At 66.8% G+C, this 110,143-nt stretch carries 117 protein-coding genes and 3 tRNA genes (2 of these 120 cut by a window edge); 55 read left to right on the forward strand and 65 right to left on the reverse strand.

Annotated elements, in window-relative coordinates; all coding sequences use genetic code 11:
- On the forward strand, positions 1-62 hold the end of the coding sequence (gene mutS, locus HCC78_RS05480; RefSeq protein ID WP_172327739.1) for a DNA mismatch repair protein MutS. 2,566 nt of this gene lie to the left of the window's left edge; 62 of the gene's 2,628 nt are visible here — the last part of the coding sequence; the start codon falls outside the window, past its left edge; the stop codon is at positions 60-62.
- A 1,225-nt stretch (positions 63-1,287) separates the two neighbouring features.
- On the opposite strand, the gene HCC78_RS05485 is transcribed toward mutS, so the two are convergent.
- A complete protein-coding gene (locus HCC78_RS05485) occupies positions 1,288-1,911 on the reverse strand; it encodes a Smr/MutS family protein (protein ID WP_172327740.1) in 624 nt (207 codons plus the stop codon).
- A 16-nt stretch (positions 1,912-1,927) separates the two neighbouring features.
- Entirely contained in the window at positions 1,928-2,590 is a 663-nt protein-coding gene (locus HCC78_RS05490; protein ID WP_172327741.1) for a Tim44/TimA family putative adaptor protein, read from the reverse strand.
- 94 nt (positions 2,591-2,684) lie between these two features.
- Here HCC78_RS05490 and HCC78_RS05495 point away from each other — a divergent pair, with 94 nt between their 5' ends.
- Entirely contained in the window at positions 2,685-3,179 is a 495-nt protein-coding gene (locus HCC78_RS05495) for an FxsA family protein (protein WP_172327742.1), read from the forward strand.
- Positions 3,180-3,336: 157 nt separating this feature from the next.
- Entirely contained in the window at positions 3,337-3,828 is a 492-nt protein-coding gene (secB, locus tag HCC78_RS05500; RefSeq protein WP_172327743.1) for a protein-export chaperone SecB, read from the forward strand.
- A gap of 54 nt (positions 3,829-3,882) precedes the next feature.
- On the opposite strand, the gene HCC78_RS05505 is transcribed toward secB, so the two are convergent.
- From HCC78_RS05505 to HCC78_RS05525, 5 genes are all read right to left on the reverse strand, one after another.
- Entirely contained in the window at positions 3,883-5,400 is a 1,518-nt protein-coding gene (locus HCC78_RS05505) for a succinate CoA transferase (protein ID WP_172327744.1), read from the reverse strand.
- Between the two features lie 162 nt (positions 5,401-5,562).
- Positions 5,563-6,300, reverse strand: coding sequence for a DNA polymerase III subunit epsilon (dnaQ, locus tag HCC78_RS05510; protein ID WP_172327745.1), 738 nt, complete (start codon positions 6,298-6,300; stop codon positions 5,563-5,565).
- Entirely contained in the window at positions 6,293-6,886 is a 594-nt protein-coding gene (coaE, locus tag HCC78_RS05515; RefSeq protein WP_172327746.1) for a dephospho-CoA kinase, read from the reverse strand. The genes dnaQ and coaE overlap by 8 nt, the downstream gene beginning before the upstream one ends.
- The gene (locus HCC78_RS05520) at positions 6,883-7,716 is read right to left on the reverse strand and encodes a shikimate dehydrogenase (protein WP_172327747.1); all 834 of its coding nucleotides are present in this window, start codon (positions 7,714-7,716) and stop codon (positions 6,883-6,885) included. Before HCC78_RS05520 ends, coaE begins: the two co-directional genes overlap by 4 nt.
- Positions 7,713-8,312, reverse strand: coding sequence for a nucleoside triphosphate pyrophosphatase (locus HCC78_RS05525; protein ID WP_172327748.1), 600 nt, complete (start codon positions 8,310-8,312; stop codon positions 7,713-7,715). The genes HCC78_RS05520 and HCC78_RS05525 overlap by 4 nt, the downstream gene beginning before the upstream one ends.
- Positions 8,313-8,704: 392 nt before the next feature.
- On the opposite strand from HCC78_RS05525, the gene hemJ reads away from it, so the two are divergent.
- From hemJ to HCC78_RS05560, 7 genes are all read left to right on the forward strand, one after another.
- Positions 8,705-9,160 (forward strand): protoporphyrinogen oxidase HemJ, encoded by a 456-nt coding sequence (gene hemJ / locus HCC78_RS05530; RefSeq protein WP_172327749.1) that lies wholly within the window; start codon positions 8,705-8,707, stop codon positions 9,158-9,160.
- A 118-nt stretch (positions 9,161-9,278) separates the two neighbouring features.
- On the forward strand, positions 9,279-10,550 hold the full coding sequence (gene rho / locus HCC78_RS05535) for a transcription termination factor Rho (protein WP_172327750.1): 1,272 nt from the start codon (positions 9,279-9,281) through the stop codon (positions 10,548-10,550).
- Between the two features lie 13 nt (positions 10,551-10,563).
- Entirely contained in the window at positions 10,564-11,850 is a 1,287-nt protein-coding gene (gene mnmE, locus HCC78_RS05540; protein ID WP_172327751.1) for a tRNA uridine-5-carboxymethylaminomethyl(34) synthesis GTPase MnmE, read from the forward strand.
- A 2-nt stretch (positions 11,851-11,852) separates the two neighbouring features.
- The gene (gene mnmG, locus HCC78_RS05545; protein WP_172327752.1) at positions 11,853-13,733 is read left to right on the forward strand and encodes a tRNA uridine-5-carboxymethylaminomethyl(34) synthesis enzyme MnmG; all 1,881 of its coding nucleotides are present in this window, start codon (positions 11,853-11,855) and stop codon (positions 13,731-13,733) included.
- Between the two features lies 1 nt (position 13,734).
- The gene (rsmG, locus tag HCC78_RS05550; RefSeq protein ID WP_371743783.1) at positions 13,735-14,349 is read left to right on the forward strand and encodes a 16S rRNA (guanine(527)-N(7))-methyltransferase RsmG; all 615 of its coding nucleotides are present in this window, start codon (positions 13,735-13,737) and stop codon (positions 14,347-14,349) included.
- Complete coding sequence (locus tag HCC78_RS05555; RefSeq protein WP_172327754.1) at positions 14,342-15,157, forward strand: ParA family protein; 816 nt, start codon at positions 14,342-14,344, stop codon at positions 15,155-15,157. Before rsmG ends, HCC78_RS05555 begins: the two co-directional genes overlap by 8 nt.
- Before the next feature lie 11 nt (positions 15,158-15,168).
- Positions 15,169-16,041, forward strand: a complete 873-nt coding sequence (locus tag HCC78_RS05560) for a ParB/RepB/Spo0J family partition protein (RefSeq protein ID WP_172327755.1) — start codon at positions 15,169-15,171, stop codon at positions 16,039-16,041.
- 4 nt (positions 16,042-16,045) lie between these two features.
- On the opposite strand, the gene HCC78_RS05565 is transcribed toward HCC78_RS05560, so the two are convergent.
- From HCC78_RS05565 to rph, 4 genes are read right to left on the reverse strand one after another with little or no spacing between them, the layout of a single operon-like run.
- Entirely contained in the window at positions 16,046-16,399 is a 354-nt protein-coding gene (locus HCC78_RS05565; protein WP_172327756.1) for a YbaN family protein, read from the reverse strand.
- Complete coding sequence (hemW, locus tag HCC78_RS05570) at positions 16,399-17,562, reverse strand: radical SAM family heme chaperone HemW (protein ID WP_172327757.1); 1,164 nt, start codon at positions 17,560-17,562, stop codon at positions 16,399-16,401. The genes HCC78_RS05565 and hemW overlap by 1 nt, the downstream gene beginning before the upstream one ends.
- Entirely contained in the window at positions 17,555-18,166 is a 612-nt protein-coding gene (rdgB, locus tag HCC78_RS05575) for an RdgB/HAM1 family non-canonical purine NTP pyrophosphatase (RefSeq protein WP_172327758.1), read from the reverse strand. Before rdgB ends, hemW begins: the two co-directional genes overlap by 8 nt.
- The gene (gene rph, locus HCC78_RS05580; RefSeq protein ID WP_172327759.1) at positions 18,163-18,873 is read right to left on the reverse strand and encodes a ribonuclease PH; all 711 of its coding nucleotides are present in this window, start codon (positions 18,871-18,873) and stop codon (positions 18,163-18,165) included. Before rph ends, rdgB begins: the two co-directional genes overlap by 4 nt.
- Positions 18,874-18,973: 100 nt before the next feature.
- Between rph and hrcA the strand changes: the two genes are divergently transcribed.
- The 3 genes from hrcA to HCC78_RS05595 are packed head-to-tail and all read left to right on the forward strand — an operon-like array spanning position 18,974 to position 21,224.
- Positions 18,974-20,032 (forward strand): heat-inducible transcriptional repressor HrcA, encoded by a 1,059-nt coding sequence (gene hrcA, locus HCC78_RS05585; RefSeq protein WP_172327760.1) that lies wholly within the window; start codon positions 18,974-18,976, stop codon positions 20,030-20,032.
- 11 nt (positions 20,033-20,043) lie between these two features.
- Positions 20,044-20,676, forward strand: coding sequence for a nucleotide exchange factor GrpE (locus HCC78_RS05590; RefSeq protein ID WP_172327761.1), 633 nt, complete (start codon positions 20,044-20,046; stop codon positions 20,674-20,676).
- The gene (locus HCC78_RS05595; RefSeq protein ID WP_172327762.1) at positions 20,676-21,224 is read left to right on the forward strand and encodes a YdcF family protein; all 549 of its coding nucleotides are present in this window, start codon (positions 20,676-20,678) and stop codon (positions 21,222-21,224) included. Before HCC78_RS05590 ends, HCC78_RS05595 begins: the two co-directional genes overlap by 1 nt.
- On the opposite strand, the gene HCC78_RS05600 is transcribed toward HCC78_RS05595, so the two are convergent.
- Together HCC78_RS05600 and pcaQ are read right to left on the reverse strand one after the other, a co-directional pair.
- Positions 21,167-22,168 (reverse strand): alpha/beta fold hydrolase, encoded by a 1,002-nt coding sequence (locus tag HCC78_RS05600; RefSeq protein WP_172327763.1) that lies wholly within the window; start codon positions 22,166-22,168, stop codon positions 21,167-21,169. The genes HCC78_RS05595 and HCC78_RS05600 overlap by 58 nt on opposite strands.
- A gap of 97 nt (positions 22,169-22,265) precedes the next feature.
- Positions 22,266-23,162, reverse strand: coding sequence for a pca operon transcription factor PcaQ (gene pcaQ, locus HCC78_RS05605; protein ID WP_253949052.1), 897 nt, complete (start codon positions 23,160-23,162; stop codon positions 22,266-22,268).
- Between the two features lie 106 nt (positions 23,163-23,268).
- Here pcaQ and pcaD point away from each other — a divergent pair, with 106 nt between their 5' ends.
- The 9 genes from pcaD (at position 23,269) to HCC78_RS05650 (ending at position 31,557) form a co-directional block, all read left to right on the forward strand.
- Positions 23,269-24,078 carry a 3-oxoadipate enol-lactonase gene (gene pcaD, locus HCC78_RS05610; RefSeq protein ID WP_172327765.1) on the forward strand — a complete coding sequence of 270 codons (810 nt, stop codon included), beginning with the start codon at positions 23,269-23,271 and terminating at the stop codon, positions 24,076-24,078.
- A complete protein-coding gene (pcaC, locus tag HCC78_RS05615; protein ID WP_172327766.1) occupies positions 24,075-24,461 on the forward strand; it encodes a 4-carboxymuconolactone decarboxylase in 387 nt (128 codons plus the stop codon). The genes pcaD and pcaC overlap by 4 nt, the downstream gene beginning before the upstream one ends.
- Positions 24,454-25,194: a protocatechuate 3,4-dioxygenase subunit beta gene (gene pcaH, locus HCC78_RS05620; RefSeq protein WP_172327767.1), complete on the forward strand. Its 741-nt coding sequence runs from the start codon at positions 24,454-24,456 to the stop codon at positions 25,192-25,194. The genes pcaC and pcaH overlap by 8 nt, the downstream gene beginning before the upstream one ends.
- Positions 25,194-25,805, forward strand: coding sequence for a protocatechuate 3,4-dioxygenase subunit alpha (gene pcaG / locus HCC78_RS05625; protein WP_216671040.1), 612 nt, complete (start codon positions 25,194-25,196; stop codon positions 25,803-25,805). Before pcaH ends, pcaG begins: the two co-directional genes overlap by 1 nt.
- Positions 25,780-26,652, forward strand: coding sequence for a 3-keto-5-aminohexanoate cleavage protein (locus HCC78_RS05630; protein WP_172327768.1), 873 nt, complete (start codon positions 25,780-25,782; stop codon positions 26,650-26,652). The genes pcaG and HCC78_RS05630 overlap by 26 nt, the downstream gene beginning before the upstream one ends.
- A complete protein-coding gene (locus tag HCC78_RS05635; RefSeq protein WP_172327769.1) occupies positions 26,649-27,710 on the forward strand; it encodes a 3-carboxy-cis,cis-muconate cycloisomerase in 1,062 nt (353 codons plus the stop codon). Before HCC78_RS05630 ends, HCC78_RS05635 begins: the two co-directional genes overlap by 4 nt.
- Positions 27,711-27,797: 87 nt before the next feature.
- A complete protein-coding gene (locus tag HCC78_RS05640; protein WP_172327770.1) occupies positions 27,798-28,220 on the forward strand; it encodes a group III truncated hemoglobin in 423 nt (140 codons plus the stop codon).
- 84 nt (positions 28,221-28,304) lie between these two features.
- Positions 28,305-29,813 (forward strand): bifunctional aminoglycoside phosphotransferase/ATP-binding protein, encoded by a 1,509-nt coding sequence (locus tag HCC78_RS05645; RefSeq protein WP_172327771.1) that lies wholly within the window; start codon positions 28,305-28,307, stop codon positions 29,811-29,813.
- Between the two features lie 157 nt (positions 29,814-29,970).
- Entirely contained in the window at positions 29,971-31,557 is a 1,587-nt protein-coding gene (locus tag HCC78_RS05650; protein ID WP_172327772.1) for an arylsulfatase, read from the forward strand.
- 73 nt (positions 31,558-31,630) lie between these two features.
- On the opposite strand, the gene HCC78_RS05655 is transcribed toward HCC78_RS05650, so the two are convergent.
- On the reverse strand, positions 31,631-32,500 hold the full coding sequence (locus HCC78_RS05655) for a branched-chain amino acid aminotransferase (RefSeq protein ID WP_172327773.1): 870 nt from the start codon (positions 32,498-32,500) through the stop codon (positions 31,631-31,633).
- Positions 32,501-32,671: 171 nt separating this feature from the next.
- Here HCC78_RS05655 and HCC78_RS05660 point away from each other — a divergent pair, with 171 nt between their 5' ends.
- Positions 32,672-33,184: a MarR family winged helix-turn-helix transcriptional regulator gene (locus HCC78_RS05660; protein WP_172327774.1), complete on the forward strand. Its 513-nt coding sequence runs from the start codon at positions 32,672-32,674 to the stop codon at positions 33,182-33,184.
- A complete protein-coding gene (locus HCC78_RS05665) occupies positions 33,181-33,885 on the forward strand; it encodes a response regulator (protein WP_172327775.1) in 705 nt (234 codons plus the stop codon). Before HCC78_RS05660 ends, HCC78_RS05665 begins: the two co-directional genes overlap by 4 nt.
- Before the next feature lie 339 nt (positions 33,886-34,224).
- Here the strand turns inward: HCC78_RS05665 and HCC78_RS33570 are convergent, their stop codons facing one another.
- The 11 genes from HCC78_RS33570 to dnaK form a co-directional block, all read right to left on the reverse strand.
- Positions 34,225-34,605 carry an amidohydrolase family protein gene (locus HCC78_RS33570; protein ID WP_253949053.1) on the reverse strand — a complete coding sequence of 127 codons (381 nt, stop codon included), beginning with the start codon at positions 34,603-34,605 and terminating at the stop codon, positions 34,225-34,227.
- Positions 34,542-35,366, reverse strand: a complete 825-nt coding sequence (locus HCC78_RS33575) for an amidohydrolase family protein (protein WP_253949054.1) — start codon at positions 35,364-35,366, stop codon at positions 34,542-34,544. Before HCC78_RS33575 ends, HCC78_RS33570 begins: the two co-directional genes overlap by 64 nt.
- Before the next feature lie 217 nt (positions 35,367-35,583).
- Complete coding sequence (locus tag HCC78_RS33580; RefSeq protein ID WP_253949055.1) at positions 35,584-36,117, reverse strand: hypothetical protein; 534 nt, start codon at positions 36,115-36,117, stop codon at positions 35,584-35,586.
- A gap of 787 nt (positions 36,118-36,904) precedes the next feature.
- Positions 36,905-38,095, reverse strand: coding sequence for a TIGR03862 family flavoprotein (locus HCC78_RS05675; RefSeq protein WP_172327776.1), 1,191 nt, complete (start codon positions 38,093-38,095; stop codon positions 36,905-36,907).
- A gap of 63 nt (positions 38,096-38,158) precedes the next feature.
- Positions 38,159-39,112, reverse strand: a complete 954-nt coding sequence (locus tag HCC78_RS05680) for an energy transducer TonB (RefSeq protein WP_172327777.1) — start codon at positions 39,110-39,112, stop codon at positions 38,159-38,161.
- A complete protein-coding gene (locus HCC78_RS05685) occupies positions 39,109-39,516 on the reverse strand; it encodes a biopolymer transporter ExbD (protein WP_172327778.1) in 408 nt (135 codons plus the stop codon). Before HCC78_RS05685 ends, HCC78_RS05680 begins: the two co-directional genes overlap by 4 nt.
- A 3-nt stretch (positions 39,517-39,519) precedes the next feature.
- Positions 39,520-39,900 carry a biopolymer transporter ExbD gene (locus HCC78_RS05690; protein ID WP_172327779.1) on the reverse strand — a complete coding sequence of 127 codons (381 nt, stop codon included), beginning with the start codon at positions 39,898-39,900 and terminating at the stop codon, positions 39,520-39,522.
- Positions 39,897-40,595: a MotA/TolQ/ExbB proton channel family protein gene (locus HCC78_RS05695; RefSeq protein WP_172327780.1), complete on the reverse strand. Its 699-nt coding sequence runs from the start codon at positions 40,593-40,595 to the stop codon at positions 39,897-39,899. The genes HCC78_RS05690 and HCC78_RS05695 overlap by 4 nt, the downstream gene beginning before the upstream one ends.
- Positions 40,596-40,983: 388 nt before the next feature.
- Positions 40,984-41,745, reverse strand: coding sequence for a DNA repair protein RadC (gene radC, locus HCC78_RS05700; RefSeq protein WP_172327781.1), 762 nt, complete (start codon positions 41,743-41,745; stop codon positions 40,984-40,986).
- Positions 41,746-41,829: 84 nt separating this feature from the next.
- Positions 41,830-42,990 carry a molecular chaperone DnaJ gene (gene dnaJ, locus HCC78_RS05705; RefSeq protein ID WP_172327782.1) on the reverse strand — a complete coding sequence of 387 codons (1,161 nt, stop codon included), beginning with the start codon at positions 42,988-42,990 and terminating at the stop codon, positions 41,830-41,832.
- Positions 42,991-43,065: 75 nt separating this feature from the next.
- Positions 43,066-45,000 (reverse strand): molecular chaperone DnaK, encoded by a 1,935-nt coding sequence (gene dnaK / locus HCC78_RS05710; protein WP_172327783.1) that lies wholly within the window; start codon positions 44,998-45,000, stop codon positions 43,066-43,068.
- Positions 45,001-45,212: 212 nt separating this feature from the next.
- Between dnaK and HCC78_RS05715 the strand changes: the two genes are divergently transcribed.
- Positions 45,213-45,812 (forward strand): alpha-ketoglutarate-dependent dioxygenase AlkB, encoded by a 600-nt coding sequence (locus HCC78_RS05715; protein WP_172327784.1) that lies wholly within the window; start codon positions 45,213-45,215, stop codon positions 45,810-45,812.
- A 97-nt stretch (positions 45,813-45,909) separates the two neighbouring features.
- Here the strand turns inward: HCC78_RS05715 and HCC78_RS05720 are convergent, their stop codons facing one another.
- The gene (locus HCC78_RS05720) at positions 45,910-46,506 is read right to left on the reverse strand and encodes a hypothetical protein (protein WP_172327785.1); all 597 of its coding nucleotides are present in this window, start codon (positions 46,504-46,506) and stop codon (positions 45,910-45,912) included.
- A gap of 1 nt (position 46,507) precedes the next feature.
- On the reverse strand, positions 46,508-47,329 hold the full coding sequence (locus tag HCC78_RS05725; protein ID WP_172327786.1) for an ABC transporter permease: 822 nt from the start codon (positions 47,327-47,329) through the stop codon (positions 46,508-46,510).
- Positions 47,330-47,446: 117 nt separating this feature from the next.
- On the opposite strand from HCC78_RS05725, the gene cysQ reads away from it, so the two are divergent.
- The 5 genes from cysQ (at position 47,447) to HCC78_RS05750 (ending at position 52,806) form a co-directional block, all read left to right on the forward strand.
- Positions 47,447-48,241 (forward strand): 3'(2'),5'-bisphosphate nucleotidase CysQ, encoded by a 795-nt coding sequence (cysQ, locus tag HCC78_RS05730; protein WP_172327787.1) that lies wholly within the window; start codon positions 47,447-47,449, stop codon positions 48,239-48,241.
- Complete coding sequence (locus HCC78_RS05735; RefSeq protein ID WP_172327788.1) at positions 48,242-49,042, forward strand: 3-deoxy-manno-octulosonate cytidylyltransferase; 801 nt, start codon at positions 48,242-48,244, stop codon at positions 49,040-49,042.
- A gap of 212 nt (positions 49,043-49,254) precedes the next feature.
- Positions 49,255-50,145: a UTP--glucose-1-phosphate uridylyltransferase GalU gene (galU, locus tag HCC78_RS05740; RefSeq protein ID WP_172327789.1), complete on the forward strand. Its 891-nt coding sequence runs from the start codon at positions 49,255-49,257 to the stop codon at positions 50,143-50,145.
- A 121-nt stretch (positions 50,146-50,266) separates the two neighbouring features.
- The gene (locus HCC78_RS05745) at positions 50,267-51,256 is read left to right on the forward strand and encodes a glycosyltransferase family 2 protein (protein WP_371743780.1); all 990 of its coding nucleotides are present in this window, start codon (positions 50,267-50,269) and stop codon (positions 51,254-51,256) included.
- Positions 51,253-52,806 carry a beta-1,6-N-acetylglucosaminyltransferase gene (locus tag HCC78_RS05750; RefSeq protein WP_172327791.1) on the forward strand — a complete coding sequence of 518 codons (1,554 nt, stop codon included), beginning with the start codon at positions 51,253-51,255 and terminating at the stop codon, positions 52,804-52,806. The genes HCC78_RS05745 and HCC78_RS05750 overlap by 4 nt, the downstream gene beginning before the upstream one ends.
- A 6-nt stretch (positions 52,807-52,812) precedes the next feature.
- Here the strand turns inward: HCC78_RS05750 and HCC78_RS05755 are convergent, their stop codons facing one another.
- The 7 genes from HCC78_RS05755 to HCC78_RS05785 form a co-directional block, all read right to left on the reverse strand.
- Positions 52,813-53,277 carry a PTS sugar transporter subunit IIA gene (locus HCC78_RS05755; protein ID WP_172327792.1) on the reverse strand — a complete coding sequence of 155 codons (465 nt, stop codon included), beginning with the start codon at positions 53,275-53,277 and terminating at the stop codon, positions 52,813-52,815.
- A 30-nt stretch (positions 53,278-53,307) separates the two neighbouring features.
- Positions 53,308-53,886 (reverse strand): ribosome hibernation-promoting factor, HPF/YfiA family, encoded by a 579-nt coding sequence (hpf, locus tag HCC78_RS05760; RefSeq protein WP_172327793.1) that lies wholly within the window; start codon positions 53,884-53,886, stop codon positions 53,308-53,310.
- A gap of 279 nt (positions 53,887-54,165) precedes the next feature.
- The gene (gene lptB, locus HCC78_RS05765) at positions 54,166-54,933 is read right to left on the reverse strand and encodes an LPS export ABC transporter ATP-binding protein (protein ID WP_172327794.1); all 768 of its coding nucleotides are present in this window, start codon (positions 54,931-54,933) and stop codon (positions 54,166-54,168) included.
- Positions 54,930-55,448, reverse strand: coding sequence for an LptA/OstA family protein (locus HCC78_RS05770; protein ID WP_172327795.1), 519 nt, complete (start codon positions 55,446-55,448; stop codon positions 54,930-54,932). The genes lptB and HCC78_RS05770 overlap by 4 nt, the downstream gene beginning before the upstream one ends.
- Complete coding sequence (locus HCC78_RS05775; protein ID WP_172327796.1) at positions 55,445-56,065, reverse strand: hypothetical protein; 621 nt, start codon at positions 56,063-56,065, stop codon at positions 55,445-55,447. Before HCC78_RS05775 ends, HCC78_RS05770 begins: the two co-directional genes overlap by 4 nt.
- A 2-nt stretch (positions 56,066-56,067) precedes the next feature.
- Positions 56,068-57,042 (reverse strand): SIS domain-containing protein, encoded by a 975-nt coding sequence (locus HCC78_RS05780; protein ID WP_172327797.1) that lies wholly within the window; start codon positions 57,040-57,042, stop codon positions 56,068-56,070.
- Between the two features lie 5 nt (positions 57,043-57,047).
- Positions 57,048-57,662 (reverse strand): ribonuclease D, encoded by a 615-nt coding sequence (locus HCC78_RS05785; RefSeq protein ID WP_172327798.1) that lies wholly within the window; start codon positions 57,660-57,662, stop codon positions 57,048-57,050.
- A 340-nt stretch (positions 57,663-58,002) separates the two neighbouring features.
- Here HCC78_RS05785 and HCC78_RS05790 point away from each other — a divergent pair, with 340 nt between their 5' ends.
- The gene (locus HCC78_RS05790; RefSeq protein ID WP_172327799.1) at positions 58,003-58,554 is read left to right on the forward strand and encodes a hypothetical protein; all 552 of its coding nucleotides are present in this window, start codon (positions 58,003-58,005) and stop codon (positions 58,552-58,554) included.
- A 158-nt stretch (positions 58,555-58,712) separates the two neighbouring features.
- Here the strand turns inward: HCC78_RS05790 and HCC78_RS05795 are convergent.
- Positions 58,713-58,799, reverse strand: a tRNA-Leu gene (locus HCC78_RS05795).
- A gap of 183 nt (positions 58,800-58,982) precedes the next feature.
- Positions 58,983-59,069: transfer RNA gene (locus HCC78_RS05800), tRNA-Leu, on the reverse strand.
- 213 nt (positions 59,070-59,282) lie between these two features.
- On the opposite strand from HCC78_RS05800, the gene HCC78_RS05805 reads away from it, so the two are divergent.
- Positions 59,283-60,266 carry a complex I NDUFA9 subunit family protein gene (locus HCC78_RS05805; protein ID WP_172327800.1) on the forward strand — a complete coding sequence of 328 codons (984 nt, stop codon included), beginning with the start codon at positions 59,283-59,285 and terminating at the stop codon, positions 60,264-60,266.
- A gap of 4 nt (positions 60,267-60,270) precedes the next feature.
- On the opposite strand, the gene HCC78_RS05810 is transcribed toward HCC78_RS05805, so the two are convergent.
- From HCC78_RS05810 to HCC78_RS05850, 9 genes are all read right to left on the reverse strand, one after another.
- Positions 60,271-61,191 (reverse strand): YhjD/YihY/BrkB family envelope integrity protein, encoded by a 921-nt coding sequence (locus HCC78_RS05810; protein WP_172327801.1) that lies wholly within the window; start codon positions 61,189-61,191, stop codon positions 60,271-60,273.
- A 119-nt stretch (positions 61,192-61,310) separates the two neighbouring features.
- Entirely contained in the window at positions 61,311-63,242 is a 1,932-nt protein-coding gene (locus HCC78_RS05815; RefSeq protein ID WP_172327802.1) for a hypothetical protein, read from the reverse strand.
- Between the two features lie 109 nt (positions 63,243-63,351).
- Positions 63,352-64,224 (reverse strand): lysophospholipid acyltransferase family protein, encoded by an 873-nt coding sequence (locus HCC78_RS05820; protein ID WP_172327803.1) that lies wholly within the window; start codon positions 64,222-64,224, stop codon positions 63,352-63,354.
- A 32-nt stretch (positions 64,225-64,256) separates the two neighbouring features.
- Entirely contained in the window at positions 64,257-64,535 is a 279-nt protein-coding gene (locus HCC78_RS05825; RefSeq protein ID WP_172327855.1) for an HPr family phosphocarrier protein, read from the reverse strand.
- Entirely contained in the window at positions 64,498-64,938 is a 441-nt protein-coding gene (locus HCC78_RS05830) for a PTS sugar transporter subunit IIA (protein WP_172327804.1), read from the reverse strand. The genes HCC78_RS05825 and HCC78_RS05830 overlap by 38 nt, the downstream gene beginning before the upstream one ends.
- Before the next feature lie 6 nt (positions 64,939-64,944).
- Positions 64,945-65,862, reverse strand: a complete 918-nt coding sequence (gene rapZ, locus HCC78_RS05835; RefSeq protein ID WP_172327805.1) for an RNase adapter RapZ — start codon at positions 65,860-65,862, stop codon at positions 64,945-64,947.
- Positions 65,859-66,302 (reverse strand): HPr kinase/phosphorylase, encoded by a 444-nt coding sequence (locus tag HCC78_RS05840; RefSeq protein ID WP_172327806.1) that lies wholly within the window; start codon positions 66,300-66,302, stop codon positions 65,859-65,861. The genes rapZ and HCC78_RS05840 overlap by 4 nt, the downstream gene beginning before the upstream one ends.
- Positions 66,283-66,942, reverse strand: a complete 660-nt coding sequence (locus HCC78_RS05845; protein WP_172327807.1) for a histidine kinase dimerization/phospho-acceptor domain-containing protein — start codon at positions 66,940-66,942, stop codon at positions 66,283-66,285. The genes HCC78_RS05840 and HCC78_RS05845 overlap by 20 nt, the downstream gene beginning before the upstream one ends.
- 201 nt (positions 66,943-67,143) lie before the next feature.
- On the reverse strand, positions 67,144-67,953 hold the full coding sequence (locus tag HCC78_RS05850) for a response regulator transcription factor (protein ID WP_172327808.1): 810 nt from the start codon (positions 67,951-67,953) through the stop codon (positions 67,144-67,146).
- 267 nt (positions 67,954-68,220) lie between these two features.
- On the opposite strand from HCC78_RS05850, the gene HCC78_RS05855 reads away from it, so the two are divergent.
- Positions 68,221-69,819: a phosphoenolpyruvate carboxykinase gene (locus HCC78_RS05855; protein WP_172327809.1), complete on the forward strand. Its 1,599-nt coding sequence runs from the start codon at positions 68,221-68,223 to the stop codon at positions 69,817-69,819.
- Positions 69,820-69,876: 57 nt separating this feature from the next.
- Here the strand turns inward: HCC78_RS05855 and HCC78_RS05860 are convergent, their stop codons facing one another.
- Positions 69,877-70,653 (reverse strand): sulfite exporter TauE/SafE family protein, encoded by a 777-nt coding sequence (locus HCC78_RS05860; protein WP_172327810.1) that lies wholly within the window; start codon positions 70,651-70,653, stop codon positions 69,877-69,879.
- 162 nt (positions 70,654-70,815) lie between these two features.
- On the opposite strand from HCC78_RS05860, the gene HCC78_RS05865 reads away from it, so the two are divergent.
- The 11 genes from HCC78_RS05865 to HCC78_RS05915 all read left to right on the forward strand — a co-directional run bounded on the left by HCC78_RS05865 (position 70,816) and on the right by HCC78_RS05915 (position 84,772).
- Positions 70,816-72,495: an acyl-CoA dehydrogenase family protein gene (locus tag HCC78_RS05865; protein ID WP_172327811.1), complete on the forward strand. Its 1,680-nt coding sequence runs from the start codon at positions 70,816-70,818 to the stop codon at positions 72,493-72,495.
- A 182-nt stretch (positions 72,496-72,677) separates the two neighbouring features.
- The gene (locus HCC78_RS05870; RefSeq protein WP_172327812.1) at positions 72,678-73,328 is read left to right on the forward strand and encodes a ribonuclease HII; all 651 of its coding nucleotides are present in this window, start codon (positions 72,678-72,680) and stop codon (positions 73,326-73,328) included.
- 113 nt (positions 73,329-73,441) lie between these two features.
- The gene (locus HCC78_RS05875; protein ID WP_172327813.1) at positions 73,442-74,536 is read left to right on the forward strand and encodes a site-specific DNA-methyltransferase; all 1,095 of its coding nucleotides are present in this window, start codon (positions 73,442-73,444) and stop codon (positions 74,534-74,536) included.
- Positions 74,537-74,745: 209 nt separating this feature from the next.
- Positions 74,746-76,233 (forward strand): glycerol kinase GlpK, encoded by a 1,488-nt coding sequence (gene glpK / locus HCC78_RS05880; RefSeq protein WP_172327814.1) that lies wholly within the window; start codon positions 74,746-74,748, stop codon positions 76,231-76,233.
- Positions 76,233-77,369: an iron-containing alcohol dehydrogenase gene (locus HCC78_RS05885; RefSeq protein ID WP_371743784.1), complete on the forward strand. Its 1,137-nt coding sequence runs from the start codon at positions 76,233-76,235 to the stop codon at positions 77,367-77,369. The genes glpK and HCC78_RS05885 overlap by 1 nt, the downstream gene beginning before the upstream one ends.
- Before the next feature lie 99 nt (positions 77,370-77,468).
- Complete coding sequence (xylB, locus tag HCC78_RS05890) at positions 77,469-78,917, forward strand: xylulokinase (protein ID WP_172327816.1); 1,449 nt, start codon at positions 77,469-77,471, stop codon at positions 78,915-78,917.
- On the forward strand, positions 78,914-80,221 hold the full coding sequence (gene xylA, locus HCC78_RS05895) for a xylose isomerase (RefSeq protein WP_172327817.1): 1,308 nt from the start codon (positions 78,914-78,916) through the stop codon (positions 80,219-80,221). Before xylB ends, xylA begins: the two co-directional genes overlap by 4 nt.
- Entirely contained in the window at positions 80,200-81,492 is a 1,293-nt protein-coding gene (locus HCC78_RS05900) for a cytochrome-c peroxidase (RefSeq protein WP_172327818.1), read from the forward strand. Before xylA ends, HCC78_RS05900 begins: the two co-directional genes overlap by 22 nt.
- A gap of 91 nt (positions 81,493-81,583) precedes the next feature.
- Positions 81,584-82,060: a TRAP transporter small permease subunit gene (locus HCC78_RS05905; RefSeq protein ID WP_172327819.1), complete on the forward strand. Its 477-nt coding sequence runs from the start codon at positions 81,584-81,586 to the stop codon at positions 82,058-82,060.
- Positions 82,053-83,672, forward strand: coding sequence for a TRAP transporter large permease subunit (locus HCC78_RS05910; protein ID WP_172327820.1), 1,620 nt, complete (start codon positions 82,053-82,055; stop codon positions 83,670-83,672). Before HCC78_RS05905 ends, HCC78_RS05910 begins: the two co-directional genes overlap by 8 nt.
- A 38-nt stretch (positions 83,673-83,710) precedes the next feature.
- Entirely contained in the window at positions 83,711-84,772 is a 1,062-nt protein-coding gene (locus HCC78_RS05915) for a TRAP transporter substrate-binding protein (protein WP_172327821.1), read from the forward strand.
- 248 nt (positions 84,773-85,020) lie between these two features.
- On the opposite strand, the gene HCC78_RS05920 is transcribed toward HCC78_RS05915, so the two are convergent.
- On the reverse strand, positions 85,021-85,977 hold the full coding sequence (locus tag HCC78_RS05920) for an alpha/beta hydrolase (RefSeq protein ID WP_172327822.1): 957 nt from the start codon (positions 85,975-85,977) through the stop codon (positions 85,021-85,023).
- An 82-nt stretch (positions 85,978-86,059) separates the two neighbouring features.
- Positions 86,060-86,653 carry an HD family hydrolase gene (locus HCC78_RS05925; protein WP_172327823.1) on the reverse strand — a complete coding sequence of 198 codons (594 nt, stop codon included), beginning with the start codon at positions 86,651-86,653 and terminating at the stop codon, positions 86,060-86,062.
- A gap of 68 nt (positions 86,654-86,721) precedes the next feature.
- On the opposite strand from HCC78_RS05925, the gene HCC78_RS05930 reads away from it, so the two are divergent.
- Positions 86,722-87,009 (forward strand): S-adenosyl-L-homocysteine hydrolase, encoded by a 288-nt coding sequence (locus tag HCC78_RS05930; RefSeq protein ID WP_172327824.1) that lies wholly within the window; start codon positions 86,722-86,724, stop codon positions 87,007-87,009.
- Here the strand turns inward: HCC78_RS05930 and HCC78_RS05935 are convergent.
- Entirely contained in the window at positions 87,006-87,899 is an 894-nt protein-coding gene (locus HCC78_RS05935; RefSeq protein WP_172327825.1) for a hypothetical protein, read from the reverse strand. The two genes, HCC78_RS05930 and HCC78_RS05935, sit on opposite strands and share 4 nt — an antisense overlap.
- A 159-nt stretch (positions 87,900-88,058) precedes the next feature.
- Here HCC78_RS05935 and ahcY point away from each other — a divergent pair, with 159 nt between their 5' ends.
- The 3 genes from ahcY to HCC78_RS05950 are packed head-to-tail and all read left to right on the forward strand — an operon-like array spanning position 88,059 to position 91,380.
- Entirely contained in the window at positions 88,059-89,450 is a 1,392-nt protein-coding gene (gene ahcY / locus HCC78_RS05940; RefSeq protein WP_172327826.1) for an adenosylhomocysteinase, read from the forward strand.
- Positions 89,450-90,415 carry a ketopantoate reductase family protein gene (locus HCC78_RS05945; RefSeq protein WP_172327827.1) on the forward strand — a complete coding sequence of 322 codons (966 nt, stop codon included), beginning with the start codon at positions 89,450-89,452 and terminating at the stop codon, positions 90,413-90,415. Before ahcY ends, HCC78_RS05945 begins: the two co-directional genes overlap by 1 nt.
- A gap of 38 nt (positions 90,416-90,453) precedes the next feature.
- Positions 90,454-91,380: a DUF808 domain-containing protein gene (locus tag HCC78_RS05950; protein ID WP_172327828.1), complete on the forward strand. Its 927-nt coding sequence runs from the start codon at positions 90,454-90,456 to the stop codon at positions 91,378-91,380.
- A gap of 197 nt (positions 91,381-91,577) precedes the next feature.
- Here the strand turns inward: HCC78_RS05950 and HCC78_RS05955 are convergent, their stop codons facing one another.
- Positions 91,578-92,918, reverse strand: a complete 1,341-nt coding sequence (locus HCC78_RS05955; RefSeq protein WP_253949056.1) for a dicarboxylate/amino acid:cation symporter — start codon at positions 92,916-92,918, stop codon at positions 91,578-91,580.
- 296 nt (positions 92,919-93,214) lie between these two features.
- Positions 93,215-93,634: an EVE domain-containing protein gene (locus HCC78_RS05960; protein WP_172327830.1), complete on the reverse strand. Its 420-nt coding sequence runs from the start codon at positions 93,632-93,634 to the stop codon at positions 93,215-93,217.
- A 138-nt stretch (positions 93,635-93,772) separates the two neighbouring features.
- On the opposite strand from HCC78_RS05960, the gene HCC78_RS05965 reads away from it, so the two are divergent.
- A complete protein-coding gene (locus tag HCC78_RS05965; RefSeq protein WP_172327831.1) occupies positions 93,773-95,062 on the forward strand; it encodes an Nramp family divalent metal transporter in 1,290 nt (429 codons plus the stop codon).
- A 73-nt stretch (positions 95,063-95,135) separates the two neighbouring features.
- Here the strand turns inward: HCC78_RS05965 and HCC78_RS05970 are convergent, their stop codons facing one another.
- The 4 genes from HCC78_RS05970 to tsaD form a co-directional block, all read right to left on the reverse strand.
- Positions 95,136-95,408: a YciI family protein gene (locus tag HCC78_RS05970; RefSeq protein ID WP_172327832.1), complete on the reverse strand. Its 273-nt coding sequence runs from the start codon at positions 95,406-95,408 to the stop codon at positions 95,136-95,138.
- Positions 95,409-95,487: 79 nt separating this feature from the next.
- Entirely contained in the window at positions 95,488-96,162 is a 675-nt protein-coding gene (locus HCC78_RS05975; protein ID WP_172327833.1) for an SDR family NAD(P)-dependent oxidoreductase, read from the reverse strand.
- Positions 96,159-97,133, reverse strand: coding sequence for an NAD(P)H-dependent glycerol-3-phosphate dehydrogenase (locus HCC78_RS33585; protein ID WP_253949065.1), 975 nt, complete (start codon positions 97,131-97,133; stop codon positions 96,159-96,161). Before HCC78_RS33585 ends, HCC78_RS05975 begins: the two co-directional genes overlap by 4 nt.
- Before the next feature lie 8 nt (positions 97,134-97,141).
- Positions 97,142-98,251 (reverse strand): tRNA (adenosine(37)-N6)-threonylcarbamoyltransferase complex transferase subunit TsaD, encoded by a 1,110-nt coding sequence (gene tsaD, locus HCC78_RS33590; protein ID WP_253949057.1) that lies wholly within the window; start codon positions 98,249-98,251, stop codon positions 97,142-97,144.
- Between the two features lie 51 nt (positions 98,252-98,302).
- On the opposite strand from tsaD, the gene HCC78_RS05985 reads away from it, so the two are divergent.
- The 5 genes from HCC78_RS05985 to HCC78_RS06005 all read left to right on the forward strand — a co-directional run bounded on the left by HCC78_RS05985 (position 98,303) and on the right by HCC78_RS06005 (position 103,485).
- Positions 98,303-99,007 (forward strand): uroporphyrinogen-III synthase, encoded by a 705-nt coding sequence (locus HCC78_RS05985; RefSeq protein WP_371743781.1) that lies wholly within the window; start codon positions 98,303-98,305, stop codon positions 99,005-99,007.
- A gap of 74 nt (positions 99,008-99,081) precedes the next feature.
- On the forward strand, positions 99,082-100,707 hold the full coding sequence (locus HCC78_RS05990) for a hypothetical protein (RefSeq protein ID WP_172327834.1): 1,626 nt from the start codon (positions 99,082-99,084) through the stop codon (positions 100,705-100,707).
- 10 nt (positions 100,708-100,717) lie between these two features.
- Positions 100,718-102,175: a heme biosynthesis protein HemY gene (locus tag HCC78_RS05995; RefSeq protein ID WP_172327835.1), complete on the forward strand. Its 1,458-nt coding sequence runs from the start codon at positions 100,718-100,720 to the stop codon at positions 102,173-102,175.
- 65 nt (positions 102,176-102,240) lie between these two features.
- Positions 102,241-102,316, forward strand: a tRNA-Thr gene (locus HCC78_RS06000).
- Positions 102,317-102,450: 134 nt separating this feature from the next.
- The gene (locus tag HCC78_RS06005; RefSeq protein WP_172327836.1) at positions 102,451-103,485 is read left to right on the forward strand and encodes a tyrosine-type recombinase/integrase; all 1,035 of its coding nucleotides are present in this window, start codon (positions 102,451-102,453) and stop codon (positions 103,483-103,485) included.
- Here the strand turns inward: HCC78_RS06005 and HCC78_RS06010 are convergent.
- From HCC78_RS06010 to HCC78_RS06030, 5 genes are all read right to left on the reverse strand, one after another.
- Positions 103,416-103,691: an AlpA family transcriptional regulator gene (locus tag HCC78_RS06010; RefSeq protein WP_172327837.1), complete on the reverse strand. Its 276-nt coding sequence runs from the start codon at positions 103,689-103,691 to the stop codon at positions 103,416-103,418. The genes HCC78_RS06005 and HCC78_RS06010 overlap by 70 nt on opposite strands.
- A gap of 101 nt (positions 103,692-103,792) precedes the next feature.
- Complete coding sequence (locus tag HCC78_RS06015; RefSeq protein WP_172327838.1) at positions 103,793-104,281, reverse strand: hypothetical protein; 489 nt, start codon at positions 104,279-104,281, stop codon at positions 103,793-103,795.
- Positions 104,282-104,343: 62 nt separating this feature from the next.
- Entirely contained in the window at positions 104,344-104,541 is a 198-nt protein-coding gene (locus tag HCC78_RS06020) for a hypothetical protein (RefSeq protein ID WP_172327839.1), read from the reverse strand.
- Positions 104,538-104,948: a hypothetical protein gene (locus HCC78_RS06025; RefSeq protein WP_172327840.1), complete on the reverse strand. Its 411-nt coding sequence runs from the start codon at positions 104,946-104,948 to the stop codon at positions 104,538-104,540. Before HCC78_RS06025 ends, HCC78_RS06020 begins: the two co-directional genes overlap by 4 nt.
- A gap of 15 nt (positions 104,949-104,963) precedes the next feature.
- Complete coding sequence (locus tag HCC78_RS06030) at positions 104,964-105,110, reverse strand: Arc family DNA-binding protein (RefSeq protein ID WP_172327841.1); 147 nt, start codon at positions 105,108-105,110, stop codon at positions 104,964-104,966.
- 74 nt (positions 105,111-105,184) lie between these two features.
- Here HCC78_RS06030 and HCC78_RS06035 point away from each other — a divergent pair, with 74 nt between their 5' ends.
- Positions 105,185-105,445, forward strand: a complete 261-nt coding sequence (locus tag HCC78_RS06035) for an Arc family DNA-binding protein (RefSeq protein WP_172327842.1) — start codon at positions 105,185-105,187, stop codon at positions 105,443-105,445.
- A gap of 898 nt (positions 105,446-106,343) precedes the next feature.
- On the opposite strand, the gene HCC78_RS06040 is transcribed toward HCC78_RS06035, so the two are convergent.
- From HCC78_RS06040 to HCC78_RS06060, 5 genes are all read right to left on the reverse strand, one after another.
- Positions 106,344-106,742: a hypothetical protein gene (locus HCC78_RS06040; RefSeq protein ID WP_172327843.1), complete on the reverse strand. Its 399-nt coding sequence runs from the start codon at positions 106,740-106,742 to the stop codon at positions 106,344-106,346.
- A 212-nt stretch (positions 106,743-106,954) separates the two neighbouring features.
- A complete protein-coding gene (locus tag HCC78_RS06045) occupies positions 106,955-108,364 on the reverse strand; it encodes a phage major capsid protein (protein WP_172327844.1) in 1,410 nt (469 codons plus the stop codon).
- Between the two features lie 305 nt (positions 108,365-108,669).
- A complete protein-coding gene (locus HCC78_RS06050; protein ID WP_172327845.1) occupies positions 108,670-108,900 on the reverse strand; it encodes a hypothetical protein in 231 nt (76 codons plus the stop codon).
- Positions 108,897-109,154 (reverse strand): hypothetical protein, encoded by a 258-nt coding sequence (locus HCC78_RS06055; protein WP_172327846.1) that lies wholly within the window; start codon positions 109,152-109,154, stop codon positions 108,897-108,899. The genes HCC78_RS06050 and HCC78_RS06055 overlap by 4 nt, the downstream gene beginning before the upstream one ends.
- A 147-nt stretch (positions 109,155-109,301) precedes the next feature.
- Positions 109,302-110,143, reverse strand: the 3' end of a protein-coding gene (locus HCC78_RS06060) for a phage/plasmid primase, P4 family (RefSeq protein ID WP_216671041.1). Its footprint extends 931 nt past the window's final position; the window shows 842 of its 1,773 coding nt (coding positions 932-1,773); its start codon lies off the right edge, out of view — the gene reads right to left on this strand; the stop codon is at positions 109,302-109,304.

Here is a 110,143-nt window from a genome sequence, read left to right on the forward strand (position 1 = left end):
AGCTGACGCCTCGCGCCGCCCTCGATCTGGTCTACGAATTGCGCGCCCTGCTCGCGCGGTAGGGACGCGGGAGAAGCCGGAAACCCCAGCCCGAAGGGGGTATTCGCCTTTCTGAGCGTCTGCGGCGTTTTGCGGACGATTGGGACATCTGCGCCCTTCCGGAAGAAGCAGCCTTTGCCGTGATCGACCTCGGCGCCACCATGGTGTCGACGCCAAGGCTGTGCGGCTGATACCGCGAAGACATGGGCGGACAGCGCTGCAAAAACCGGAATTTCACGGTCGTCTTTCTGCACATTTGCACCCCGCGCGACCTTGCATCTTGGCTTTGTGCGGCGAATTTCGCGCCGGTTCCTGCCGTCCGTCGGGCCTGCAGGCCGCCCCGCCGGGCGCAGCCTCGGTGATCGCGCCACCGCCGACCAAGCCTGCCGGTCAGGCGACTTGCAGGCAGGGTTCTTGGCAGCACCCATCGTGACGAAGACCCGGTTCACCAGACCATTCTCGAGACCTTCCCGAGCACGATAATGACGGGAAGCTCTGGAATGATGCCGCCATGGCGATGTTCGGAGACGTCACGGAAGGCAAGGAAATTGGCCTGACCGCGACGGTGGAGACCCGGATCCATGTCTTTCGGAAGGCGGAGGCATCACAGCTGGGAATTGCGCCGCCAAGAGCAGGATCGAGGGGCTGCATTTCCGGTCAGCGGCCTCCTGCCGGTGCAAATCGTGCCCTAACCGACCGGGGCGGCGACCTCCCGGAGCTTGCGGATGCGGTTCCCGGCGACGCGCCAGGCGGAAACGAGACGATCGCCGGCCCCGCCAGACCGGCACTATGGCAGGAGGCACGGGACGGACATGATCTGCAGCGGCGTCCGTTCCGGCCGCGACTCGGGCGACAGCAACCGTGGCGTGCACCACGCCCGGAGAGGGACCGACCGGAGCCGCGGAAATTGGGAGAATGATCCAATTGGCGGCACTTCCGGCGATGAACGTCTCCATGGCGGATCCTGCGGCGATACTCTGCGGGACGGAAGCCGAGAGGACACCCCGCCGGGCCGCGACAGCCGGGAAGTTTTCGGGACGGCGCGGAACGAAATGCCCGGATTCCGCGATCGGCGCCGACCCGATCGCCCCCTAGGAACGGTGCGCCGGTTGCGGCGGCCCCACGATCCTGCCACGGGAGATCGGCGCGGGCACATCATGTGGGGCAACGGGGGCTGACCGGGCGCGGCACCATTGGAGCCGCCGTCGCGGCTGCGGGGTTTTCCTGCACCGGTCCGGGCGGGCCGGCTCAGCGGTGGCGGCGGAGGTAGACGTAATAGGCGCCCGTGCCGCCATGCTTCAGATGCGCCTCGGCGACCTGAAGCACCATCAGCTTGAGCGCCCCGGTGTTCAGCCAGTGCGGCACCTGATGCTTGAGGACCCCGCGCGGGATCGGCATGGGACCGGGCTCGTCGCGCTCCTTGCCCTTGCCGGTGATCACAAGCACCAGCCGCATCTGCCGCATGTAGCTTTCCGAGATGAACCGGGTCAGAGCCGGATGCGCCTGGTCCTGGGTCATGCCATGCAGGTCGATCCGCGCCTCGGGCACCAGCTTGCCCTTCTTCATCCGCCCGAACGCCTTGCGGTCCATCTTGACCGGGGCCCTGGCGATGGCTTCGGAAATCGGCGGGGACAGGTCGTGGCGGCCCTGGCCGGGCTTGGCACGCTCGCCGACGCGGAAGGCGGAAATGCGCAGCTCCGGCGCGGGCGTCTCTGCCTCGCGCGCCGGATGCGGAGCGGGGGTCTTGGGTGGCGCCGCCCGGTCTGCGGGCGGGGCCTCGGGCTGGCCCGGCCGGCGCGGCGTCACGGAAGAGGCCACCCGGTCCCAGATGGCGCGATCCTCCTCGCTCAGGCCGCGCCTTTTCCGTGCCATGCCGTCAAACGTCCTGTCAGGCGCCGGTTGCGACCAGCTGCCAGTTCGGATCGTCGCTGCCCATCACGCGGCCGAAGGTCCAGACGTCGCGCTGGCGCTTGATCAGGTTCGGGTCGCCCTCCACCACGCCGCCATTGACGTCGCGGACCACGGAGGTCAGCTCGCCGACGAAGCGCACGGTGACCTCGCCCTCGCGGGTGGTCTCGTCGAATTCGGCGCCGACCAGCGCAAGCTCGCGGATGCCGACGAAATTCGCCTCGACCGACAGGCCCTGGCGCTCGCGCTCCTCGATCACGTCGAGGAAGCTGTCATGCACTTCCGGAGCGAGGAAGCCGCGCACGTCGGAAAGATCGCCGCGCTCGAAGGACATCAGGATCATCTCGTAGGCGCCGCGGGCGCCCTGGAGGAATTCGCCGACGCCGAAGCCGGGCTCCGCGCCCTTCATCTTGGCCAGCGCCTCGGCGGCATCGCTGCCGCTTTCGACATGGTCAATGATGTCGCGGTCGGGGCCGCCTTCGATGACCTCGAAATCCGGGCGCGGCCGCTCGGCCGCCGGTCCGGGGGCCTGGACGGGCGGCTTCTCGAATCCGTCGCGCGTGCCGAGGACATTTTTCAAGCGCACGATCAGGAAGATCGCGATCCCCGCAAGCACGAGAAGTTCGATGACGGATGAGCTCATTGGCAGCCTCTGGTGGTAACGCCCCGGTGTCTTCCCTATGTAAGTGCTCGACACACCCAAGTCCACCGGACCAGAGCAAAGGGAGAGCGCCCAGATGTGGCTCTTGATCGCATTCATCGCCGTGCCGCTGATCGAGATCGGCCTGTTCATCCAGGTCGGCGGTCTGATCGGATTGTGGCCGACGCTGGCGATCGTGCTGCTGACCGCCGTGATCGGCCATACCATGATGAAGAAGCAGGGCGGCCAGGTCCTGCAGAAGCTGCAGCGGGCCATGGCCGGCGACGGCAATCCGGCCGAGCACATGGTCCATGGCGCGATGATCCTCTTCGCCGGCGCGCTCCTGCTGACGCCGGGTTTCTTCACCGACACGATGGGCTTCCTGCTGCTGATCCCGCAGGTGCGGATGGCGGCCTTCGCCTGGTTGCGCCGGAACGTGAAGATGCAGGGCGTCTACATGAACATGAGCAGCACCGGCTACCGCCGCGGCCCGCGGGGTTCGGACACGATCGACGGCGAATTCACCGAGATCGACCCCGACGAGCTGCCGCCGCGGCCGGGCAGCACCCCTTCGGGCTGGACGCGGCGCTGAGTCCGCGGCCCCGTCTGCGCCATTATTTCGTCGTGGAAACTGCCGGAAAATCAGGCCGGTTTCGGACCAACTGCGCCGAAGTTACCCGATTGCCGGCATTGAGGGGCGGCGGCCTTCCTGATAACAACCGCCGGGACATTCCAACGGGAGAGACCTCATGGCCGAGAACGGCGCAGCCCCGCAGCAACCCCAGGTCAAGATGCAGATCCTGGGCCAGTTCATCCGCGACCTGTCCTTCGAGAACATTGTCGCGCAGAAGGGCGTCCAAGGCGACGTGAAGCCCGACGTCCAGGTGCAGGTCAACCTAGACGCCAAGAAGCGTCCAGCCGACAACCAGTACGAAGTGCAGACGAAATTCACCGTCACCTCGAAGAACAAGGACAGCGACGACATCCTGTTCCGGATGGATCTGGACTATGCCGGCATCTTCCTGATCGAGGGCGTTCCGGAAGCGCAGCTTCATCCGTTCCTTATGATCGAATGCCCGCGGATGCTGTTTCCCTTCGTGCGCCGCATCGTTTCCGACGTGACCCGCGATGGCGGCTTCCCCCCGCTGAACCTGGAAAACGTGGACTTCATGGGCATCTACCGCAACGAGATCGCCCGCCGCGCGGCCCAGCAGCAGCCCGAGGCCCCGGCCGTCAACTGAGCCGGCCCGGACGCAGACAAGGAAAGGGAGCGCCGCGCGCTCCCTTTTTTCGTTTCAGAGTTTCATGGACCCGGTATCCATGAAGCGCTGGTGCCAGCTCAGCGCCTCGCGCGGGATCGACGGAGCATGGAGGCCGTAGCTCTCCTTTTCCGCGCGCGCCATGTAGTCCTCCAGCATCGGCCGGTAGGCGGGGTGGGCGCATTTCTCGACGATGACCTTCGCCTTCTGCTTCGGCGACAGACCGCGCAGGTCGGCAAGGCCCTGTTCGGTCACGATCACCTGGACGTCCTGGTTTATGTGGTCGACATGGGCGCATTGCGGCACGATCGCGGAGATTGCACCGCCCTTGGCCGTCGAGGGCGTCATGAAGATCGAGACATAGCCGTTGCGCGCGAAATCGCCCGAGCCGCCGATGCCGTTCTGGATGCGCGAACCCATCACATGGGTCGAGTTCACGTTGCCGTAGATATCCGCCTCGATAAGGCCGTTCATGGCGATGCAGCCGAGCCGGCGCACCAGTTCCGGGTTGTTCGAGATCTCCTGCGGCCGCAGGATCAGCTTATCGCGGAAGAAGCCGGCATTCTCGTTGAAGTACAGCGCCTTTTCCGGCGAGAGCGAGAAGGCCGTGGCCGAGGCCATGCGCAGCGTGCCAGCCTCGATCATGTCCAGCATGCCGTCCTGGATGACCTCGGTGAAGGCGGTCATCTGCTCGAACGGCGTGTCGATCAGCCCGGCCATCACCGCGTTCGGCACGTTGCCGACCCCGGATTGCAGCGGCAGCAGGGACGGCGGCAGGCCGGCCCGCTTGGCTTCCCAAACCAGGAAATCGAGGATGTTCGCGGCGATCGCCTCGGCGGTCTCGTCCGGCGCCGCGAAGGGCGCGTTGCGGTCGGGCGCATCGGTGACCACGACTGCGATGACCTTCGAGGGATCGATCTTGAAATGCGGCTGGCCGATCCGGTCGTCGGAATTCACCAGCGGGATCGGCTTGCGGAACGGGGACAGGGCCGTCCCGTAGTAGATGTCGTGCATGCCGTCGAGCATGCTGCTCTGCCACGTGTTCACCTCGAGGATGATCTTGTCGGCGATGTCGATCCAAGTCTTGTTGTTGCCGACGGACGAGGACGGGATAAGCTCGCCCGCCGGCGTGATCCCCGAAATCTCGACAACAGCCGTGTCGAGCTTGCCGAGGAAGCCCTGCCAGGCCATCGGCGCGACCTGGCTGAGATGCATGTCGAAATATTCCATCTGCCCGGCATTGATCTTCTGCCGCGCGATGGGATCGGAATTGTAGGGAAGGCGGAACTCGATGCCGTCCGACTTGGCCAGCGCACCGTCGAGCTCGGGGCCGGTCGAAGCGCCGGTCCAGATCTTCACGCGGAAGGGATTGCCCTTGGCATGTTCCTCTTCGATCCGCGCGGCCAGCGCCAGCGGGACCGCCTTGGGATAGCCCGAGCCGGTGAAGCCGCTCATGCCGATGGTGGCTCCGTTGGAAATGAGCCGCGCCGCGTCCTCGGCGCTCATGACCTTCGATTGGAAATCAAGGTTCCGAATGCGAGCCTGCTGTAGCACTTGGTCCTCCCCTGTGCATGCAATGGTATTCGCTTTTCAAGCAGGGCAATAGGACGGCATGCAAATGATAAAAATGCGCGGACGGAAAATTTCCTTTATTTTTCGTGTGCTATCATAGCGGTATGCACTGAACGCATAACTGAAACGGGGTTTTACCCGTGGTCACTCGGCGAATTTCGCCCAGACCGAACCTTCGCCGAGCTTCGCGACGAAGGCTTCGTGGGCCGCACGCTCGGCGTGGGTGATCCGCGGCGGGAGGGGATTCGGGCGCGGCGCGGGCTTCCAGCTGTTCTCCGTGCTGCGCTCGCCGGCGCCCTGCCGACTCGAGGACAGCTCCAGTCCCGGCTGGCGGCCGCCGACCAGTTCCAGGTAGACTTCGGCCAGGATCTCGCTGTCGAGAAGCGCGCCGTGCAATTCGCGGTTCGAGTTGTCGATGCCGAAACGGCGGCAGAGCGCATCGAGCGAAGCCGGCGAGCCGGGGAAGCGGCGGCGCGCGATCGCCAGAGAGTCCACGACCCGCGGCACGGCGATCGGTGCCAGCCCCATCCGGGTGAGCTCGAAATTCAGGAACTTGTGGTCGAAGGAGGCATTGTGGGCGACGATCTTCGCATCCTCGCCGATAAAGGCGGCGAAGTCGCGGCCGATCTCCTCGAAGAGCGGCTTGTCGAGCAGGGTGACTTCCTTGCCCTCCGCCGGGCGCGGCGGGTTCAGCAGGTCCGGGCCGATGCCATGGACACCGAAGGCTTCGGACGGCATGCCGCGGGCCGGGTTGATGTACTGGTGGTACTGGCGGCCGGTAGGCAGGTGGTTCCACAGCTCGACCGCGCCGATCTCCACCACCCGGTCGCCGGTATCCGGATCGAAGCCGGTGGTTTCGGTATCGAGCACGATTTCACGCATAGCGGGCCTCCAGATCGTCGATTACCGACCGAACCTGCGCGCGGGCGCTGCCGATGTCCACCGTCTCTATGACATAGTCTGCGCGCGCCCGCTTCTCGGCATCGGGCATCTGCCGCGACAGGATCATGTCGAGCGTCGCTTCGGTCATGCCGGGCCGCGCCAGAACCCTGGCACGCTGGACTTCCGCCGGCGCGGAGACAACGGCGACCGCATCCATCTCGCGTTCGGTGCCGTTCTCGAAAAGCAGGGGGATGTCGAAGACGGCGATGCGCGCGCCGCTCCGCGCGAGAAAGCCGACCCGGTCGGCGGCCACCAGCGGATGGACCAGCGCCTCGATCCGCTTCAGCGCGCCCGGGTCGGCTGCGATCCACGCCTTGAGCTTCTCCCGCGAGACCGCGCCGTCGATCACCGCCTCTGGGTGCAGCGCCGCCATGCCCGGCACCGCCGCGCCGGCCGGCCCGTAGAGCCGGTGCACCGCGGCATCGGCATCCCAGACGTCGCAGCCCATCTCGGCGAACATCTTCGCCGTGGTCGACTTCCCCATCCCGATCGAGCCGGTGAGGCCGAGGCGGACAGGCCGGCTCATGGTGCCAGCATCAGCTCGCGCAGCTCGGGCGTGACCTGCGCATCGCCGCCGAACCAGCGGTTGAATCCGGGGACCCCCTGCCATAGCAGCATGCCGAGACCGTCGACGATGCGCGCGCCGCGCCGTGCCGCCGCCTGCAGGAAGGGCGTTTCCAGCGGCGTGTAGACAATGTCGGTCGCCAGCATCTCAGGCCGGATGCCGGAAAGATCGAGATCGAAGGCCGGCTGACCCGCCATGCCGAGCGACGTCGTGTTCACCACCGTCGCCGCACCGGCCAGGGCCGGCCCGGTCTCGCCCCAGTCCAGCACCCTGACCCTCGGCCCGAAGGCAGCGGCAAGGCTTTCGGCCCGCGCCCGCGTCCGGTTCATCAGCCGGATTTCCGGAGCGCCGGCCTCCAGCATCGCATGCAGGATCGCGCGCGCCGCGCCGCCGGCCCCGAACAGAGCGACCGGACCATCCGACGCCGCCCAGTCCTGCGCCGATTGCGCGAGATTGGCATAGAAGCCGTACCCGTCGGTATTGTCCGCCTCGTAGCCGCCGCCCGGCAGGAAGGTCAGCGTGTTGGCTGCGCCGATCGCCCGAGCCCGCGGGGTGACGCGCCGCGCGCCGGCCAGAGCGGCTTCCTTGTGGGGGATCGTGACATTGGTGCCGACGAACCCCATGCGCGGCATTGCCGCCAGAACGTCGGGCAGGTCCTGCGCATCCACCTCCAGGGGCACGTAATGCCCCGGCAAGTTCTGGCTTTCCAGCCAATGGCCGTGCATCCGGGGCGACTTGCTGTGTCCGACGGGGTTGCCGATGACGCCGGCCAGGGGAATCTGCTTGCTCATCCGTCGATATCCCCGCGCAGAGACAGCCAGTTCAGCAGTTCGAGCAGCGGCAGGCCGAGAATGGTGAAATGGTCGCCCTCGATCCGCGCGAAAAGCCGCACGCCCTCTTCCTCCAGCTTGTAGCCGCCCACGGAATGCCGGATGCTGTCCCAGTTCCGCGCGAGGTAGTCCGCGGCGTAGCTTTCCGAAAACTCGCGCATCTGCAGCCGCGCGACCCCGACATGGCGCCAGAGCGGCTCGCCGTCGCGGCACACGACCGCCGCGGACAGCAGCATGTGCCGGTCGCCGCGCAGCCGCGCAAGATGCCCGGCCGCCTCTCCGGGGCTTGCCGGCTTGCCCAGAACCTCGCCGCGGTGGTCCAGCACCTGGTCGCAGCCCAGAACCATAGCACCCGGCCGCTTGGCGCTGATCTTCATCGCCTTCGCCTCGGCCAGAGCGTCGGCCATGTCCCGCGCGCCGATGCCTTCCGCCTCGAAGGCCGCCCGCAGCGACTCCTCGTCAATCCGGGCCGGAAGGACTTCGACGTCCAGCCCGGCATTGCGCAGCAGCTGCGCGCGTATCTCGGAGCCCGATGCGAGGATCAGGTTGGTCTGCATGTGGATAACCCTGTGACTCCTGTATTGGAGAATCTGTGGCCGGATAGCGGATAAGATCCGCCATGGCCAGACGGGGACAAATTCCGCCGAGCTGTCCGCGATTCCCACACGCGGTTTGCCGGCTGTGAATTACCTGCTCCGAGATGTGTGGATACGGGATCTTCCTCGCGCTGATCCTCAGGGTTATCCACAGGGCAGGATAAAATTTTAAATTTAACCCATAGATATTGCGTGTTAATTTTCTTAATCGTGTCTTAATCCCCTTGTTTATCCGGAGTTTTCCACAGGTGGATAACTGCCCGGATAATATGCCAATCCACATTATCCACAGGGCCTTAATCAACCTCTTCCTTATCTATCTTTTAATTTTTAAAAGGAGGGAAGGAGGGCCCATGATCGCCGAGTTCCTTGCCTCAGCCTACCCGTGGACAAAGTCCCTACATGTGATCTCCGTGATCACCTGGATGGCAGGGCTGTTCTACCTTCCCCGCCTTTTCGTCTATCATGCAGAGAAGGTCGGCACGGGGAACGACACGGACGCGCTGTTCCAGACGATGGAGTACAAGCTGCTGCGCTTCATCATGAACCCTGCGATGATTTCCACATGGGTCTTCGGCCTGTGCCTGATCTTCACTCCGGGCATCATCGACTGGAGCATGGTCTGGCCCTATGCCAAGGCAGCCGCCGTGATTGCCATGACCTGGTTCCATCACTGGCTTGGCAAGCGGCGCAAGGATTTCGAGGCGGGGACCAACACGCGGACCGGCCGAACCTATCGCTTGATGAATGAACTTCCGACGGTTCTGATGCTTGTCATCGTCATCTCGGTCATCGCCCGTCCATTCTGATTTGACTCGGGCTACATTCTTCTTTATCTGCCCTCCGCAGGCGTCCGCCTGCTGATTCCCCTTATCTATACGGTTGATCCCGCCATAGCGGTCGATCTCTGAGAGAGCATCCATCTTTATGACCGAAGAACGTCTCAACCTGGCCGATCTCAAGGCTCAATCCCCGAAGGCCCTGCTTGCCATGGCCGAGGAACTGGAAATCGAAAACGCCTCCACGATGCGGAAAGGCGAGATGATGTTCCAGATCCTGCGCGAACGCGCCGAGGATGGCTGGGAGATCTCAGGTGACGGCGTGCTCGAGGTGCTCCAGGACGGCTTCGGCTTCCTGCGCTCGCCCGAGGCCAACTACCTGCCCGGTCCCGACGACATCTATGTCAGCCCCGAGATGATCCGACAGTTCTCGCTGCGCACCGGCGACACGATCGAGGGCGTCATCCATGCACCGCGCGACAACGAGCGCTATTTCGGCCTGGTGAAGGTCTCGAAGATCAACTTCGAGGAACCCGAGCGCGCCCGCCACAAGATTGCCTTCGACAACCTGACGCCGCTCTATCCGGACGAGCGGCTGAAGATGGAAATCGAGGATCCGACGATCAAGGACCGCTCGGCCCGGATCATCGATCTGGTCGCGCCCATCGGCAAGGGCCAGCGCTCGCTGATCGTTGCGCCTCCGCGGACTGGTAAAACTGTTTTGCTACAAAACATTGCGCATTCGATCGAGCGCAACCATCCGGAATGCTATCTGATCGTCCTGCTGATCGACGAACGTCCCGAAGAAGTCACCGACATGCAGCGCTCGGTGAAAGGGGAGGTGATCTCCTCGACCTTCGACGAGCCGGCAACCCGCCACGTGGCCGTCTCCGAAATGGTGATCGAGAAGGCGAAGCGCCTGGTCGAGCACAAGCGTGACGTCGTCATCCTGCTCGACTCGATCACCCGTCTCGGCCGCGCCTTCAACACGGTCGTTCCGTCCTCGGGCAAGGTCCTGACCGGCGGTGTCGATGCCAACGCGCTGCAGCGTCCGAAGCGCTTCTTCGGTGCCGCCCGCAACATCGAGGAGGGCGGATCGCTGACCATCATCGCAACCGCGCTGATCGACACAGGCTCGCGGATGGACGAAGTGATCTTCGAGGAATTCAAGGGTACCGGCAACAGCGAAATCGTGCTCGACCGCAAGGTCGCCGACAAGCGTGTCTTCCCGGCGATGGACATCCTCAAATCCGGCACCCGGAAAGAGGACCTGCTGGTCGACAAGGCCGACCTGCAGAAGACCTATGTCCTGCGCCGCATCCTGAACCCGATGGGCACCACCGACGCCATCGAGTTCCTGATCTCGAAGCTGAAGCAGACCAAGTCGAATTCCGATTTCTTCGACTCTATGAATACCTGACACGGAGCCGGCCATGGACACCATCTATGCCCTGGCCAGCGGCCAGGGAAAGGCGGGCGTGGCCGTTCTGAGACTCTCGGGGCCGGACGCGCATCAGGCTTGCCTTGCGCTTGCCGGCCGCCTTCCGCCGCTGCGCCAGATGAGCCTCGCGACCCTGCGCGACCGGAACCGCGAGGTACTGGATCAGGCGCTGGTCGCAATCTTCCCCGACAAGCAGAGCTTCACCGGAGAACCGGTGACCGAGCTGCACTTGCATGGCAGCCCTGCTGTCGTATCCGCGGTGATGCGCGAGATCGGGGAACAGGGGCTTGCCCGCCTTGCCCTGCCGGGCGAGTTCACCCGACGTGCTCTGGAAAATGGCCGGCTCGACCTGACCGAGGTTGAAGGCCTCGCCGATCTCATCCAGGCGGAGACCGAAGCGCAGCGCAAGCAAGCGCTAAAGGTCATGTCCGGTTCCCTCGGCCGGAAGGTCGCTGACTGGCGGGAAAACCTCGTGCATGCGATGGCGCTGATTGCGGCCAGCATCGATTTTGCGGATGAGGAGCTGCCGGAGGAGATTGTCCTCGAAGCGCGGAAGCTCCTGCTGGACATTCTCTCCGGGTTGAAATCAGAGATAGACGGAATTTCCGCCGCGGAACGCATTCGTGACGGATTTCTGGTGGCCATTCTCGGTCGGCCGAACGCGGGCAAGTCGACTCTCCTCAACGCCCTTGCGGGACGGGAGGCGGCGATTACGTCAGACATTGCCGGCACGACGCGCGATGTGATCGAGGTTCGGATGGATATCGCCGGATTGCCGGTGACGATCCTGGACACTGCCGGTTTGCGCGAGGGCGGAGACGAAATCGAACGGATCGGAATCGAACGTGCCTTGTTCAGGGCAGGGGATGCCGATCTCCGGATCTTTCTGGTGGATGACCGTGGCATGCCGCCAGGCTTCGAGCCCCGGGACGGCGATCTGGTGTTGCGCGCCAAGTCGGACGATCCGGGGCAGAAGGACGGAATCTCCGGAAAGACGGGACAGGGCATCCCCGAACTTCTCGAATGCGTGGCTGAGCGATTGGTTTCTGCCGCATCGCAAGCCGGTTCGGCAAGCAACGATCGACACCGGATGGCGATGTCCGGTGCGAAATCGGCTTTGGAATCAGCGCTTGTTGAGTTACAGCATGGTGAGGATCGGACAGAATTCCTCTCGGAACATTTGCGCCAGGCTGCCCGGCATCTTGACGAGCTGATTGGCAAGGTAGATGTCGAGGATATGCTGGACGACATCTTCCGGAACTTCTGCCTCGGCAAATAGGAGTGTTTCACGTGAAACATGGCGATTTTGATGTAGTCGTGGTCGGTGGTGGCCACGCTGGAACCGAAGCCGCCTACGCCGCGGCTCGGATGGGGGCACAGACGGCCCTCGTGACACTGAAATTCGGGAATCTGGGAGTCATGTCCTGCAATCCGGCGATTGGCGGACTGGGAAAAGGACATTTGGTTCGCGAGATCGATGCCATGGATGGCGTCATGGGAAGGGTGGCCGATGCCGCAGGGATTCAGTTCCGCCTCTTGAACCGACGGAAAGGCCCTGCCGTACAGGGGCCCCGAGCGCAGTCGGACCGCAAGATCTATCGTCAGACGATGCAAGCGATATTGTCTGCAGCGAAGAACCTTTGCATTCTTGAAGGAGAGGTGACCGACTTCCTGATGGAAGGGGACCACGTGACCGGTGTACTGCTTGGCGATGGAAGCGCGCTGACAGCGAAATCCGTGGTCCTCACCACGGGTACATTCCTGAATGGAATCATCCATATCGGCGATCAGCGGCATTCAGCGGGCAGGATGGGGGAATCCCCCTCGATTCCGTTGGCCGAACGGCTGGAATCGTTCAACCTGCCGCTTGGGCGACTTAAGACAGGTACTCCGCCGCGTCTCAACGGCAAGACCATTGCTTGGGACAAGCTTGAAAGCCAGCCGGGCGATGATGATCCGGTCATGTTCTCCTTCCTGAACCGGAAGCCTCAGGCGCGCCAGATTTCCTGCGGCATTACCTATACAAACGAGCGGACGCATGACGTAATCCGCGAGAACCTATCGCGTTCGGCCATGTATGGCGGGCATATTGACGGGATTGGCCCGCGCTATTGCCCGTCGATCGAAGACAAGGTTGTCCGATTTGCCGACAAGACCTCGCATCAGGTCTTCCTTGAACCGGAAGGCCTCGATGACGATACGGTCTACCCGAACGGGATTTCGACGTCGCTACCGGTGGATGTGCAGGAACAGTACGTTCGCTCCATGAAAGCACTTGAAAATGTTGAAATTCTTCAACCTGGATATGCAATCGAGTATGACTATGTCGATCCCCGCGCCCTGGATTTGACCTTGGCATTGCGGGATGTACCCGGTCTTTATCTTGCCGGGCAGATCAACGGCACCACGGGCTACGAGGAAGCCGCTGCCCAAGGCATGGTTGCGGGTCTCAATGCAGCGGCTGTGGCTTTGGAGCGCGAAAAGGTTCTGTTTTCGCGTGCGGAAAGCTATATTGGCGTGATGATTGATGATTTGACGTCGCGCGGCGTGACGGAACCATACCGCATGTTCACTTCCCGCGCGGAATTCCGTCTTAGCTTGCGAGCGGATAACGCGGATCAGCGGCTGACTCCAAAAGCCATTGAGTTGGGGTGTTGCAGCGAAGAGCGAAAGGCCGCCTTTTCCGGAAAAATGGAGCAGCTGGTCGAGGCCAAGGCCGTCTTGAGCGCTCAAACTTGGACGCCACGCGAGCTTGCGTCGCTTGGTTTCGATGTAAGCCAGGATGGCAACAAGCGCAGCGCATATGATCTTTTGGCGTATCCGGGTGTGACCTTTGACATGGTCATGCCGCTCGCCGATGGCGCAGAGGCTTTGTCACCGGAAATCCGTATCCAGGCTTCGACGGACGCACTCTATGCCCAGTATGTCGAAAGGCAAAAGCGGGATGCCGCCGCCTTGAAGAAGGATTCCGATCTCGAAATCCCGTCAGATTTCAATTTCGATGGCCTGTCTGGCCTGTCTTCGGAACTGAAAGGCAAGCTCAAGCGCGATCGTCCTCGCACTTTGGCGCAAGCCGGTCATATCGAAGGAATGACTCCTGCGGCCTTGGTGCTCTTGCTGTCGAAGCTTCGGCAGGCGAATGGCAAGAAGCGGGTTGTTTGACGTGTCAGGACCGATTGTTGATGGTGGTGTTTCACGTGAAACAATGGAGCTTCTGGAGACTTACCAAGAGCTTCTTGTAAAATGGAACTCTCGGATCAATCTCGTTGCCCCGGCGACCGTGGAAGATCGCTGGAACCGCCATTTCAAAGATTCGCTGCAACTATTCACGATGGCGCCTGGGGTGCCGCAGAAATGGTGCGACCTTGGCTCAGGTGCAGGTTTCCCCGGGCTGGTTTGTGCCATCGCGGCGAAAGTGGCGGGATGGCCTACGAAATTCACGTTGATCGAATCGGATCAGCGCAAGTGCACATTCCTCAGGACTGTTTCACGTGAAACAGGCGTGCGGGTCGAAATTATCTCCGATCGTATCGAAGCGACGGAAGAGCAGGGAGCGGACGTCGTTTCTGCGCGTGCTCTTGCGCCTCTGCCGCGTCTTCTTCCGTGGGTTCAGCGCCATATTTCGGGCAATGGCACTGCTCTTCTGCCGAAAGGGCGGACATATCAACAGGAGCTGGAGGAAGTTCGGGATAACTATGCATTTTCCCTTGAAATCCAGCCCAGCGAAGTGGATTCAGAGTCTGTCATCCTGAAGCTCGAGAGTATCCGCGATGCCTGAATCGACCAAGCCGCGCATTGTAGCGGTCGCCAACCAGAAGGGCGGGGTGGGGAAGACCACCACGACGATCAATTTGGCAGCTGCCTTGGCGCGTCTTGGCAAGATGGTCATGATTGTCGACCTGGATCCCCAGGGCAATGCGTCCACGGGGCTCGGAATTGATCCCAACCGCCGGATCCTTTCGACCTATGATCTTCTGATCGAGGGAAAGACGGTCCGCGAGATCGTGGTTTCTACCGAAGTCGAGGGCGTGACCATCGCGCCCGCAACGACGGATCTCAGTTCTGCCGACATTGAATTGGTGGCGAATGAGCGCCGCAGTTTCCTGCTGAAGGATGGGTTGCTGGGAGCCGACGTCGCTCAGATGGGGCTGGACTACATCCTGATCGATTGCCCGCCGTCGCTCAACTTGCTCACGGTGAATGCTATGGTTGCGGCCGACAGCATTCTCATCCCCCTGCAGAGCGAGTTCTTCGCGCTTGAGGGACTTTCGCAGCTCATGCTGACCATCCGGGAGATCCGGCAGGCTGCAAATCCGAGGCTGCGCATCGAAGGTGTGCTCCTGACGATGCACGACAACCGCAACCGTCTGGCGCAGCAGGTTGAGCGGGACGCAAGGGAGACCCTGGGCGAACTCGTCTTCGACACGATCGTTCCACGGAATGTGCGGGTCAGCGAGGCGCCGTCCTTTGCGATTCCGGTCATCGACTACGATCCGCAGTCGAAGGGAAGTCTGGCCTACAAAGCGCTGGCCGATGAAATCATCGCACGTTATCAAGGCATGACTGCCGCCCCGATCGAGGCCTGAGGAGAGACCTGATGGAAAAGCGTGGACTGGGACGTGGGCTGTCTGCCCTCATGGCAGATGTGGCACTGCAGGAGCCGTCCCGTGCCGATGCGGGGCGCAATGCGGAACTTCAGGTCCCGGTCGAGACGGTTGCTCCCAACCCGGACCAGCCGCGGCGGCAATTTCGCGAGGAAGACCTTGCCGATCTGTCGGCTTCGATCGCCGAGAAAGGGGTTCTCCAGCCGCTGATCGTGCGGATGAACCCGGGCGGCTCTCCAAAATACCAGATCGTGGCGGGCGAACGCCGCTGGCGCGCGGCGCAGCGTGCGCAGGTTCATACGATTCCGATTATCGTGCGGGACTATTCCGACACGGAGATGCTGGAAATTGCCATCATCGAAAACGTGCAGCGTGCTGACCTGAACGCCGTCGAAGAGGCAATGGGTTACCGCCAGCTCATGGACAAGTTCGGCCACACCCAGGAGCGGCTTGCAGAGGCGCTCGGCAAGAGCCGCAGCTACATTGCCAATCTCCTGCGGCTGCTGCAGCTTCCCGATGATGTTCTGGGCTTGCTTCGCGACGGTTTGCTCAGCGCGGGGCATGCCCGGGCACTGATCACGACCGAAAACCCGAGCGAACTGGCCAAGGTTGTTGTCGACAAGGGACTTTCGGTGCGGGACACCGAGCGTCTGGCCAAGGCTGCGGCGGAACCGGTGCTGCGGCCGAAGCCGGCCAAGGCAGAGAAGGATGCGGATACCCGTGTCCTGGAACAGGATCTGTCGAATACGCTGGGCATGAAAGTCAGTGTCGATCACAAGCCGGAGGCCAATAACGGGCAGCTGGTGATCAAGTACAAGTCGCTGGACCAGCTCGACACGCTTTGCCGTCTTCTGTCGATGAGTTGAACCGTCAGTGCGAAGGGCGCGTCCAGATGAAGATCATCACGAGACAGAGCGTGACGGCCTGAATGGCCAGCGCCCTGAGCGGAATGGACAGCAAAATTGAAATGCCTAGGCTTGCAGCGACAGTGATCGTTGCAAGCCTTTTCGCTTTCAGGGAGATTGCGCCGCGCTCGTTCCAGTCGCGGATGCTGCGGCCGTAGGTTGGATGGGTGATCAGCCAGTTATGCAGCCGGGGGGAGGAGCGGGCGAAGCAGAAAGTGGCGACCAGGAGAAAGGGTACCGTCGGCAGGAGCGGCAATGGGACCCCGAGCATGCCGAGGCCCGTGCAGATCATTCCGGCCGTGAACCATATCGCCCGCATTATCCCACCATGAGCCGCCTGAGAAGTTCGTTCAGCACCAGCCTGCCGGATTGAGTGCAGCACAGAATATGGTTTTCCACCCGAATCATTTCCATCTGCTCGAGGTCATCGAGGATATCTCGGTCGAGCCGATGCCCGAGCCGTTCGAGGCGCCGCAGGTCGGTGCCCTCGTCGAGCCGCAGGCTCATCATCAGGTATTCTTCCGCGGTCTCGGTGGGGGTCAAGACCGAGCGGGCTGTTTCTCCGCTGCCGGTCTTGTTGACCATGCCGAGCCATCGGCCCGGCGCAAGTTCGGTCTCCGTTGCATGCCGTCCGTCGGAATGCCCGAGCCGGCCATGGGCACCGGGACCAATGCCGATCCAATCCCCGCCGCGCCAGTAGATCAGGTTGTGCCGACTCTCGCTGCCCGGGCGGGCGTGGTTGGACACCTCGTAGGCGGGCAGGCCGGCTGCATCGCAGATCTCCTGCGTCGCGTCATACATGTCCGCGGCGACGTCGTCCTCGGGCAGATCCCTCAGCCGCCCTGCTGCGAAACGATCGCCGAATGCGGTGCCGGGCTCGATGGTCAACTGGTAGAGCGAGAGGTGATCAACCGCCATATATAGCGCTTCTTTCAACTCAGCCCGCCACATGTCGAGAGTCTGTCCTTGCCTGGCGTAGATCAGGTCAAAGCTGACACGGCTGAAATTCCGGCGAGCGATGTCGAAAGCCTTGCGGGCGTCGGCGGCGCTGTGAAGGCGCCCGAGACGTCGCAGATCGTCGTCATGCAGCGACTGCACGCCCATGGAGAGCCGCGTCACGCCGGCCTGCGCATAGTGGGCAAACCGCCCGGCTTCGACCGAGGTCGGGTTGGCTTCCAGCGTGATCTCGGGATCGTTGACCATGGGCCACAGGCGGCGGACCTCGTCGAGGATCGCGGCGACGGTCTCGGGGGCCATCAGGCTGGGTGTGCCGCCGCCGAAGAACACGGTCGACAGGATGCGTCCGGGAGTTTCGGCCGCCGTTCGCCGGAGTTCGCTCAGATAGGCGGCAGTCCAGGCGCTCTGGTCGATGGTGGCTGCGACATGGGAATTGAAGTCGCAATAGGGGCACTTGGCGGCGCAGAACGGCCAGTGCAGGTAGAGGCCGAAACCAGCCTCCTGCCATGTTTTGAGCTCAGCCAAGGGCTCCTGCCTTCAGCTTGGCAAAGGCATCGGCGCGGTGGCTGATGCGGTTCTTCTCGGCCTGGTCCATCTCGCCGAAGGTAATTTCATACCCTTCCGGAATGAAGATCGGATCGTAGCCATGGCCGTGTTCGCCGCGCATCGGCCAGTCGAGCCGCCCTTCCGCCTTGCCTTCGAACAGCTCGTCATGGCCGTCCGGCCAGGCAATGCAGAGCGTGCAGCAGAAGCGCGCGGTGCGGGGATGGGCTGCGCCGCGTTCTTCGAGCAGGTCCCAGGTCTTCTTCATGGCCATCGGGAAGTTGCGGCCGTTCGGCGTCTCTGCCCAGTCCGCCGTGTAGACGCCCGGTGCGCCGTCCAGCCCGTCGACGCAGATGCCGCTGTCATCGGACAGGGCCGGCAAGCCGGATTCCTTCGCCGCGAAATGCGCCTTGATGCGGGCATTGCCGGCGAAGCTGTCCTCGGTCTCTTCCGGCTCGGGCAGGCCGAGATCGTCGGCGGACACCACATCGATGCCGTAGGGGGCCAGCAGCGCGGAGATCTCGGCAAGCTTGCCCTTGTTGTGCGAGGCGAGGCAGATCTTCTTCTCGGTCAGCTTGCGGGTCATGCCAGCGCCGCCTTTTGGGCGTCGACCAGCGTTTTGCAGCCGGCTTCGGCGAGGTCCATCAGGGTGTTCATCTGGTCGCGAGAGAAGGTGGCGCCTTCGGCACTCATCTGCACCTCGACGAGCCGGCCGGCGCCGGTCAGGATGAAGTTGCCGTCAACACCGGCTTCGCTGTCTTCCGGATAGTCGAGATCGACGATCGGCTGGCCGGCATAGACGCCGCAGGACACGGCCGCGATATGGTCGAGCATCGGGTCGGAGGTGACGATGCCGGCCTTCATCAGCTTGTCGAAAGCCATGCGCAGCGCAACCCAGCCGCCGGTGATCGAGGCGCAGCGGGTGCCGCCATCGGCCTGGATCACGTCGCAGTCGACGACGATCTGGCGCTCTCCCAGGGCGACGCGGTCGACGCCGGCGCGGAGCGCGCGGCCGATCAGGCGCTGGATCTCCTGCGTGCGGCCCGACTGGCCCTTCTTGGCCTCGCGCTGCATCCGGCTGTGGGTGGCGCGCGGCAGCATGCCGTATTCGGCGGTGACCCAGCCCAGGCCGGTGCCCTTCAGGAAATGCGGCGGCCGGTCTTCGATGGTCGCGGTGCACAGCACATGCGTGTCGCCCACCTTGATCAGGCAGGAGCCCTCTGCATGGCGAGTCACGCCGGTTTCGATCGTCACGGGGCGCATTTCGGCGAGCTGTCGGCCAGAGGGTCGCATCGGTCTTCCTTTCCTGGGTTGCCGCAGCCATATCTGCCGCACATATGTGATTTCAAGGCCGATTGACGCCTCATCACGGAGCCGGCAAGCTCACGCAGCAATGATTAGTGACAAGACCCCGATCCCAGACATGAATGCCCGTTCGCGGGAGGTGTTCCGCCGCGTGGTCGAGGGCTATCTCGAAACCGGCGAACCGGTGGGGTCGCGCACCCTGACCCGCTCCATGGAAGAGAAGGTCAGCGCGGCGACGATCCGCAACGTCATGCAGGATCTCGAATTCATGGGCCTGCTGAACAGCCCGCATGTCTCTGCCGGACGGATCCCGACGGAGCTGGGCCTGCGGATGTTCATCGACGGCTTCATGGAGGTCGAGAACCTCAAGGACACCGACCGCCTGGCGATCGAGTCGACGGTGGGCGACACCAAGGGCGATGTCGGCTCGGTGCTCGACAAGATCGGCGCCGCGCTCTCGGGGGCCACTCACGGGGCGAGCGTGGTTCTGGCGCCCAAGCAGGAGGCCCCGGTCCGGCACATCGAATTTGTCAGCCTGGCGCCGGACCGCGCGCTGGTGGTGCTGGTGATGGCCGACGGCCATGTCGAGAACCGCATCTTCCGTCCGCCGCCCGGCGTGACCCCGAGCGCGATGCGCGAGGCCGCGAATTTCATCAACGCGCTGGCAGAGGGCCGGACGCTCGCCGAGCTGCGCCACGTGATCGAAGCAGAGATGAAGCAGCGCCGCCGCGAGATCGACGTGCTCGCGCAGGCGCTGGTGGAAAGCGGCCTGGCGGTCTGGGCCGACGAGGGCTCCGACTCGGAACGGCTGATCGTGCGCGGCCGCTCGAACCTGCTGGACGGAGACTCCGCCGACCTCGACCGGATCCGCACGCTGTTCGACGATCTAGAGCGCAAGCGCGACATCGCCGAATTCCTCGAACTTGCCGAACAGGGCGAGGGTGTGCGCATTTTTATCGGGTCCGAGAACAAGCTTTTCTCACTTTCGGGTTCCTCTTTGGTGGTGTCTCCTTATATGAACGCTGATCGGAAAATCATCGGTGCGGTCGGGGTCATCGGGCCCACGCGTCTCAACTACGGACGCATCGTGCCGATCGTGGACTATACGGCACAGCTGGTCGGGCGGATCTTGTCCGGCCGGGGATAAGAGGAGAGATCATGGCGGATCCGAAGAAGGACAAGGGTGCGTTCGAGGACATGCCCGGGACCGGAGACGGCGACACCATCGACATCGAGGCGCTGGCCCGCGAATACGAGCGCCAGGCAGCGGCTGCCGATGCAGAAATGCCGGCCGAGGAAGAAGCGGCCGAAGAGGCTGTTTCCGGCCCGAACGTGGATGCCGTCATCGCCGAGCGCGACGAGTACCGCGACCGGATGATGCGCGCCCTTGCCGAGGCAGAGAATGCCCGCAAGCGCGGCGAGCGCGACCGCAAGGATGCCGAGATGTACGGCGGCACCAAGCTGGCCCGCGACATGCTGCCCGTCTACGACAACATGAAGCGCGCCATCGACTCGATCACCGAGGAGCAGAAGGCCGAGCACGCGGCCCTGATCGAAGGCGTCGAGCTGACCATGCGCGAGCTGGTGAACATCTTCGGCAAGCACGGCATCACCCGCATCGCGCCGGCTGTAGGCGAGAAATTCGACCCGCAGGTGCACCAGGCGATGTTCGAGGCCCCGGTGCCGAACACGAAGGCCGGCGACATCATCCAGGTCATGGCCGAAGGCTTCATGATCCGCGACCGCCTGCTGCGCCCGGCGCAGGTCGGCGTGTCCTCGACGCCCGCCTGATGGCGGAGGGGCGCCGCGCCGGATGCGGGGCGCCCGATGACAGGCAGACTGCCATCGTCATTCTCGGCGCGGCGGTCTGGCCCGGCGGCGAGCCTAGCCCGGCCCTGGCCCGGCGCATCGCCCGCGGGGCCGATCTTGCGGCACGGCATCCCGAAGCGGCGGTGATCGGTTCTGGCGGCTGGGGCAGGGAGCCGCCTGCCGAGGCCATGGCGATCCGCGACCGGCTGATCCGGCTCGGCGTCGCGCCGGAGCGGATCCTCTGCGAGGACGCGTCGACATCTACCCTGGAAAACGCGCTCTTCACGGCCCGGCTGATGCAGAGGCATGGGCTGCGCCGCGCGCTGGTCGTCACCGACAGCTACCATTGCCCGCGCGCCGTGCTGACCTTCCGCTGGTTCGGCGTGCCGGCGCGGGCGCGGCCGGTCTGGCGTTTCGGCCGGATCGACCGCTGGCTGAAGGCCGCGCTGCGCGAGCTCCTGGCGCTGCCGGTCTACGTGTTCAGGTTGAGCCACCACAAGAGGCGCGGCGACCGGTCTGCGGGGTCCTGAACCGGGGCCGGGCCGGCTCCGTTCGCCGCGCCCTCCGCGGTTTCCGATGCGGCCGGTTCTGAGTCCGGGAGCTTGGGCGGCAGCGGCCGCACCCCAGAGAGGAAGCCGGCGACGAAGCCCGCGAACATCTGCGGCGCCTCGATGTTCATCGAATGCCCGACGCCGGGCACCTCGACCAGCCGCGCATCGGGCAGTGCTTCGGCCATGGCGCGCATGTCGGCCTGCTGAATGATCGTGTCCTGCTGCCCCCAGAGGATCAGCGTCTCGTGCACGAGCTTGTCCATCTGTGCCGCCAGCTCGCCGGTCTCGGCCTCCTTGGTCAGGTTCAGCGGCGTGCCCAGCCAGATGCCGTGCCCGGCGGTGAAGGTCTGGTCGATCACCTTCTCGAACATCGCCTGGAGATGGTCGATTCCGTCGCGGAATTTCGGCATCTTGCCGGGCAGGAAGCTGTCCGCCTGGAACAGCGACGAGGCGGCATTGGCCATCACCGCGCGGGTGGTCTGCTTGGACTGCTCCATGGCGCGGAAGGCGGCGATCGAGCTTTCCTCGAACCGGATGCCGGCCGGCGAGACCGGGTCGAGATGCAGGATCCGGCCGATCCGCTCCGGCGCGATCAGCTGCATCCGCGCGGCGATGATCCCGCCGGTCGAATGGGTCACGAGATGGCAGATGTCGATGCCCAGCGTGTCCATCGCAGCCAGCATGTCGATCGCGTGCTGCGTGATCGAATAGTTGTCGTAGTTGTCGTCGGGCGTCGGCCGGTCGCTGTCGCCGCAGCCGCGCCAGTCGACGGCATGGACGCTCATGTCCGGCGGGAACCATTGCGCGGCGACTTCGATCCAGTCCTTGCTGGCCAGGTTGCCGTGTATGAACAGGACGGGGATCGGTCCGCTGCCCCATTGCCGCGCTCCCAGCGTGACCTCGCCTGCCTTGATCCGTGCCATGTCCCGTACCTCTCCTTTTCCGGCGCAGCCTATCCCGGGGTCCGGGCCGATGCGCGGACAATCGTGACGCACGCGTCGGTTCGCCGCCTGGGAGCGCTCACAGCCCCTCCGGCGCCAGCCGGCGCAGGAGCGCCGCGAAGCGCGTAACCGAAGCGCCCGGCGTCTTGTCGATCCGCGTGCAGAGTCCGACAGAGCCGACCGTGGTGCCGGTGTCCATCGGAAGTTCGCGGAACTCCCCCTGGGCGAGCTGCGACTCGACCACGCCGCGGGAGATGAACCAGATTGCCTCCGCCTGCTTCAGGCAGGCCCAGCCGAAGCTGGGCGAGACGGTCTCGATCGCATCCGGCGGCGGCGTGAGCCCCTGTTCCAGCAGAAGCCGCTCGACGAAGGGCCGGATGATCGAGCCGGGCCCGGGCAGCAGCACCGGGTAGCGCGCAAGGTCGTCCGCGGTCAGCAGCGTGGCGTCCTCCAGCGGATGGCCGGCGGCCACGACCACCACCACGCGTTCGCGGTAGAGAGGTTCGAAGGCCACGTTGACCATGTTCTCGGGTGCGGGCAGGCGGCCGATCACCAGGTCGAGCCGGCCTTCGCGCAGCTCGTTGAGCAGCACGAGGTTGGAGCCCGAGGACACGGACAGCCGCGCCCCGGGACCTTCCGCGCGGTAGGCGGCCACGGCCTTCGGCAGGATCGTGGCCAGCACGGTCGGCAGCGCGCCGATCCGGAGCGGCGGCCCCTGGTTCGGATCCAGGCTCTGCAGCGCGGCCAGCCCCTCGCGCGCGGCGGCGAGGCTGGCCCCGGCATGGCGCAGGAAGATCGTGCCGAAGGGCGAGAGCCTTATGCCGCGGCCGTGCTTCTCGAACAGCGGCTTGCCGCAGAGGTCCTCCAGCTCGCGCAGGGTCCGGCTGACTGCCGGCTGGGTCAGGTTCAGCGCCTCCGCCGCGCGGCTGACGCTCTTGCGTTGGGCCACCTCGACGAACAATTCGAGGTGACGCATGTTGAGACGACCGGATAAACGCATAACTCATCCGCTATGATTTTGGACTGAGAAATTATTACACATGCCCGAAATCATATGCCACACCTTGTGCAGGGAGAATCCAATGCCGTTCATCACCGCCAATGACATCACGCTCCACGTCCGCGTGACGGGTCCCAAGGATGCCGCCCTGACGCTGGTTTTCGTGAATTCCCTCGGGACCGATTTCCGGACCTGGGACGAGGTACTTGCCCATCTCGCGCCGAAGGCTCCCGGCGTGCGCTTCGTCTGCTACGACAAGCGCGGCCACGGCTTGTCGGATCTGGGCGACAGCATCACCATGGCCGACCATGTTGCGGACCTTGCGGCGCTGCTGGATCTGCTGGGCGCCAAGCGCACCGTGGTCCTCGGCCTCTCGGTCGGCGGGCAGATCGCGCTGGGGCTGTCGGCCGCGCGTCCGGACCTGGTTGCCGGGCTGATCCTCAGCAATACCGCGCACAAGATCGGCACGCCGGAGATGTGGGCCACCCGCATCCGCACCATCGAGGACGAGGGCATCGAGGCGCTGGCCACTCCGATCCTCGAGCGCTGGTTCTCGGCGGGCTTCCGCGACGGCTTCCCGACGCAGCTGGCCGGCTACCGCAACATGCTGATCCGCACCCCCGTGCAGGGCTATACCGGCACCTGCGCCGCAATCCGCGACACCGACTTCACCCTGGCGGCCGAATCCGTGACCGTGCCCGCTCTCTGCATCTGCGGCGAGGAGGACGGGTCCACCCCGCCCGCGCTGGTTGCCGAGATGGCCGCGCTGATCCCTGGGTCGTCCCTCGAAACCATTGCCAAGGCAGGGCATCTGCCGGGGATCGAGTTCCCCGACGAGATCGCGCATCACGTCGCCCTGCATCTCGACAGGATCAAGGAGAGCCTTGCATGACGCAGACCCGCTACGACCAGGGGATGGCCACGCGCCGTTCCGTGCTGGGCGACGCCCATGTGAACCGCGCCGAGGCGAACAAGACCGAGTTCGACGAACCCTTCCAGAACCTCATCACCGAGGCGGCCTGGGGCCATGTCTGGTCGCGCCCGCAGATCTCGAAACGCGAACGTTCGATGATCACGCTGGCGCTGCTCGCCGCCCTTGGACAGTGGGACGAGGTCGCCATGCATGTGCGCGCCTCGAAGAATACCGGGGCCAGCCCGGAAGACATAAGAGAAGCGATGCTGCACGTCGCCATTTACGCGGGCGTTCCCGCGGCAAACCACGCGAACAAGATCATCAAGGAAACGCTCGCGCAGATGGAGGAGTCCAATGCATAACAATCCCCCTGAAACCGGGGCGTTCTATCCCCGCGACCTCGACTGGCATCCGCCGGCATACACGCCCGGCTACAAGACTTCGGTCCTGCGCTCGCCGCAGAAGGCGAAGATCAGCTTCGACCCGTCGCTCGGCGAGATTTCCGGTCCGACCTTCGGCCACAACATGCTGGGCGAGCTCGACAACGACCTGGTGCTGAACTACGCGCAGCCGGGCGAAAGCGCCATCGGCGAGCGGATCATCGTCCATGGCCGGGTCCAGGACGAGCGCGGCCGCGGCGTTGCGGGCACGCTGGTGGAGTTCTGGCAGGCCAATGCCGGCGGCCGCTACCGCCACAAGAAGGACACCTACCTGGCTCCGCTGGACCCGAATTTCGGCGGCTGCGGACGGGCGATCACCGACGCGGACGGCTATTACAGCTTCCGCACCATCAAGCCGGGCCCCTATCCCTGGCCGAACGGCGTGAACGACTGGCGCCCGTCGCACATCCACTTCTCGATCTTCGGCACAGGCTTCGCGCAGCGCCTGATCACCCAGATGTATTTCGAAGGCGACCCCCATATCGCCATCTGCCCGATCGTGAACACGATCCGCGACCAGGCGGCCATCGGCCAGCTGATCGCGCCTCTGGACATGAACAACTCCATCCCGATGGACTCGCGCGCCTACAAGTTCGACATCACGCTGCGCGGCCGCCGCTCGACCATGTTCGAGAACCGCAAGGAGGGCAACTGATGCAGCCGCTTGATTTCCTGAAGGAATCTCCGTCGCAAACGGCCGGCCCGTATGTCCATATCGGCTGCGTGCCGACCTTTGCGGGCGTCGAGGGCGTCTATCCCGAGGATCTGGGCAAGACCATGATCACCGGCGATGCGAAGGGCGAGAAGATCACGCTCAAGGGCCGCGTCATCGACGGGTCGGGCACGCCGCTGCGCGACGCGATGATCGAGATCTGGCAGGCCGACGCCAACGGGCTGTTCAACTCGCCGGTGGAACGCCGCGGCACCGCCGATCCGGCCTTTACCGGCTGGGGCCGCCAGGGTGCGGACGGCGATACCGGCGTCTACACCTTCGAGACGGTGAAGCCGGGCCGCGTGCCCTTTCCCGACGGACGCCTGCAGGCGCCCCACATCACCATGTGGATCGTCGCCCGCGGCATCAACATCGGACTGATGACCCGCTGCTATTTCGAGGACGAGGCGGAGGCGAATGCCGAAGACCCGATTCTCGCTCGGGTCGAGCACAAGGTAAGGATCCCTACCTTGATGGCAAAGCGCGACGGTGACACCTACACCTTCGACATCTACTTGCAGGGCGACAATGAAACCATCTTTTTCGACGTCTGAACCGGAGCAGGTTGCAGGGAAGCCCTGCATCCTCTGCTGCGCCATCACCGGGTCGCTGCCGACCAAGGCAAACAACCCGGCGGTGCCGATCTCCATCTCGGAGCAGGTCGAGTCGAGCCATGAAGCGGTGGAGGCGGGAGCCTCCATCATTCACGCGCATGTCCGCAACGACGACCAGACCCCGACCTCGGACCCGGAGAAATTCGCGCGCCTGAAGGAAGAGCTGGAAAAGCACGTCCCGGGCGTGATCGTGCAGCTGTCCACAGGCGGCCGCTCCGGCGCCGGCCAGACCCGCGGCGGCATGCTGCCGCTGCGTCCCGACATGGCCTCGCTCTCCGTCGGCTCGAACAACTTCCCGACCCGGGTGTACGAGAACCCGCCGGATCTGGTCGACTGGCTGGCCTCCGAGATGAAGACCTACGAAATCCAGCCGGAGATCGAGGCCTTCGACCTCAGCCACATCCTCAAGGCGATCAGCCTGCAGGAGACCGGCAAGCTCTACGGCAAGCTCTATGTCCAGTTCGTCATGGGCGTGAAGAATGCCATGCCGGCCGACAAGGAGATCTTCGACATCTATGTCGAGACGATGAAGCGCCGGGCGCCCGACGCCAACTGGTGCGCGGCCGGGATCGGTGCGACCCAGCTGACCGTCAACGAATGGGCGATCGCGGCTGGGGGGCACACCCGGGCCGGCCTGGAAGACAACGTGCGCCTCGACAAGGACACGCTGGCACCGTCGAACGCCGCGCTGATCAAGCGGGCCGCGGATCTCTGCGAGAAGTACGAACGCCCGGTGGCCACGCTGGCCCAGGCGCGCGAGATCCTCGGGCTGCGTCCCGCGGCATGATCTCGGTCTTCGATCATCCCTGGCTCGGCGGTCTCTTCGCCGAGCCGGATCTGTCCGCGCTGCTCGGGCCCGAGGCCACGCTCGGCCATATGCTGGAGATGGAAGCCGCCTATTCCCGCGTGCTGGGCGAGGTGGGGTCAGTCGAGCCGGCTCTGGCCGAACGCGCCTCCGCCCAGATCCTGGCCGCCGAACCGGCGATGTCCGCGCTGCGCTCGGGCATGGCGCAGGACGGTGTCGTGGTCGCGGCGCTGGTGCGCGAGCTGAAGAAGGCGGTGGATGCGGAGGCGCAGGCCGCGCTCCACAAGGGGCTGACATCGCAGGACGTGATGGACACGGCGACGATCCTGTCGCTGAAGGCCGCGAACGACCTGCTGGCGGACAAGCTGGGCCGGCTCCGCGGCGATCTGGACCTGCTGATCGAACGCTTCGGTGACCGTCCGCTGATGGGGCGCACGCGGATGCAGGCCGCCCTGCCGATCACGGTGAAGGACCGGGTGCTGGCCTGGGCGCTGCCTCTGGACAACCATCTCGACCGGCTGGCCGAACTGCGCCCGCGGCTTGAATGCCTGCAATTCGGCGGCGCTGCAGGCGACCGCGCGGCCTCCGGCGGCAAGGCCGGCGAGATCTCGGGCCGGCTCGCGGCCGAGCTCGACCTCGCGCCGACCGCGAAATCCTGGCAGGCGATGCGCGACGGGATCGCCGAATATGCCTCCTGGCTGTCGCTGGTTTCGGGCACGCTGGGCAAGATGGGCCAGGACGCGGCGATCATGGCGCTACAGGGGATCGACGAGATCCGCCTCGCCGGCGGCGGCGGCTCCTCGGCCATGCCGCACAAGCAGAACCCGGTGTCGGCCGAGCTGCTGGTGACGCTGGCCCGCTTCAACGCGGTGCAGGTCTCGGCCATGCACCAAGCGCTGGTCCACGAACAGGAGCGCTCCGGCGCCGCCTGGTCGCTGGAATGGATGGTGCTGCCGCAAATGGTCATGGCGACCGGGCGCGGCCTGTCCCTGGCACTCGGTCTCTGCGAGGCCATCGCCGATCTGGGCGCGCGCGGTTGAGTCCGGTGGACCCGGGCCGGCCTGGCAGGCTATGTGCTTGACCACTTCCGCTGCCGCAGTGCAGCGGAAGCCTGCAGGAGACCGCCCATGACCCTTCCGACCCAGCCCGCCGCCCTGGCGCCCGAAGACATCGACCGCCTCGTGGCCGCCTTCTACGCGCGGGTCCGCGCGGATGCGGTCCTGGGGCCGGTCTTCCGCCGCACCATTGGCACCGACGACGCGGTCTGGCGCCGCCACGAGGCGAAGATCGCCGGCTTCTGGCGCAATGCGCTGGGGCTGCAGGTCGGCGCCTACTCCGGCAATCCGCAGATGGCGCATATCGGCAATTCCGACATCATGCCCGAGCATTTCCCGATCTGGCTGGGCCATTTCCGCGCCACTGCCGACGAGGTGCTTACCCCTGAACAGGCCGACGCGATCCACGGCATGGCCTCGCGCATCGGCCGCGGCATGATGATGGGCGTGGAAAGCGCGCGCCGCCCGCCGAGCGAGCCGCCGCGGCTGTTCTGAGCCGGCTTGATCGGAGTCATGCACGCAGGGCCCATCCGCGGCTAGAGTGGGAGCGACAGCCACGCAGCAACCGCGGAGGACGCGATGCGGGTAGAGGACCAGAGCGCGGCCATCGCCTTCCTGTCGGACCCTGCCAGCCATGGCGGCGCCGGCCCGGTGGAGCGGATCGACACCCATATCTCGGCGGTCTTCCTTGCGGGAGGCCGGGCCTTCAAGATGAAGCAGGCGGTGCATCTGCCCTATGCCGATTTCTCCACCCCCGCGATCCGGCTGGCCGCCTGCGAGAAGGAGCTGGCGCTGAACCGCGCCGCTGCGCCCGAGCTGTACCTGCGCGTGCGAAGGATCACGCGGGAGCCCGATGGCCTTGCCTTCGACGGGCCGGGAGAGCTGGCCGATGCGGTGGTGGAGATGGCGCGCTTCGACCAGGACAGCCTGTTCGACCGCATGGCGCAGCGCGGCGCGCTCACGTCCCGGCTGATCCGCGCGCTGGCGGCCGAGATCGCGGCGGCGCATGCGGCGGCTCCGGTGGCGCGCGAAAGCGGCACGGAGAACATCTCGGCCGTGCTCGACATCAACCTTGCCGGCTTCGGCGAGAGCCGGGTCTTCTCCGCCGCGGAGGCTGGCGCCATCGACGCGGCCTTCCGCGCGGCGCTCGACCGCCATGCGCCGCTGCTCGACCGTCGCGGCGCGGAGGGACGGATCCGGCGCTGCCATGGCGACCTGCATCTGCGCAACATCTGCCTCTGGCAGGGCCGGCCCAGGCTGTTCGACTGCATCGATTTCAACGACCGGCTGGCGACGGTCGACGTGCTCTACGACCTTGCCTTCATGGCGATGGACCTTTGGCACCGGGGGCTGCGGGGCCATGCGAACCTGCTGGCGAACCGCTATCTCGACCGCAGCGGGCAGGAGGACGGCTTCGCGCTGCTGCCCTTCTTCGCGGCGTTGCGGGCAGAAGTCCGCGCACATGTCGTGGCCACCCAGGCCGAGACCGGACCGGCGGAGAAACGGGACGAGACCGCCGCGGCAGCGCGCAGCTATTACGATCTCGCCCTCGCATGCCTAGAGCCGCAGCCGTCCAGGCTGGTTGCCATCGGCGGGCTCAGCGGCAGCGGCAAATCCACCCTGGCCGAAGCCCTGGCCCCGGAAATTGGCGCCGCGCCCGGTGCGCGGCTGATCGAGAGCGACCTTGCGCGCAAGGCCATGCATGGCGTCGACCCGGAAACCCGCCTGCCGCCGGAGGCCTATGCTCTGGAGGTGTCGGACCGGGTCTATGCCTCGATGGCGGCACGGGCGGGCCGGCTGCTGCAGGCGGGATGCTGCGTGGTCGCCGATGCGGTCTATGACCGGCCCGAGCGGCGGGCGCGGATCGCGGAGGCGGCCGCGCAGGCCGGCCGGCCCTTCGCCGGGGTCTGGCTGGACGTTCCCGCGGAAACCCTGCGGGCGCGGGTTGCGTCCCGCCGGGGCGGTGTGTCCGATGCCACGTCGGACGTGCTGGAGGCGCAGCTGGCGCGCGGCACGGGCAAGGTGGACTGGCGCCATGCCGACGGCACGGAAACGGTCGCGGAACTCGTCGCCGAACTCTCGCCCTGAGCGCATGTGCGCAGGGCTGCCGAACCGCCGGTCGCGGCGACCGGACGCCGGCAGGGTTCCCGCCCCCGGCTTCACGCCGCCGATGAAATTCGTGAATATCATGTTACCTTTGTCTCGGCAGCCGCGATTTCGGCTGCCGACTCGAAGGGAGAAACAGATGAAATTCGTGACACGGGCCGCGGCCGGGGCGGTGCTTGCCGTTTTCGCGGTGACGGCGGTCCATGCCCAGGACGCCGAACGGCCGAACATTCTGGTAATCTGGGGCGATGACGTCGGTTGGCAGAACGTCTCTGCCTACGGCATGGGAACGATGGGCTACACCACGCCCAATATCGACCGGATCGCCATGGAAGGCATCCGCTTCACCGACCATTACGCGCAGCCCTCCTGCACGGCCGGCCGTGCCGCCTTCATCACCGGCCAGTATCCGATCCGGTCGGGCATGACGACGGTTGGCCAGCCCGGCTCGCCGCTGGGCCTGCAGGCGGCTTCGCCGACCCTCGCCGAGGAGCTGAAGCAGGTCGGCTACAGGACCGGGCAGTTCGGCAAGAACCATCTCGGCGACCGCAACGAGCATTTGCCGACGGTGCACGGCTTCGACGAGTTCTTCGGCAACCTCTACCACCTGAACACGCAGGAAGAGGCCGAGCAGCGCGACTACCAGAATTTCGGCAAGGAATTCTCCGGCTCGCTCGAGGAGTACGAGGCACAGTTCGGCACCCGCGGCGTGCTGCACACCTTCGCCACCGAGGAGGACGACCCGACCGAGATGCCGCGCTTCGGCAAGGTCGGCATGCAGACCATCGAGGATACCGGTCCGCTCACCCAGGAGCGGATGAAGAATTTCGACTATGACGAGGTCATCCCGCTGGCGATCGACTTCATGGCGTCAGCCAAGGAGGCCGGCGAGCCGTTCTTCGTCTGGCTGAACACCTCGCGGATGCATCTCTATACCCGGCTCGACGAGAACTGGCGCTATGCCGCCGAGATGTACACCTCCGAGGCCGATCTCTACGGCTCGGGGATGCTGCAGCATGATCACGACATCGGCTATGTGCTCGACTGGCTGGACGAGCAGGGGCTGAGCGACAACACCATCGTCTGGTACTCGACGGATAACGGCCCCGAGCACAATTCCTGGCCGCATGGCGGCACCTCGCCGTTCCGCGGCGAGAAGATGACCACCTATGAAGGCGGCGTGCGCGTGCCCTCCATGGTGCGCTGGCCGGGCCATATCCCGGCGGGCTCGATCCTGAACGGCATCCAGCAGCACCAGGACATGTTCACCACCCTCGCCGCGGCGGCCGGCATCGAAGACGTCAATGCCGAGGTGATGGAGGAGAAGAACCAGTATATCGACGGCGTCGACAACCTCGCCTACTGGACCGGCGACGCCGACCAATCGGCACGCAACAGCCTGTTCTACTACTATGAAAGCCGGCTGATGGCGGTGCGGATGGGGCCGTGGAAGCTCCACTTCGCCACCAAGGAAGACTATTACGACACGATCGAGGGCCGCACTGCGCCGATGGTGTTCAACATCCGCATGGATCCGTTCGAGAGCTATTCCAGCACCGACGCCTATGGCCACCTGATGCAGAAGGTGTCCTGGCTGATGCAGCCGATGAACGTGCTGATGCAGGAGCACCTGCAGACCCTGGCCGACTATCCGCCGGTGCAGGGCGGGGCCTCCTTCGACATGTCGAACATCGTCGAGGATTTCATGTCGAAGGGCATGCAGTAAGCCCGGGGGACGGTTCCGGAACGGCAAAGGGCGGCCCAAGGGCCGCCCTTTCCATGTCCGGGTCGTGCTGCGATCAGGCGCGGACCAGCTTCTCGTAAGTTTCGGCGATGTCACGGGTCAGCGCGCCGACCTCGAAATTGTAGCCGCCGATCTCGCCCACCGGGGTCACTTCGGCGGCGGTGCCGGTCAGCCAGCACTGCTCGAAGCCTTCCAGCTCGCTCGGCTCGATATAGCGCTCGTGCACCTTGATCTGCTTGTCCTGCAGCAGGCCGATGACGGTCTGGCGGGTGATGCCGTTCAGGATGCAGTCGGGCTTCGGCGTGTGCACTTCGCCGTCCTTCACGAAGAAGATGTTGGCCCCGGTCGCCTCGGCCACGTAGCCGCGGTAGTCGAAGAACATCGCGTCCGAATAGCCCTTCGCCTCGGCTGCATGCTTCGACATGGTGCAGATCATGTAGAGCCCCGCCGCCTTGGCATGGGTCGGGATGGTTTCGGGCGACGGACGCTTCCACTTGGCGATGTCGAGCTTCGCGCCCTTCATCTTCGCGTCGCCGTAGTAGGCGCCCCAGCCCCAGGCCGCCACGGCCATGCGCACCGGGTTCTTCATCGAGCTGACGCCCATGTCCTCGCCGGCGCCGCGCCAGGCCACGGCCCGCACATAGGCGTCGGTCAGGCCGTTGGCCTTCAGGACCTCGATCTTGGCAGCCTCGATCTCTTCCACGGTGTAGGGGATCGTCATGTCCAGCGCGACGCCGGAATTCAGCAGCCGCTCGGAATGCTCGCGCGATTTGAAAATGACGCCGTTATAAGCCCGTTCGCCTTCGAATACGGAAGAAGCGTAGTGCAGGGCATGGGAGAGAATGTGAACATTCGCATCCCGCCACGGCACCAGCTTGCCGTCCATCCAGATCATCCCGTCGCGGTCGTCATAGCTTCCCGCCATCGTCTTTTTCCTTCTTCGTCGGTATCGGGTCGTCTCTTTTTGCGGAAATTGCGCAACAAGGTCCGCATCGGACCAAAAATTGCCCAAAAAGCCCGGCACCGCTAACACGATGAGTCTTGGAAAGTCAATAACGCTGACATAAAGTAGCGATGCAAAGATCGGGGGGCGGGCATGCCGAAGACGAAACTGGCGGTAAACACGACGGGCGAGAACCTGCTGTTCCTCACGGACGAGCAGCTGCGCCACGCGATCGAGGCAATGTTCTTTGCCTACAAGGGGTTTACCGCCGATCCCGACCGCCTGCTGGAGGAATTCGGCTACGGCCGCGCCCATCACCGCGCCATCCATTTCATCCAGCGTGCCCCCGGCACCACCGTCAACAACCTGCTGAACATCCTCGGCGTGACCAAGCAGTCGCTCAATCGTGTCCTGCGGACGCTGATCGAGGACGGCATGGTTGAAAGTCGCGTCGGAACCCGCGACAAGAGGGAAAGGCATTTGCATTTGACGGAGGAGGGGGCGGCCCTGGAACGCCAATTGTCCGAGGCGCAGCGGAGCAGGATGCGGACCGCATTCCGGACCGCCGGGCCCGAGGCAGTCAGCGGATTCCGCCGCGTGCTTGAAGAGATGATGGACCCCGAACAGCGGCGCCAGTTCCGCGGGACGCGAGACGCCAATACATGACGGCACAGGCCGACGCCCACCTGCTGGTGGTCGATGACGACGAACGGATCCGGGGGTTGCTGCAGAAGTTCCTGGCCCGGCAGGGGTTCTGGGTCTCCTCCGCACGCGATGCCGCCCATGCGCGGCGGCTGCTCGAGGGGCTGGAATTCGACCTCATCGTGCTCGATGTGATGCTGCCCGGCGAGGACGGCATCTCCCTGACCGCCAGCCTGCGCGAGCATCTGGCGACGCCGATCCTGCTGCTCACCGCCAAGGGCGAAACCGAGGATCGCATCCGCGGACTGGAGGCCGGGGCGGATGACTACCTGCCCAAGCCCTTCGAACCGAAGGAGCTGCTGCTTCGGATCAATGCCATCCTGCGCCGCGTGCCGCCGCCCGAGGTGAAGGCAGCCTCGGTCAAGGTCCTGCGCCTGGGCGAGGTGCGCTACGACATCGACCGCGGCGAGATGTGGGCCGGCGACAGCCTGGTGCGGCTGACCGCGACCGAGTCCAAGCTGATGAAGATCTTCTCGGGCAGCATCGGCGAGCCGCTGAGCCGGAGCCAGCTGGTCGACGAACTCGGCCGCGGCGAGGGCCAGTCGATGGAGCGCGCGGTCGACGTTCAGATCACCCGCCTGCGCCGCAAGATCGAGTCGAACCCGAAGCAGCCGCGCTACCTGCAGACCGTGCGCGGCGCGGGCTACATGCTGGTGGCCGACTGAACAGGGCCGGGGCCGCTGGCCGCCGGGACGGCGTTAGACCCTTGCCTCGCGGCACGGGTCGCAAATGCAGGCCCATCGGGCGGGAAATGCCGTTCGAGAACACTGCGGCAAGAACCGAGCCCGGAACCCAGATTGGCCGCTGTGCCGGAAAGGTTTGCCTCTGGTGAGCTGCGCCGCCGTCGCCAGCGCGCTGACGCAAGACTGACCAGATCCCCGTTTCCGGCGTACCCGGTGAATGGTACGCCCATCATTCTTGTCCAAATGCAGCTCCCGTCGCGGAATCGCCGGAGCGCGCGCGCCATCCCATCCCGGGGCCGGTTTGCCCCCGGTCATCCCCCATCAGGGATGGGCGTGGACAACCCTCAGCGCATGCTCAGGCGAAGCCAGCCCGATTCCGGACCTACTGCCGACCGCTCCGGGCGGCAGCGGCGCGAGCCCCGCGTCCCGCTGTTCCTTTCCGGCCGGAAGCACCCGGCCCTGTATCACCATTCCCCTGACGCGGATGTCCAGAAGCTCCATCGGCTCGACATTCATGGGTTTCCTGTCGAGGCCCGTCAGGTTCGCGCGCTTGTCCGGCTCGATGCTCCCGATCTCGTCCTCCATCTTCAGCGAATGGGCGGCTTCGAGGGTCACCCCGCGCAGCGCCTCCTCGACGGTCACGGCCTGATCCGGCGCAGCGACCCGGCCGGAGGCGGTCCGCCGGATGAACGCGCACCACATCGGGAACAGCGGGGCGGCCGTGCCATGGGCATGCACGAATGCAGGGACCAGCGCACGCCGGACATCGTCGGGTCCCCGAGACGCACCGTGGCATCCGCCCGTTCCGAACCGAGCCCGACTTCGGAATGCTGGTCCGCCAGTGCCATGACGTAACAGGGGTTGCCGCTCACGATGGCGCCGAGCGCCCTGATCCGGTCCATCTGGTCGAAGGCGCTGACCGCGAAATGGACGATGGCGGTGCGGAGGTCGCAGCGGGGATAGCGGCGCAGGTTGGCTTCCAGCGTGTCGAGCACCCGGTCGAGACCCGCGGCGCCGTTCACATGGACATGCAGCCGGTAGCCCGCATCCCAGCAGATCCGGACCGCCCTTCCGAAGAGGTCGCGGTCCATCACCCATTCGCCGTGATGCGCGTCGAGATAGGGCTCCCGGACCTGCATGAACTGCGAATAGATCGCCCTGTCCGAGTACAGCTTGGCCTGCTTCGGGCCGAGGCTGGTCATGCCGCCGTACCGCGAGGCCGGCTCCTCCGACCTGGCAATGACCTCGGCATCGTCGGGACAGCGCGCCACCCGGCTTTCCGCGTCGACGGTGAAGGACCAGCGGAACGGCATGTCCGGGCTGGAGAGCACCTCGTTCACGCCGTCCTCGACCGGCCTGGAAAGGATGCCGCCGGGTTCGCTGCCGTAGGTGATGCCCTTGGCGTGCATGCAGTCGCGGCTCAGTTCCCGCCCGTCCCGCAGCCGTTCGGGCGTCGTTGCCATGGACGCGATCTTCGGCGTGACCGCGGATAGGCCTGCTCCCAGAACCGCCCTTCGCCGAGATCGGATTGCGCCCGGGAGGTGTCGTCCAAGGCGTCGAGCACGTCCTGCGTGACGCCGCCGCCGTTAAGCGCGGCGCTGTTCAGGATCATCTCGTGGCAGGAGCGTGCCCAGACGAGGATGGCCCGTTCGGTGCTGACCGCGTCGAGGTCCTGCCGGGTCAGGGGACCATAGAAAGCGGGATGGTCGCCCCGGGCCAGCAGCGGCTCGTCCGGCGCGCCGCGTTCCTTTGCTGCCTTGCCGAGACGCTCGATGAAGTCCTGCTTGTCCTTGACGCCTGCACCGTGCCCGTGGGCAGCACCCAGTCTTCGATCGAGAGGAACCCGGAGGACATGTCCAGCGCCGCGGGCACCGGGTTATCGTGCTGCGCGATGCACCCGGCCACGATGACCCTTCCGGAAAATCTGCTGTCATATCGGCGGGGCTGATCGCCGACGATGGCTTCGACCTCCTCCAGGGAGCCGGTTGCCAGGATGCGTCCGCCGACCACCGCAACGGCCTGCGCCACAGGCCGGGACGGATCGAGCGTGATGATTTCGCGGGCCTCGAAAATGGTGACAGCGGGCGCTGAGACGGTCGAGCCGCCGATGTCCGACAGGGAGGCCGTATCGGCGGCGGTCCTGCCGATGGACGTGGCCGACGCGGCGTCCGCCACGTCTCCCGGCAAGACCGATCTGCGTTGAATATTCGCCATGGGACCTCCCTCCGCCCGATGCCTGCAAGCATAGCTGAGCGGCAATCGCGATCACGCAGGAGAGATTTCGGTCCGGCAGCAAAAGCCGGATGGCCTGACAAGGCGGAAACTGGCGGAACCGTCCGTCAATTCTTTCCTGTGGGTCAGGGCAGTCCGTGACCCATCCGCTTCGCTCTGCCGAGGTCGGCACTCGGAATGCCCGAGCCGGGTTTCTGCAAAGCGGTCATGGGGCGCAATCCGCTATTTGATGGCCTCGCCGAATGTCTGGCAGGTTCGAACCGCGGGCGCTCCCGGCCATCGCTGCGGAAGGCCGCTTCGGCATGGGCAGTCCAGCGGGAGGGCAACGGAATGCTTCCGCTGTGGCTTGGGTCGGCACGGCGCGTCGTCCTTGGTTTGAGCAGGCCGGTCAGCCGCGTAACCCACTGGAAGTCACCGAGGCCTGCGGTGGCTGATCAGCCGAGATGTTTCCGGCCAGCTGGTACGCCTGCGCACTTCCAAGCTTCCACGCCGGTTGTGGCTGGGGGGCACGGGGTTCCGGCCCGCCCCGGCACCGGCGTGGCGAAGCCGCGCGGCCGTTGGCGCACCCCGGCAATGAATGCCGCGATCCGCGGATGGGCGGCCAGCGCCTCCACGCTGTAGATGTTCCGCGCAAGCGCCGCATGGATTTCCTTTTGGCCGATTGCACGCTGCAGCACGGTCGGTGCATCATTTCCGCCTTCCAGCGTCGGCACCAGGTGGCGGCGCCTCTGGCGGGATCGGGCGCAGGCTGCGCGGCAGGCCGGAGCGCTTACCGTTCCAGCCAGTCCGCCGCCGACAGTCCCGCGCGCCGGCCCGTGGCAAGGCAGGCGGTCAGCAGGTAGCCGCCGGTCGGCGCGTCCCATGACAGCATCTCGCCGGCGCAGAACGCGCCCGGCCGGGCCATCAGCATCAGATCTTCGTCCAGCCCGTCGAAGCTCAGCCCGCCGGCCACCGAGATCGCCTCGTCGATCGGCCGCGGGCCGTCATGGCGGACCGGCAGGGACTTGATCAGCCCGGCCAGCGCCGGCCCGGCGCGCAGCGCGCCGCCGAACTCCCGCAGCAGCGCGATCTTCGCCGGGGACAGGCCGAGGCCGCGGCGCAGCCGGTTGGCGAGGCTGGCCTTGGCCGGGGCGCGCCCGAGCCGGCCTGCCACCTCTTCGGCATCCAGGTCGGGCACGAGGTCCAGCCGCAGTTCCGCGCCGGCCCTGAGCGCGGGGATGACCGCATAGATGCCGGCTCCTTCCAGCCCCCTGCGCGACAGCACGAATTCGCCGCGCTCTCTCCGCCGGCCGGCCAGCAGCGCCACGTTCTTTACCGGCGCGCCGAAATGCTTCTCCATGTGCGGTGACCAGGCGGCCGCCAGCCCGACATTCGACGGCAGGAAAGGGTCGAGCGGCGCGCCCGTGGCGGCCAGCATACCCGTCCAGGCGCCGTCCGCGCCGAGCCGCGCCCAGCTTGCCCCGCCGAGCGCCAGGACCGTCGCGCCGGCCTCGACCTCGCGCGGACCCTCCGGGGTGCCGAACTGTGCCACCGGGCCGGCCCAGCCGGTCCAGCGCCAGCGGGTTTCAAGCCGCACCCCCCGGTCGCCGAGCCGGCCCAGCCAGGCGCGCAGAAGCGGCGAGGCCTTCATTTCCTTCGGAAAGACGCGGCCGGTCGAGCCGGCGAAAACCTCGCGCCCGAGCCCGCGCATCCAGTCCTGCACCTCGTCCGGTCCGAACTCCGCCAGCATCGGCGCGAGCCGGCCCGCACCCTCGCCATAGGCGGCGAGAAACTGCTCCGGCGGTTCGTCCTTGGTGATGTTCAGGCCCGATTTGCCGGCCATCAGCAGCTTGCGCGCCGGCGTCGGCTTGGCCTCGGCAACCAGCACGGCATGTCCGGCAGCCGAAAGCATCTCCGCCGCCATCAGCCCGGCCGGGCCGGCGCCGATCACCAGCGCTTCTGTCCGCAGGGGCTCTGCCATGCTGCCTCCTTGATCCGCGCCCGTCATAGCCCGGACGCGTCGGAGGCTCCAGAGCCGGCCGGCTCAGCTGTTGAACACCAGCGGCACCTGGAAGCGGTGTGCCGCGGCGCCGAAGCCGCGCGGCGCCGCCGGCAGCCGGGCCTTGCGCACCGCGTCGAGCGCCGCCTTGTCGAAGCGCGGATCGCCGGAGCTGCGGGTGATCACCGCGTTCCGCAGGCTGCCGTCGCTGCCCACCGTGATCTGCACCACCACCCGGGCCGACTGGCCGAGCGCCTCGCGCGGGAACCGCTGCGCCCGGGCGATGCGCGCCTGGATGGCACCGCCCCAGCGGTTGACCAGCTTGGGATCGCCGCCGGCCGGCCCGCTCGCGGCTTCCGCGCTGGCCGACCGCCCGGCAATGGCGCCGCCGCCGTTGCCCGCGGCGCGCTGTTCCGCCCGGCCGGCCTGGGTCGCGGCTTCGCGGCCCGTCTCCGCGGCTTTGGGCTGGGGCGCCGGCGCGGCCTGGGGCGTCTTGCGGGCCGGCTCGGGCAGGTCCGGCGGGCGCCGTTTCGGGATGGCGCTGGCGGTGACGGCAGGCTCCTGCACGGCTTCCGGAGTCGGCTCGGGAGCAGCCGCAGGCTCTGGATCCGGCTGCGGCGGCGCTTCGGCAGGGGCCGGCGGTTCCGGCGGGGCGGCCGGCAGGGCGGCCAGTTCGGGTGCGGCAGGCAGCTGGGGGGCGGCCATCACCGGCGGGGCTGTCGGCGCGGCCGGGGCGGGCGGAGCGCTTGCCGCGGGCACCGGCCGCGGGGCCGCCGGCGGTTCCGGCGGGGCCGTTTCCGCGGCGATCTCGGGCGGGGTTTCCCAATTTTCGACCATGGCGGCGATCATTTCCGATGCGCCCTGGACCGAGATGTCGGCCTCGCCGCCGCTGCCGCCGGCGAGGCTGCCGCCGTCCTGGCTGCCATAGGCGGCGAAGATCGCCAGATGGCCGGCCAATGCAGCGCCGATGCAGGCGGCGAACTGGAGCTGGCGCTTCATTTGGCGGCCGTCACGATCTCGGCCTTCCGGATCCCGGCCGCAGGGAGCTTGGCCATCAGCACGGCGAGTTGGCGGGCAGGCAGGGCGGCATCGACGCGGATTTGCAGCGGAGCCGGCCCGGCGCAGCCGCCGGAACAGTCCTCGATTTCCGCGGCGACGGCATCCAGAACCTCGTCGCCGCCCGCGAGGTCGCGGAATCCGAGCCGGCCGTCGGCATCGACCAGCAGCGTCAGCTCGCCCTCGGGCTGGGCCTCGCTCGCGGCTTTGGGCGGCTCCACTTCGAAGGGTGCGGGCGGCGCGATCTGGGCGGTCATCAGGAAGAAGATCAGCAGCAGGAAGACGACGTTGATCATCGGGATGATGCTCTCCGACGGCTGCCGCTTCGGGGGCGTGGCCAGTCGCATCGGCTACTCCACCAGCACCAGGTTGGAAAAGCCGGCCTCGCCGAGGGTTTCCATCACCTCGACCAGACGTTGCACGTTGGCATCCGCGCCGGCCCGCAGGACAACCGGTTCGTCCGGAGAGTCCGTCAGCTCGCCGAGGCGGGCCGCAAGCTCCTGCGCCTCCATCGCCACGCCGTTCAGCGCGAGGCTGCCGGCCTCCACCTGCACCAGCCGGGGCGGGCCGGACCAGCCGCCGCCGCCTCCGGCCAGGCTCATGGGGATCTGCATGTCCATGCCGAAGCGCGAGGCCAGCATGAAGAAGACCAGCAGCAGGAACACCACGTCGATCATCGGCGTGAGGCTGGGCTTGCGGCTGCGCCGCCTGGTTGCGAGGGACAGGCTCATTCTGCGGCGGCCCGGAATTGCGGTGCGGCCGCTTCGCGGCCGAGGAACACGCGGGTGCCCAGATCCTCGAAATCATGCGCCAGCCGGTCCGACACGCTTTCCAGCCAGCTCAGCGCCATGGTCGCCGGGATGGCAACGGCCATGCCCGCGGCGGTGGTCAGAAGCGCCTCCCAGATGCCGCCGGCCAGCATGGCGGGATCCGCGCGAGAGCCGGCTTCCTGCAGTGCCTGGAAGGCCGAGATCATGCCGATCACGGTACCGAGCAGGCCGAGAAGCGGCGCGATGGTGGCGATCAGCTCGAGCAGCTTCAGCCCCGAGCGCGCCTCGCACAGCAGGCCGCGCGCGACCCGTTCCAGTTCGGCTTCGGCATCGTCGGCGGAAAAGTGGCGCTGCCCGAGCGCGTCATAGGCGGCGGACAGAAGCTGCGACCGGGCCGAGCGCCGGCCCGCGACCAGCGCCTTCGCGCCGGCATCGTCGCCGCGGTGCCAGGCGCGGAGGCTCTGTTCGCTGCGGCGGCGGGCCGACCAGGCGCCCATCGCCGAAAGGCGCAGCACCCGCCAGAGGATGACTGCGGCGGTCAGGACGGAGAGCAGGGCAATCGCCCAGACCACGGCGCCGCCCTGGTTGAGGAAATCGAGCATGCGGGCGGCGGCGTCGCGGATGCCGGCGGGCAGGAGGGCGGAAATCGGGTCCATGGGTCGCTCCGGGCTTGCCGCAGGTATACGGGCCCGGAGGAGCGGGCACGGAGGGGCGGCTGGGATTCAGGGAGAGCGCGGCGGACTGGCACGGACAGGCTGGCGGCGGGCGCTTTGGCAGCACGGTATCAATTCTTGACCAAATGTGTCAAGTAATGGCGCTGCGCGGCAGCATCGCTGGCCGCGGTGCCTCAAGCGCGGGCCGGCTTTGGCGGCTTGCCGATGTCGAAACGCCCGGCCTCCGAGGCTGTCCGGGGAGCCGGCAAGGCAGAGTTATCGGGGACCCGCGGAACTTGCGGTCCGGCCGCGCTGCGGCCTTTGGGATGCCGCCCGTCCGCCGGCAGGCCGGGAGGAGCCCTTCCCCGGAGCGGCGCCTGCCACCTTGGGGTTACAAGTATCCCGCGCTGCGGAAGCTCAGCTCGGTCGACTTGCCGATGATCAAGTGGTCATGCAGCACCATGCCGAGCGCATCGGCGGCGTGCATGATCTTCATCGTCATCGAGATGTCGGCCTCGGACGGGGTCGGATCGCCCGACGGGTGGTTGTGCACGAGGATCAGGGCCGAGGCATTGAGTTCCAGCCCGCGCTTGACCACTTCGCGCGGATAGACCGGAACATGGTCCACCGTGCCGCGCGCCTGTTCCTCGTCGGCGATCAGCACGTTCTTGCGGTCGAGATAGAGCACGCGGAACTGCTCTGTCTCCAAGTGCGACATGGTGGTGTGGCAATAGTCGAGAAGCGCGTCCCAGGAACTGACGACATGGCGCTTCATCACCTTCGAGCGCGCCAGCCGGTGGCTTGCGGCCTCGACGATCTTCAGCTCCACCACCACCACCTCGCCGACGCCGCGCACCTGCATCAGCCGTTCCTTCGGGGCGCTCAGGACGCGGGCGAAATCGCCGAACGTGTCAAGCAGGCGCCGCGCGACCGGCTTCACGTCGCAGCGCGGGATGGCGCGGAACAGGATCAGCTCCAGCATCTCGTAGTCCGGCATCGCCTGGGCGCCGCCTTCCATGAAGCGCAGCCGCAGCCGCTGGCGGTGGTCCTTGATGTAGGACGGCAGGGACTTCGCGCGGGAGCCGGTGACGAACAGCTCCTGCCCCTCGAAGAGGGGAAGCATCGGTTCGCGGAATTCGGGCGGCTCTTTCATGCCTCCGGAATGGCGCGGACTCACTGAATTTTAAGTTAATCGAGCGTAACGCAGCGGGAGGAGGGCCGGAATACCGGCCCCCGCTCAGCCCTTCATGCTGTCCCAGAAGCTCTTGACCGAATCGAAGAAGCTCGAGGCATTGGGATTGTTGTCCTCGCTGAGGCGCTCGAATTCCTTCAGCAGGTCCTTCTGCTTGGAGGTCAGGTTGACCGGGGTCTCGACCACCATCTCGATGAACATGTCGCCGGAATTGCCGCCGCGCAGGGCGGGCATGCCCTTGCCGCGCAGGCGCATCTGGCGGCCCGACTGGCTGCCGGCCGGGACCTTCACCCGCGAGCGGCCGCCGTCGATGGTCGGCACCTCGATGTCGCCGCCGAGCGCGGCTGCGGTCATCGCCACCGGCACGCGGCAGAACAGGTTCGTGCCCTCGCGCTGGAACAGCGGATGGTCGGCCACCTCGATGAAGATGTAGAGATCGCCGGTCGGACCGCCGCGCAGCCCGGCCTCGCCCTCGCCGGCAAGACGGATGCGGGTCCCGGTTTCCACCCCGGCAGGGATGTTGACCGAAAGCGCCTTTTCCTTCTCCACCCGGCCCTGGCCATGGCAGGTGCCGCAGGGATTCTTGATGATCTGGCCGACGCCGCCGCAGCTGGGGCAGGACCGTTCGACCGTGAAGAAGCCCTGCTGGGCGCGGACCTTGCCCATGCCGTTGCAGGTCGGGCAGTTGACCGGTTCGGCGCCGCCTTCGGCCCCGGTGCCGTTGCAGACCCCGCAGGGGACGGCGGTCGGCACGTTGATGGTCTTCTGCATGCCCTTGTAGGCATCTTCCAGCGTGACCCGCAGGTTGTAGCGCAGGTCGGCGCCGCGCACCGCGCGCTGGCGGCGTCCGCCGCCCTGGCCGCGCTGTCCGCCCATGAAGTCGCCGAACAGGTCGTCGAAGACGTCGGAGAAGGCCGATGCGAAATCCGCATTGCCCGCGCCTGCGCCTGCGCCGGGACGTCCGCCGCCGCCCATGCCGCCCTCGAAGGCCGCGTGGCCGAAGCGGTCATAGGCCGCCTTCTTGTCGGCATCCTTCAGGACCTCGTAGGCCTCGTTCGCTTCCTTGAACTTGGCCTCGGAGTCGGGGTTGTCGGCATTGCGGTCCGGGTGATGTTCCTTGGCCTTCTTGCGGTAGGCCTTCTTGATCTCGTCTGCCGAGGCCCCCCGGGATACCCCCAGCACGTCGTAATAGTCTCGTTTCGCCATGGGCTGCTATCCCTCTCGAAAACGCGCGGAACCGGCCCGGCGGGCCGGACCGGTTCCAGGAAAGAAGGATGCGGCTTAGGAGCGCTTGTCCTCGCCGAGATCCTCGAAATCGGCATCGACGATGTCGTCATCGGCGCCGTCACGCTGCGCGGTCGAGGCATCCGGGTCGAAATCCGCGTCGCCGTCCTTGCCGCCATCGGCCTGCTGCGACTTGTAGATCGCCTCGCCGAGCTTCATGGAGGCCTCGGTCACGTTCTGGATGCCCGAGCGGATCTTGCCCGCATCGCCGGATTCCATCACGTCCTCGAGCGCGGAGATGGCCAGCTCGATCGCTTCGACGGTGGTCGGGTCGACCTTGTCGGAATGCTCCTCGAGCGAACGCTTGGTGGAGTGGATCAGGCTTTCCGCCTGGTTCTTGGCTTCCACCAGGTCCTTGCGCTCCTTGTCCGCCTCGGCATTGGCCTCGGCGTCGCGGACCATCTGGTCGATCTCGTCATCCGTGAGGCCGCCCGAGGCCTGGATGGTGATCTTCTGCTCCTTGCCGGTGCCCTTGTCCTTGGCGGTCACGTGCACGATGCCGTTGGCGTCGATGTCGAAGATGACCTCGATCTGCGGCATGCCGCGCGGCGCCGGCGGGATGTTCTCCAGGTTGAACTGGCCGAGCAGCTTGTTGTCTGCCGCCATTTCGCGCTCGCCCTGGAAGACCCGGATCGTCACCGCGTTCTGGTTGTCCTCGGCGGTGGAGAAGATCTGCGACTTCTTGGTCGGGATCGTGGTGTTGCGGTCGATCAGCCGGGTGAACACGCCGCCCAGGGTCTCGATGCCCAGCGACAGCGGGGTCACGTCGAGCAGGACCACGTCCTTCACGTCGCCCTGCAGGACGCCGGCCTGGATGGCGGCGCCCATGGCGACGACTTCATCCGGGTTCACGCCCTTGTGCGGCTCCTTGCCGAAGAACTTGGTCACTTCCTCGATGACCTTCGGCATGCGGGTCATGCCGCCGACGAGAACGACCTCGTCGATGTCGGAGGTGGAGAGACCGGCATCCTTCAGGGCAGCCTGGCAGGGCTTCATCGAGGCCTTGATCAGGTCGTTGACCAGAGATTCCAGCTTGGCACGGGTCAGCTTCATGACCATGTGCAGCGGCTGGCCGCCATTCGGCGACATCGAGATGAACGGCTGGTTGATCTCGGTCTGCTGGCTGGAGGAGAGCTCGATCTTCGCCTTTTCGGCGGCTTCCTTCAGGCGCTGCAGCGCCATCTTGTCCTTGGTCAGGTCGACGCCGTGCTCTTTCTTGAACTCGTCGGCCAGGTACTGGACGATGCGCATGTCGAAGTCCTCGCCGCCGAGGAACGTGTCCCCGTTGGTCGATTTCACTTCGAACAGGCCGTCATCGATTTCCAGGATGGTGACGTCGAAGGTTCCGCCGCCGAGGTCGTACACCGCGATGGTGCGCGACTCCTTCTTGTCGAGGCCGTAGGCCAGCGCGGCCGCGGTCGGCTCGTTGATGATCCGCAGGACCTCGAGACCGGCAATCTTGCCCGCGTCCTTGGTGGCCTGGCGCTGCGCGTCGTTGAAATAGGCCGGAACGGTGATGACCGCCTGGGTCACCTGCTCGCCGAGATAGGACTCGGCGGTTTCCTTCATCTTCTGCAGGATGAAGGCGGAAATCTGGGAGGGCGAATACTTGTCGCCGCGTGCCTCGACCCATGCGTCGCCATTGCCGCTGTCGACGATGGAGTAGGGGACGATATTCTTGTCCTTGGTCACTTCCGCATCGGTGACGCGGCGGCCGATCAGGCGCTTGACCGCAAAGATGGTCGCTTCGGGGTTCGTGACCGCCTGGCGCTTGGCCGGCTGGCCGACGAGACGTTCGCTGTCGGTGAATGCGACGATCGAGGGGGTCGTCCGCGCCCCTTCGGCGTTCTCGATCACGCGGGCCTGGGAGCCGTCCATGATGGCCACGCAGGAGTTGGTGGTCCCCAGGTCAATGCCGATGACTTTAGCCATGCTGTAGTACCTCTTCTCTGGCGATGTGCGGGGCTGGCCCGTCAAGGCGCCGATCCCCGATCCCTGATAGTTCTGCCCCGTCGGCACGGGCCCTGTAACGGAACCGTGCATCGGGAGCCGATTGACCGGTATATAGGGAGACGTCCCTGACGCTGCAAGCGATCTGCCCGACAGGTTTCTGCATCGCCCGGGCAAGGTAAAGGGGCAGTTTCATGGAACTCGGCGGGGTGCGGATTTTTCCCGGGGCGCTGGACGCGGATGCCCGGAATTCGGTCTTGGCGGCGGTGCGTGCGGTGGTGGCGGAGGCGCCGCTGTTCCACCCGGTGACGGCGCGCGGGCGGCAGATGTCGGTGCGCATGACTTCCTGCGGGGAATTCGGCTGGGTCAGCGACCGGCGCGGCTACCGCTACGAGCGGACGCATCCCGCGACGGGCCGGCCCTGGCCCGCGATTCCGGCCGAGGTGGCGGCGCTGTGGCAGCGCTTTGCCGGGCCGGGGGCGCGCGATCCGGAATGCTGCCTGGTGAATTTCTACGGCGAGGGCGCGCGGATGGGGCTGCACCAGGACCGCGACGAGGCGGATTTCTCGCAGCCGGTGGTCAGCCTGTCGCTGGGTGATGACGGGCTGTTCCGCGTCGGCGGCACGGAGCGCGGCGGCAGGACGGCCTCGGTCTGGCTGAAATCCGGCGACGTGGCGGTGCTGGCCGGCCCGGCCCGGCTGTTGCATCACGGAGTGGACCGGATCCGCTTCGGCTCCTCCGATCTCCTGTCGCAGGGCGGGCGGCTGAACCTGACGCTCCGCGTCGTGACCTGATCCGGCGGACGCGGGGCTGGCGCCCCGCGGCACCATGCTCCCCGTCCCGGCCCGGAGGGCCGCGCCGGGGCCCGCCGCCCGGACCCGGCGGGAGCGCTCAGTTTCCCGAAAGCGAGCAGCAGCCCAGCCGCAGATGCACCGCGCCCGCGGTTTCGGCCAGGGACAGCGTTGCCGACAGGCCGAAGGGCCGGTCGCTCATGTTGTCGGAACAGGCCTCGTTGCGGATCACCAGATGGCCGCGCATCCCGTCGCCGACGAAGGTCCAGAGCCGCGCCAGCCCGGCGGCCGCCTCGTCGCGGCCGGTGATCTGCAGCGGGGTTTCGGGATGCTCGGGCTGCTCGAACTCCGCGAAGAAGGCGGAGGCCATGTTCAGGCCCCAGAACGGCTCCGTCCCGTAGCAGCGCAGGGGCAGGCCCTCGGCCCTGGCGCCCTCGACGCGCGAGAGCTGCGCGGCCGGGAGCCATGCGGCGCCTTCGCCGCGGCCGGTTTCCGCCCAAGCGCCGTCATCGGAAAAAGCGAGAATCTCGAGCACGGTTCCGGCAGCGGCGGTGCCGATCCTGGCCGATCCGGCATCGGGCGCGGCCTGAAGGACTGCATCGCCGGTGACGTCGTAGCGGGCGGGCAGGCGTTCGCTGCCGGCCGCGGCAAGGCCCGGCGCGAGCGCCATGGCAAGCATCAGGGATGTCTTCGTCATGTCAGGTTCCGGCAGTCCAGCTGAGGGAGGCGTTCCTGCGGGCAACATACTCGGCCATCAGGCCGATGACCATCAGGACAAGGCTGACCGCGACCGGATAGAGCACCGAACTGTAATGCGGGTTGTAGTTGATGAAGGTGAAGCCGCGTGCCTGGTCGATCGTGTGGAACAGCGGGTTCCAGTCGAACCACACGAGGATGTGGCCGGGCATGGTATTGGCGAGGAACATCTTTCCCGAGGCGATCACGTTGGCGCGGCTGTAGACCTGATGGACGAGCCGCACCGCCGCGGGCGCCCAGGGCCGCAGCCCGGCGAAGACCAGCCCGACGCAGACGCCCGAGAACCAGGACAGCAGCAGCATCGCCAGCGCGCCGAACGGATCCTCGATGGCGACCGGACCCCAGGCCAGATGGTAGACGCCGAGCACAAGCGACAGCGAAAGGATCTGGATGTAGAGCGAGGCGAGCGCGCTGCCGAGGATGGCGACCATGGTGGTCATCGGCGCGTGCAGCATCATCGGCGAGGTCGGCCCGTCGGCCGACATCACCGCGCTCATCGCCGAGTTGAAGGTCATGTAGAGGAAGATGCCCGACAGCAGGAAGAGCAGGAAATCGCCGCGGATCTGTGCGCCGCGGATGCCGATCACGGTGAACATCACGTAGAAGACGGCGACCAGCATCAGCGTCTGCAGCACCGCCAGGAACAGCGCGATTACGGCGTTTCCGTGGCTTTTCCGGACCTTGCGGACGGTGACCGCGAAGATCGTCGAAAGGCTCTGGCCGAGGCTGCGGTAGAGGCCTTCGGGACGGTGCTGCTCGAACATCGACTCTCCTCTGGCGCGACCTGTCGTCCTGCGCCCGCGAACCGGCTTGCCGCCCGGCGAATGGCGGCGCTAGGGTCGTCGCCAACCGTTACCCGTGCCGTTTGGAAAGTGCCCGAGATGGATTACGAAAAGCTTGAAACCGTCATGCGCCGCCTGGCGCTCGAAGCCGGCGACATCATCATGGGGATCTACGGCGAGGACGATTTCGCCGTCGAGTCGAAGGATGACGAGAGCCCGGTGACCAAGGCCGACAAGGCGGCGGACGAACATATCTCGGCCGGGCTGCGCGAGGCCTTCCCGGACGTCCTGCTGGTGACCGAGGAGCAGGCCGCCACCCACAGCGAATCCGCCGGCAACTTCCTGATCGTCGATCCGCTCGACGGCACCAAGGAATTCATCAAGCGCCGCGGCGACTTCACCGTCAACATCGCCTATGTCGAGGCCGGCGTGCCGGTGCGCGGCGTGGTCTATGCCCCGGCCAAGGAACGCCTGTTCTACACCAAGGCGGACGGCCGGTCGGTCGAGGAAACCGGCGGCACGCTGGACGTTCCGGGCGAAACCGTCGCGATGAGCGTTTCCACGCCGGATGCCGCTGCACTGCGCGTGGTCGCGTCGAAATCGCACCGCGACCAGGCCACCGACGACTATATCGGCAAGTACAGCGTCGACGACATGAAGAGCGCAGGCTCCTCGCTGAAATTCTGCCTGGTGGCGACCGGCGAGGCGGATTTCTACCCGCGGCTCGGCCGCACGATGGAATGGGACACCGCGGCCGGCCATGCCGTCCTGGCCGGGGCAGGCGGCAAGGTCGTGCGCTTTGACGATCACACGCCGCTGGGATATGGCAAGGAAGACTATGCCAACCCGTTCTTCATCGCGTACGCGCCGGGGATCGAACTTCAGCAGGCTTGAATGAGCTCCATCATCATCATCCCGGCGCGCTACGCGTCGACCCGCTACCCCGGAAAGCCCCTCGTCGAGCTGCGCGGCCCGGACGGCGAAGCGAAAAGCCTGATCCGCCGGTCCTGGGACGCGGCCACGGCCGTCTCGGGCGTCGACCGCGTGGTCGTCGCAACCGATGACGACCGGATCCGGTCCCATGCCGAGGGCTTCGGCGCCGAGGTGGTGATGACCTCCGAAAGCTGCCGGAACGGCACGGAGCGCTGCGCCGAGGCGCTCGAGACGCTGGGCGGCGGCCATGACATCGTCGTCAACCTCCAGGGCGATGCGCCGCTGACCCCGGCCTGGTTCGTCGAGGACCTGATCGCGGGTCTCTCTGCGACGCCGGCGGCCGAGGTGGCGACCCCGGTGCTGCGCTGCGACGGCGCGGCGCTCCAGGGTTTCCGCGACGACCGCAAGGCGGGCCGCGTCGGCGGCACCACGGCGGTGTTCCGCGCAGACGGCATGGCGCTCTACTTCTCCAAGGAAGTGATCCCCTATTCCGACGGCGTGGCCACCGACGGCCCCGAGACCCCGGTTTTCCACCATGTCGGCGTCTATGCATACCGCCCCTCGGCGCTGGCGGCCTACGGCCGCCTGCCGGTCGGGACGCTGGAGACCCTGGAAGGACTGGAACAGCTGCGCTTCCTCGAGCATGGCCATCCGGTCCTGTGCGTCGAGGTGGAGGCGCGCGGGCGGCAGTTCTGGGAGCTCAACAACCCGTCCGACGTCGAGCGAATCGAGGCGATGCTGGCATCGGGCGCCGGGGCCTGAGCGGGCCATCCGCCCGGACGCTGTGCAGGTAGGCCGCCGGGACAGCCGGTTCCGGCTGCCGCAACGCCGCAGGGCCACGCCAGCGTTGCAAATCTGTTGCCTAGAGAGTTTAGTTCTACCACGATGGTGGCGGGACCGGAAATAATGGAACGAATAACAGGCGGTCCGCGTTGTTCACCTGAGTGCAGTTGCGTGTAAACAAGGGCAAGGTCATGACACACAAGGTTACCAAGGCAATTTTTCCGGTCGCTGGCATGGGAACCCGCTTCCTTCCTGCGACCAAGTCGATTCCGAAAGAGATCATGACGCTGGTCGACCAGCCCCTGATCCAGTATGCTATCGACGAAGCCCGCGACGCGGGCATCGAGGAATTCATTTTCGTCACGTCCCGCGGCAAGTCGGCGCTCGAAGATTACTTCGACGGGGCGCCCCAGCTCGAGGCCACGCTGCAGCGCAAGGGCAAGACCGCGCTGCTCGACCAGCTGAAGCGCACCGACATGGAAAGCGGCGCCATCGCCTATGTCCGCCAGCGCGAGGCGCTCGGCCTCGGCCACGCGGTGTGGTGTGCCCGCCGCCTGATCGGCGACGAGCCCTTCGCGGTCCTGCTGCCCGATGACGTGATCAAGGCCGACAAGTCCTGCCTGGCGCAGATGGTCGAGGCCTATGAGGGCGTCGGCGGCAACATGGTCGCGGCCATGGAAGTCCCGATGGACAAGATCTCCTCCTACGGCACGCTCGCCATCAAGGAAGACATGGGCCACATGGTCTCGGTCTCCGGCATGGTCGAGAAGCCCAAGCAGGAGGACGCGCCCTCCAACCTCGCCGTGATCGGCCGCTACATCCTCGATCCGAAGGTGCTGGCAAATCTCGACGAGATGAAGATCGGCGCCGGCGGCGAGATCCAGCTGACCGACGCGATCGCCGAGGAAATCGAAGGCACCGGCGTCTACGGCTACCGCTTCCGCGGCGAGCGCTATGACTGCGGCTCCAAGGCCGGCTACCTGCAGGCCACCGTTGCCTTCGGCCTCGAGCGCGATGACCTGCGTGACGAATTCACCGAGTTCCTGCGCGATTTCACGGCGATCCGCAGCGCCGCCGAGTAATTCCGCGCCCTTCGGAATTCCGCACGTCCTTGCATGCGCCGCCCTTCGGGGCAGCGTTTTTTATGCGCGTAAACCGGGCCTTAAGCAGCCGCGCCGTAGCTACGGCCGAGGAGGGCCCCGTGTGCGGCGAGTCGATGAATGCCTGTATCAGCTGGTCTTGCGGACCCGCCGCCAGCGGCTGTTCCTGCGCAGCTGGCGCAAGGGGCTGGAACTGGCGCCCGTGACCCGGCCCGCCCGCCGCGAGGGGGTGCTCGCCTTTGCCTGCCTGCGCAACGAGGCACGCCGCCTGCCCGATTTCCTCGACCATTACCGCCGGCTCGGCGTGGCGCAGTTCTTCGTTGTCGACAACGGCAGCACCGACGGCGCGGCGGAGCTTCTGGCGGCGCAGCCGGATGTCGCGATGTGGCGGACTTCGGGATCCTACCGGCGGTCGCGCTACGGCATGGACTGGCTCGCGGCGCTGAAGCGGCGCCATGGCTGCGGCCGGTGGTGCCTGACGGTCGATGCCGACGAGCTTCTGGTATACCCGGACTGGGAAACCCGCCCTCTCCCGGCACTCTGCGCCTGGCTGGACGCGCGCGGCCTGCGCAGCTTCCCGGCGCTGCTGCTCGATCTCTATGGCGGACCGGGCGCCGCGGGACCGGAGGGGCGCATCCTAGAACAGGTGCCGTGGTTCGATGCCGGCAATTACCGCGCGCAGCGGGATCCGCGCTATGGACATGACTGGATCCAGGGCGGCCCGCGCGAGCGCGCCTTCTTCGCTGGCGAACCCTGGCAGGCGCCGGCCCTGAACAAGGTGCCGCTGGTGCGCTGGAAGTTCGGCCAGACCTATGTGAGCTCTACCCACCACCTGCTGCCGCGCGGCCTCAACCAGCGCCGCGAGGAAGCACCCACCGGCGTGCTGCTCCACACGAAATTCCTGCCGGGTTTCGCTGCCCGGGCCGAGGAGGAGGCCGCGCGGCAGGAGCATTACGGAGATTGCGTCGAGTACCGGGCCTACCTGGCCCGGGCATTGCGACCGGGCGCGCTGCACGGGCCGGGATCGCTGCGCTTCGCGGGCTGGCGCCAGCTGGAAGCGCTGGGACTGATGTCGCGCGGGGTCTGGATATGACCGCCGGTTGCGTCATGCTGTGCCATGGCGGACTGGACCGGGCGGAGCAGGTGGCGCGGCACATCTGCGCCCAGGGCACGCCGCTGGCGCTGCATGTCGACAGCGGCACGCCGGTGTCCCGCCGCCGGCTTGCGGAGCTTGCGGCGATCCCGGGACTGGTGCTGGCCGGCCGGCGGCGCTCGCGCTGGGGCGGCTGGGAACTGGTGGAGGCGTCGCTGGGGGGCGCGCTCGCCCTGTTGTCGCGGCATCCGCAGCTCACCCATGTCTGCCTGATCTCCGGCAGCTGCCTGCCGCTCCGGCCGATGGCCGAGCTCGACCGCTTCCTGGCGGAGCATCCCGGCCGGGATTTCATCGAATCCGTCCGCATCCGGCAGGCGGACTGGGTGGTCAGCGGGCTGCAGGAGGAACGGTTCCGCCTGCGCTTTCCCTTCCGCTTCCGCGAACAGCGCCGGCTGTTCGACCTCGCCACCCGGGTACAGAGGATGCTGCCGGAGCAATGGCAGCGCGCGCTTCCGGCCGGCCTCGATCCCTGTCTCGGCTCGCAATGGTGGTGCCTCAGCCGCCGGACGCTGGAGGCAATCCTGTCCGATCCCGGCTTGACGCGGTCCGCCCGCTATTTCCGCCGGGTCTGGATCCCGGACGAGGCGTTCTTCCAGAGCATGGCGCGCCGCCACGGACGCGACGTGGTCAGCCGCACGCTCACTTTCGCGCCCTTCGACCGCACCGGCCGGCCGGTGACTTTCTATGACGACCATGCGGCGGAGCTGCGCGGCATCGGGCCGGATTACTTCTTCGTCCGGAAGGTCTGGGAGGGCGCGGACCGGCTCTATGCGGAGCGTCTCGGCAAGCTGCCCGCACCGGTCCCGTCCCGGCGGGACGGCGCGCGCCGGATCGCGGCGCGGGCGGCGGTGCCGCAGCCGCTGACCCCGGCCATCCCGCGGCGCGGCGAGCCGCCCGGAACCGTGCCCTATCTCGCGCTATTCGGGGCCGGACCGCTTTTCCCCGGGCTGCCGCGGATCCTGCGCGATGCCGGCCGGGGTCCCTGGATCGACACGGCCTTCGGTCCGGCGGCGCGGCTCAACCCGGCGGCGCATCTGGCAAATCTCCTGCGGGACCATCGCGGGATGCCGGTCCTGTCATTCGGTGCCGACAGCCCGCCGGAGGCGGCCTGGTCGGTCGCGCTCGATCCGCTGGCGCGGATCATTGCCGTCGAGGGCGGCTGGGTGCTGCCGCTGGCGGGGGGTGCCGGGGCCGAGGCGCAAGGTGAGGAATTCGCCAGGCTCCGGCGCGCCGAAGGCCGGATCTTCGCGGCGCTGGACGGCGGGGACCGCCGGGCGGCGTTGCGCCGCTGGACGCTGGAAGAGGCGCTGGCGGCCCCGGACGAGATCGCCGAGGCCCTGGGCCTGCCGCCGGATTCGCTGGCTGTGCCGCAGGCCGCGCAGATGGCGGAGTTCCTGGAGAGGATGCGCGATGACGGGCTGAACCCGTCCCTGTCGCTGGGGCGCGGCGGGGCCGGAGCCCGGCTGCCACGCGGCCTTGCGGCGCGCTAGGCGGCCTCAGGCGGCCTTGGTGTTCTGCAGATCGGTCAGGATCGTGTAGAGCGTGTCGGGATCGTCATTGGCGCGCAGCTTCGCGCAGGTCGAGGCATTGCGCATCACCCGCGACACGGCGGCCAGCGCCTTCAGATGGGCGACGCCGCAATCATCCGGGGCAAACAGCGCGAAGACCAGATCGACCGGCTGGCGGTCGATCGAGTCGAAGGGCAGCGGCCGTTCGAGGCGCAGGAAGACGCCCGACACCTTGGGCAGCTCGCCGAGTCGGGCATGGGGGAGGGCAACGCCCTCTCCCACGCCGGTCGGACCGATGGACTCGCGATCCTGGAGCGCTTCCACAGCGTCATCGGCATTGATGCCGTAGCAGTCGGCGGCAATCTCCGCGAGTTCCTGCAGCAAACGCTTCTTGCTGGTCATCCCGCCGATGGATTTCACCGCGGCAGGCGTCAGTAAGGATGCAAGTTCCATCTATCCACTTTCTCGCGGTTTCCGCGACAATCACACCGTGCTGCTGGGATCGATCCAGCCGATGTTTCCATCGTCACGCCGATACACCACGTTCACTCCGCTCGTGCCCTCGTTGCGGAACACCAGGATCGGCGCTCCGACAAGCTCCATCTGCATCACCGCCTCGCCGACCGAGATCGACGGAATGCGGGTCTGCATCTCTGCAATGATGACGGGCTGGAGGCTGTTGGGTTCCTCGAGCTCGTCGCCTTCCGTTTCGGCGGCGATCACATACGACGAAGCTCCGAAAGCTTCAACCGGCTCCGCGCGCTTGACGTGATGGTCTTTCAGGCGGCGCTTGTACCGGCGCAGCTGCTTGTCGAGCTTTTCGAGGCAGGCCTCGAAGGCGCCGTAGATTTCGGTGCCCCTGGCCTTTGCCTGGGACGTCAGCCCGGTGGAGAGATGAACCGTCGCTTCGCACACGAACTCGTGGGCGTCGCGGGAGAAAGTCACGATCGCTTCGGTGGGACGCTGGGAATACTTGCCCATGACTTCGTTGAGAGCGTCCTGGACATGCGTCTGGAGCGCATCACCGACATCGATTTGCTTTCCACTGATTTGGTATCTCATAACACCTCCTTATACTTGGGGCTGTTGGCCGGCCTGGCCCGTCACGTGTTGGGCCGGTTGGCCGGGGATTGGATGGCACCTGGGGGAGCGGTAATCCGCTGCGACCGCACAGGCAGCGCCGTGGAACGATTGGAGGACATCGGCATCGACGAACATGCAGCCATTTGGCTCCACCTCACTCTTGGATGTCAACTGTATCCACGCATCCATGGGAAGAGCAAGTGCAATCGCAAACGTTAAAATGCGTTTAAAATATGTGTTTTTGTTGCCATATCCTGTTCAGGACATGCGGAATCCCTGGCCGAGATAGACCCGGCGGACGTTTTCGTTGCTGATCACCTCTTCGGCAGTTCCGCTCATCAGAACCTTTCCCTCGTGCAGGATATAGGCCCGGTCGACGATCTGCAGGGTCTCGTGGACGTTGTGGTCGGTGATCAGGACGCCGATTCCCCGGGTCTTCAGGTCGGCCACCAGCGCGCGGATGTCGCCGACCGCGATCGGGTCGACGCCGGCGAAGGGCTCGTCCATCAGCACGTAGCGCGGCCGAGCGGCGAGGCAGCGGGCGATCTCCACCCGGCGGCGTTCGCCGCCCGACAGCGCCAGCGCGCGGGACCGGCGCAGATGGGTGACCGAGAATTCCGACAGCAGCTCTTCGAGCCGTTCGCGCCGGGTATGCGGGTCGGGTTCGGAGATCTCCAGGATCGCGAGGATGTTGTCCTCGACCGACAGGCCGCGGAAGATCGAAACCTCCTGCGGCAGGTAGCCGATTCCCAGCTTGGCGCGGCGGTACATCGGCAGCGTGGTCACGTCGCGCCCGTCGAGCCGCACCTCGCCGCCCTCGGCATGGATCAGCCCGGCAATGGCGTAGAAGGTCGTGGTCTTGCCCGAGCCGTTGGGACCGAGCAGCGCGACGACCTCGCCGCGCTCCAGTTCCAGAGATACGTCGCGTATGATCGGCCGCTTGCGGTAGCTCTTGCGCAGTCCCTGCACCTGCAGGCCGCCGGTGCGTTCGAGGGGCGGGTTGTTCAGGTCGCCGCCGGTGCTCATTGCGGCGCGGTCCCCGGGGTGCCGCCGGGCGTGATCACGGTGCGCACGCGCCCGTCCATCCGCCCGGTTCCGGTGGCGAGGTCGACGGTCAGGCGCTGGCCGTTGAGCGTGTTCGGTCCCTGCGTCAGCAGCACGTCGCCGGTCATCACCACCTCGTTCTTCAGCGGCGAATAGACGGCTTCGTCGGATTCGGCCGCCTCGCCGGGCGTGACCATCGTCACCCCGCCGGAGGCGGTTATCTGCTCGACATCGCTGCCCAGGCTGCCGTCGGGCAGGCGGGCGTATTGCACCAGGATGCGCGGCGCGGCCAGCCGCAGCCCGCCCTGCACCACCAGCACGTCGCCGGTGAACAGCGCCGTGCCCTCGGCCTGGTTCATCTCCAGCTGGTCGGAGGTCACCTCGACCGGCGCGTTGCGGTCGCCTTCGGCCACGCCGCCGAGGCTCACCCCCATGCCCTGCGCCAGCAGGGGCGCCGGCAGGGCCAGCATCAGGGTCAGGATCAGGGGATGTCTCATTCGGCCTCCGTCGCTTGGGGGCGATATATCAGGTGAACGCCGCCGGTGAACAGGGCAACCGTCCCGTTCCGGCTGCCGGGTTCTGAGGTCACGGTCAGCTTGCCCGCCGACAGCGTGCCGATCGGCCCTTCGGCCTCGACCGGGCCGAGGCTCTCCATATGGGTCAGGTTGGTGAGGAGCCGCACCCCGGGCATGGTCGCGACATAGCCGTTGGAGCTGCCGACCCGCACGCCGCCGGTCAGTTCGGCGACATGCGCGTTCTGGTCCAGCATGCCCTCGGGCGCGGCAAGGTCGAGCGTGATCCCGTCCGGACGGGCCAGCCGGGCCGAGAGAGTCTCGCCATGGGCGATGCCCTCGCTGTCCGGATCGGGGACCAGCCGCGAGGCGGTGAGGCGCAGCTCGGACCCGTCCTCGGTCAGCCCGGCATAGCTCGGGTTGCCCAGCCGCTCCTCGCGCGCGAGATCGCCCAGCTCGGCGTCGCTCCAGGGCAGCGGCTCGCCGACCTGCCCGCCGCGCGACAGCAGGAACAGGGTGGACAGGATGCCGAGCGCGACCAGCGGCAGGACGACTTTGACGACGGCGATAGCGCGCGAATAGGCGTTATCGAACCGTGCCACCGTCAGACGACTCCGGCACGCAGGCAGTCATGGATGGTGACGATGCCGCGCGCGATGCGCGGGCCTTCGGGATCGACGGCGAAGAGGCTGGTGATCTTCAGCTGGTCCATCAGCGCCACCGCCTTCTCGGCCAGCTGGTCGGGGCCGATGGTCTTGGGATCGCGGGTCATCACGTCGCCTGCCGTCTTGTCGAGCAGGTTGACCATGTTCCGCCGAAGGTCGCCGTCGGTGATGATGCCGGTCAGCAGCCCCGAGTCGGAGGTCACGCCGACCACGCCGAAGCCCTTCTGGCTCATCACGATCAGTGCCTCGCCCATCGGCGTCTCCAGCCCGACCAGCGGCAGCTCCTCGCCGCCATGCATCAGGTCGCCGACCTTCGACAGCTGCGCGCCCAGCTTGCCGCCGGGATGGAACTGGCGGAAATGCTCGGGCGTGAACTGGCGGTGCTCCATCAGCGCCACGGCGAGCGCGTCGCCGAGCGCCAGGGTCATCGTCGTCGAGGTGGTGGGCACGATGCCGGTGCCGCAGGCTTCGGGCGCCTTGGGCAGCACCAGCGCCACGTCCGACTGGCGCAGCAGCGTCGAGTCGGGCCGGCTCGCCACGCCGATCAGCGGGATGCCGAAGCGGCGGGTATGGGCGATCATGTCGGCCAGTTCCGGCGTCTCGCCGGAATTCGACAGCATCATCACCACGTCGCCCGCAGCCAGCATGCCCAGGTCGCCATGGCTGGCCTCGGCCGGGTGGACGAAATGCGCGGGGGTGCCGGTGGAGGCCAGCGTCGCCGCCAGCTTGCGCGCGATATGGCCGGACTTGCCCATGCCCGAGATGATCACGCGCCCCTTGGCCGCGAGGATCAGGCGGACCGCCTCGGCGAAGCTGCCGTCGAGCGACGCGGCCAGGGTGCCGAGCGCGTCCGCCTCGATCGAGATGACGCGGCGGCCGGCGGAAAGGAAGATGTCGGAGTCTGAATCGGTCATGTCTGTCACGAATGTGCGAAAATGTCGGTGTCCGGCCAGCCCTCGAGATCGAGGAGCGCCCGGGTCGGAAGGAAGTCGAAGCACTTCTGCGCCAGCTTGGTGCGGCCCTCGCGCTCCAGCCGCTGGTCCAGCTTCTCGCGCAGCCGGTGCAGGTAGAGCACGTCGGAGGCCGCATAGGCAATCTGCGCCTCGGTCAGGGTTTCCGCACCCCAGTCGCTGGACTGCTGCTGCTTGGAGATGTCCTCTCCCAGCAGTTCGGAAACGAGGTTCTTCAGCCCGTGCCGGTCGGTATAGGTGCGCGTCATGCGCGAGGCGATCTTCGTGCAGTAGACCGGCGCGGCCAGCGCGCCGAAGGCCTTGTACATCATGGCGATGTCGAACCGGCCGTAATGGAACAGCTTCAGCACCGTCGGGTCCTTCAGCATCCGCACCAGGTTCGGCGCTGCCGTCTGGCCCTTGGCGACCTGCACCAGATGGGCGGTGCCGTCGCCCGCCGACATCTGCACGACGCAGAGCCGGTCGCGTCCCGGGATCAGCCCCATGCTCTCGCAGTCGATCGCCACGACCGGCCCGAGGTCGAGCCCGTCCGGCAGATCCCCGGCATGCACTTGATGTTCCAAATCCCCGATCCTTGTCCGTTTCCCGATATCCCGCGGGGGGATTGCATCCTTATGACCGCTAAGGGCGGCATGTTCCAGTGACCGCGGCACGGCTGCGGATTGCGCGGCGGCTCCATGCCATATTATATCTGATTCACGAAATATGAAGGGTCCGGGTCCGTCCCGGCCCTTTGCCGGCGCGGTCCGGCGGCGACCCTCCCTCGCTGCCGGACCGCGCCGGCGGCATCCGCGGCTCCGGCCGCTTCCCCCGGGCCGGCCCGGGCAAGGAAGCGTCAATGCCCGGCTGGCACAAGAGGCACGCAGTCCCGGGACGGGACGGCAGACTGCAAGGGAGGACGGAATGGCTATTCGAATTCGGTGCGCGGCGGCAGCGGCGCTCCTGGTCTTCGCCGGAGCGGCGCAGGCGCAGGACTACATGGACCTCGCGCGGGAGCTCTACCGCGAGGGTTACGAGAACCAGGCGAAGATCCGCGTGCGCGGGGAGACGATCCATGTCGAGGTGACCGGCTCCGCGGGCAAGACCGAGCGCGTCTACAGCCGCGACGGGTCGAGGATCATCGAGGAGGAAACAACGCGGCCGGACGGAACGAGGGTGGAACGAGAATACGACCGCGACGGCAAGGTGGTGGAGGAGCGGGTCCGGGTCGCCTCCGGCGGCGCTGCCGGACGGAGCCGCGAGGGGTTTGACGACGACAGCGATGACGACCGGGACGACGACCGCGGCCGCGACGACGACGGCGATGACGACAGCAGCGACGACGGTAGGGACCGCGACCGGAGCCATGACAGCGGCCATGACGACGGCAGCAGCGACGATGGCGATGACAGCAGCGACGATGGAGATGACGACCGCGACCGGGACCGCGAGAGGGAACGCGACCGGGATGACTGACCTTCCGGGCCGGCCCTGACCGCCTGCAAGGCTGCGTCCGCACCGCATGGCCGGGCGCAGCCGGACTTCCAACGGAATTGCCGCTCGGATGGCTGATTTCGGTGGATGATGTGGCGGCTTGGAGCGACCGTCATTTCCTTCCTCTCGGGGGAAGGAAATGGTGCCCAGAAGAGGACTCGAACCTCCACGTCCTTACGGACACTAGCACCTGAAGCTAGCGCGTCTACCAATTCCGCCATCTGGGCCGATGTCGTGAGGCGGGCTTCTATGGGAGGACCGGAAGGGTGTCAATGGGGAGCGAACAACAATCTTCGCGGCCATCCCAGGTGTCCGTCAGGCGAACGCAGTGCGGATGCCCGGGGGAGTTAGCTGCGCTTCGAAGGGGGGGGCGACATCGGTCCAGCTGATCCATTTCCGCGTCGGGGAAATGGTGCCCAGAAGAGGACTCGAACCTCCACGTCCTTACGGACACTAGCACCTGAAGCTAGCGCGTCTACCAATTCCGCCATCTGGGCCGATGTCGTGAGGGGGGCTTCTATGGGAGAGCCGGAGGGGTGTCAACTCGGATTCGCCAAAAAATTCGGGCTTTCCGCGACGTCTGGCAACCGGCCGGGCGGTGCCGTTAACAGCGCTTCCATGGCTGCCGCGGTAAGAGCGCGACCAGTTGCACCTTGTCGGGTCTGGCGCGGGCGGCTATCTCGAATCTGTACCGAGCTGGGAGGCGAGCCATGGCGAAACTAGTGACGATCTTCGGCGGATCGGGGTTTGTCGGACGGCACATCGCGCGGCGCCTGGCCAAGGATGGCTGGCGGGTCCGCGTCGCGGTGCGCAAGCCCAATCTCGCGATGCACGTGAAGCCCTACGGCGTCGTCGGGCAGGTGGAGCCGGTCTTCTGCAACATCCGCGACGACGCCTCGGTGCGCGAGGTGCTGACCGGCGCGGATGCGGTGGTGAACTGCGTCGGCGTCCTGGTCGAGAGCGGGAAGAACAGCTTCGGCGCCGTGCAGGCCGAAGGCCCCGGCCGGATCGCGCGGATCGCCGCCGAGATGGGCATTTCCCGCATGGTGCAGATCTCGGCGATCGGCGCCGATGCGGACAGCGCCAGCGAATACGCCCGCAGCAAGGCGGCAGGCGAAGCGGCCGTGCTGGAGGCGCTGCCCGGCGCGATGATCCTGCGGCCCTCGGTAATCTTCGGGCCCGGCGACAGCTTCTTCAACCGCTTCGCCGACATGGCGAAATTCGGGCCGGTCCTGCCGATCACCGGCGCGGATACGAAATTCCAGCCGGTCTATGTCGATGACGTGGCCGCGGCGGCGGAGCTCTACCTGCTCGGCAAGGCCGAGGGCGGCGTGTACGAGCTTGGCGGTCCCGAGGTGAAGACCTTCCGCGAGCTGATGCGCGACATGCTGGCGGTGATCCGCAAGCGCCGCGCGGTGATGTCCCTGCCGGGATTCGCGGCGCGCGGCATGGCCTGGAGCTTCGACATGCTGCAGAAGGCCAGCGGCGGGCTTTTCGTCAACCACATGCTGACCCGCGACCAGCTGAAGAACCTGGCCCGCGACAATGTCGTCTCCGAAGGCGCGAAGGGATTTGCCGATCTCGGCCTCGCCCCGGCGGCGATGGGCGCCGTGCTGCCCGGCTATCTCTGGCGCTTCCGCACCGACGGCCAGTATGCGATTCTCAAGGATGCGGCGGACGATCTGAAGGCCTGAGCCCTCAGATTTCCGCCAGCGCGTCGGTTTCCTGCGAGGCCCGCGCAGCTTCCTCGCGGTCGCGGTTGTAGCGTTCCAGCTCGGCATTCAGCGCCGCACCCAGCAGCACGACATAGATCGTGATGTAGAGGAACATCAGCAGCGCCACGACCGCGCCGATCGAGCCGTAGACCTGGCTGTAATTGCCGAAATTGCTCAGGTAGTAGCTGAAGCCGAACGTCGCCGCGCCCCAGACAGTGATCGACAGCACCGAGCCGGGGGTGAAGAACCCGGTCATCGGGTGCTTCACGTTGGGCGCGAAGCGGTAGAGCAGCCAGACCCCGGTGAAGACCAGCGACAGCGAGATGAACCAGCGGGCGACTTGCAGCAGCAGGCCGTTGACCCAGGCCAGCAGCCCGGCAGGCAGGTTCTCGGCAAGGAAGGGCAGGTTCAGCACGGTGGTGATGATCGGCACGACCACCAGCGCCAGGATGGCCGTGACGGCCACGAGGCTCAGCGCCAGGGTCATGGCGAAGGACAGCGCCATCGCGTGCCAGCCCTTGCGGGAGCGGCCGTGATAGACGGCATTCAGCCCGCGGATCAGCGCGTCCGTGCCCTTGCGTGCCGACCACAGCGCGGCCAGCGTGCTGACCGCCGTCGCCCAGCCCAGCGTGCTGTTCGAGGTCAGGATCATGCGGTGGACCTGGCTGTCGATGATCTGGAATGCCTCCGGGGGCATGAAACCCTCCAGGAGCATCATCTGCTCCTCGACTGCCTTGGGATCGGCGATGAATCCCATCAGCGCGACCACCGCGGCGATGGCCGGGAAGACGGACAGCATCGAGAAGAACGCGCCGCCGGCCGCGACCAGCGTCAGGTTCGCCTCGTCGATCCGCGCCTGCATGTTCATGGCGAATCGCCAGGCGGTCTTGATGGCTTGCAGCACTCTGGCACCTCCTTGTCACCCAGCCGTGATAGCATGGGCGGGAAGGTGCCTGAACCGACGCAAGGGAAAAGGCGCCCGGAAAGCTCCGGACGCCTGCATTTCGGTAACGGTCTTCGGTGTCAGCGGAAGGACGCGGCCACCGTGGTCGAGCTGCCGGTGGACAGCGCCGCGCCGCTCGACTGCAGCACCCGAAGCTCCAGGACGTCGCCGCCGCCGACTTCGATCCAGTCGCTGGTGCCCGAGAGGATCGACGGTCCGCCCGACGCGGCGGGCACGGCGATGTTCAGATCCATGCCCGGCACGCCGTTTTTCAGCACCTGCAGGCGGCGGAGGCCCGCGCCGCCCTGGCCGAACTCGACCGTCGCGCGCAGGCGGATGCGGGTGATCGCGCGGTTCTCGGGGATGACGATCTGGGTCGGCGCCGCGGCGTCCCAGGCGCCGTCGACGGTGTCATGTGCGGAGAGCTTGGCAGTCCAGGCCAGCGTCTCCCAGGTGCCGTCCGCCAGCGGCTGCCCCGGCGCGTCGAGCGACAGCGACAGGCCGTAGGGCTCGCGCAGGTTCAGGGAGGCCTTTTCGTCCGCTGCCGTGTCGTCGACCTCTGCCGCGACCGTGCCCTGGAAGGCACCGGGCTCGTAGACCGCCTGGCCGGTGCCGGCACCCTTCTCGAAATAGGTCGACATGACGGCAAGGCTGGTGACCCGGTTCTTCCGGATCTCGATGCGGTCGGTGACATAGCCGGTGGCGGTGCTGGTATCGACCATCCTCACGCCGACGCGGCGGGTGTCGCCGGCCTCGTGATGGATGTTGTGGTCGATGTTGAAGTCGATGCAGTGGTCCAGGTAGATATCCGCCGGCGGCGCCCAGGAGGTGTTGGTATTCGTCTTCTGGAAGAAGGCGTTGCGGTGGATTTGCCCGAGCCGCGATCCCTTGATCTTCAGCCCGTGGTCGCGGAAGTCGAAGAAGCAGTCGCTGATCACCAGCTCGGGCTCGGCACCGGTGCGGAACCACTCGATCGCGATCTTGCAGGTCGGGCACCGCACGTTGTGGAACAGCGCGCGCTCGGCCTCGATGGTGCCTGCGGGCTGCGCGCCGTCGGGATGGCCGCGGCAGATCACCGGGCGGGCGACGAAGTAGAACTGGATGTCGCGGATGATCGGGGCATAAGCGCCGTCGATCACCAGCCCGTCCTCCATCCGCCACAGGACCGAGCTGTCGGTCCAGTCGTCCAGCTGCTTCACGTTGTTCACCAGCGGACCGGAGATGTGGCAGTTCTCGAAGACCATCCTCCAGGCGCCGGTGAAATCGAATCCCTTCGTGAAATGGTCGTCATAGGGCGCGCCGGAGCTCATGTGCGCGTCATAGCCCTGCACCAGCAGGTCGCGCACCACCAGCGAGCAGTTGCGCCGCGAGCCGCCGTTCAGCGGCAGGGTCGCGGTCAGCGGGCGGCCGTCGACGCGGCCATCGGCGAGCAGCGCGAATTTCTCGAAATGGAAATAGGGGGCGCGGTTGCCGCCGGTGAAGATCGGCCCGTGCGACACGCTCGCGCCGTCGACGACGATGCGGCTGACCTCGGTGCCCATGCCGTAGATGCCGAGGCTCATGTTGTCGCCGGGGAGGTTGATCGTCTCCTCCACCGGGCTTTCCAGCGAGAAGATGCCCGGCGGGATCACCAGGGCGCCGCCGCGCTTCTCCCGTGCATAGGCCACGAAATTGCGCAGCGCCGGCCCGATGTCGGAGCCGCGGTTGTCTACGATCTTGCCGAAATGCCTCAGGTCGACGGTCTGCGCCATCTCGAACCACTGGCCGTTGTTGGACTGCGCCCGCATCGGGTGGACGGGCTGGTTCAGCGCCGGAACGTAGAGATAGGGCGAGGGCATGCTGCCGGCCTCGTGGGCTGCAAGCTCTACCGCGGGGACCGACTCGCTGATATTCACTGATCCGATGTCGCTGGCCATCATCGGACCGACTTCCAGGCCGGGAAGGTTCTGCTTCGGTCCCGGCGCCGTGCCGAGTTCGGCCTCGAATTCTGAAGAGGTGATCGTCTGGGTCATGTCGGCTCCACCGGTTCGTGCATGGCCGGAGAAGCTAGGCGGTGCGGCTGATCAAAGCCTGAGCGGCACGGGCGCGCCGTTCAGGCCCCGTTAATCCCGGTCCAGGAGGTCAGAGCGACAGGGTCCGCTCGCGCAGCCAAGCCACGAAGCCGCGCGGATCGCTGGCCCAGCCTCGGCTTTCCTCGGGCGGAATCGGAGTGCCGACGATCGGCGCCTGGGGCTTGTTCAGCGCGGCCACCACTTCGTGGATCAGCAGGCCCTGGCGCAGCGTCGGCGAAAGCTGGTTGGCGATCTGGTACCAGCGGCTGTTCTGCCCGGGGAAGCGGACCGGCAGGACCGTGGCGCCGCTGCGCTGGATCATCTTGGCGGTGAACGGGTTCCAGTCGGCTTCCAGGGCCGGGCCGAACCAGGTCTGCGAGGCAGCCACCACGCCCGAGGGGAACAGCACGATGGCGCCGCCCTGGCCGAGATGCTCCATCGCCCTGCGGCGCATCTCCAGGTTCTGCTGCAGCGCATCGGACTCGTGCGGGAAGGGGACGGGCAGCATGAAACGCCTGATCTCGTCCACCCCGGTCAGCAGCGACCGGGTCAGGATCTTGTAGTCCTGGCGGACGCGGCCGATCAGATCGCCCAGGATCATGCCGTCGACCAGCCCGTGCGGATGGTTCGCGACGACGATCAGCGGACCGCTTCGCGGAATCCGGTCGATCTGGTCGTGCGGGGTGTGCAGGGCGATGCCCATGATGTCCAGCGCGCGGCGCCAGAAGGCCTGGCCCTCGGGCACGCCGGAACGCTCGAATTCCCGAATCAGCCGCAGAAGGGTCAGCTTGCCGGTCATCCACTCCATGCCGCGGATGGCCTGCGCCTTCAGCGGGCTGTCGAAAGTCGTCGCATAGGACAGCTTCCGCTTGTCGTACGGAACGTAATCCGGGCCCTCGACCGTGGCGTCCTGATAACTCTCAACCACTTCCTGTCCATCCATCCTGTCGGTCCGGCCGCCCGGCTTGCAGAGGATCAGAAGTCTTCCCCGAACCGGTTGGCGACCAGATCTTCCAAGGCCTGGGCCAGCTTTGCTGCTTCCGGTCCGCAGGTCTCGACCTCAATAGTGGTTCCCTTGGAAGCTGCCAACATCAAAAGCCCCATGATGCTGTCTCCGGACGCACTGAGGCCTTCGCGCGACACGGTCGCCCTGGCATCATGGTTCTCGACCACCTCGGCAAGCTTGGCCGAGGCGCGGGCATGCAGCCCCTTTTCGTTAATGATTTCGAGGGTCCGCCGTGTTTGTTGCGGCATGGGCGTGATCGTCAAGCGGCGCTCCGTCAAAGCTGTTGATGTATTTCTTGCCGGCGGCGAGCGCGGATTCAACCGCCAGCGCGACCGGCTGGCCGCGCAGCTTCGCCAGCTTGATCAGCATGGGAAGGTTGGCCCCGGCCATGATCTTGCGCTTTTCCTGGACGCAGGCAGGCAGCGACAGGTTCGAGGGCGAGCCGCCGAACATGTCGGTCACCACCACGACGCCGTCGCCCTGGTCGACCGCATTCGCGGCGGCGATGATCTCGGCCGTCTTCATCTCCCGGTTGTCTTCGGCGGCAATGGCAATCGGCACGATGCCGGTCTGGGGGCCAAGGATATGTTCCAGCGCCGAGAGATACTCCCGTGCCAGACCCCCATGTGCGACAATAACGATGCCAATCAAGCTGCGTCACCCGGTTCTTGCCGCAGCGGCGACCATGCCGCGCCGCTCCAGCTCATGATGTCGAATAGACACGCCCCAGCCCTTCGCTGCAAGCGCGGCCGCCAACTTTTCTGCAAGCGCAACCGAACGGTGCTGCCCGCCGGTGCAGCCGAACCCGAGCGACAGATGGGACTTTCCCTCCTCCAGATAGGCAGGCAGGAGGAATTCCGCCAGATCCGCGACCTTCGAGAAGTACGCATCGAAGCGCGGATCTTCGGAAATATAGGCCGAAACCTCTGCCGAGCGCCCGTCGAGCGCGCGCAGGGCCGCCGACCAGTAGGGGTTCCGCAGGAAGCGCACGTCGAAGATCATGTCGATGCCGCGCGGCAGGCCGCGCTTGTAGCTGAAGGAATGCACCGAGAGGGCCAGCCGCTGTGCGCTCGACCCGCCGAACCAGCGGTCGAGTTCGGCGCGCAGCTCGTGCGGGGTCAGATCGGAGGTGTCGATCAGGAAATCCGCGCGGACCTGGATCGGCCGCATCAGGTCGAGTTCGCGCTCCACTCCGGCGGCCGCGGTCTCGGCCGGGGCCAGCGGGTGGCGGCGGCGGGTTTCGGAATAGCGCCGCACCAGGATGTCGGCGCGGGAATCCAGATATATCAACTCCAGGTTGACGTCCGGGTCGCGGGTCAGCGCTTCGATCATCTCGATCAGCGCGGCGACGCTGAAATCGCGGTTGCGCACATCGAGCCCCAGCACAAGCGGGCGCCCCAGCGGCGCGCCGTCGATCAGCGCGGGCACCAAGCTCAGCGGCAGGTTGTCGATGGTTTCGCAGCCCATGTCCTCGAGGGCGCGGATCGCGGTCGAGCGTCCCGCCCCGGACGGTCCGGTGACGAAGATCACCCGGTGATGTCCGGCCGGTTCGGCGTGTCCTGGGCGTGATGTCATGCCGGCAAGGTCCCCCGTCCCGTGACATATTGCAGAATCCCTGCAGGAAAATGCACGGAATCCACCTTTTTTAGCACCGGAAGGGACAAACCGAGCAGCCGGATGTGCGCGGCTTCGGGCAGGCGTTGCGTTTCGGTGACAGAAAGGTCGATCACCAGCGCAACCGGGGCAGGCGGGACCAGCTCGGCCCGGATCAGCCCGATGCCGCGGCATTCGATGGCCCTGGGCAGCGAGGGCGGCGCTGCGGCGATGATCTGATCATTTTCAGCGCGGAGCAAGGTGACGTCATCGGCGATCAGCCCGGCGCCGAGCGCCATGAGCTGCAGGGCGAGCGCGGATTTCCCGCTTCCCGATGGGCCTTCGATCAGGACAGCGCGGCCGTCGATCGCAACGGTCGAGGCATGCCGTGTCTCTTGGCGGTCAGGCGGGCTTGGATGCATCCGGTCCTTGGGTCAGTCTCAGGCGGTAGCGGCGGCAAGCGCCCGGAACCAGCGGGCCGGACTCCTCCGTGCCGGTCCAGTCTCCATCGGCGGCAAGCAGGCTGTCAATGGCAGGCAGGCCGTCCGCAGCGCCGCGCGGGCAGGTGATGGAGAGCTCCCAGAGCAGCCCGCCGCCGTCGCGCAACAGCCGGAACGCGATCCGGCTGCCGTCCCGGGCAGTGGCCGCGGCGGCCCAGGCGGACTGCGCCACGCAGATGGCGCCGGGCACGGTGATCGCGGCGGCGTTCGCCCTCAGGACTTGGGTCTCCATCTCGACCGATACGCCGCGCGACCGGGCGGCGGCGGCGGCGGATTCCAGGTCGTGCGCGAGAAGCGCCTCCAGCGCGCCGACGCCTGGCGCCCTGGCAGAGGCCAGCATCTGCGCCAGCCGGCCGACATCGGACAGCATCTGCTCGAGCATCATCTGCTCGAAGCCGCCGCCGGAATTCTCCAGCAGGGTCTCGGTGCCGAGCTGGAGCGCGGTCAGCGGGCTGCGCAGGTCATGGACCAGGTCCCTGAGCCCGGATTTCTGCTGTGCCAGGGCCGTGGCCATGGCCTCGAGCAGGCCGGCTCGCGGCGGAAGCGGGTTGTGCTTGTTCACGGGGCCTTCCGACAGTTGCGGGCACGGCCGCTGGACCGGACCGGTTGCGGGACGGGCGGGCGGGGCAACGCTTCTGCTGCAGGTCCGGGCCGGGGGCCTGAGCCGCGCCGTCATTCGGACGGGCGGGCCGGACTGTCAGGCTCTGGCGGCCCTTTCGGGGCCGGTCCGGGCCGCGCGCGGCCGGGCCGCGGCGCCCGGCAGTCAGGCTCCGGCGGCGGCGGCCGGCCGGGGGGAATAGCGGTAGCCGATCCCGTAGAGCGTCTCGATGGCGCTGAAATCGGGATCGACTGCGCGCATCTTCTTGCGCAGCCGCTTGATGTGGCTGTCGATGGTGCGGTCGTCGACATAGATGTTGTCGTCATAGGCGACATCCATCAGCTGGTCGCGCGACTTCACCACGCCGGGACGCTGGGCCAGCGCCACCAGCAGCTGGAATTCGGTGACGGTCAGGCTGACCGCTTCCCCGCGCCAGGTGACGGAGTGGCGTTCCGGGTCCATGCAGAGCTCGCCGCGCACCATCGAGGAGCTCTCCGGTTCCGGGTCGGCGGCAGGCTGTGCGGCGGCAGCTGCGTCCGGCAGGGGCATGCCGGGCATGTGGCGGCGGGCGCGGCGCAGGTTGGCGCGGATGCGCTCCAGCAGCAGCCGCTGGGCGAAGGGCTTGTGGACATAGTCGTCGGCGCCGAGCCGCAGCCCAAGCGCCTCGTCGATCTCGTCGTCGCGGCCGGTCACCATGATGATCGGGAAATCCCAGCCGGTGCGGATGCGCCGGACCAGTTCCATGCCGTCCATGCCCGGCATCACCAGGTCGATCAGCGCGATGTCGGGAATGTTCAGGGTCATGCCGTCGAAGGCGGCCTGCCCGTCGGCATAGGCATCGACGGCATAGCCTTCGGCCTCCAGCATCAGGCATACCGTCTTCAGAATTGACGGATCGTCCTCGACCACGGCGGCGCGTATCCGCGGCTGAAGTTCCTGCTGACGAGAAACCGATCCTGTAGCCGTACCGGCCATGATGCACCCCCAAATAGACTTGTGATTCGCTATTCCCACCCGGGGTTTTCTACCTCGCCGGTTGCAAACGAATTCCTAACCGGGGCAGGCATTAATCAAGTTTGCGCAAACATGAATTTGGTTGCGCTAACTCATAAAATCCGTCCTATTCAGCGGTTTTTAGGTCATGTTATACGACCTGTACGTCAATTGTGCGGTCCCATTCGCTTGGGCCGGCCAGCGCGTAACGCGTTTCACCCGCAGTATGCGGAACTCAGGAGCTACGAGATGGACATCGGACGTGTGAACCCGGCGCACAAGCTGGAAGACCAGGGCATTACCGGGCTCGGCACCGTTTACTACAACCTGATGGAGCCTGCGCTTGTCGAAGCGGCCCTGAAGCGCGGAGAAGGCGAGCTGGGCCAGGGCGGGACTTTCCTCGTCTCCACCGGCAAGTTCACCGGCCGCTCTCCGAAGGACAAGCACGTCGTCAAGACCGAGTCCGTGGCCGATGCGATCTGGTGGGAAGCGAATGCCGAAATGTCCCCCGCGGGCTTCGACGCGCTGCATGCCGACATGCTGGAGCACATGAAGGGCAAGGACATGTTCGTCCAGGACCTCTTCGGCGGCGCGGACCCCGAGCATCGCCTGGACGTCCGCATGGTCACCGAGCTCGCCTGGCACAACCTGTTCATCCGCCACCTCCTGCGCCGTCCGTCGCGCGAGGAGCTGGACGGCTTCGCCCCCGAGTTCACGATCATCAACGTTCCGAGCTTCAAGGCGGACCCGGCGAAGCATGACTGCAAGTCGGAAACGGTCATCGCCCTGAACTTCGACAAGAAGCTGATCCTGATCGGCGGCACCGAATATGCCGGCGAGAACAAGAAATCCGTCTTCACGCTGCTGAACTACATCCTGCCCGAGAAGGGCGTGATGCCGATGCACTGCTCGGCCAACCACGCAAAGGGCAACCCGGTCGACGCGGCGATCTTCTTCGGCCTGTCGGGCACCGGCAAGACCACGCTGTCCGCCGATCCCGAGCGCGTGCTGATCGGCGACGACGAGCATGGCTGGTCCGAGCGCGGCACCTTCAACTTCGAGGGCGGCTGCTACGCCAAGACGATCTCGCTCTCGCCCGAGGCGGAGCCGGAAATCTACGCGACGACCTCGAAATTCGCGACCGTCATCGAGAACATGGTCTACGACCCCGAGACCAAGGAACTCGATTTCGAGGATGACAGCCTGACGCCGAACATGCGCTGCGCCTACCCGCTGGACTACATCTCCAATGCCAGCGAAACCGGCCTGGGCGGCCATCCGAAGAACATCATCATGCTGACCTGCGACGCCTTCGGCGTGCTGCCGCCGATCGCGCGGCTGACCCCGGCGCAGGCGATGTACCACTTCCTGTCGGGCTTCACCTCGAAGATGGCCGGCACCGAGCGCGGCGTGACCGAGCCGCAGCCGGTGTTCTCGACCTGCTTCGGCGCGCCCTTCATGCCGCGCCGCCCGGAAGTCTACGGCAACCTGCTGCGCGACAAGATCGCCAAGCACGGCGCGACCTGCTGGCTGGTGAACACCGGCTGGACCGGCGGCGCCTACGGCACCGGGTCGCGCATGCCGATCAAGGCCACCCGCGCGCTGCTGACCGCCGCGCTCGACGGCTCGCTGAACGAGGCGACCTTCCGCAAGGATCCGAATTTCGGCTTCGACGTGCCGGTCACCGTGCCGGGCGTGGATGCCGGTCTCCTGGACCCGCGCTCGACCTGGACCGACAAGGACGGCTACGACGCCAATGCCGCCAAGCTGGTGAAGATGTTCTCGGACAACTTCGAGCAGTACCTGGCGCATATCGACGAGGACGTGAAGGCCGTCGCCATCGGCTGAGCCTCCGCTCCGCGGATTCAGCAAGGCCCCGGCTGACTGCCGGGGCCTTCGCCGTTTCTAGAGTCCGGCAATCCCGCGGCGCACCAGGTTCAGACCGGCGAGGATCAGCACCACCAGCGTGCAGCGGCGGAACAGCTGCTCGTCCATCCTGCCGCGCGCCTGAATGCCGATGACCAGGCCCACCATGGCCGGCGCGACCATGGCCGCGCTCAGCGGCAGGGTCTGGGCGTTCAGCACGCCCGAGCGCAGGTGAGCCAGCGTCAGAACGCAGGCACCGGCGAAATAGACCACGCCCTGCACCCGCACGGATTCGTTCTTGGTGGCGCCGCTGGCCGACAGGTAGGCCACGGTGGGCGGCCCCCAGACGCCGGACAGTCCGCCGATCACCCCGGCGATCATGCCCACGGCCACCTCGATCCGGGTCTTCAGGTGCGGCGGCACGCTCAGGCGCCGCCCGCTGAGCTGCCACAGCGCGAAGCCGGTGATCGCGGTCCCCAGCGCCAGGAACAGCAGCGTCTGCGGCAGCACCGACACCAACTGCGCTGAGCCCGCGATGAAGACCAGAACGATGGCGATGTAGCGCCAGTAGCGCTTCGCCGCGTCCACCGCATGGTCGAGCCCGCCGCCGAAGGCCTGGATCACGTTGGTCACCAGGGTCGGCACGATCAGCAGCGCCAGCGCGAACTCGCCGGGCAGGAAGGTCGCCAGTCCCGAAATCATGATCATCGGCATCGCGAAACCGGTTGCGCCCTTCACGAAGGCCGCCAGAACGGTGATTGCAACTGCAGCAATCAGACCGGCGGGACCGGTGGGCCAGAATAGTGTAAGATCCATGAAGTGTCCTTTCAGACTCAGGCATATCCGGATCGGACACCCTCCGCAGCGCAAAACGGGTACGACATTTTATATCCTTTTGGCCTATACAATTGAAAATATCTTGCGCTGCGACTGCGAAATGTTTAGACGGCCCTGACTGAACAGCGAAGGAACCGAACGATGCCCCATGACGGACAGAGCCTGCCCGCGGACGTGTCCACGATCCTCCCCGATCTTCTCGGCCTGACCGCCGCCGCGGTCGCGCCTGCCGAAGCCGTTCTGGCCAAGGCGAAGGATGCGCTGAAGGCGCAGGTAACCGATGAAGGCCGCATTTCCGGCAAGCTTCTCGAGCTCAACCAGTCCTCCGCCCACGGGCTTGCCTGGCTGGCGACCTATGTCGAAGCTCTGCGCCAGATGCGCGCCTGGGCCGGCCGGCTCGAGGAAGAGGGCAAGTTCGGCGAGATCGAGCAGCTGATCCTGCAGATCGGCTTCGGCGAGTACCTCTCGCAGATCGAAGGCGGCATCCCGATGTGGCAGGCAGAGTTCTTCCGCCTGCGCGACCTCGGCCTCGACACGGCCGAGCTCGGCACCGATGCCGTCCAGGCACTGATGGCCGGGGGCAACACCACCCAGGCCCGCGTCCGGCTGGTCGAGCTGATGCAGGAGCAGTCCGCGAACACCACGCTGGGCAATTGCGGCCTCGACGAAGAGCTGGAGATGATCCGCGAGCAGTTCCGCCGCTACGCGCTCGACAAGGTCATCCCCAACGCCCACGACTGGCACCTCAAGGACGAGCTGATCCCGATGGAGATCATCGAGGAACTGGCCGAGATGGGCGTGTTCGGCCTGACGATCCCAGAAGAATACGGCGGGTTCGGCCTGTCCAAGGCCTCGATGTGCGTCGTCTCCGAGGAGCTGTCGCGCGGCTATATCGGCGTGGGTAGCCTCGGCACTCGCTCCGAAATTGCGGCGGAGCTGATCATCTGCGGCGGCACCGAGGAACAGAAGGAAAAGTGGCTGCCGCAGCTTGCCTCGGGCGAGACTCTGCCGACGGCGGTCTTCACCGAGCCGAATACCGGCTCCGACCTCGGATCGCTGCGCACCCGCGCGGTGAAGGGCGAGGACGGCGACTGGACGGTGACCGGCAACAAGACCTGGATCACCCACGCCGCGCGCACCCACATCATGACGCTTCTTGCGCGCACCGATCCGGCGACCGACAACTACAAGGGCCTCTCGATGTTCATCGCCGAGAAGACCCCGGGCACCGACGAGAATCCGTTCCCGACCCCCGGCATGACCGGCGGCGAGATCGAGGTGCTGGGCTATCGCGGCATGAAGGAATACGAGCTCGGCTTCGACGGGTTCAAGGTCAAGGGCGAGAACCTGCTGGGCGGCGTCGAGGGCCAGGGCTTCAAGCAGTTGATGGAGACCTTCGAATCCGCGCGCATCCAGACCGCGGCCCGCGCCATCGGCGTGGCGCAGTCGGCCATGGACGTCTCGATGCAATACGCCATCGACCGCAAGCAGTTCGGCAAGTCGCTGATCGACTTCCCGCGGGTGGCCGGAAAGCTCGCCATGATGGCTGTGGAAATCATGATCGCGCGGCAGCTGACCTATTTCTCCGCCTGGGAGAAGGATCACGGCCACCGCTGCGACCTGGAGGCCGGCATGGCCAAGCTGCTGGGGGCCCGCGTGGCCTGGGCCTGCGCCGACAACGGGCTGCAGATCCATGGCGGCAACGGCTTCGCGCTGGAATACCAGATCAGCCGCCTGCTCTGCGATGCGCGGATCCTCAACATCTTCGAAGGCGCCGGCGAAATCCAGGCGCAGGTGATCGCGCGCCGGGTGCTCGGCTGAGGTAATTTCTCGACAGATCGAGAAATTAGTTCTACAACTTTAACGTGCCACGCTCGTGCCAACCACGTGAGCCTAGCACGCGCCCCGGTCGGAAACGGTCGGGGCATCCTTTTATCCACAACCTGCTTTGGTCCGCGGCGCGGATCGCGTAGAGGCGGCGGGACCCGACGAAAGGACCCGCCATGGCCAGACTCGCCAGCCCTGCCAAACTTGTCCCCAGCTTCGATCCCGAGCGGCAGCTCTGCGGCGACCCGCGGCTCGTCCGCATCGCGGGAATCGACGAAGTCGGGCGCGGTCCGCTGGCCGGCCCGGTCACGGCGGCGGCGGTTCGGCTCGATCCGGCGCGGGTGCCGGCCGGGCTGAACGATTCGAAGGCGCTGAAGCCGGTGCAGCGCGCGGCACTGGCCGAAGAAATTCTCGCCACGGCGGATGTCTGCATTGCCCATGCCAGCGTCGGGGAAATCGATGAAATCAACATCTTGCAGGCCACTTTCCTGGCGATGCGGCGCGCCGTGGCGGGGCTTTCGCAGGTCCCGGACCATCTGCTGATCGACGGCAACAAGATGCCGCCAGGGATGCCGTGCCCGGCGGCGCCGCTGGTCAAGGGCGACGCCAAATCGCTGTCCGTTGCGGCCGCGTCCATCGTCGCGAAAGTCGCCCGCGACCGGATCATGGCGGAACTTGCCGCCGAATGTCCCGGCTACGGCTGGGAGAGGAACGCGGGTTATCCCACCAAGGCGCATGTTGTTGCGCTGAAGTCACTGGGGATAACACCACATCACCGCAGATCCTTCGCCCCGGTCCACAAGATATTGTGCGGTGACACAGAATAGAGATCGGCCCTAACGCATTGAAGCGGAAAAGAAATTGACTGCGACTCGTGTCTGACTCATGTTATCCACAATAACAGCGTGGATAACCGCGCGTCCGCGAGGCAGATCGAACAATGAAAAGAACCAAGACTGAGGGCACGCCGCTGCCGCTCAACGAGATCCTGTTGGGTGATTGCGTCGAGATCATGAACCGGATGCCCGAGGCCTCCGTGGACCTGATCTTCGCAGATCCGCCCTACAACCTGCAGCTTCGCGGGGATCTCCACCGGCCCGACAATTCCAAGGTCGATGCCGTGGACGACCACTGGGACCAGTTTGCCACCTTCGCCGCCTATGACCGCTTCACCCATGCCTGGATGGAGGCCGCGCGCCGCATCCTGAAGCCGAACGGCGCGATCTGGGTGATCGGCAGCTACCACAACATCTTCCGCGTCGGCGCGGCGCTGCAGGACCAGGGCTTCTGGATCCTCAACGACGTGGTGTGGCGCAAGTCGAACCCGATGCCGAACTTCCGCGGCAAGCGGCTGACCAACGCGCATGAGACCCTGATCTGGGCGTCGAAATCGGAAAGCTCGAAATACACGTTCAACTACGAGGCCGTGAAGGCCATGAACGACGACGTGCAGATGCGCTCGGACTGGGTGATCCCGATCTGCACCGGCCACGAGCGGCTGAAGGACGAGGAGGGCAACAAGGCCCATCCGACCCAGAAGCCCGAGGCCCTTCTCCACAGGGTGCTGGTCGCGACGACCAATCCCGGCGACGTTGTGCTCGACCCGTTCTTCGGCACCGGCACGACCGGCGCCGTGGCCAAGCGGCTGGGCCGGGACTTCATCGGCATCGACCGCGAGGAGGCCTATGCCGAGGTGGCCCGCAAGCGGATCGCCAAGGTGCGCAAGGCGACCAGCGAGGCGCTGGAAGTCACCAAGGGAAAGCGGGCCGAGCCGCGCGTGCCCTTCGGCCAGCTGGTCGAGCGCGGCATGCTGGAGCCGGGAGAGGTCCTGTTCAGCCCGCGCAACAAGACCGCGAAGGTCCGGGCGGACGGCACGCTGATCGCCTCGGACTGCAAGGGCTCCATCCATCAGGTCGGCGCCGCGCTCGAAGGCGCGCCCTCCTGCAACGGCTGGACCTACTGGAGCTACAAGCGCGACGGGGTCATGGTCCCGATCGACGTGCTGCGCCAGCAGATCCGTGCCGAAATGAAGTAACAGGCAGATATTCCAAGAAAAACGAGGGACAGACGCGACTCCGCAAAGGGGCGCGCACCATCGCCTGTGACTGGCGGGGGCTCCGGCCTCCGCCATTTTTTTTCCGTGTCCCGGACGGGCCGACTGGGGAAATCCCCGGAACCCCTTGCCAGTTTCGAATTGGTCGACCAATTTACCGGCAGGAAGCAACCGGAAGCGGAAGAGCCGACATGACCCATATCCTCGCCATCGACCAGGGCACCACCTCCACCCGCGCCATCCTGTTTGACGCGGCCATGGCGCCCGGGGCCATGGCGCAGGAGGAATTCGCCCAGCACTATCCTGACAACGGCTGGGTGGAGCACGATCCGGCGGATATCTGGGCGACGGTGCGTTCGACCTGTGCCGGGGCGCTGGAGAAAGCCGGCATCGGCGCGGGCGAGGTCACGGCGATCGGCATCACCAACCAGCGCGAAACTGTCGTCGTCTGGGACCGCGAGACCGGCGAGGCGGTCTGCAACGCCATCGTCTGGCAGGACCGCCGCACGGCGAAATGGTGCCACGAGCTGCACGAGGCGGGGCACGAAGCGCTGGTCACCGAGAAGACCGGGCTGCTGCTCGACCCCTATTTCTCTTCGACGAAGCTGGCCTGGATCCTCGACAACGTGGATGGCGCGCGGGAGAAAGCGGAGGCGGGCAAGCTGCTTTTCGGCACGGTCGACACCTTCCTGATCTGGAAGCTCACCGGCGGCCGGGCCCATGTCACCGACGCGACCAATGCCTGCCGGACGATGCTCTACGACATCCACAAGGGCCGCTGGTCCACCTCGCTCTGCGAACTCCTGCGCATTCCGATGAACATGCTGCCCGAGGTCCTGGACAGCGCGGCCGAGTTCGGCACCACCGATCCGGAGGTCTTCGGTGCCGCCGTGCCGATCCTCGGCGTCGCGGGCGACCAGCAGGCGGCGACGATCGGCCAGGCCTGCTTCGAGCCGGGAATGCTGAAATCGACCTACGGCACCGGCTGCTTCGCGCTCCTGAACACCGGCTCCGAGCCGGTGCAGTCCGCCCACCGCCTGCTGACCACCATCGCGTACCAGTTCGACGGCAAGCCGACCTATGCGCTCGAGGGCTCGATCTTCGTCGCCGGCGCGGTGGTGCAATGGCTGCGCGACGGGCTGAAGATCATCGACAGCGCCGGCCAGAGCCAGGCCCTGGCCGAACAGTCCGATCCGCACCAGTCCCTGGTCCTGGTCCCGGCCTTCACCGGGCTCGGCGCGCCCTACTGGAACCCTGACGTTCGCGGCGCGGTCTTCGGCCTGACGCGCAATTCGGGTCCAGCGGAATTCGCCCGCGCGGCGCTGGAAAGCGTCGGCTACCAGACCCGCGACCTGCTGGAGGCAATGCATGCCGACCTGCCGGCGAAGGAAACCGACCCGGTGCTGCGCGTCGATGGCGGAATGGTGGTCAGCGACTGGACGCTGCAGTTCCTCGCCGACATCCTCGACGCGCCGGTCGACCGTCCGGAAGTGACCGAGACCACCGCGCTCGGCGTCGCCTGGCTGGCAGGGATGAAGGCCGGCATCTATCCGGGCCAGGAGGAATTCGCCAAGGGCTGGGCGCTGGAACGCCGCTTCGAGCCCGCGATGAAGCCGGAGATGCGCGAGGCAAAATACGGGGCGTGGAAGCGCGCCATCGCCGCGGTGCAGGCGGCATGATCGCGCCCTTCGGGCTGCGCCTGCCGGGGGACATCCGCTTCGGCCGCGGCAAGGCGGCCGAAGCCGTGCCGGAGATCGCGGCGCTGGCCGACCGCATCCTCGTGATCCACGGCCGCGACGCGCATCGGGCCGGCTGGCTGCTGGACGGGCTGCGCCGCGAGGGCGCCGAGGTGCTGGGACTGCCCGCCGCCGGAGAGCCGGATCTGGAAATGCTGGAGGCTGCCGTGGCCGCGGCGCGGGACTTCGGGGCAGGCGCCGTGGTCGCCTGCGGCGGCGGCGCGGCGCTCGACCTCGGCAAGGCGGTTGCCGCGCTTGCGGGCGAGGCCCATCCGGCGGCGGAATATCTGGAAGTCGTCGGCACGGGGCGCAAGCTGGCCGGCCCGCTCCTGCCCTTCGTGGCCATCCCGACAACGGCCGGCACCGGCGCGGAAGTGACCAAGAACGCCGTGATCGGCGTGCCGGATCACCGCCGCAAGGTGTCGCTGCGCGACGACCGGATGCTGGCGCGGCTGGCCATCGTCGATCCGTCCCTGACCGACGGCTGCCCGAAATCGGTGACGCTGGCCTCGGGCCTGGATGCCGTGGTGCAGGTAATCGAGCCCTATCTCAGTCCGAAGGCCAGCATCGTCACGGATGCGCTCTGCGAGAAAGCGATCCCGGCCGGGCTGTCTGCGCTGGCGACGCTGATGGACCGCGAGGAGCCCGGGGCGCGGGACGCGCTGGCCTGGACCTCTCTGGCAGGGGGCATCGCGCTGGCCAATGCCGGGCTGGGCGCCGTGCATGGCCTCGCCGGCCCGCTCGGCGGGGTCACCGGCGCGCCGCATGGCGCTATCTGCGGGCGCCTCCTGCAGCCGGTCCTGTCCGTCCACATGCGCGTCGGCCTGCCGGATCCGGCCGATATCCGCATCGACCGGGTGGCGCGCTGGATCGGCGAACGGCTGAAGCTCGGCCTGACCGGCGCCAACCTGGACCAGTGGGTCACGGACCAGGGCCTGCCGCGGCTTGGCGGAATGGGGCTCGACCCCGCCGACATCCCGATGGTGGCCGAGGCGGCGCGGGGATCGTCCTCGATGAAGGGCAATCCGGTGGAGCTGAGCCAGGACCAGCTGGAGACGATCCTCGGCATGGCGCTGTGACCTGCCGGGGCAAGATATAATTTGACAGCCGAAATAAAGCGTGGTCCTGTCCGGTGAGGAGAGCGGCTCCGAGAGGGGCCCGCGAAGGGAGGACATCGCGTGTATCTCGGAATCGACCTCGGCACGTCCGGGGCGCGGCTGCTGCTCGTGGACGCGGCGCAGCGGGTCATCGGCTCGGCCGAGGGCGCCTGCAGCGTCGCCCATCCCCATCCGGGATGGAGCGAGCAGGATCCGCAGGACTGGATCGCCGCCATCCGGACGGCGCTGGCGGAACTCCGGTCCGCGCATCCCGCCGAACTGGCCGCGCTCGAGGGCATCGGCTTTTCCGGCCACATGCACGGCGCGGTCCTGCTCGGCGCGTCCGGAGACGTGCTGCGGCCCTGCATCCTGTGGAACGACACGCGCTCGCATCTGGAGGCCGCCGCGCTCGACGCGATGCCGGTGATGCGCGAGGCCTCGGCAAATGTGGTCTTTCCGGGCTTCACCGCGCCGAAGCTGGCCTGGGTGCGCAATCACGAGCCCGGGACCTTCGCGAAGGTCGCGACGGCGATGCTGCCGAAGGACTACCTGCTCTACTGGATGACCGGGCGGCGCGTGACCGACATGTCGGATGCGGCCGGGACCTCCTGGCTCGACGTGGCGGGCCGCCGCTGGTCGGAGGCCGCGCTGGAGGCCACCGGCATGCGGCCGGACCAGATGCCGGACCTCGTCGAGGGCTCGGAGGTGGTCGGCACCCTGCGCCCGGAGCTTGCCGCGGAGCTGGGCCTGCCCGCGGGCGTGCAGGTCGTGGCGGGCGGCGCGGACAACGCGGTTTCGGCCTGCGGGGTCGGCGCGCTGAAGGCAGGGCAGGGCTTCGTCTCGCTCGGCACCTCGGGCGTTCTGCTGGCGGCGCGCGACGATTTCGGTGCCGATCCGGGGTCGGCGGTCCACAGCTTCTGCCATGCGGTTCCCGGGCGCTGGTACCAGATGGGCGTGATCCTTGCGGCCACCGACAGCCTCAACTGGCTGTCGCGCATCACCGGCAAGGGACCTGCCGAGCTTCTGGCCGGTCTCGGCCCGCTCGAAGCCCCCGGCCGGGTCCGCTTCGCGCCCTATCTCTCGGGCGAGCGCACCCCGCACAATGACAGCGCGATCCGCGCGGGCTTTACCGGGCTCGACATCGCCGACGGGCCGCAGGACCTCGCCCGCGCGGTGATCGAGGGCGTCAGCTTCGCGCTGCGCGACTGCCAGCAGGCGCTGATGGCGACCGGCACGGCGCTGGACCAGTGCCTGGCGATCGGCGGCGGCACGCGCTCGCGCTACTGGGTGGATCTGCTGGCCACGGTGCTGAACCAGCCGCTCGACCTGCCCGCGAAGGGCGAGTTCGGCGCAGCGCTCGGCGCGGCGCGGCTGGCGATCTGCGGCGTGACCGGCGCCGACCCCGATGCGGTGATGACCCGCCCGGACATCGGCGAGACCGTGCAGCCGCGTGCCGGCCTGGTCCCCGCCTATGACGATGCCTATGCCGCCTGGCGCGACCTCTATCCCAGCCTGAAGGTGCTGAAATGACCAAGGACTTCTTCGCCGGGCTGGAGCCGGTGCGCTACGAGGGCGCCGGCACCGCCGATCCGCTGGCCTTCCGGCACTACAATCCCGACGAGATCGTCCTGGGCAAGCGAATGGAGGACCACCTGCGCTTCGCTGTCGCCTACTGGCACAGCCTGGCCTACGAGGGCGGCGACCCGTTCGGCGGTCCGACCTTCCTGCGCCCCTGGCAGTCGGCGGGCGACATGGCCCATGCCGAAGCCAAGGCAGAGGCGGCGTTCGAGATGTTCCGCATCCTCGGCCAGCCCTATTTCTGCTTCCACGATGCCGATGTCCGCCCCGAGGGTGCCACCCTTGCCGCGTCGATCGCCAATCTCGAGCGGATCACCGACATCTTCGCCGCGAAGATGGAGGAGACCGGGACAAAGCTGCTCTGGGGCACGGCCAACATGTTCTCGGCGCGGCGCTGGATGGCGGGCGCTTCGACCAACCCGGACCCGGAGGTCTTCGCCTATGCCGCCGCCACGGTGAAGGCGGCGATGGACGCGACCCACCGGCTGGGCGGCGAGAACTACGTGCTCTGGGGCGGTCGCGAAGGCTACGAGACGCTGCTGAACACCGATCTGGGCCAGGAGCTGGACCATATGGGCGCCTTCCTGTCGAAGGTGGTCGAGTACAAGCACAAGATCGGCTTCAAGGGCACCATCCTGGTCGAGCCGAAGCCGCAGGAGCCGTCGAAGCACCAGTACGATTTCGACGCGGCGACCTGCATCGGGTTCCTGCGCAAGTACGGGCTGGAGAACGAGGTCAAGCTGAACCTGGAGCAGGGGCACGCGATCCTGGCCGGGCACAGTTTCGAGCACGAACTCGCCGTCGCGGCGGCCGAGGGGATGCTGGGCTCCATCGACATGAACCGCAACGACTACCAGTCGGGCTGGGACACCGACCAGTTCCCCAATAACGTGCCCGAGGTGGCGCTGGCCTATTACATCATCCTGCGTGCGGGCGGGCTGGGCACCGGCGGCACCAATTTCGACGCGCGCATCCGGCGCCAGTCGCTCGATCCGCAGGACCTGATAGCGTCGCATGTCGGCGGCATGGATGTCTGCGCGCGCGGGCTGAAGGCGGCAGCGGCGATGCTGCAGGACGGCGGGCTGGAGGCGGCGATTGCCGGGCGCTACGCGGGCTGGAAGGACCCGGTGGCGCAGGCGATGCTGTCCCAGCCGCTCGATCAGATCGCGGCGGCGGCGCTGGACCGCGGCTGCGATCCGCAGCCCAGATCCGGCCAGCAGGAGATCCTGGAGAATTGGGTCAACCGTTTCGTCTGATCCCTGCGGCGCTCGGCGCTGCAATTCTTGCCTTCCCGGCGGTCGCCGGGGAGGGCTTCCCCGAATTCGGCCCGGCGGAGGTGAAGCTCGGCCAGCTCCTGTTCTACGATCCCGTCCTGTCGGGCAACCGCGAGGTGGCCTGTGCGACCTGCCACCATCCGCGCTTCGGCACGTCGGACGGGGTCAGCCTCGGGATCGGCGACGGCGGCATCGGGCTGGGTCCGGAGCGGCATCCCGACCGGGAGAACCTGCCCGAGCGGCGCGTGCCGCGGAACGCGACGGCGCTGTTCAACCTCGGCTATCCCGAGTTCCGGGTGATGTTCCATGACGGACGGCTGGAGGAGGACGCAGGCCAGCCCGGCGGCATCCGCACGCCCCTGGGCAGCGAGATGGTGGCGGGGTTCGACGGCGTTCTGGCGGCGCAGACCATGTTCCCGGTGCTCAGCCAGGACGAGATGTCGGGCCATTACGGCGAGAACGAGGTGTCGAAGGCGGTGCGCCAGGGACTGCTGACCGGCGATGACGGCGCCTGGGCGCGGATCACGGCGCGGGTTGCGGCGATCCCGGCCTATCGCGACGGCTTTGCGGTCCTCGGCGACGATCCGCTGGACTTCACCGACATCGCCAATGCGCTTGCCGCCTTCATCGCCGTGGAGTGGCGGGCGGATGACAGCCCCTATGACCGGTTCCTCGCGGGCGCGCCCCTGCCGCCGGAGGCCGAGGCGGGCCGGCAGCTGTTCCACGGCAAGGCGGGCTGCAGCGCATGCCATTCCGGGCGCTTCCAGACGGATCAGGCGTTCCACGCCATCGCCATGCCGCAGATCGGGCCGGGCAAGGCAGCGCGGTTCGAGACCGGCTTCCGCGACGAGGGCCGCCAGCGGGTGACCGGGGCGGCGGAGGACGCCTACCGCTTCCGCACGCCAAGCTTGCGCAACGTGGCCCAAACCGCGCCCTACGGCCATGACGGCGCCTACGCCTCGCTGGAGGCCGTCGTGCGCCACCACCTGGACCCCGTGGCCGCGCTTGCGCGCTATGACCTGTCGCAGGCCCGGCTGCCGCACCTGCCGGGCGCACGCGACCACATGGTGCTGGCCGACCCGCCGGAACTGGACCGGATCGCCGCGGCGAACGAGCTGCAGCCGGTCACGCTCGCCGATGCGGAGGTCGCGCAGATCCTCGCCTTCCTCGGCAGCCTGACCGACCCGGCCTCGCTGGACGGGCGGCTCGGCGTCCCCGATGCAGTGCCCAGCGGGCTCCCCGTGCCACGCTGAAAGACAGGAAATTGCGCGGAACGGCGGGTCAGCCTTGCGGATCCGCGGCATTTTGGGCAGGAGGCGCCATGACTTCACGAGGAATGGCGAGATGGTGAACCGGATTGCCCTGAGCCTGCACCGGGTGACCGGGCTGCTCTGCCAGGGCCTGCTGATACTGATCGTGCTGGGACAGCTTGCGGTGGTGATCCTCCGCTATGTCTTCGGCATCGGCTTCATCGAGCTGCAGGATGCCGTCGCCTATTCCTTTGCCGCGCTCGTCGTGCTGGGACTGCCGGTCGCCTTCGCCGAGGACGGCCATGTCCGGGTCGACGTGTTCCGCGCGGGCCAGTCGCCCCTGTGGCAGCGCCGCTTCGACATCGCGGGGATCCTCGCGCTGCTGCTGCCCTTCTTCGGGCTGACGCTGTGGTGGGTCTGGCCGGACGTGGCCTTCAGCTGGTCGATCATGGAAGGCTCCAAGGAGACCGGCGGGCTGCCCGGCTTCTTCATCGTCAAGACCATGCTGCCCGTGGCCTGCGTGCTGATGATCCTGCAAGGCCTCGCGGCCCTGGCGGTGCGCCATGATTGAGCACGCCTGGCTGATCGTCTTCGGCCTCTCGCTTCTGGGCGGCATCCTGTCGGGCATCCCGGTGATGCTGGTCCTGGCCGGCGTTCCGGTCCTGCTGGCCTTCATCGCCGCGCCGTTCGGCGGCTTCGACCTGAGCTATCTCAAGGCCTATCCGCAGCGCGCCTTCGGCGTGATGTCGAACTCGCTGCTGCTGGCGGTGCCGCTCTTCGTGCTGATGGGCATCCTGCTGGAGAAATCCCGGGTTGCCGAGCGCATGCTGATGCAGGTGGGCCGCCTGCTGGGCGGCTCGCCGCGGGCGCTGGTCGCGGCCGTCCTGCTGATTTCCACGCTGATCGCGGCCTCCACCGGCATCATCGGCGCGACCATCGTCATGCTCGGCCTGATCTCGCTGCCGGCCATGCGCCGCGTCGGCGTTCCGGACGGAACGGCGAGCGGCCTGATCTGCGCGGCCGGCACTCTGGGCCAGATCATTCCGCCCTCGATCGTTCTGATCCTGCTCGGCGACCAGGTGGCGAATGCCTATCTCGACGCCCAGCAGCGGGCCGGCAATTTCGCGCCGGATGCCGTCACCGTGGGCGACCTTTTCGCCGGCGCGCTGATCCCCGGCCTGCTGCTGGTCGGGCTCTACGGGATCTATGTCGTCGGTCTCCTCTGGAAGCACGAGGCCCCGGCCAGTGCGGAAGCCCTGCCGAAATCAAGCCTCGGAGACGTTCTTCGCGAGATCGTGCCGCCGATCCTGCTGATCCTCTCTGTGCTGGGCTCGGTCCTTGCCGGTGTCGCCACGCCGACCGAGGCGGCGGCGATCGGCGTCGCGGGCACCATCCTGATCACCGCCGCGCGGGTCCGTGCGGCCGGCGGCGAAGAAGTCCTGCCCGGCGTCGTGCCCGAAGAGGCGCTGACCGCGCGGCTGACCCCGGCCTGGCTGCGCATCGCCATGTCGCTGACCGCCGCGGTCGCCTTCGGCCTGGTCGCGCTGCGCCTCGCCGGCGTCGGCCGGGTCGATCTGAGCTCCGCCGATGTCGCCCTGACGGGCGGCGCGCTGCTGGCGCTGGCGCTGACCGGGCTGCTGGTGCTGGGCCTCGCCATCGCGGTGATCGCGCTGTGGCGCGCGGGCGTGATGGCCGCGGCGCTGTACGAAACCGTGAAGGTCTCGGCGATGATCTTCGGCATCATCCTCGCCGCTTCGATGCTGTCGCTGGTCTTCCGCGGCTTCGAGGGCGATGTCTGGGTGCACGAGATGCTGACCGGGCTGCCGGGCGACCACCGCACCATGCTGCTGATCACGCTGGCGATCATCTTCGTCATGGGCTTCGTTCTGGAATTCGTCGAGATCGTGTTCATCGTCGTGCCGCTGGTCGGCCCGATCATCCTGCAGGACGTCGACCCGGTCTGGTTCGCGGTGCTGATCGCGCTGAACCTGCAGACCTCGTTCCTGACGCCGCCCTTCGGCTTCGCGCTGTTCTACTACCGCTCGGTGGCGCCGCCCGACATCACGACCGGGACGATCTACCGCTCGGTGATCCCCTTCGTGCTGATCCAGCTGGTGACCCTGGCGATCGTTTTCCTGTGGCCGGATCTTGCGACCTGGCTGCCTGATATGCTGTTTGGCTGACATGAAGATGGGGCCGAGGCCCCGGAGGGAGAGAAGAGATGAAACGCCGTGACTTCCTGAAGACCGGGGCCGTCGCCGCCCCGGCCGCAGCACTTGCCGCCCCCGCCATCGCTGCGGGCGTGATCGAGTGGAAATGCCCGACCTCCTTCCCGGCCCAGGCGCCGGGCGTGGGCACCAATGCCGTGAACTTCGTCGAGCGCGTCAACGCCATGGCCGAAGGCAAGCTGAAGCTGAAGCTGTTCTCGGCCGGCGAGCTGGTCCCGGCCTTCGCGGTCGAAGACGCGGTGCAGCAGGGCACGGCCGAAATCGGCCATTCCACGCCCTACTACAACGCCGGCAAGAACTCGGCGCTGCATTTCTTCACCACCATCCCCTTCGGCATGACCGCAGGCGAGATGTCGGGCTGGATGAACTACGGCGGCGGCCAGCAGCTGTTCGAGGAAATCTACGCCCAGCGGAATCTGATGCCGCTCTATTCCGGCAACTCCACCGTGCAGGCGGCGGGCTGGTTCAAGAAGGAAATCAACACGGTTGCCGACCTGTCGGGCCTGAACATGCGGATTGCCGGGTTGGGCGGCGAAGCGATGCGCAAGCTCGGCGTGAACGCGGTGCTGATGCCGCCGACCGAGATCTTCCCGGCCTTCCAGTCGGGCGCGATCGACGCGGCCGAATGGGTCGGCCCGATGCTCGACCAGGCCTTCGGCCTGAACAAGGTCGCGAACATCTGCTACGCGCCGGCCTTCCACGAGCCGGGCGCCGGCCTGGAAGTGATCGTCAACAAGGATGCCTGGGACAGCCTCACCCCCGACCTGCAGGCGATCCTGCGCTCTGCCGCAGATGGCGCGCTGTCGCAGAACATCGGCCAGTTCGAGTACTACAATGCCATCGCCTTCAAGCAGCTCCAGGATGCCGGGGTCGAGTTCAAGACCTTCCCGCCGGAAGTTCTGGATGCGCTGCGGGGCGCGGTGAAGGAAGTCATGGACGAGCAGGCCGCTTCCAACCCGGATTTCGCGAAATGCATGGAAAGCTACTACGCCTTCCTCGATGTCGCGATCCCCTATTCCAAAGCCTTCAACGCGCCGTCGATGATGCAGCGCTGATCCGCGCGCTTCGGTGATTTTTGGTTAACCTTGAGTTTACCTAAAAGTCTTAGGACTCGGGGTGCCTGAACTGGCACCGAAGCAAAGAGGACGCAAAACGTGTCCATGGGCTCCCGGATCAGCGGAAAACCCGCCTGGCCGGTCCGGAAGCCCGAACAAGGAGCATAAAAAGTGCTCTGAAACTCGCGATTGCCACTGCCCCGGTCCGGGAATTCCGGAACCGGGGCTTTCCTTTTGCCGCGGGCGGATCAGCACTGCCGGGTGTCGAGGAAGGCGAGGATCTCGGCGGTCGCCTCGGGGACCGGATCGCCCATCATCAGGACATGGCCTGCGCCGGGAATGATCTTGGGGAGCCCGCCGTAGTAGAGCGCGGTGCCGTAGACATCCATCGGCGGCACCATCCGGTCGAGCGCGCCGCCGAGCACCAGCACGTCGGCCTGCGGACCGGGCAGCGGCGCAAAGGGCGGAAAGCCGAGCGCCTGGGTCATGGCGCGCAGGCTCTCGTCGGTCATCTGCGGCACCAGCTCCTCGAATTCGCGGTCGGAGATCCCGCGCGGAAAAAGGTTGTGGCGCATCACGTTGATGTTGCCCGCGTTCAGTCCGGCCATCGAGAAATCCATCAGTGCCATGTAGAGCTCGGGATTGAGCCAGGCCATCTCCATCGAGGCGCGCCACAGGCCGTAGGGCGGCACCGAGGCCAGCAGGACCGTCGCCTCCGGGCGGCGGCCGCGGCGCATCAGGTTCTGGGTGGCCGCGCCGCCCAGCGAATGCGCGACCACCGCGGCCGGGCGGCCGATCTGGTCGAGGCAGGTCGCGATCGCGTCGCTGAAATCGTCGAGAGTCGGCCCGTCGAGCGCGGGCATGCCGGGGAAGGACTGCGCCAGCAGCTCCAGCGCGGCATGGCTGTCGCCCTTCTCGAAGGCCAGGCTCAGCACGCGGTCGATCACCTGCGGGTTGGTGGCGATCGAGCCGCCGGATTTCCGGCCGGGTAGGGAGATCGTCCAGCTGCGGTAGCCCGCGGCGGCAAAGCGGTCCAGCCAGTCACGGCTCCAGATCCAGCCGCCGGAGGCCATGCCATGGACGAAAAGCAGGTCGAAGGGCCGCTCCGGCCCACCGGTCGGTTCGATCCGGGTCATCGCCCAGCCCTGCAGGGCGTCCTCGGCCATGGCCTCGCCCGGCGCCATTCGGGTAACGGTTTCGCTCATCTGAAGACTCGGGGTTTCCTGAAGACGCGCATTCATAGCACGGAATGCTGCGCCGCAGCACCGTCTTTGCTGCCGCAGCGGATCACATCGCGGACAGCAGCGCCGCGTGGCGCGCGGTGTAGTCGTTCCGGGCCTCGACAGGCGGGCGCAGCCGCACCTCGAACCCGTCCATCAGCTCGGGCCGGGGCCGGCCGAAGAATTTCGAGGCCTCCGCTTCGGCGAAGCCCGCGATCCGTGTTGCCTCCATCCAGGCGGAGACGTTGTCGGCACGCTTGATCGCCGCCTTCACCGTCTTCGGCAGCTGCGCGGGAAGGCCGAAGCGCAGGTGGATCGCCGCCGCCAGACGCGCGTCGAGCTCGCCGTAATCCGGGCCGATCGCTGCCTTCACCGGCGAGATCATGTCGCCGATCACGTATTCGGGCGCGTCATGCAGCAGCGCGGCCAGCCGCCATTTCGCCGGGGCTTCGGGCGCCATCCGGGCGAAGATCGCCTCCACCAGCAGCGAATGCTCGGCCACCGAATACGGCCAGTCGCCCAGCGTCTGGCCGTTCCAGCGGGCCACAAAGGCGAGCCCGTGCGCGATGTCCTCGACCTCGATGTCGAACGGAGTCGGATCGAGCAGGTCGAGCCTGCGCCCCGACAGCATCCGCTGCCATGCCCTTGCCTGTTTCGCCATGCCGGAACTCACCGATCGTTAGGGAACTGCCGTCCAGTTTCCACGTTGATCCCACGAAGGAGGCCGACATGAAACCTGCAATTCTGACTGCACTGGCACTTCTGCTTCCGGCCGCTGCCACGGCCGACGTGATCTGCATGGACAGCGACGAGATGGAAGCGGCGCTGATCGACTGGTACCAGCTGCAGCCGGTCAGCTGGACCGCGACCGAGAACTCGGTGATCTGGGCCTCCAGCGGCAGCGGCGTCTGGGCGCTGGTCGATTACGACGACAAGACGCGCATGGCCTGCGTGATGGACCAGGGCGAGGACTGGACCGAGGGCGGCGCGGGGATGCTCAGCGCGTCCAGCCGCTAGGGCGGGAAGCTGCCCGGCGGAAGCGACTCGAGAAGGTTCATGAGCGTGCCGAGATTGCGGCCGAGCATCGCGCCGAATTCCGCGGCGCCCGGCAGGGCGTCCGACAGGTCTGAGCCGGGGCCGGCGAAGCGGTCCGCGGCCAACTCCTCCGCCGAAAGGCTGCCGTCCCCGGAATAGTCGAAGGAGGCCAGCATCAGCGAGGCCAGGAAAGGCGCCGCCGCCAGGGCCGCGACCTGTTCCCCGGCGGCGTCGCCAAGTTCCGTCGCCTCGTCGCCGGTACCGTCGACAAACAGCGCGGCGGCGCGCAGGGCGCGGGCCAGTTCCGCCCGGTTCAGCTTGCCGTCGCCGCCGAGATCGAGGGCGGCGGCGATGCCCTCCATGCAGCTTCCGCCCTCCGCATCCCGGCCGCAGTCCCGCGGCACCGCATCCAGCGCCAGCAGCACCGCGGCCAGCTCGCCGAAAAGCAGCTGCGACGCGGCGGGCAGCCGCTCGCAGCGATGGTAGGCCGTGTCCTCCCAAATCCCGGAATGGGTGGCGGGGGTGACCTCGCCGGCATTGACGGCATCCGACAGCGCCTCGTCATCCGGGTCGAGGAGATCGCGGAAGATCAGGCTGTCGCCGTCCCGCCGGATGTAGAAGCTCGTGCCGCCGGCGATGTAGCGGTACCATCCGGCTAGCGGTTCGGGCGAGATCGCCACCGGCCCGGCGAAGAAATCGCCCTCGTTGATCACCAGCTCCAGATCCGCGCCCAGCACCCAGGAGTCGGTGCCGCTGCCGCAGCTGTCATTTCGCCAGATGCCCGACCAGCCGGGCGCGGCGCCCTCCTGCGCGGCCGCCGCCGCCGGCAGGCAGGCCGCCAGGAGGGCGGCGGGAAGGGCGGTGCGGGGCATGGCGGCTCTCCGGGTGCAGGCTTTCGGATGCGCCGAGCCTAGCCGCCCGGCGCGGGCGGACAAGGCCGGTTCGCGACAATCCTGCCGGACGGCGGCATTGCCGGCCAAGGGGCCAAGTGCTAGTTGGCCGGGGACATAGACCCATCAGGAGCGCCTCCCATGTCCCAGGATTACATCGTCAAGGACATCAGCCTCGCCGAGTTCGGCCGCAAGGAACTCGACATCGCCGAAACCGAGATGCCGGGCCTGATGGCGCTGCGGTCGGAATACGGCGAGAAAAAGCCCCTGAAGGGCGCCCGCATCGCCGGGTCGCTGCACATGACCATCCAGACCGCCGTGCTGATCGAGACGCTGGTCGCGCTCGGCGCCGAAGTCCGCTGGGCGTCGTGCAACATCTTCTCCACCCAGGACCACGCGGCCGCGGCGATCGCGGCCTCGGGCGTGCCGGTCTTCGCCATCAAGGGCGAGACGCTGGAGGAATACTGGGACTACTGCGACAAGATCTTCGATTTTGCCGACGGCACCTGCAACATGATCCTCGATGACGGCGGCGACGCCACGCTCTACATCCTCATGGGTGCGCGCGTCGAGGAAGGCGAGACCGACCTGATCGCGGTGCCGACCTCCGAGGAGGAAACCGCGCTCTTCGCCCAGATCCGCAAGCGGATGGAGGCCTCCCCGGGCTGGTTCGTCAAGCAGCGCCACGCCATCCAGGGCGTGACCGAGGAAACCACCACCGGCGTCCACCGCCTCTACCAGATGATGGAGAAGGGGCACCTTCCCTTCCCGGCGATCAACGTCAACGACAGCGTCACCAAGTCGAAATTCGACAACAAGTACGGCTGCAAGGAATCGCTGGTCGACGGCATCCGCCGCGCAACCGACACGATGATGGCCGGCAAGGTCGCCGTGGTCTGCGGCTATGGCGATGTCGGCAAGGGCTCGGCCGCCTCGCTGCGCGGCGCCGGCGCCCGGGTGAAGGTCACCGAGGCCGACCCGATCTGCGCGCTCCAGGCGGCGATGGACGGGTTCCAGGTGGTGCTGCTGGAAGAGTCGCTGGATGCGGACATCTTCATCACCACGACCGGCAACAAGGACATCATCCGCATCGAGCACATGCGCGAGATGAAGGACATGGCCATCGTCGGCAACATCGGCCATTTCGACAACGAGATCCAGGTTGCCGCGCTGAAGAACCACAAGTGGACCAACATCAAGGACCAGGTGGACATGATCGAGATGCCCTCGGGCAGCCGCATCATCCTGCTCAGCGAAGGCCGCCTTCTGAACCTCGGCAACGCCACCGGCCACCCGTCCTTCGTGATGTCCGCCTCCTTCACCAACCAGGTGCTGGCGCAGATCGAGCTCTGGACCAAGGGCGATGAATACAAGAACGAGGTCTACGTCCTGCCGAAGCATCTCGACGAGAAGGTCGCGGCGCTGCATCTCGCCAAGGTCGGCGCGAAGCTGACCAAGCTGACGGCAGAGCAGGCGGCCTATATCGGGGTGACGCCGGAAGGCCCGTTCAAGCCCGACCACTACCGCTACTGATGCGGGTCGTCGTCTACGGACTTGGTGCCGTGGGCGGCACCGTCGCGGCGGGCCTGGCCCGCGCGGGGGTGCCGGTCGCAGGCATCGCGCGCGGCAGCCAGCTTGCTGCGCTGCAGGCCGGCCCGCTCCTGCTGGAAAGCCCGTCGGAGCGGATCGAGGCGAAGGTGCCCGTCGCGGCCGATCCGGCCGAGCTGGGCCTGGGGAAGGACGACATCGTCCTTCTCGCGGTCAAGACGCAGGACAGCATTGCAGCGCTGGAACGGCTGGCGGCGGCCGGGCTGCGCGACCAGCCGGTCTATTGCACGCAGAACGGACTGGCCAACGAGCCGCTCGCCGCGCGCTATTTCCCCAATGTGCACGGCGTCAACGTGATGATGCCCTGTGCCATCGCCGGGCCTGGCCATGTCCGCACCTTCGTCGGGCCGCGCTTCGGCATGTTCGACATCGGCTGTTGGCCGGGCGGCACGGATGCGTCGGATGCGGCTCTTGCCGAAGCGCTGGAGGCCGGCAACGTGGCCTGCACGCCGTCGGATGACGTCATGGTCTGGAAGCGCGGCAAGCTCCTGCTGAACCTGTCGAACGTGATCGACGCAGCGGTCGGGCCGGATGCCGGGGATGCCGCGATCCGCAAGGCGGCGCGGGACGAGGCCGAGACGGTCTACCGCACGCTCGGGCTGGACTGGCGGACCATCGACGCGGAAGATCCGCGCCGCGAGCAGATCCGCAACGGCACCATTGCGGGGGCTCCGCGGGCCGGAACTTCGACCACGCAGAGCCTTGCCCGCGGCGCGGCGCAGCTGGAAACCGCGTATCTGAACGGCGAGATCGTCACGATGGCGCGGGCCGCGGGGCTGCAGGCTCCGGTCAACGCGGCGCTGGTCCGGCTTGGCGCGCGGCTCGCGGGGAACAAGGCGGCTCCCGGCGCGATGACTGTCGGTGAACTGGAAGACTGGATCCGGACCTGAGCCCGTTGCGGGCCGGGCCGCAGGCGAGGGAATGACGGATGAGCTCGGGACTTCTGGCGCTGCTCGATGACGTGGCGCTGATTGCGAAGACGGCGGCGGCTTCGGTCGATGACGTGGCGGGGATGACCGCCAAGGCGGGCTCCAAGGCCGCGGGCGTGGTGATCGACGACGCGGCCGTGACGCCGCGCTATGTCCTGGGCTTCTCGCCGGCGCGGGAAATTCCGATCGTCTGGAAGATCGCCAAGGGCTCGATCTTCAACAAGCTGGTCATCCTGCTGCCCGGCGCGCTGATCCTCAGCCAGTTCGCGCCATGGGCGATCACGCCGATCCTGATGGCCGGCGGCCTGTTCCTCTGCTTCGAGGGGGCCGAGAAGGTGATCGAGCTGTTCCGCCCGCACGAGGAGGACGGCGGCGAGGTGCCCGAACCGGGCACCGACTTGGAGAAGACCCGGGTGAATTCCGCGATCAAGACCGACCTGATCCTCTCCGCCGAGATCATGGCGATCTCGCTGAGTTCGCTGCCGGAGTCGCCGCTGTGGGAACAGGCCGTCGTGCTGGCCGCGGTGGGCGTGGCGATCACTGCGGGCGTCTACGGCGCGGTGGCGCTGATCGTGAAGGCCGACGATATCGGGCTGCACCTGGCGGAGAACAGCGGCTCCGGGGCAGTGAAGGTCTTCGGGCGGGGACTCGTGCGGTCGATGCCCTGGGTGCTGTTCGCGCTGGCCAAGATCGGCATGGTCGCGATGCTCTGGGTCGGCGGCGGCATCCTGCTGCACGGCTCGGAGGAACTGGGCCTGCACGCCCCGGCGGAGCTGGTGCACCACCTGTCGGAGGCCGCCGGCCATGCGGTGCCGTTTGTCGGCTGGCTGGCCACGGCAGTCGGGTCCGCGGTCCTGGGGCTGGCGGTCGGCTTCTGCCTGGTGCCGCTCGGCCATCTCGTGTCGCGGCTGCGCGGCAGCCACTGAGCCGCTCCGGGGATGTTAGCAGGCTCCTAAGGCAAGCCCCTGATTTTTAGGGATTCGGCGCTTTGAGAAGCGGGATGATTCCTGTATTGTCATGGGACATCGGCACATTTGCGCCATGAACGGAATCGCGGACAGGGGTGTGTCCGGGGTGGAAGAGAGGGTTCCGGACCGCCGGAACCCTCTTTGCATTTCAGGCCCTATTCGGCCGGGGAATGGCCGGCCGCGTCATGCACGGCATCGGCCAGGCGCTTCTCGGTCTCGGGATCGATGTCCAGCTCGTGGCCGCTCTCCATCCCGGCATTGGGATCGTTGAACTTGGCGATGTCGAGCTTGCCCTCGGTCTTTGCGACCAGGACCGTCACCATCGCGTCGCCGGTCACGTTCACCGCAGTGCGCAGCATGTCCATCAGCCGGTCGACGCCGAGGATGATCGCGATGCCGTCGAGCGGCAGCCCGACCTGGCCCAGCACCATGGTCAGCATCACCATGCCGACGCCCGGCACGCCCGCGGTGCCGATCGAGGCAAGCACCGCCATGCCGATCACCGTCAGGTAGCCCGAGACGCCCAGGTCCACGCCGTAGACATTGGCGATGAACACCGTGGCCACGCCCTGCATGATCGCGGTGCCGTCCATGTTGATGGTGGCGCCGAAGGGGATGGTGAAGGAAGCGACCGACTGGTCCGCCCCCATCCGCTCGGTCACGCCCTGGTAGTTGACCGGGATCGTCGCCGAGGACGAGGCGGTCGAGAAGGCGAAGACCTGGGTCGGCCACATCTTCTTCAGGAAGGTGACGGGGTTCAGGCCGGAGAAGACCTTGAAGATGACCATCAGCACGATGAAGCAGTGCAGAACCAGCGCCAGCACCAGCGACGAGACATAGCCCAGCACCGGCAGGAAGACGACCAGGCCTTCCTGGGCGAAGACCTTGGCGATCAGGCAGAACACGCCGTAGGGCGCGAAATGCATGACGATCTCGACGATCTTCATCATCAGCTCGTTCATGTATTCGCAGGCCTGCAGGAACGGCTTCGAGATGTCGCCAAGCATCAGCGCCGCCACGGCAAGCACGATGACGTAGAAGATGATCTGCAGCATCTGGCCGTTGGCGGCCGCGGCAATCGGGTTCGAGGGCACGATGTCGGCGATCACGCTCCAGGCCGAGGGGGCCTCCTTGCCCGCGACCGATCCGGCCTCGACGCCGGACATCTCGAAGCCGCTGCCGGGCCCGATGATCAGCGAGATGCCGATCGCCATCATGATCGCCAGCGCCGTCGTGGCGATGTAGAGCACCAGCGACTTGCCGCCGACCCGGCCGAGCGCCGAGATGTCGCCGATCCCGGCCACGCCGCAGATCAGCGAGAAGATGACCAGCGGCACGACCAGCATCTTCAGCGCGTTCATGAAGATGGTGCCGACCATGGAGAACAGCCCGTTTACGAGGAAGCTGTTCAGGAAGCCGAGGTCGATCGCGTTCAGGATCAGGCCGACGATTATGCCGCCGGCCATTGCGATGAGTATCTTTGCGGTCAGCGACATGCGCTTCCCGTCCGCTGTTGCATCCGGACTTGCCATGCGGATTCTCCTGCTTTCCCTGTTGTCGTCACGACAAGGATACGCCGGGATCGCCGCCGGCCTAGGGTGGAGTGCCCGAATTTCTGCCATCTGCGCTCCGGAGCGGCGGCATCTGCGGCATGATTAGGCAGAAATCCGGCCAGTTGCGTCCATCCTTGCGGATCGCGCCGGGGCAAATGGTGCCGCCGCTCCTGCCGGTCCGCCATGCCCGATGCGCACCGGAATGGGCCGCGCCCGGGCTGCCGCCGATCGGGTCCTGCTCAGGGCGCCACGCCGCCCATCTCGCAGATGATGCGCCATTCCCGGTCCGAAACCGGCTGCACCGAGAGCCGGGAATTCTTCACCAGGACCATCTCCGACAGGCGCGGATCCGCCTTGATCCGGTCGAGCGTCACCGGCGTGGCCAGGGAGGCCACCGCCCGGACATCCACGCATTCCCAGCGGGCATCGTCGGTGGTGCTGTCGGGATGCGCCTCGGCGCAGACCTCCACGACGCCGACCACGGATTTTTCCTTCTGCGAGAGATAGAACAGGCAGCGGTCGCCCAGCGACATCTCGCGCATGAAGTTGCGCGCCTGGTAGTTGCGCACGCCGTTCCATTCCTCGCCGGCATCGCCCTTGGCGACCTGATCCTCCCAGGACCAGGTGGACGCTTCGGATTTCAGCAGCCAGTAGCGCATTCGGGTCTCCTCGGTCGGCGTCCTCTGGATGCGGTCCGCGGGCGGCGCGAGTCAAGCATGTGTCGCATGGGCGGAACCATTCTGTAATGCTAGTAGTTCGCAACAAGGAACGGGGCGGGTGAACGGGCAGTAACCATCATGAACAGTTTGTCGGACCGCACGCGCGCAGGCATGTCCGCGGTTCTGGCCGGAGAGCCGGGCAGCTGGCGACGGCGGCTGCTCTTCGCCGGACCGGCCGTGGTGGCCTCGGTCGCCTACATGGATCCCGGCAACTACGCGACGAACATCCAGGCCGGGGCCGGCTACGGCTACCAGCTGCTCTGGGTCGTCCTGCTTGCCAACCTGATCGCCATGCTCTTCCAGGGGCTCTCGGCGCGGCTGGGCATCGTCACCGGCAAGAACCTGGCCGAGCTGTCGCGCGACCACCTTCCCCGGCCGCTGGTCTGGGTGATGTGGGCGGTCAGCGAGGTCGCCGCCATGGCGACCGACCTGGCCGAGTTCCTCGGCGGCGCGATCGGCCTGTCGCTGCTCTTCGGCCTGCCGCTTCTGGCGGGGATGGCGGTCACCGCCATCGTGACCTACGGGCTGCTGATGTTCGAGGGCCGCGGCTTCCGCCCGATGGAGCTGATCATCGGCGCGCTCGTCGGCGTGATCGGGCTGTGCTACCTCGCCGAGATGGTGATCGCGCCGGTCGAATGGGGCGCCGCCGGGGCTGGCCTGGTCACGCCGGCGCTGCCCGACAGCATGGCGCTGACCATCGCCGTCGGGATCATCGGCGCCACGGTGATGCCGCATGCGATCTACCTGCATTCCGGCCTGACCCAGGCCCGGGCAAGGCCGCGCAACGATGCCGAGCGGCGGCGGCTGCTGCGCTTCTCCAATTCCGAGGTGGTGGTGGCCCTTGCCGTGGCGGGGATGATCAACATGGCGATGGTGATCACCGCGGCCAGCGCCTTCCATCGCGGCCATTCCGAGGTGGCCGAGATCGAGACCGCGTATCACACGCTGACTCCGCTGCTGGGCGGGGCGGCGGCCGGGGCCTTCCTGATCTCGCTGATCGCCTCGGGGATCTCGAGCTCGGTGGTGGGCACCATGGCCGGGCAGATGATCATGCAGGGCTTCCTGCGGTTCCGCGTGCCGATCTGGCTGCGCCGCGCCGTGACCATGGCGCCGGCCTTCGCGGTGGTGATCGCCGGGGTCAATGCAACGCAGGCGCTGGTGATGAGCCAGGTCGTGCTGTCGATCGCTCTGCCGGTGCCGATGCTGGCGCTGGTTCTGTTCGCGGCGCGGCGCGACGTGATGGGCGCCTTCGCGGTGTCGAAGCCCGTTCTCGCGCTCGCGCTGGCCGGCGCCGTGCTGGTGCTCGGGCTGAATTTCGTGCTGCTCGCCGATTTCTTCGGGGCGCCCTTGCCCTTCCTGGCGGGCTGAGGCGCCGGGCAGGGCCGGCGCGGGTCCTGCCGGCATGGGCGCAGCACCGGCCGCGGCACGTCCTTGCGTCGGCTCAGCCGACGACGCGCTTCCAGTGCATCACCTGCACGCTGTCGAACAGATCCGCCTTTGCATAGGGATCGTTCGCCGCCCAGTCCGCCGCCTGATCTTCGGTCTCGACATTCAGGATCACCAGCGACCCGATCATCTGGCCTTCGGGATCGAGGAACGGGCCGGCCTGCTCGACTGCGCCGGTCTCGGCGATATAGGCCAGATGCGCCTCGCGGTTGGCCTTGCGGATTTCCAGCGCGCCGGGCTTGTCGAAGCAGATCAGGGTGTAGGGCATGGGACGGCTCCTCGTTGCGTCTGCCCGTGTTCCTAGCAGCACCGGCGCGGCGATCAAGGCGGCATCGCGGCCCGGAGCCTCACTCCGCGTAGATCATCTTCTTGGTCATGCCGCCATCGACCGGCAGAAGCTGCCCGGTGACGAAGCCCGCATCGGCGAGGTAGAGCACCGCCCCGGCAATGTCCCCGGGCCGGCCGACGCGGCCCGCCGGATGCTGGGCATGGTCGATTTCCGACAGGTCGCCGGCATCGGTGATCCAGCCCGGCGCGATTGCATTGACGCGGATTGCCGGTCCCAGCTGCACCGCCAGGGCCTGGGTCAGCGCCACCAGCCCGCCCTTGGCCGCGGCATAGGCGAAGTCCCAGCCTTCGGACATCAGGGCCCGGGTCGAGGCCATCATGACGACGGAGCCGCCCCTGCGCATCTTCGGGACCGCGGCACGGGTCACCAGGAAGGCGCCGGTCAGGTGGCTGCCGATCATCGCATTCCAGTCGTCCAGCCGGGTGGCCGAAATGTCCGGGGTCGAGGTGCCGACCAGACCGCCATTGTTCACGACCAGGTCGAGCGCGTCCCAGCCGAGCGCGTCGAAGGCGGCAGCGACCGAGGCTTCGTCCGAGAGGTCGCAGCGGATCTGGTGCCCGGCGGAGCCTTCCTTCAGGTCGAAGCTCGCGACCTCCCAGCCCTCCGCAATCAGCGCCTCGCAGATGGCCGTTCCGATCAGCCCGGCGCCGCCGGTGACGATGGCCCGCTTCATGGTTCTTCCCTCCGTGCCGGCTCCGCCTGCGGAGCCTGTTCCTCTTTCAGCGGCCGCGCCATCAGGTCGGCCAGCGCCTCGTGCACCGAGACCTCGCCATCGACCAGCGCGGCGACCGCGCGGGTGATCGGCAGGTCGAGCCCGCTGCGGTCGGCCAGCCGGGCCATCGCCCGCGCCGTCGCCGCGCCCTCGACGGTCATGGACGGATCGAACGCGTCTCCCCGGCCGAGCGCCAGGCCCCTGCGGTAGTTCCGCGACTGCTCGGAGGTGCAGGTCAGCACCAGGTCGCCGAAGCCCGACAGGCCGGTCAGCGTCTCGGGCCGCGCGCCCAGATGCGCCGCGGCGCGGGACATCTCGGCAAAGCCGCGGGTCATGGTCGCCGCCCGCGCGCTGTCGCCCAACCCGGCACCGATGACCGCGCCGGCCGCGATGGCGATGACGTTCTTCAGCGCCCCGCCCAGCTCCGCGCCGGCGAGGTCGTCGGTCAGGTAGAGCCTGAGCGACGGAGTCGACAGCCGCGCCTGCAGCGCCGCGGCCTCCGGGCCGGCGCAGGCCAGGGTCAGAGCGGTGGGCAGGCCGCGGGCGATGTCGGCGGCGAAGCTCGGCCCGGTCAGCACCGCGGGAACGGCGCCGGGGGCGAGATCGCGGATCAGCTGCGAGGGGCCGGTGAGGCGCGCCAGGTCGATGCCCTTGCAGCAGGCGGCAAGCGTCTGCCCGGGCCAGAGCGCCGGATGCGCGTCCAGCAGCCCGCCGAGAGCCTGCATCGGCACGGCCAGCAGGATCGCCTCCGCCCCGGCCAGCGCGCCGGCGTCCCCGGTCACCTCCAGCCCGTCGGGAAAGGCGATTCCGGGCAGGCGCGGGCTTTCGCGGGTCTCGGCCATGGCGCCCGGATCGCGCGCCCAGAGCCGGACCTGATGGCCGTCGCGGGCCAGCGTGATGGCAAGCGAGGTGCCGAAGGCACCGGCCCCCATCACGCCGATCACGCCTTGGGCCCCTTCTTGCCGGAGCCGAGAAGCGCCGGGCTGCGCTGGTCGAGCGGCCAGCGCGGACGGGCCGACAGGTCCATCCCGTCGGTCTCGCCGCGGCGGAAGCGTTCCAGCCCCGCCCAGGCGATCATCGCGCCGTTGTCGGTGCAGAGCTTCAGGGGCGGCGCGAGGAAGGGCACGTCGCCCGCCACTTCGGTCAGCCGGGTGCGCAGCGCCTGGTTCGCCGCGACGCCGCCGGCAACGGCAAAGGCGGTGAGGCTCAGCCCGCGCCCGGCGCAGTCGGCCAGCGCACGGCGGGATTTCTCTGCCAGGACGTCGGCCACCGCGGCCTGGAAGCCGGCGCAGAGATCGGCGCGGTCCTCCACGGTCAGCCCGCCCTTGCCCTCCATCGCCTTGTCGCGGGCGCGGATCAGCGCGGTCTTCAGTCCGGAGAAGCTGAGATCGCAGCCGGGCCGGTCGAGCAGCGGGCGGGGGAAACGGAACCGTGCAGGATCGCCCTTCGCCGCCTCGCGCTCCACCGCCGGGCCGCCCGGCTGTTCCAGCCCGAGGAGCTTCGCGGTCTTGTCGAAGGCCTCGCCCGGGGCGTCGTCGATCGTGCCGCCGAGCCGGGTGAAGCTGTCGGGCCCTTCGGCCACCAGGAACTGGCAGTGCCCGCCCGACACCAGCAGCATCAGGTAGGGAAATGCGATGCCGTCGGTCAGCCGCGGGGTCAGCGCATGGCCCGCCAGATGGTTGACGCCGACCAGCGGCTTTCCCGTGCCCATGGCGATGCCCTTGGCGCACATCACGCCGGCCAGCACGCCGCCGATCAGGCCGGGACCGGCGGTGACCGCGACGACATCCACCGCCGAAAGCGGCAGGCCCGCGGCCTCCAGCGCCTGTTCGACCGCCAGGTCCATCTTCTCGGCATGGGCGCGGGCGGCAAGCTCGGGCACCACGCCGCCGAAGGGCGCGTGCAGCGCAGCCTGGCCCAGGACGACATTGGCGAGGATTTCGGGCGCTTCGCCCGGCACATGGCGGAGGATGGCCGCGGCGGTGTCGTCGCAGCTGCTTTCCATCCCGAGCACGGTCAGCGCCCGGTCTTGACCCGTTGTTCTCTCCATGTCCGGCAGCTAGCATCGGGGACCGTCCGCCACAAGCTTGCCGAGGCTCCCGTGCCGCATGCGCCCCTGCTCCTGACCCGGCCCGCCCCCGAGTCGCGCCGCTTCGCCGCCGAGGTGCGCGCCCGGCTGGGTGCGGGCAGGGTGGTGATCTCGCCGGTCATGGTGATCGTGCCGAGCCGCGGCCTGCCAGATTGCACCGGCATCGCGGGGGTGATCCTGACCTCGGCCAAGGCGCTGGTGCCGGGGCTGCAGCTGCCAGCTAGGCTGCCGGCCTATTGCGTCGGCGCACGCACGGCGGCGGCGGCGGCGGCGGCCGGGCTGGATGCCCGCTCGGCGGAGGGCGCGCTGCCCGAATTGCAGGCGCTCCTGCTGGCGGAACGTCCGGCGGGCCGGCTCCTGCACCTGCGGGGCGCGCATGTCTCGGCACCGCTGGCCGGCCCGCTGCGCGCGGCGGGACTCGCCGTGGAGGAGGCCGTGACCTACGATCAGGTCCCGGTTCCGCCCGTTCCGGAGGCAGCCGCGCTTCTGGCAGCGCCGGGCCCGGTGCTGCTGCCGGTTTTCTCGGCGCGCACGGCACGGCTGCTGGCGCCGTTCCTCGAAGGCGCTGCCGCGCAACTCGTTGTTGCGGCAATCAGCCCCGCTGTGGCGGATGCCCTGCCTGTGCAGAGTGCCGCCAGACTCGACGTGGCCACGCGTCCGGATTCCGGGGCCGTGCTGGACCTGCTTGCCAAGCAAGACGCCAGTTTGCGTGCTTGAGAATTCGAACGCCGCCGGTCTAAGTTGCAATTCGGGACAGACCCGGCGGACAGCTCCAGGGAGAGGACGCAGTTTTGAGTACGGATGACAAGCGCGGGCGGCAGAACAAGGCCGCCGACGGCAAGGCAACCGAAAAGGACATCTCGGCGGCCCCGCCCGAGGTAGAGGATGCCGAGATCGTCTCCGAGACCTTGCCCGAGGGCGAGACCGCAGAGACCGGCGCATCTGTCGCTCAGGCGGATCCCGAGATGACCAAGGAAGAGGCAGAGGCGGCCGTCGGAGAGCCGGTCCTCGAAAAGACCGAGCCGGCGGCCGAGCCGGTTCCCGCGGAAGAGCAGGCCGCCCCGGAGACCCCGGCGGAAGAGGCCCCTGCCGCGGCAACGGAGCCCGAGGCGGAAGACGAGAAGCCCGGACCGGCCCCGGCGGCCGCGCCCGTTGCCGCTCCGGCACCGGCCTCCCATGGCGGCGGCGTCTTTTCCACCGTCTTCGGCGGCGTGCTGGCCGCGCTGGTCGGCTTCGGCGCAGCGCAGTTCATCAAGGTTGACTGGATGGCGATGACCGGCTTCGGCAAGAACCCGGTCGCGGCGCAGCTGGAGCAGGTGGAAGGCCGGCTCGACAAGCTGGAGGCCGACAACAGCGCCTCGGTCGAAACCGCCGTCGGCAAGGTCGCGGGCGAGCTTTCGGGCCAGTTCGGCGGCATGTCCGGCCAGTTCGACCAGCTGGTCTCCAATCTCGGCAGCCTGCAGGACAGCGTGTCGGGCACGCTCGGATCGGTGAACGAGACCCTGTCGGGCGCCAAGGACCAGATGGAAACCGTCGCCACGGCGATGACCAATGTGGAGTCGCGGCTGCAGGGCTTCGGCGAGCGCATCGGCGGCCTGGACGAGCGCATGGCCGAGGTCGACAAGCGCCTCGTCGCGGTCGAGCAGCGCCCGCTGGTGGAAAGCTCCGACACCGCCAAGGCAGCCTTCGATTCCTACGAGCGCCAGCTCGAGGAGCTGCGCTCCATCCTGGCGCAGCAGCGCGAGGATGCCGACGGGCTCGAAAAGCGGCTGACCGACATTTCCGCGGCCTCCGCGGCCGAGCTGACGGCGATGCAGGAAGAGGCCAGGAAGGATCTGGCTTCCGCCCAGGATGCGGCCGCGGCGCAGGTCGCCGCCGCCGAGGAACGCGCCCGCCAGGCCGAGGCCGATGCCGAGGCGCGCGCCCAGGCGGCCGTCGCCCAGGCGGCGCTGGCCCAGGTCGTGGCCGCCCTCAATGCCGGCATCCCCTACGAGACCGCGCTGCCAGCGCTGCAGGCCGTGACCGATGTCCCGCAGGTGATCCTCGACAACGGCGGCTCGGGCATCCCGACGGTGCTGGAGCTGCAGGAAAGCTTCACGCCCGCGGCACGCGACGCGCTCCAGGCCTCGCTGACGACGACCATGACCGAGGACCCGGCGGACCGGCTGCTCGCCTTCCTGCGCACCCAGACCGGGGTCCGGTCGCTGGAGGCGCGCGAGGGCGACGATCCGGATGCAGTGCTGTCGCGGATGACGGTTGCGATCGAAGAGGGCGATCTGGCCGCTGCGCTCGGCGAGCTGGGCACGCTGCCCGAGGCCGGCCAGGAAGAGCTGTCGGCCTGGGCCGCGCAGGCACAGGCGCGGGTCGATGCCGATGCCGCCCTGCCGGACCTGGCCGCCGCCGTGAACACGAACTGAGGACAAGATCATGCTCTGGACCCTTATCAAGATTCTTGTCTTCATCGCGGTCATCGTCGGCCTCGAATATGCGGTCACGATCATCGCCGGTTCCGGCGAGAACCTGACCGTGATCTTCGGCGGCTACGAGGTCACGCTGGGCCCGCTCCAGGCGGTCGTCGCGGCGATCGCGCTGTTCGTGGCGGTTTGGATCGTGCTGCGGCTGGTCGGGCTGCTGATCGCGCTGCTGCGCTTCATCGCCGGCGACAAGACCGCCTTCACCCGCTGGTTCTACCGCTACCGCGAAAAGCGCGGCAACGAGCTGATGACCGAGGGCATGCTGGCGCTGGCCTCCGGCGACAGCAAGCTGGCACTGCGCAAGGCGCTGAAGGCCGACGGCAAGCTCGCCGACAATTCCGCGGCGATCCTGCTCGAGGCCCAGGCCGCCGAGCAGATGGGCGACCGCACCCAGGCGATCGAGTGCTACAAGAAGCTGCTGTCGAACGACAAGACGCGCTTCGTGGCGATCCGCGGCCTGATGCGGCAGAAGCAGGCGGAGGGCGACGAGGCCACCGCCCGCAAGCTCGCCGAGAACGCGCTGCAGCTGAAGCCAGACAATTCCGAGACCGCAGACCAGCTGTTCCTCATGCAGACGCATGAGAAGGACTGGTCGGGTGCGCGGGCGACGCTGGGGCTGAAGCGCAAGTACAAGTCGGCGCCGAAGGACCTGGCCAAGCGGCGCGACGGGCTGCTGGCGCTCTGCCAGTCCTGGGACCTCCGCCGCGAGGGCAAGCTAGAGGACGCGCGCAAGGCGGCGCTGGACGCGGCGCGGGAACTGCCGAACTTCGCGCCTGCCGTGGTCGAGGGTGCCAAGGCGCAGATGGAGATGGGCTCGGGCGCCAAGGCGGCGCAGCTGATCCGCACCGCCTGGGCGTCGGAACCCCATCCGTCGCTGGCCGCGGCCTATGCCGCGATCGATCCCGCCGAGACCCCGGAGAAGCGGGTGAAGCGCTTCGGCGACCTCGTGCGCAAGGATCCGTCCCATCCGGAGGCCCGGATGCTGATGGCCGAGCTCAACATCGCCGCCGAGAACTTCCCCGAGGCGCGGCGCGCATTGGGCGATCTGGTCGAGACGGCGCCGACGGCGCGCGTGATGACGCTGATGGCGGCGGTCGAGCGCGGCGAGGGCGGGTCGGACACGGCCGTGAAGGCCTGGCTGGCCAAGGCGGTCACCGCGCCCAGGGGCAATGCCTGGGTCTGCGAAGTCGAGGGCGCGGTCTATGCCGAATGGCAGCCGGTCTGCGATGTCTGCGGCAGCTTCGACACGCTGAGCTGGAAGCCGGCCCCGGCTTCCGAGGTGATGCCGGAGGTCTCCGCGGGCATGCTGCCGCTGATCGTCGGCGCGCTCGAGGACAAGGCGGCCGGGCCCGGCCCGGAAGAGGCGGAGACCGTCGAGGGTGCCGCCGAAGAATCGACCGAAAAAGCGTAATTTCGGTCTTTCGCTGGTAGCAGGGATTTGCTACCAGCCGCTCTACGGTGCTACGCAGCACCGGCGCCGCAGTAGCTCAGCTGGTAGAGCACGTCATTCGTAATGATGGGGTCGGGGGTTCGAGTCCCTTCTGCGGCACCACTTCTTCCCAAGACATGGTTACGTTCTTCCATCGTTTTCCCTTTGGGCTCCTTTTGTGCTCGATTTGGAAGGCCGCGGTAGGTCCGTGACCCAGTTGTTGCCCATGCCGCTACTACGCGATTACTATTCTGGGCATGGCGACATTCATTAAGACCGATTTCGGATGGCAGGCTCAGGTCGCGCGGCGCGTCGACGGAAAGAGCGTGCGGAAGGCAAAGACCTTCAAGACCAAGCGCGATGCCCAGATTTGGGCCCGCGAGTTCGAGGTCGAGATTTCCAAGGAGACTGCTGCCACCAGTCAGGACACCATGGCCCAGGTGTTCGACCGGTACGGCCGGGAGCGGTCCTCCAAGAAGAAAGGCGAGCGCTGGGAGATAATCCGCCTCGAACGATTCAAGACCGACCCAGCCAACGGCAAGCCGCTCGGTGAGCATCTCATAGGCGAGATTGCGGGCGCCGACATTGCAGCTTGGCGTGACAGGCGCCTCAATGAGGTGAAGCCCGCCAGCGTCAGGCGCGAAATGAACCTGCTGAAGCACGTCTTCACCTGCGCCATCAACGACTGGGAGTTGATACAGGTCAGCCCCATGGCCAAAGTCACCCGCCCGGCCGGCAGCAAGCGCCGGAAGCGTCGTGTCCTGCCGGATGAAATCGAGAAGATCAGTGCAGCGCTCGATCTGGAAATGGAACCGTGGGTTAGCGAGAAGCAGATCACCGGCGCCGCGTTCCTCTTCGCTATCGAGACCGCCATGCGCTCCGGAGAGATCCTCGCGATTCGGAACCGCGACGTGAGCGGTATGGTCGTCCATGTTCCTGAGACCAAGAACGATCACGAGCGCTACGTCCCCATGACGGCACGGGCGGCAGAGATCTTGGCCAAGGTGCGCAACGGAAATGCAGAGTCCGATGCACGCCCGTTCGATATCGACGCTGTGAGCCGTGACAGCCGGTTCCGGGCTGCTGCTGCGAAGGCAGGTATCGTCGACCTGCATTTCCACGACACGCGCCATGAGGGCATCACCCGCTTGGCGAAGCGGCTTCAAATCCTCGATCTGGCGCGCATGACTGGTCATAAGGACGTGAATGAACTCCTGACCTACTACGAGGCGTCGGGGGCGGAGCTGGCCGAGCTGCTCAACGCATCCACCTCCCGCGACGAAATCAGGTAGGGGCAGCCATCGCCGCCGGAGAACCGGGTGAAGCGGCCATCGCGGATCCAGTTGCGGATGGTCTTCTCGCTCTTGCCCAGGCGCGTCGCGACGGTGGGGACGGGGAGCCATGCCTCCGGTGCGGTGGTGGCCTGCATCGCGTCGCGGACGGCCGCGCCGATCAGGCTGCGCAATTCGTCAGGAGTGATGAGGATAACGCCGTTCATTCGGAACCTCGTGTGGTGGGAGAATTGAACAATCGGAAGGGCACCGGGATGCCCTCGCGGCTGGTCAGCCCCCGGCGCGAATAAGGCGCCGGGGCGATCTGTCAGGCGTACTCGGGGTAGGCCTCGTTGAGCACCTTGCCTGCATCGTAGCCCAACGCCGCGGCAACCTTCGCGAAGACGGCCGTGACGTTCAGGGCAGTGATCGCCATGGCTTCTGAATTGATCGGCTTGATGGTGCCGTCTTCGCTGAGTTGGACGCTAACGACGCCATCGCACGCGATCAGGTAAGTCGTGCCCAGCCTGGGGTGGAACGGCAGGCCGGGCTTGCGGCCATCGGCGGCCACCGACGCGAAATGCCCGGCAAGCTCGAAAGCTTGCGCGGGCTGATAGCTGAGCTTGTCCATGGCGGAAGTCGCAGTGGCGATCTGCATGAGCTGAACGAACGAGTATGTCCGCGCGCGCCCCTTGCTGCCTCCGCCTCCGGTCCCGGCGATGAGACCGCGGTTCGTCCAGTCCGAGATGCGTTTGGGTTCGTAGCCGATCGCCTGACCGATGGATTGGACGGTATAGTTCTGTTCAAAGAGTTCCATTGGCATCTGCTCCGTGTGTGCCTCAAGAACACAGTAACGCGCTGCGCGTTTATCGTAAAGCGCTAAACGCGCTTAACGTTCTTTGCCGACATCTCCAACGCCTCCCCCGCCAGAGCACTGATCACGCCGAACTGCCGCCCCATCGCATCGTGGAATGTCTCCGGCGTCAGGAACCGGCCGGTATCGCTGGCCGCCAACCCCATGGTCGCGAGAGCGTCGATCTCGGCCAGCACGTCGGTGAGGGTACGTTCCTCGGTCATGCCATCGCCTCCGCCATGGCGACGATCTCGCGCAGCACCGGTTCAGACTCCTGGAAGTCGGCACCTGAGAAGCATTCGCCCTGCATCGTGATCGCGGCCAGCTTGAGGATGACGTCCCGCGCATCGCGGCTCGGTACGGAGCACATCCTGTTTTCGAGAGCGCCCCGCTCATCGTTGAGCCGCTCGAACTCATCCTCGGGCAGGTTTCCACCCTCTTCGGATTCGAGGAAAGTCCAGCGAGCCAGCCATTCACGGTACATTGCGGCAACGGGCGTCTCGGCCGCGGCAGGCATGGCGACGGCAGGGAGCGCCGCGGCTGCACCCGCGTAAGGCGCCATGGCCAGGAAGCGGCGGCGGTTGAGAGCGGACAAAGCGGTATCGTTCGCGCAGGCGCGGTCTTCGGTCATCGGTGTCTCTCCTGGTTAGGTCTGGTCGGCTTCGATCTGCTTCCGCAGCATCAGGACAATCTGAGCAGTCACCGAACGGCACTCATGCCCGGCGATCTCGCGCAGCTGATCCAGTAGGTCGGTCGGCAGGTTGAGCTTGAAGTGCTTGGTGTCGGCTTTCATGCGTCCCTCCATGGTCCCAATATGGACCATAAGGGTTCATTGCGTCAAGAACCTAATTGGTCCAACGATGCACCATGCAGGAATCGACCGTACAGTTTAAGCTCAACATGCCGTCCTCGCTCCGCGACAGGATCGGAGAAGCCGCTGAGAAGAGCGGTCGGTCCCTCACGGCTGAGATTATCGCGCGCCTAGAAGGATCGTTCGAAACCAGCGAAAAGCTCGAAGATATCTTGGCGACATACGACGAGCTTTGGGTCAAGGTTGAGAAGCTGGAAGAGATGGTTGCCAAGCATGATCAACGCCTTAACCCAAGCGACTATCAGTGGCTTGATTAATCACGCAACTGCCGGGCATCGTGGCTTTGGTCGCGGCGGACAGGCCTGGGTCGGCACGCTCGGCGTCACGGAGCTGGCGGGACTCGTGGAGGAAGCGCTTACCTCCAACATCCTTCGGAGAAATCAACGGACCATCATTGGAACCTTGATCCGACTTCCGATCTCCACCGTGCGACCTAGCTTCCCCACGGTCCTGCGCCGCGTCGTATTTGTCTGCGAAAGCGTTCAGGACGAGAACGCTTTCCCGCGCTGGCCATCTTTGGCCACCTTCCGTCTCCCGGTTCAGCGTCGGCACCGGCAATCATAAGCAGATTGACGCATGACATATTCTCGTTTCTAGATGGTCGGCACCGATGGCTGTACTCCCAAGGCGGCTTTCTCGGTCCCTTAAGTAAACTGTGCCGTCACGCTCCGTAGTGGCGGCACATTTTTTGGCCGTCTACATCTTCTCTGTTTCGAACTCATCCACCAGCCGCTGCCGCTATGAAAGAAAATTCCACCTGTAGCGCTACACAATCATACGTTGAGTTGACTCATGTTGAATACGTGCCAAAGGTTATCGGCATTGACCGAAAGCACTTCCATTCGGATATTTGCAATCAAGAAACTGTGCCGCCAGTTCCCTTTGTGGCGGCACAGTTTTTTGCTGGGACGACGGCACGCCAGCCCATACCCCCCCAGAGAAAAAGGTGCCGCCACGGAGGTAAGCGGCGGCACAGACACTCATATGACCGGGTGAGCACTACTGGGAGAGAGCGCTCGGTCTCACCCTTAAATGATGCATTCCCAGATTACGTTTCGTCAATTCTACTTAAGGATGATTAAAGTGGCTAAGAGTCTCTGGAGATTGATCATCTGAACGCCATGACACGAACAGGATCACGCGGTCGCCCGCCTCTCAGTTCATGAACTGCGCGAAGGGATCATCTTCGTCGGCGTCCGGCTTCTGCCAGACCTTGCTGCGGTCAGTCGGGGATGCCCCGAGCTTGCCGATCGCCGTGTTGGCTGCAGAGAGCATGGACGCGGGCACCAGCTCGCCAGCTTTGGCCAGCATGCGGACCTGCCCGATGGCCACGCATGCCGCCTCCAGCGCTTGCCTGTCGGCTCTCACAAGCCAGGGCAGGTTTTCCGAGCACTCGGCCCAGACTGCTTTCGCATCGGTCGGCAGATAGGCAGGCGGGTCGCCTACGGGATCGTCGCTGACCGCCGGTTCCGATCGGCCGCGGAATCGCTCCGGGTGCGCCTTGTCCGCCCCTGTGAGGCGTGCCTTGCTGAGCGGTGTCTTGGGTCTTGGCACGGGCGCCTCGCTGTTGCTGGTGAGATGTGGCCGGGCGCGTTCTCGCCCGCGCCCGGCCCTTGTTGAGCGCCCCCGGTTCCGCCGTAGCGCCCTGCGCCGCGCCCCGGATGGAGGAAAGGGGCCGCGCCGTCTCGGGGTTGTTTCCGTACTCGCCGAGTGAACGGGGGTGCTTTGGCTCAAGCAACAAAGCCGGGGGCATCCTCCCCTTGTTCTTAGCCCTGCACGCCCGTGATGGTGTGGAACGCACCAGGCTGGGAGACCGCCACGTCGGCCCGCATGTAGGCCAGGAGGCCGTACTGCATGTTGCCGGCGAAGTGCTCCCTCAGAACGGTCACGGTGATATTCGTGCGCATGCCGATCAGCAGGTGCCGGAAGTTGCCGACGATGACGGAGCTTTCGTTCGTCCCGACGCCGCCGTCGATCGGCAGCGCAGTCGTGGTCAGCACCGGGATCGGCTCCAGGACGCGCGGCATGATGAGCGGGTTTCCGTTGGTGTCCACCATCTCGGCAATGGCGCCCTCGTCGCGCGGGTGCATGATGATGGCCGAGACCGGCCCGGCATTCGCCGACAGGATGCCCGTGCGCGCCCGCACAAGCGGGATGTAGCTCGAAATGGCGTCATCATGCGCCGTCGTGCCGATGCCGACCGTATTGGCCACGCCGCGCGGCTCCGGGGCGGTGCCAGAACCGATCAGCGCCACCCGGTCCAGCTCCTTCGCCAGGGCGACGGACATGATCCGGGGCAGCTCGGTCTGCAGGTTGACGCTGTCCTCCATCAGTTCGAAGGAGATCTTCGTCAGGACGGCCAGCGACTTCGGCTGCAGGGGCACGCTGTCGAAAGTCGGCTCGGACTCGGTGACCGCCGAGTTTTCCGTGCGCCATGCCGGAACCGGGTCGGTCGCCAGACGCGCGATGACGTGGTCGTCCGAGGTAAGGGGCACCATGCGGGCGCCCGCAGCGTTCACGACGGACGCCGCCCGCATCTTGTCGATGAGCTGCGAGGAAAGCGTCGTCGGCACGGTGTAGCCGCCTGCGCTGTCCGAGCCTTCCGCCAGCGCCCGGCGCTCGGTGTCGGTCTTCGCCCCGACGATCATGGAGCGCAGATAGCCGCCCAGGGAGAGGCCGCGGTAGGGATCCGGGGAGGCCGCCTGCGCCCAGGTGGTCATTCGGTCCTCGGGGCCGAGCAGCTTCGAGAGGATCTCGTCCTCTTCGGTGCGTACCCTCTCGCCAAAATAGCTGTAGCTGCCGTCATCCACGCCTTTCGCAGTCCCGTCCGGGCGACCAATGGGGGGTGGAATAGTGCCATCGTGCTCGCGAGGGTCGCGGTTGCCGATGCTGTTGCGGTAGTCGCGCTCGCCCTCCAGGTCGTTCACGGCCTCCATGAGAACGTTGAAAGTGTTCTCGATCTCAGACTGACGGCTTTCCGGCACGCCGTCCGTGATCTTCTCGATCAGGCCGCTTGCCGTGGACCGAAGGGTGTTCACGGACTTGCCGATGTCTGCCCAGGTCATGCTGTAGGACTCAAGATCGGATAGGTTGCGCACGCCGAGGTCGCGCAGCACGGTTTGGGCGTTCTTCTTCACCAGAATGTCGGCCGAGTGATGGGAAAATCGGATGGTCATTGCCGTTGTTCCGTTCGATATGCCGGGCACGCGAAAGCGACCTCGGCGTGAGGGTCACATTTCGCGCGCGGCCATCGGCTTTGCGGAAAACGGGGTGGGAGCCGCACCATCGGTGCCGTGCTCGTTGGGGTCACTATACGACATCTTGATTCTGGGTCCAAGAGTCTTGAGTCGGTATGCCGTTGCATGCGGAAATGTTTGAATCGGAGATGTGCGAGAGTGGCTGACCCGCCGCGGTCCCTGACCAAAACACTCAGACTTTTTACCACCCCCTCCCCATGGCATGCTGTTGTCGCGTACTGCCGTCATCCGTTCTCTCCGAAGATGCTGGCGACGATCTCGCACTCACTGTCTGCTGCGAGCTGCCGGGCCAGCGCCGCCGCCTCGCTGTAGTCGTCGCCGGTCCAGACGTTGAAAGCGGCGCCCTCGCTGTCGATGAGGTCCACCACGAAGACACGCTGCCGGGTGCACTTCTCCAGTCCGGACCACAACCCGACCTTGCTGACGGTTGCTTCGGTGTTCTGCTCTTTGGTCATGCCCTGCCTCTCACGCCAAACTGGCGAAGGTCGTGCTCTCGCGCTGCCTGTGCCGCGTGTGCTTGGACAATCTGCATGAGAGCGGCGGTCAGCCCGTCCGGCCCCTCACGGCCATTGACCGAGGCGTAGAAGCTCGACGCGTGGGCGAGCATTGCGGACGCCAGGGACCGCACATCCTCCCCGGCCATTTGGGCCTCGATTGTGGCGTTGGAGATTGCCTCAAATGCGCGGAAGTCTTCGGGTGCTTTTGTCATGTGGATGTCTCCGGGTTGCCGGAGGTCACACTTGCGGCACGGGTCACACGTTGGCACGCGTGTTTGCCATTATAAGCGCCACGCGCGCGTAGCCGGTATAATGCAGAACACGCGTGACCTGCCGTGACCCGTGACCTTGCCGTGACCCTACTCATTGCCGGGCACCTCCATGAAGGGCAGCTCGACGCCGAACCAGACCCGGCCGGAGGCACCGTTCAACTTCTTGTAGCCGTCCGCGAACCCGTGGCGCCGCATCTTGCCAGCGAAGGTCTTCTGGTTGCCGGGTTCCTCGCCTGCAGCACGGGCGTAGTTGGTCCAGTCCTTGAAGAGCTTGGCCTTGGCCTCGTAGATGGACTGGTCACCGGGCCGCGCGGTCACGCGGTCCTGCAGCCATTGCTGCAACAGGTCCTGCTCGCTGAAATACTCGGCCGTCGCCGCCGTGATGCTTTCGGGGCGCTCCAGGCCGCCCTGGCGCCACGCTACGGCGCCCTCGATCATCCAGCGCAGGATGCCGGGCCATTCCGTCTGCAGCTTCTCTTCGAGCTGGCGGTCGGGGTTCTTCGGCTTGACCGTGAAGGGCACGATGTTGAACCTGCGCCGCGCCGCGTCGTCCACGTTGGCCAGGGCGGGGGCGTGGTTCCCGACGATGGTCAGCTTGAATTGCGGGGTGTAGGTGAAGAAGTCCTGACGCATGAACCGCGCGGTGATCGGGTCGCCGCCGGTCATCTGCTTGATGCGGGCTTCGGCCCATGCGCGGCCTTCCTCGGTCTCGGAGGCGGAGACCAGACGCGCACCGCGGAGAAGCGCCAACTCGGTCGGATGCTTGTCGCCCCGGCTCGACACGAACGTATCCATGGCCGCGGTCGTGGCGTAGTCGCCCATGATGCGGGTCACGGTGTTGAGGAAGACGGACTTCCCGTTGCCGCCGCCACCGTAGATGAAGATGAGCTGGTGTTCCCGCGTGTCGCCGGTCAGGCAGTAGCCACACC

The organism is Mangrovicoccus sp. HB161399, from assembly GCF_013184745.1.
Taxonomy (GTDB): domain Bacteria; phylum Pseudomonadota; class Alphaproteobacteria; order Rhodobacterales; family Rhodobacteraceae; genus Mangrovicoccus.

Bases quoted from the DNA above. Each gene is read 5' to 3' on its own strand.
- HCC78_RS05485 (WP_172327740.1), bottom strand. From the start codon at position 1,911: ATGGCACGGAAAAGGCGCGGCCTGAGCGAGGAGGATCGCGCCATCTGG.
- HCC78_RS05490 (WP_172327741.1), bottom strand. From the start codon at position 2,590: ATGAGCTCATCCGTCATCGAACTTCTCGTGCTTGCGGGGATCGCGATC.
- HCC78_RS05495 (WP_172327742.1), top strand. From the start codon at position 2,685: ATGTGGCTCTTGATCGCATTCATCGCCGTGCCGCTGATCGAGATCGGC.
- secB (WP_172327743.1), top strand. From the start codon at position 3,337: ATGGCCGAGAACGGCGCAGCCCCGCAGCAACCCCAGGTCAAGATGCAG.
- dnaQ (WP_172327745.1), bottom strand. From the start codon at position 6,300: ATGCGTGAAATCGTGCTCGATACCGAAACCACCGGCTTCGATCCGGAT.
- coaE (WP_172327746.1), bottom strand. From the start codon at position 6,886: ATGAGCCGGCCTGTCCGCCTCGGCCTCACCGGCTCGATCGGGATGGGG.
- HCC78_RS05520 (WP_172327747.1), bottom strand. From the start codon at position 7,716: ATGAGCAAGCAGATTCCCCTGGCCGGCGTCATCGGCAACCCCGTCGGA.
- HCC78_RS05525 (WP_172327748.1), bottom strand. From the start codon at position 8,312: ATGCAGACCAACCTGATCCTCGCATCGGGCTCCGAGATACGCGCGCAG.
- hemJ (WP_172327749.1), top strand. From the start codon at position 8,705: ATGATCGCCGAGTTCCTTGCCTCAGCCTACCCGTGGACAAAGTCCCTA.
- rho (WP_172327750.1), top strand. From the start codon at position 9,279: ATGACCGAAGAACGTCTCAACCTGGCCGATCTCAAGGCTCAATCCCCG.
- mnmE (WP_172327751.1), top strand. From the start codon at position 10,564: ATGGACACCATCTATGCCCTGGCCAGCGGCCAGGGAAAGGCGGGCGTG.
- HCC78_RS05555 (WP_172327754.1), top strand. From the start codon at position 14,342: ATGCCTGAATCGACCAAGCCGCGCATTGTAGCGGTCGCCAACCAGAAG.
- HCC78_RS05560 (WP_172327755.1), top strand. From the start codon at position 15,169: ATGGAAAAGCGTGGACTGGGACGTGGGCTGTCTGCCCTCATGGCAGAT.
- HCC78_RS05565 (WP_172327756.1), bottom strand. From the start codon at position 16,399: ATGCGGGCGATATGGTTCACGGCCGGAATGATCTGCACGGGCCTCGGC.
- rdgB (WP_172327758.1), bottom strand. From the start codon at position 18,166: ATGACCCGCAAGCTGACCGAGAAGAAGATCTGCCTCGCCTCGCACAAC.
- rph (WP_172327759.1), bottom strand. From the start codon at position 18,873: ATGCGACCCTCTGGCCGACAGCTCGCCGAAATGCGCCCCGTGACGATC.
- hrcA (WP_172327760.1), top strand. From the start codon at position 18,974: ATGATTAGTGACAAGACCCCGATCCCAGACATGAATGCCCGTTCGCGG.
- HCC78_RS05590 (WP_172327761.1), top strand. From the start codon at position 20,044: ATGGCGGATCCGAAGAAGGACAAGGGTGCGTTCGAGGACATGCCCGGG.
- HCC78_RS05595 (WP_172327762.1), top strand. From the start codon at position 20,676: ATGGCGGAGGGGCGCCGCGCCGGATGCGGGGCGCCCGATGACAGGCAG.
- HCC78_RS05600 (WP_172327763.1), bottom strand. From the start codon at position 22,168: ATGGCACGGATCAAGGCAGGCGAGGTCACGCTGGGAGCGCGGCAATGG.
- pcaQ (WP_253949052.1), bottom strand. From the start codon at position 23,162: ATGCGTCACCTCGAATTGTTCGTCGAGGTGGCCCAACGCAAGAGCGTC.
- pcaD (WP_172327765.1), top strand. From the start codon at position 23,269: ATGCCGTTCATCACCGCCAATGACATCACGCTCCACGTCCGCGTGACG.
- pcaC (WP_172327766.1), top strand. From the start codon at position 24,075: ATGACGCAGACCCGCTACGACCAGGGGATGGCCACGCGCCGTTCCGTG.
- pcaH (WP_172327767.1), top strand. From the start codon at position 24,454: ATGCATAACAATCCCCCTGAAACCGGGGCGTTCTATCCCCGCGACCTC.
- pcaG (WP_216671040.1), top strand. From the start codon at position 25,194: ATGCAGCCGCTTGATTTCCTGAAGGAATCTCCGTCGCAAACGGCCGGC.
- HCC78_RS05630 (WP_172327768.1), top strand. From the start codon at position 25,780: ATGAAACCATCTTTTTCGACGTCTGAACCGGAGCAGGTTGCAGGGAAG.
- HCC78_RS05635 (WP_172327769.1), top strand. From the start codon at position 26,649: ATGATCTCGGTCTTCGATCATCCCTGGCTCGGCGGTCTCTTCGCCGAG.
- HCC78_RS05640 (WP_172327770.1), top strand. From the start codon at position 27,798: ATGACCCTTCCGACCCAGCCCGCCGCCCTGGCGCCCGAAGACATCGAC.
- HCC78_RS05645 (WP_172327771.1), top strand. From the start codon at position 28,305: ATGCGGGTAGAGGACCAGAGCGCGGCCATCGCCTTCCTGTCGGACCCT.
- HCC78_RS05650 (WP_172327772.1), top strand. From the start codon at position 29,971: ATGAAATTCGTGACACGGGCCGCGGCCGGGGCGGTGCTTGCCGTTTTC.
- HCC78_RS05655 (WP_172327773.1), bottom strand. From the start codon at position 32,500: ATGGCGGGAAGCTATGACGACCGCGACGGGATGATCTGGATGGACGGC.
- HCC78_RS05660 (WP_172327774.1), top strand. From the start codon at position 32,672: ATGCCGAAGACGAAACTGGCGGTAAACACGACGGGCGAGAACCTGCTG.
- HCC78_RS05665 (WP_172327775.1), top strand. From the start codon at position 33,181: ATGACGGCACAGGCCGACGCCCACCTGCTGGTGGTCGATGACGACGAA.
- HCC78_RS33570 (WP_253949053.1), bottom strand. From the start codon at position 34,605: ATGTGGTGCGCGTTCATCCGGCGGACCGCCTCCGGCCGGGTCGCTGCG.
- HCC78_RS33575 (WP_253949054.1), bottom strand. From the start codon at position 35,366: ATGGCAACGACGCCCGAACGGCTGCGGGACGGGCGGGAACTGAGCCGC.
- HCC78_RS33580 (WP_253949055.1), bottom strand. From the start codon at position 36,117: ATGGCGAATATTCAACGCAGATCGGTCTTGCCGGGAGACGTGGCGGAC.
- HCC78_RS05675 (WP_172327776.1), bottom strand. From the start codon at position 38,095: ATGGCAGAGCCCCTGCGGACAGAAGCGCTGGTGATCGGCGCCGGCCCG.
- HCC78_RS05680 (WP_172327777.1), bottom strand. From the start codon at position 39,112: ATGAAGCGCCAGCTCCAGTTCGCCGCCTGCATCGGCGCTGCATTGGCC.
- HCC78_RS05685 (WP_172327778.1), bottom strand. From the start codon at position 39,516: ATGCGACTGGCCACGCCCCCGAAGCGGCAGCCGTCGGAGAGCATCATC.
- HCC78_RS05690 (WP_172327779.1), bottom strand. From the start codon at position 39,900: ATGAGCCTGTCCCTCGCAACCAGGCGGCGCAGCCGCAAGCCCAGCCTC.
- HCC78_RS05695 (WP_172327780.1), bottom strand. From the start codon at position 40,595: ATGGACCCGATTTCCGCCCTCCTGCCCGCCGGCATCCGCGACGCCGCC.
- radC (WP_172327781.1), bottom strand. From the start codon at position 41,745: ATGAAAGAGCCGCCCGAATTCCGCGAACCGATGCTTCCCCTCTTCGAG.
- dnaJ (WP_172327782.1), bottom strand. From the start codon at position 42,990: ATGGCGAAACGAGACTATTACGACGTGCTGGGGGTATCCCGGGGGGCC.
- dnaK (WP_172327783.1), bottom strand. From the start codon at position 45,000: ATGGCTAAAGTCATCGGCATTGACCTGGGGACCACCAACTCCTGCGTG.
- HCC78_RS05715 (WP_172327784.1), top strand. From the start codon at position 45,213: ATGGAACTCGGCGGGGTGCGGATTTTTCCCGGGGCGCTGGACGCGGAT.
- HCC78_RS05720 (WP_172327785.1), bottom strand. From the start codon at position 46,506: ATGACGAAGACATCCCTGATGCTTGCCATGGCGCTCGCGCCGGGCCTT.
- HCC78_RS05725 (WP_172327786.1), bottom strand. From the start codon at position 47,329: ATGTTCGAGCAGCACCGTCCCGAAGGCCTCTACCGCAGCCTCGGCCAG.
- cysQ (WP_172327787.1), top strand. From the start codon at position 47,447: ATGGATTACGAAAAGCTTGAAACCGTCATGCGCCGCCTGGCGCTCGAA.
- HCC78_RS05735 (WP_172327788.1), top strand. From the start codon at position 48,242: ATGAGCTCCATCATCATCATCCCGGCGCGCTACGCGTCGACCCGCTAC.
- galU (WP_172327789.1), top strand. From the start codon at position 49,255: ATGACACACAAGGTTACCAAGGCAATTTTTCCGGTCGCTGGCATGGGA.
- HCC78_RS05750 (WP_172327791.1), top strand. From the start codon at position 51,253: ATGACCGCCGGTTGCGTCATGCTGTGCCATGGCGGACTGGACCGGGCG.
- HCC78_RS05755 (WP_172327792.1), bottom strand. From the start codon at position 53,277: ATGGAACTTGCATCCTTACTGACGCCTGCCGCGGTGAAATCCATCGGC.
- hpf (WP_172327793.1), bottom strand. From the start codon at position 53,886: ATGAGATACCAAATCAGTGGAAAGCAAATCGATGTCGGTGATGCGCTC.
- lptB (WP_172327794.1), bottom strand. From the start codon at position 54,933: ATGAGCACCGGCGGCGACCTGAACAACCCGCCCCTCGAACGCACCGGC.
- HCC78_RS05770 (WP_172327795.1), bottom strand. From the start codon at position 55,448: ATGAGACATCCCCTGATCCTGACCCTGATGCTGGCCCTGCCGGCGCCC.
- HCC78_RS05780 (WP_172327797.1), bottom strand. From the start codon at position 57,042: ATGACCGATTCAGACTCCGACATCTTCCTTTCCGCCGGCCGCCGCGTC.
- HCC78_RS05790 (WP_172327799.1), top strand. From the start codon at position 58,003: ATGGCTATTCGAATTCGGTGCGCGGCGGCAGCGGCGCTCCTGGTCTTC.
- HCC78_RS05805 (WP_172327800.1), top strand. From the start codon at position 59,283: ATGGCGAAACTAGTGACGATCTTCGGCGGATCGGGGTTTGTCGGACGG.
- HCC78_RS05815 (WP_172327802.1), bottom strand. From the start codon at position 63,242: ATGACCCAGACGATCACCTCTTCAGAATTCGAGGCCGAACTCGGCACG.
- HCC78_RS05820 (WP_172327803.1), bottom strand. From the start codon at position 64,224: ATGGATGGACAGGAAGTGGTTGAGAGTTATCAGGACGCCACGGTCGAG.
- HCC78_RS05825 (WP_172327855.1), bottom strand. From the start codon at position 64,535: ATGCCGCAACAAACACGGCGGACCCTCGAAATCATTAACGAAAAGGGG.
- rapZ (WP_172327805.1), bottom strand. From the start codon at position 65,862: ATGACATCACGCCCAGGACACGCCGAACCGGCCGGACATCACCGGGTG.
- HCC78_RS05840 (WP_172327806.1), bottom strand. From the start codon at position 66,302: ATGCATCCAAGCCCGCCTGACCGCCAAGAGACACGGCATGCCTCGACC.
- HCC78_RS05850 (WP_172327808.1), bottom strand. From the start codon at position 67,953: ATGGCCGGTACGGCTACAGGATCGGTTTCTCGTCAGCAGGAACTTCAG.
- HCC78_RS05855 (WP_172327809.1), top strand. From the start codon at position 68,221: ATGGACATCGGACGTGTGAACCCGGCGCACAAGCTGGAAGACCAGGGC.
- HCC78_RS05860 (WP_172327810.1), bottom strand. From the start codon at position 70,653: ATGGATCTTACACTATTCTGGCCCACCGGTCCCGCCGGTCTGATTGCT.
- HCC78_RS05865 (WP_172327811.1), top strand. From the start codon at position 70,816: ATGCCCCATGACGGACAGAGCCTGCCCGCGGACGTGTCCACGATCCTC.
- HCC78_RS05870 (WP_172327812.1), top strand. From the start codon at position 72,678: ATGGCCAGACTCGCCAGCCCTGCCAAACTTGTCCCCAGCTTCGATCCC.
- HCC78_RS05875 (WP_172327813.1), top strand. From the start codon at position 73,442: ATGAAAAGAACCAAGACTGAGGGCACGCCGCTGCCGCTCAACGAGATC.
- glpK (WP_172327814.1), top strand. From the start codon at position 74,746: ATGACCCATATCCTCGCCATCGACCAGGGCACCACCTCCACCCGCGCC.
- xylA (WP_172327817.1), top strand. From the start codon at position 78,914: ATGACCAAGGACTTCTTCGCCGGGCTGGAGCCGGTGCGCTACGAGGGC.
- HCC78_RS05905 (WP_172327819.1), top strand. From the start codon at position 81,584: ATGGTGAACCGGATTGCCCTGAGCCTGCACCGGGTGACCGGGCTGCTC.
- HCC78_RS05910 (WP_172327820.1), top strand. From the start codon at position 82,053: ATGATTGAGCACGCCTGGCTGATCGTCTTCGGCCTCTCGCTTCTGGGC.
- HCC78_RS05915 (WP_172327821.1), top strand. From the start codon at position 83,711: ATGAAACGCCGTGACTTCCTGAAGACCGGGGCCGTCGCCGCCCCGGCC.
- HCC78_RS05920 (WP_172327822.1), bottom strand. From the start codon at position 85,977: ATGAGCGAAACCGTTACCCGAATGGCGCCGGGCGAGGCCATGGCCGAG.
- HCC78_RS05925 (WP_172327823.1), bottom strand. From the start codon at position 86,653: ATGGCGAAACAGGCAAGGGCATGGCAGCGGATGCTGTCGGGGCGCAGG.
- HCC78_RS05930 (WP_172327824.1), top strand. From the start codon at position 86,722: ATGAAACCTGCAATTCTGACTGCACTGGCACTTCTGCTTCCGGCCGCT.
- HCC78_RS05935 (WP_172327825.1), bottom strand. From the start codon at position 87,899: ATGCCCCGCACCGCCCTTCCCGCCGCCCTCCTGGCGGCCTGCCTGCCG.
- ahcY (WP_172327826.1), top strand. From the start codon at position 88,059: ATGTCCCAGGATTACATCGTCAAGGACATCAGCCTCGCCGAGTTCGGC.
- HCC78_RS05945 (WP_172327827.1), top strand. From the start codon at position 89,450: ATGCGGGTCGTCGTCTACGGACTTGGTGCCGTGGGCGGCACCGTCGCG.
- HCC78_RS05950 (WP_172327828.1), top strand. From the start codon at position 90,454: ATGAGCTCGGGACTTCTGGCGCTGCTCGATGACGTGGCGCTGATTGCG.
- HCC78_RS05955 (WP_253949056.1), bottom strand. From the start codon at position 92,918: ATGTCGCTGACCGCAAAGATACTCATCGCAATGGCCGGCGGCATAATC.
- HCC78_RS05960 (WP_172327830.1), bottom strand. From the start codon at position 93,634: ATGCGCTACTGGCTGCTGAAATCCGAAGCGTCCACCTGGTCCTGGGAG.
- HCC78_RS05965 (WP_172327831.1), top strand. From the start codon at position 93,773: ATGAACAGTTTGTCGGACCGCACGCGCGCAGGCATGTCCGCGGTTCTG.
- HCC78_RS05970 (WP_172327832.1), bottom strand. From the start codon at position 95,408: ATGCCCTACACCCTGATCTGCTTCGACAAGCCCGGCGCGCTGGAAATC.
- HCC78_RS05975 (WP_172327833.1), bottom strand. From the start codon at position 96,162: ATGAAGCGGGCCATCGTCACCGGCGGCGCCGGGCTGATCGGAACGGCC.
- HCC78_RS33585 (WP_253949065.1), bottom strand. From the start codon at position 97,133: ATGGGGGCCGGTGCCTTCGGCACCTCGCTTGCCATCACGCTGGCCCGC.
- tsaD (WP_253949057.1), bottom strand. From the start codon at position 98,251: ATGGAGAGAACAACGGGTCAAGACCGGGCGCTGACCGTGCTCGGGATG.
- HCC78_RS05995 (WP_172327835.1), top strand. From the start codon at position 100,718: ATGCTCTGGACCCTTATCAAGATTCTTGTCTTCATCGCGGTCATCGTC.
- HCC78_RS06005 (WP_172327836.1), top strand. From the start codon at position 102,451: ATGGCGACATTCATTAAGACCGATTTCGGATGGCAGGCTCAGGTCGCG.
- HCC78_RS06010 (WP_172327837.1), bottom strand. From the start codon at position 103,691: ATGAACGGCGTTATCCTCATCACTCCTGACGAATTGCGCAGCCTGATC.
- HCC78_RS06015 (WP_172327838.1), bottom strand. From the start codon at position 104,281: ATGGAACTCTTTGAACAGAACTATACCGTCCAATCCATCGGTCAGGCG.
- HCC78_RS06020 (WP_172327839.1), bottom strand. From the start codon at position 104,541: ATGACCGAGGAACGTACCCTCACCGACGTGCTGGCCGAGATCGACGCT.
- HCC78_RS06025 (WP_172327840.1), bottom strand. From the start codon at position 104,948: ATGACCGAAGACCGCGCCTGCGCGAACGATACCGCTTTGTCCGCTCTC.
- HCC78_RS06030 (WP_172327841.1), bottom strand. From the start codon at position 105,110: ATGAAAGCCGACACCAAGCACTTCAAGCTCAACCTGCCGACCGACCTA.
- HCC78_RS06035 (WP_172327842.1), top strand. From the start codon at position 105,185: ATGCAGGAATCGACCGTACAGTTTAAGCTCAACATGCCGTCCTCGCTC.
- HCC78_RS06045 (WP_172327844.1), bottom strand. From the start codon at position 108,364: ATGACCATCCGATTTTCCCATCACTCGGCCGACATTCTGGTGAAGAAG.
- HCC78_RS06050 (WP_172327845.1), bottom strand. From the start codon at position 108,900: ATGACCAAAGAGCAGAACACCGAAGCAACCGTCAGCAAGGTCGGGTTG.
- HCC78_RS06055 (WP_172327846.1), bottom strand. From the start codon at position 109,154: ATGACAAAAGCACCCGAAGACTTCCGCGCATTTGAGGCAATCTCCAAC.